At 38.6% G+C, this 115,343-nt stretch carries 119 protein-coding genes and 8 pseudogenes (2 of these 127 only partly in view); 37 read left to right on the plus strand and 90 right to left on the minus strand.

Translation table 11 applies throughout. From position 1 onward, the window contains the following. The 5 genes from ssuD to C0966_RS05605 form a co-directional block, all read right to left on the minus strand. Positions 1-37, minus strand: partial view of an FMNH2-dependent alkanesulfonate monooxygenase gene (ssuD, locus tag C0966_RS05585; RefSeq protein WP_274854197.1) — the 5' end (the start) only. Its footprint begins 1,112 nt before the window's first position; 37 of the gene's 1,149 nt are visible here — the first part of the coding sequence; the start codon lies at positions 35-37; its stop codon lies beyond the left edge, outside the window. 18 nt (positions 38-55) lie between these two features. Further along, positions 56-1,045, minus strand: a complete 990-nt coding sequence (locus C0966_RS05590) for a sulfonate ABC transporter substrate-binding protein (protein ID WP_274854198.1) — start codon at positions 1,043-1,045, stop codon at positions 56-58. A gap of 391 nt (positions 1,046-1,436) precedes the next feature. After that, a complete protein-coding gene (locus tag C0966_RS05595) occupies positions 1,437-1,577 on the minus strand; it encodes an FbpB family small basic protein (RefSeq protein ID WP_274854200.1) in 141 nt (46 codons plus the stop codon). 58 nt (positions 1,578-1,635) lie between these two features. Further along, entirely contained in the window at positions 1,636-1,986 is a 351-nt protein-coding gene (locus C0966_RS05600; protein ID WP_274854201.1) for a hypothetical protein, read from the minus strand. Then, on the minus strand, positions 1,904-2,362 hold the full coding sequence (locus C0966_RS05605; RefSeq protein WP_274854203.1) for a riboflavin kinase: 459 nt from the start codon (positions 2,360-2,362) through the stop codon (positions 1,904-1,906). Before C0966_RS05605 ends, C0966_RS05600 begins: the two co-directional genes overlap by 83 nt. A 516-nt stretch (positions 2,363-2,878) precedes the next feature. On the opposite strand from C0966_RS05605, the gene sfnG reads away from it, so the two are divergent. Both sfnG and C0966_RS05615 read left to right on the plus strand, forming a co-directional pair. Further along, the gene (sfnG, locus tag C0966_RS05610; protein ID WP_274854204.1) at positions 2,879-3,961 is read left to right on the plus strand and encodes a dimethylsulfone monooxygenase SfnG; all 1,083 of its coding nucleotides are present in this window, start codon (positions 2,879-2,881) and stop codon (positions 3,959-3,961) included. A gap of 94 nt (positions 3,962-4,055) precedes the next feature. Continuing rightward, a complete protein-coding gene (locus tag C0966_RS05615) occupies positions 4,056-5,276 on the plus strand; it encodes an acyl-CoA dehydrogenase family protein (protein WP_274854205.1) in 1,221 nt (406 codons plus the stop codon). Between the two features lie 292 nt (positions 5,277-5,568). On the opposite strand, the gene C0966_RS05620 is transcribed toward C0966_RS05615, so the two are convergent. Beyond that, positions 5,569-5,814: a hypothetical protein gene (locus tag C0966_RS05620; protein WP_274854206.1), complete on the minus strand. Its 246-nt coding sequence runs from the start codon at positions 5,812-5,814 to the stop codon at positions 5,569-5,571. Positions 5,815-6,095: 281 nt separating this feature from the next. On the opposite strand from C0966_RS05620, the gene C0966_RS05625 reads away from it, so the two are divergent. Further along, positions 6,096-6,275 (plus strand): small acid-soluble spore protein H, encoded by a 180-nt coding sequence (locus C0966_RS05625; protein WP_274854208.1) that lies wholly within the window; start codon positions 6,096-6,098, stop codon positions 6,273-6,275. A 200-nt stretch (positions 6,276-6,475) separates the two neighbouring features. Here the strand turns inward: C0966_RS05625 and C0966_RS05630 are convergent, their stop codons facing one another. The 9 genes from C0966_RS05630 to C0966_RS05670 all read right to left on the minus strand — a co-directional run bounded on the left by C0966_RS05630 (position 6,476) and on the right by C0966_RS05670 (position 14,868). Next, complete coding sequence (locus tag C0966_RS05630) at positions 6,476-6,703, minus strand: helix-turn-helix domain-containing protein (RefSeq protein ID WP_274854209.1); 228 nt, start codon at positions 6,701-6,703, stop codon at positions 6,476-6,478. 10 nt (positions 6,704-6,713) lie between these two features. Continuing rightward, positions 6,714-7,190 carry a DUF2975 domain-containing protein gene (locus C0966_RS05635; RefSeq protein WP_274854210.1) on the minus strand — a complete coding sequence of 159 codons (477 nt, stop codon included), beginning with the start codon at positions 7,188-7,190 and terminating at the stop codon, positions 6,714-6,716. 290 nt (positions 7,191-7,480) lie between these two features. After that, positions 7,481-8,554, minus strand: a complete 1,074-nt coding sequence (locus tag C0966_RS05640) for a sulfate/molybdate ABC transporter ATP-binding protein (protein WP_274854213.1) — start codon at positions 8,552-8,554, stop codon at positions 7,481-7,483. Positions 8,555-8,586: 32 nt separating this feature from the next. Beyond that, complete coding sequence (gene cysW, locus C0966_RS05645) at positions 8,587-9,453, minus strand: sulfate ABC transporter permease subunit CysW (protein WP_274854214.1); 867 nt, start codon at positions 9,451-9,453, stop codon at positions 8,587-8,589. An 11-nt stretch (positions 9,454-9,464) separates the two neighbouring features. After that, a complete protein-coding gene (gene cysT / locus C0966_RS05650; RefSeq protein ID WP_274854216.1) occupies positions 9,465-10,304 on the minus strand; it encodes a sulfate ABC transporter permease subunit CysT in 840 nt (279 codons plus the stop codon). Positions 10,305-10,396: 92 nt separating this feature from the next. Next, positions 10,397-11,476, minus strand: a complete 1,080-nt coding sequence (locus tag C0966_RS05655) for a sulfate ABC transporter substrate-binding protein (protein ID WP_274854217.1) — start codon at positions 11,474-11,476, stop codon at positions 10,397-10,399. Between the two features lie 511 nt (positions 11,477-11,987). Next, positions 11,988-12,587: a response regulator transcription factor gene (locus tag C0966_RS05660; RefSeq protein WP_274854219.1), complete on the minus strand. Its 600-nt coding sequence runs from the start codon at positions 12,585-12,587 to the stop codon at positions 11,988-11,990. Next, entirely contained in the window at positions 12,584-13,723 is a 1,140-nt protein-coding gene (locus C0966_RS05665; protein WP_274854220.1) for a sensor histidine kinase, read from the minus strand. Before C0966_RS05665 ends, C0966_RS05660 begins: the two co-directional genes overlap by 4 nt. A 113-nt stretch (positions 13,724-13,836) precedes the next feature. After that, on the minus strand, positions 13,837-14,868 hold the full coding sequence (locus tag C0966_RS05670; protein WP_274854222.1) for a fatty acid desaturase: 1,032 nt from the start codon (positions 14,866-14,868) through the stop codon (positions 13,837-13,839). Between the two features lie 347 nt (positions 14,869-15,215). On the opposite strand from C0966_RS05670, the pseudogene C0966_RS05675 reads away from it, so the two are divergent. Further along, positions 15,216-15,402 (plus strand): annotated as a pseudogene (locus C0966_RS05675) (NAD(P)-dependent oxidoreductase); the annotation flags it as partial. Positions 15,403-15,609: 207 nt separating this feature from the next. Here C0966_RS05675 and C0966_RS05680 read toward each other — a convergent pair. From C0966_RS05680 to C0966_RS05710, 7 genes and pseudogenes are all read right to left on the minus strand, one after another. Further along, on the minus strand, positions 15,610-16,866 hold the full coding sequence (locus C0966_RS05680; RefSeq protein ID WP_274854223.1) for an acyl-CoA dehydrogenase family protein: 1,257 nt from the start codon (positions 16,864-16,866) through the stop codon (positions 15,610-15,612). A gap of 38 nt (positions 16,867-16,904) precedes the next feature. Continuing rightward, positions 16,905-18,257 (minus strand): LLM class flavin-dependent oxidoreductase, encoded by a 1,353-nt coding sequence (locus C0966_RS05685; protein WP_274854224.1) that lies wholly within the window; start codon positions 18,255-18,257, stop codon positions 16,905-16,907. A 290-nt stretch (positions 18,258-18,547) separates the two neighbouring features. Then, on the minus strand, positions 18,548-19,075 hold the full coding sequence (locus C0966_RS05690; RefSeq protein WP_274854225.1) for a GNAT family N-acetyltransferase: 528 nt from the start codon (positions 19,073-19,075) through the stop codon (positions 18,548-18,550). A 30-nt stretch (positions 19,076-19,105) separates the two neighbouring features. Further along, a complete protein-coding gene (locus tag C0966_RS05695; protein WP_274854227.1) occupies positions 19,106-19,756 on the minus strand; it encodes a methionine ABC transporter permease in 651 nt (216 codons plus the stop codon). Continuing rightward, positions 19,698-20,558 (minus strand): annotated as a pseudogene (locus C0966_RS05700) (methionine ABC transporter ATP-binding protein); the annotation flags it as partial. The pseudogene C0966_RS05700 and the gene C0966_RS05695, both read right to left, overlap by 59 nt. 365 nt (positions 20,559-20,923) lie before the next feature. Continuing rightward, complete coding sequence (locus C0966_RS05705; RefSeq protein WP_274854229.1) at positions 20,924-21,697, minus strand: inositol monophosphatase family protein; 774 nt, start codon at positions 21,695-21,697, stop codon at positions 20,924-20,926. A gap of 324 nt (positions 21,698-22,021) precedes the next feature. After that, positions 22,022-22,594, minus strand: a complete 573-nt coding sequence (locus C0966_RS05710) for a DJ-1/PfpI family protein (protein ID WP_274854230.1) — start codon at positions 22,592-22,594, stop codon at positions 22,022-22,024. A gap of 330 nt (positions 22,595-22,924) precedes the next feature. On the opposite strand from C0966_RS05710, the gene C0966_RS05715 reads away from it, so the two are divergent. After that, complete coding sequence (locus tag C0966_RS05715; protein WP_274854231.1) at positions 22,925-23,509, plus strand: beta-class carbonic anhydrase; 585 nt, start codon at positions 22,925-22,927, stop codon at positions 23,507-23,509. Between the two features lie 145 nt (positions 23,510-23,654). On the opposite strand, the gene C0966_RS05720 is transcribed toward C0966_RS05715, so the two are convergent. From C0966_RS05720 to C0966_RS05735, 4 genes and pseudogenes are all read right to left on the minus strand, one after another. Further along, a complete protein-coding gene (locus C0966_RS05720) occupies positions 23,655-24,554 on the minus strand; it encodes a DMT family transporter (protein ID WP_274854232.1) in 900 nt (299 codons plus the stop codon). 642 nt (positions 24,555-25,196) lie between these two features. After that, positions 25,197-26,590 (minus strand): annotated as a pseudogene (locus tag C0966_RS05725) (amino acid permease). Between the two features lie 265 nt (positions 26,591-26,855). Further along, positions 26,856-27,311, minus strand: coding sequence for a CoxG family protein (locus C0966_RS05730; protein ID WP_274854233.1), 456 nt, complete (start codon positions 27,309-27,311; stop codon positions 26,856-26,858). 452 nt (positions 27,312-27,763) lie between these two features. After that, positions 27,764-28,129 (minus strand): hypothetical protein, encoded by a 366-nt coding sequence (locus tag C0966_RS05735; RefSeq protein ID WP_274854234.1) that lies wholly within the window; start codon positions 28,127-28,129, stop codon positions 27,764-27,766. 487 nt (positions 28,130-28,616) lie between these two features. Between C0966_RS05735 and C0966_RS05740 the strand changes: the two genes are divergently transcribed. After that, positions 28,617-28,814 carry a cold-shock protein gene (locus C0966_RS05740; RefSeq protein ID WP_274854235.1) on the plus strand — a complete coding sequence of 66 codons (198 nt, stop codon included), beginning with the start codon at positions 28,617-28,619 and terminating at the stop codon, positions 28,812-28,814. A gap of 321 nt (positions 28,815-29,135) precedes the next feature. Here the strand turns inward: C0966_RS05740 and bioA are convergent, their stop codons facing one another. Both bioA and C0966_RS05750 read right to left on the minus strand, forming a co-directional pair. Then, complete coding sequence (bioA, locus tag C0966_RS05745) at positions 29,136-30,500, minus strand: adenosylmethionine--8-amino-7-oxononanoate transaminase (RefSeq protein ID WP_274854236.1); 1,365 nt, start codon at positions 30,498-30,500, stop codon at positions 29,136-29,138. A 263-nt stretch (positions 30,501-30,763) separates the two neighbouring features. Continuing rightward, positions 30,764-32,170 (minus strand): annotated as a pseudogene (locus C0966_RS05750) (amino acid permease). A gap of 1 nt (position 32,171) precedes the next feature. Here C0966_RS05750 and C0966_RS05755 point away from each other — a divergent pair. After that, a pseudogene (locus tag C0966_RS05755) lies at positions 32,172-33,189 on the plus strand (APC family permease); the annotation flags it as partial. A 65-nt stretch (positions 33,190-33,254) separates the two neighbouring features. On the opposite strand, the gene C0966_RS05760 reads toward C0966_RS05755, so the two are convergent. The 5 genes from C0966_RS05760 to glsA all read right to left on the minus strand — a co-directional run bounded on the left by C0966_RS05760 (position 33,255) and on the right by glsA (position 37,617). Next, the gene (locus tag C0966_RS05760) at positions 33,255-33,890 is read right to left on the minus strand and encodes a spore coat protein (protein ID WP_274854238.1); all 636 of its coding nucleotides are present in this window, start codon (positions 33,888-33,890) and stop codon (positions 33,255-33,257) included. Positions 33,891-34,005: 115 nt separating this feature from the next. After that, a complete protein-coding gene (locus C0966_RS05765; protein ID WP_274854239.1) occupies positions 34,006-34,299 on the minus strand; it encodes a hypothetical protein in 294 nt (97 codons plus the stop codon). Positions 34,300-34,430: 131 nt separating this feature from the next. Next, the gene (locus C0966_RS05770; RefSeq protein ID WP_274854240.1) at positions 34,431-35,000 is read right to left on the minus strand and encodes a YkoP family protein; all 570 of its coding nucleotides are present in this window, start codon (positions 34,998-35,000) and stop codon (positions 34,431-34,433) included. Between the two features lie 103 nt (positions 35,001-35,103). Next, complete coding sequence (locus tag C0966_RS05775) at positions 35,104-36,588, minus strand: alkaline phosphatase family protein (protein WP_274854242.1); 1,485 nt, start codon at positions 36,586-36,588, stop codon at positions 35,104-35,106. Positions 36,589-36,687: 99 nt separating this feature from the next. Further along, a complete protein-coding gene (glsA, locus tag C0966_RS05780; protein ID WP_274854243.1) occupies positions 36,688-37,617 on the minus strand; it encodes a glutaminase A in 930 nt (309 codons plus the stop codon). A gap of 390 nt (positions 37,618-38,007) precedes the next feature. Between glsA and bioB the strand changes: the two genes are divergently transcribed. Further along, positions 38,008-39,003, plus strand: a complete 996-nt coding sequence (gene bioB, locus C0966_RS05785) for a biotin synthase BioB (protein WP_274854244.1) — start codon at positions 38,008-38,010, stop codon at positions 39,001-39,003. Positions 39,004-39,158: 155 nt separating this feature from the next. Here the strand turns inward: bioB and C0966_RS05790 are convergent, their stop codons facing one another. The 10 genes from C0966_RS05790 to rpmG form a co-directional block, all read right to left on the minus strand. After that, positions 39,159-40,130, minus strand: a complete 972-nt coding sequence (locus C0966_RS05790; protein WP_274854246.1) for a sugar phosphate isomerase/epimerase family protein — start codon at positions 40,128-40,130, stop codon at positions 39,159-39,161. Next, complete coding sequence (locus tag C0966_RS05795) at positions 40,127-41,305, minus strand: Gfo/Idh/MocA family protein (protein WP_274854248.1); 1,179 nt, start codon at positions 41,303-41,305, stop codon at positions 40,127-40,129. The genes C0966_RS05790 and C0966_RS05795 overlap by 4 nt, the downstream gene beginning before the upstream one ends. Before the next feature lie 33 nt (positions 41,306-41,338). Next, the gene (locus C0966_RS05800; RefSeq protein ID WP_274854250.1) at positions 41,339-42,331 is read right to left on the minus strand and encodes an ABC transporter permease; all 993 of its coding nucleotides are present in this window, start codon (positions 42,329-42,331) and stop codon (positions 41,339-41,341) included. Beyond that, positions 42,312-43,811 (minus strand): sugar ABC transporter ATP-binding protein, encoded by a 1,500-nt coding sequence (locus C0966_RS05805; RefSeq protein ID WP_274854251.1) that lies wholly within the window; start codon positions 43,809-43,811, stop codon positions 42,312-42,314. The genes C0966_RS05800 and C0966_RS05805 overlap by 20 nt, the downstream gene beginning before the upstream one ends. Positions 43,812-43,876: 65 nt before the next feature. Next, positions 43,877-45,064, minus strand: a complete 1,188-nt coding sequence (locus tag C0966_RS05810) for a Gfo/Idh/MocA family protein (protein ID WP_274854253.1) — start codon at positions 45,062-45,064, stop codon at positions 43,877-43,879. A gap of 270 nt (positions 45,065-45,334) precedes the next feature. Next, entirely contained in the window at positions 45,335-45,760 is a 426-nt protein-coding gene (locus C0966_RS05815) for an OsmC family protein (protein ID WP_274854254.1), read from the minus strand. A gap of 202 nt (positions 45,761-45,962) precedes the next feature. Beyond that, entirely contained in the window at positions 45,963-46,688 is a 726-nt protein-coding gene (gene bioD / locus C0966_RS05820) for a dethiobiotin synthase (RefSeq protein ID WP_274854256.1), read from the minus strand. Beyond that, positions 46,689-47,252, minus strand: a complete 564-nt coding sequence (locus C0966_RS05825) for a biotin transporter BioY (protein ID WP_274854257.1) — start codon at positions 47,250-47,252, stop codon at positions 46,689-46,691. Positions 47,253-47,471: 219 nt separating this feature from the next. Further along, positions 47,472-48,671, minus strand: coding sequence for a GTP-binding protein (locus tag C0966_RS05830; protein WP_274854258.1), 1,200 nt, complete (start codon positions 48,669-48,671; stop codon positions 47,472-47,474). A 105-nt stretch (positions 48,672-48,776) separates the two neighbouring features. Beyond that, entirely contained in the window at positions 48,777-48,926 is a 150-nt protein-coding gene (gene rpmG / locus C0966_RS05835; protein ID WP_004436352.1) for a 50S ribosomal protein L33, read from the minus strand. A 242-nt stretch (positions 48,927-49,168) separates the two neighbouring features. On the opposite strand from rpmG, the gene C0966_RS05840 reads away from it, so the two are divergent. Both C0966_RS05840 and C0966_RS05845 read left to right on the plus strand, forming a co-directional pair. Further along, the gene (locus C0966_RS05840) at positions 49,169-50,185 is read left to right on the plus strand and encodes a permease (RefSeq protein ID WP_274854261.1); all 1,017 of its coding nucleotides are present in this window, start codon (positions 49,169-49,171) and stop codon (positions 50,183-50,185) included. Between the two features lie 13 nt (positions 50,186-50,198). After that, a complete protein-coding gene (locus C0966_RS05845) occupies positions 50,199-51,146 on the plus strand; it encodes a TIGR03943 family putative permease subunit (RefSeq protein ID WP_274854262.1) in 948 nt (315 codons plus the stop codon). A gap of 88 nt (positions 51,147-51,234) precedes the next feature. Here C0966_RS05845 and C0966_RS05850 read toward each other — a convergent pair whose 3' ends face one another. Then, positions 51,235-52,032 carry an ABC transporter ATP-binding protein gene (locus C0966_RS05850; RefSeq protein ID WP_274855719.1) on the minus strand — a complete coding sequence of 266 codons (798 nt, stop codon included), beginning with the start codon at positions 52,030-52,032 and terminating at the stop codon, positions 51,235-51,237. 202 nt (positions 52,033-52,234) lie between these two features. After that, entirely contained in the window at positions 52,235-53,155 is a 921-nt protein-coding gene (locus tag C0966_RS05855; protein WP_274854263.1) for a DMT family transporter, read from the minus strand. Positions 53,156-53,269: 114 nt separating this feature from the next. On the opposite strand from C0966_RS05855, the gene C0966_RS05860 reads away from it, so the two are divergent. Together C0966_RS05860 and C0966_RS05865 are read left to right on the plus strand one after the other, a co-directional pair. Further along, positions 53,270-54,700, plus strand: coding sequence for a PLP-dependent aminotransferase family protein (locus C0966_RS05860; protein WP_274854264.1), 1,431 nt, complete (start codon positions 53,270-53,272; stop codon positions 54,698-54,700). A gap of 40 nt (positions 54,701-54,740) precedes the next feature. Continuing rightward, positions 54,741-55,664: a VanW family protein gene (locus C0966_RS05865; RefSeq protein ID WP_274854266.1), complete on the plus strand. Its 924-nt coding sequence runs from the start codon at positions 54,741-54,743 to the stop codon at positions 55,662-55,664. Positions 55,665-55,929: 265 nt separating this feature from the next. On the opposite strand, the gene C0966_RS05870 is transcribed toward C0966_RS05865, so the two are convergent. The 3 genes from C0966_RS05870 to C0966_RS05880 form a co-directional block, all read right to left on the minus strand. Further along, positions 55,930-56,451: an HD domain-containing protein gene (locus C0966_RS05870; RefSeq protein WP_274854267.1), complete on the minus strand. Its 522-nt coding sequence runs from the start codon at positions 56,449-56,451 to the stop codon at positions 55,930-55,932. Positions 56,452-56,507: 56 nt separating this feature from the next. Further along, complete coding sequence (locus tag C0966_RS05875) at positions 56,508-56,708, minus strand: hypothetical protein (RefSeq protein WP_274854268.1); 201 nt, start codon at positions 56,706-56,708, stop codon at positions 56,508-56,510. Between the two features lie 447 nt (positions 56,709-57,155). Next, positions 57,156-57,965, minus strand: coding sequence for a metallophosphoesterase (locus C0966_RS05880; RefSeq protein ID WP_425535920.1), 810 nt, complete (start codon positions 57,963-57,965; stop codon positions 57,156-57,158). Between the two features lie 127 nt (positions 57,966-58,092). On the opposite strand from C0966_RS05880, the gene C0966_RS05885 reads away from it, so the two are divergent. Together C0966_RS05885 and C0966_RS05890 are read left to right on the plus strand one after the other, a co-directional pair. Continuing rightward, entirely contained in the window at positions 58,093-59,208 is a 1,116-nt protein-coding gene (locus tag C0966_RS05885) for an MGDG synthase family glycosyltransferase (protein ID WP_274854270.1), read from the plus strand. Between the two features lie 119 nt (positions 59,209-59,327). Further along, on the plus strand, positions 59,328-59,474 hold the full coding sequence (locus tag C0966_RS05890; RefSeq protein ID WP_274854272.1) for a hypothetical protein: 147 nt from the start codon (positions 59,328-59,330) through the stop codon (positions 59,472-59,474). Positions 59,475-59,693: 219 nt separating this feature from the next. Here C0966_RS05890 and C0966_RS05895 read toward each other — a convergent pair whose 3' ends face one another. Beyond that, complete coding sequence (locus C0966_RS05895; RefSeq protein WP_274854274.1) at positions 59,694-60,647, minus strand: LysM peptidoglycan-binding and 3D domain-containing protein; 954 nt, start codon at positions 60,645-60,647, stop codon at positions 59,694-59,696. Positions 60,648-61,106: 459 nt separating this feature from the next. Between C0966_RS05895 and yhfH the strand changes: the two genes are divergently transcribed. Beyond that, complete coding sequence (gene yhfH / locus C0966_RS05900; protein ID WP_274854275.1) at positions 61,107-61,250, plus strand: protein YhfH; 144 nt, start codon at positions 61,107-61,109, stop codon at positions 61,248-61,250. Positions 61,251-61,376: 126 nt separating this feature from the next. On the opposite strand, the gene C0966_RS05905 is transcribed toward yhfH, so the two are convergent. The 3 genes from C0966_RS05905 to C0966_RS05915 form a co-directional block, all read right to left on the minus strand. Next, complete coding sequence (locus C0966_RS05905; RefSeq protein ID WP_274854277.1) at positions 61,377-61,466, minus strand: YjcZ family sporulation protein; 90 nt, start codon at positions 61,464-61,466, stop codon at positions 61,377-61,379. Between the two features lie 264 nt (positions 61,467-61,730). After that, positions 61,731-61,943, minus strand: coding sequence for a cold-inducible protein YdjO-related protein (locus C0966_RS05910; protein WP_274854279.1), 213 nt, complete (start codon positions 61,941-61,943; stop codon positions 61,731-61,733). A gap of 63 nt (positions 61,944-62,006) precedes the next feature. After that, a complete protein-coding gene (locus C0966_RS05915; RefSeq protein WP_096550514.1) occupies positions 62,007-63,368 on the minus strand; it encodes an IS4 family transposase in 1,362 nt (453 codons plus the stop codon). A gap of 223 nt (positions 63,369-63,591) precedes the next feature. Between C0966_RS05915 and C0966_RS05920 the strand changes: the two genes are divergently transcribed. Next, on the plus strand, positions 63,592-63,771 hold the full coding sequence (locus tag C0966_RS05920) for a hypothetical protein (protein ID WP_425535921.1): 180 nt from the start codon (positions 63,592-63,594) through the stop codon (positions 63,769-63,771). Between the two features lie 56 nt (positions 63,772-63,827). Here the strand turns inward: C0966_RS05920 and C0966_RS05925 are convergent, their stop codons facing one another. The 15 genes from C0966_RS05925 to C0966_RS05995 all read right to left on the minus strand — a co-directional run bounded on the left by C0966_RS05925 (position 63,828) and on the right by C0966_RS05995 (position 80,144). Further along, entirely contained in the window at positions 63,828-65,006 is a 1,179-nt protein-coding gene (locus tag C0966_RS05925; RefSeq protein ID WP_274854281.1) for an MFS transporter, read from the minus strand. 297 nt (positions 65,007-65,303) lie between these two features. Next, on the minus strand, positions 65,304-66,341 hold the full coding sequence (gene moaA / locus C0966_RS05930; protein ID WP_274854282.1) for a GTP 3',8-cyclase MoaA: 1,038 nt from the start codon (positions 66,339-66,341) through the stop codon (positions 65,304-65,306). A 216-nt stretch (positions 66,342-66,557) separates the two neighbouring features. Then, entirely contained in the window at positions 66,558-67,805 is a 1,248-nt protein-coding gene (locus C0966_RS05935; protein ID WP_274854283.1) for a molybdopterin molybdotransferase MoeA, read from the minus strand. 65 nt (positions 67,806-67,870) lie between these two features. Next, a complete protein-coding gene (locus C0966_RS05940; RefSeq protein WP_274854284.1) occupies positions 67,871-68,503 on the minus strand; it encodes a nucleotidyltransferase family protein in 633 nt (210 codons plus the stop codon). Between the two features lie 43 nt (positions 68,504-68,546). Continuing rightward, the gene (locus C0966_RS05945; protein ID WP_274854285.1) at positions 68,547-69,596 is read right to left on the minus strand and encodes an XdhC family protein; all 1,050 of its coding nucleotides are present in this window, start codon (positions 69,594-69,596) and stop codon (positions 68,547-68,549) included. A gap of 181 nt (positions 69,597-69,777) precedes the next feature. Then, positions 69,778-70,551, minus strand: a complete 774-nt coding sequence (locus C0966_RS05950) for a cytochrome c oxidase assembly protein (protein WP_274854286.1) — start codon at positions 70,549-70,551, stop codon at positions 69,778-69,780. Positions 70,552-70,589: 38 nt separating this feature from the next. Then, the gene (locus C0966_RS05955; protein WP_274854287.1) at positions 70,590-71,600 is read right to left on the minus strand and encodes a vWA domain-containing protein; all 1,011 of its coding nucleotides are present in this window, start codon (positions 71,598-71,600) and stop codon (positions 70,590-70,592) included. 104 nt (positions 71,601-71,704) lie between these two features. Continuing rightward, positions 71,705-72,565 carry an AAA family ATPase gene (locus tag C0966_RS05960; RefSeq protein WP_274854288.1) on the minus strand — a complete coding sequence of 287 codons (861 nt, stop codon included), beginning with the start codon at positions 72,563-72,565 and terminating at the stop codon, positions 71,705-71,707. A gap of 17 nt (positions 72,566-72,582) precedes the next feature. Then, on the minus strand, positions 72,583-73,026 hold the full coding sequence (locus C0966_RS05965) for an SRPBCC family protein (protein ID WP_004436399.1): 444 nt from the start codon (positions 73,024-73,026) through the stop codon (positions 72,583-72,585). A 120-nt stretch (positions 73,027-73,146) separates the two neighbouring features. Beyond that, on the minus strand, positions 73,147-74,124 hold the full coding sequence (locus C0966_RS05970; RefSeq protein ID WP_274854290.1) for an XdhC family protein: 978 nt from the start codon (positions 74,122-74,124) through the stop codon (positions 73,147-73,149). 209 nt (positions 74,125-74,333) lie between these two features. After that, complete coding sequence (locus C0966_RS05975; RefSeq protein WP_274854292.1) at positions 74,334-76,685, minus strand: aerobic carbon-monoxide dehydrogenase large subunit; 2,352 nt, start codon at positions 76,683-76,685, stop codon at positions 74,334-74,336. Next, positions 76,666-77,181, minus strand: a complete 516-nt coding sequence (locus C0966_RS05980; protein WP_274854293.1) for a (2Fe-2S)-binding protein — start codon at positions 77,179-77,181, stop codon at positions 76,666-76,668. Before C0966_RS05980 ends, C0966_RS05975 begins: the two co-directional genes overlap by 20 nt. Next, positions 77,178-78,062 carry an FAD binding domain-containing protein gene (locus tag C0966_RS05985; RefSeq protein WP_274854294.1) on the minus strand — a complete coding sequence of 295 codons (885 nt, stop codon included), beginning with the start codon at positions 78,060-78,062 and terminating at the stop codon, positions 77,178-77,180. The genes C0966_RS05980 and C0966_RS05985 overlap by 4 nt, the downstream gene beginning before the upstream one ends. 1,034 nt (positions 78,063-79,096) lie before the next feature. Then, positions 79,097-79,810: an LrgB family protein gene (locus tag C0966_RS05990; RefSeq protein WP_274855723.1), complete on the minus strand. Its 714-nt coding sequence runs from the start codon at positions 79,808-79,810 to the stop codon at positions 79,097-79,099. After that, positions 79,746-80,144, minus strand: coding sequence for a CidA/LrgA family protein (locus tag C0966_RS05995; protein WP_274854295.1), 399 nt, complete (start codon positions 80,142-80,144; stop codon positions 79,746-79,748). The genes C0966_RS05990 and C0966_RS05995 overlap by 65 nt, the downstream gene beginning before the upstream one ends. Positions 80,145-80,383: 239 nt before the next feature. On the opposite strand from C0966_RS05995, the gene C0966_RS06000 reads away from it, so the two are divergent. After that, positions 80,384-80,983 (plus strand): SCO family protein, encoded by a 600-nt coding sequence (locus tag C0966_RS06000; RefSeq protein ID WP_274854296.1) that lies wholly within the window; start codon positions 80,384-80,386, stop codon positions 80,981-80,983. Between the two features lie 259 nt (positions 80,984-81,242). On the opposite strand, the gene C0966_RS06005 is transcribed toward C0966_RS06000, so the two are convergent. The 3 genes from C0966_RS06005 to C0966_RS06015 all read right to left on the minus strand — a co-directional run bounded on the left by C0966_RS06005 (position 81,243) and on the right by C0966_RS06015 (position 83,476). Then, positions 81,243-81,374 carry a hypothetical protein gene (locus C0966_RS06005; protein WP_274854298.1) on the minus strand — a complete coding sequence of 44 codons (132 nt, stop codon included), beginning with the start codon at positions 81,372-81,374 and terminating at the stop codon, positions 81,243-81,245. Between the two features lie 260 nt (positions 81,375-81,634). After that, entirely contained in the window at positions 81,635-82,996 is a 1,362-nt protein-coding gene (locus C0966_RS06010; protein ID WP_096550514.1) for an IS4 family transposase, read from the minus strand. Positions 82,997-83,344: 348 nt separating this feature from the next. Continuing rightward, positions 83,345-83,476, minus strand: a complete 132-nt coding sequence (locus C0966_RS06015) for a YuzL family protein (RefSeq protein WP_274854299.1) — start codon at positions 83,474-83,476, stop codon at positions 83,345-83,347. Between the two features lie 113 nt (positions 83,477-83,589). Here C0966_RS06015 and C0966_RS06020 point away from each other — a divergent pair, with 113 nt between their 5' ends. Both C0966_RS06020 and modB read left to right on the plus strand, forming a co-directional pair. Next, positions 83,590-83,832 carry a YkuS family protein gene (locus tag C0966_RS06020; protein ID WP_274854300.1) on the plus strand — a complete coding sequence of 81 codons (243 nt, stop codon included), beginning with the start codon at positions 83,590-83,592 and terminating at the stop codon, positions 83,830-83,832. Positions 83,833-84,004: 172 nt separating this feature from the next. Next, on the plus strand, positions 84,005-84,658 hold the full coding sequence (modB, locus tag C0966_RS06025) for a molybdate ABC transporter permease subunit (protein ID WP_274854301.1): 654 nt from the start codon (positions 84,005-84,007) through the stop codon (positions 84,656-84,658). 91 nt (positions 84,659-84,749) lie between these two features. Here the strand turns inward: modB and C0966_RS06030 are convergent, their stop codons facing one another. The 3 genes from C0966_RS06030 to C0966_RS06040 form a co-directional block, all read right to left on the minus strand. After that, complete coding sequence (locus C0966_RS06030; protein WP_274854303.1) at positions 84,750-85,691, minus strand: hypothetical protein; 942 nt, start codon at positions 85,689-85,691, stop codon at positions 84,750-84,752. A gap of 127 nt (positions 85,692-85,818) precedes the next feature. Beyond that, on the minus strand, positions 85,819-87,006 hold the full coding sequence (locus C0966_RS06035) for a peptidoglycan-binding protein (RefSeq protein ID WP_274854304.1): 1,188 nt from the start codon (positions 87,004-87,006) through the stop codon (positions 85,819-85,821). A 203-nt stretch (positions 87,007-87,209) separates the two neighbouring features. Further along, positions 87,210-88,130, minus strand: coding sequence for a DMT family transporter (locus tag C0966_RS06040; protein WP_274854305.1), 921 nt, complete (start codon positions 88,128-88,130; stop codon positions 87,210-87,212). 280 nt (positions 88,131-88,410) lie between these two features. Here C0966_RS06040 and C0966_RS06045 point away from each other — a divergent pair, with 280 nt between their 5' ends. Then, a complete protein-coding gene (locus C0966_RS06045) occupies positions 88,411-88,869 on the plus strand; it encodes a cupredoxin domain-containing protein (protein WP_274854306.1) in 459 nt (152 codons plus the stop codon). A gap of 50 nt (positions 88,870-88,919) precedes the next feature. Here the strand turns inward: C0966_RS06045 and safA are convergent, their stop codons facing one another. Further along, positions 88,920-89,543 carry a SafA/ExsA family spore coat assembly protein gene (gene safA / locus C0966_RS06050; RefSeq protein ID WP_274854307.1) on the minus strand — a complete coding sequence of 208 codons (624 nt, stop codon included), beginning with the start codon at positions 89,541-89,543 and terminating at the stop codon, positions 88,920-88,922. Positions 89,544-89,862: 319 nt separating this feature from the next. On the opposite strand from safA, the gene pflB reads away from it, so the two are divergent. The 5 genes from pflB to yidC all read left to right on the plus strand — a co-directional run bounded on the left by pflB (position 89,863) and on the right by yidC (position 94,991). Next, complete coding sequence (pflB, locus tag C0966_RS06055) at positions 89,863-92,088, plus strand: formate C-acetyltransferase (protein ID WP_274854308.1); 2,226 nt, start codon at positions 89,863-89,865, stop codon at positions 92,086-92,088. Positions 92,089-92,162: 74 nt separating this feature from the next. Beyond that, positions 92,163-92,900: a pyruvate formate-lyase-activating protein gene (pflA, locus tag C0966_RS06060; protein WP_274854309.1), complete on the plus strand. Its 738-nt coding sequence runs from the start codon at positions 92,163-92,165 to the stop codon at positions 92,898-92,900. 232 nt (positions 92,901-93,132) lie between these two features. After that, a complete protein-coding gene (locus C0966_RS06065; protein ID WP_274854310.1) occupies positions 93,133-93,711 on the plus strand; it encodes a biotin transporter BioY in 579 nt (192 codons plus the stop codon). Between the two features lie 202 nt (positions 93,712-93,913). Next, complete coding sequence (locus tag C0966_RS06070; RefSeq protein WP_274854311.1) at positions 93,914-94,195, plus strand: hypothetical protein; 282 nt, start codon at positions 93,914-93,916, stop codon at positions 94,193-94,195. A gap of 22 nt (positions 94,196-94,217) precedes the next feature. Then, a complete protein-coding gene (gene yidC, locus C0966_RS06075) occupies positions 94,218-94,991 on the plus strand; it encodes a membrane protein insertase YidC (protein ID WP_274854312.1) in 774 nt (257 codons plus the stop codon). Positions 94,992-95,044: 53 nt separating this feature from the next. Here the strand turns inward: yidC and crcB (C0966_RS06080) are convergent, their stop codons facing one another. The 5 genes from crcB (C0966_RS06080) to C0966_RS06100 form a co-directional block, all read right to left on the minus strand. Further along, the gene (crcB, locus tag C0966_RS06080; RefSeq protein WP_274854313.1) at positions 95,045-95,398 is read right to left on the minus strand and encodes a fluoride efflux transporter CrcB; all 354 of its coding nucleotides are present in this window, start codon (positions 95,396-95,398) and stop codon (positions 95,045-95,047) included. Then, on the minus strand, positions 95,395-95,790 hold the full coding sequence (gene crcB / locus C0966_RS06085; protein ID WP_274854314.1) for a fluoride efflux transporter CrcB: 396 nt from the start codon (positions 95,788-95,790) through the stop codon (positions 95,395-95,397). Before crcB (C0966_RS06085) ends, crcB (C0966_RS06080) begins: the two co-directional genes overlap by 4 nt. A gap of 225 nt (positions 95,791-96,015) precedes the next feature. Next, positions 96,016-96,219: a DUF6501 family protein gene (locus C0966_RS06090; RefSeq protein ID WP_274854315.1), complete on the minus strand. Its 204-nt coding sequence runs from the start codon at positions 96,217-96,219 to the stop codon at positions 96,016-96,018. 167 nt (positions 96,220-96,386) lie between these two features. Further along, positions 96,387-96,791, minus strand: coding sequence for a secondary thiamine-phosphate synthase enzyme YjbQ (locus tag C0966_RS06095; RefSeq protein WP_274854316.1), 405 nt, complete (start codon positions 96,789-96,791; stop codon positions 96,387-96,389). 13 nt (positions 96,792-96,804) lie between these two features. Next, positions 96,805-97,593 carry a VOC family protein gene (locus tag C0966_RS06100; RefSeq protein WP_274854317.1) on the minus strand — a complete coding sequence of 263 codons (789 nt, stop codon included), beginning with the start codon at positions 97,591-97,593 and terminating at the stop codon, positions 96,805-96,807. A gap of 199 nt (positions 97,594-97,792) precedes the next feature. On the opposite strand from C0966_RS06100, the gene sda reads away from it, so the two are divergent. Next, complete coding sequence (gene sda, locus C0966_RS06105; RefSeq protein ID WP_274854318.1) at positions 97,793-97,930, plus strand: sporulation histidine kinase inhibitor Sda; 138 nt, start codon at positions 97,793-97,795, stop codon at positions 97,928-97,930. 55 nt (positions 97,931-97,985) lie between these two features. On the opposite strand, the gene odhB is transcribed toward sda, so the two are convergent. The 3 genes from odhB to C0966_RS06120 form a co-directional block, all read right to left on the minus strand. Next, positions 97,986-99,266, minus strand: a complete 1,281-nt coding sequence (gene odhB, locus C0966_RS06110; RefSeq protein WP_274854319.1) for a 2-oxoglutarate dehydrogenase complex dihydrolipoyllysine-residue succinyltransferase — start codon at positions 99,264-99,266, stop codon at positions 97,986-97,988. Between the two features lies 1 nt (position 99,267). Next, entirely contained in the window at positions 99,268-102,123 is a 2,856-nt protein-coding gene (locus C0966_RS06115; protein WP_274854320.1) for a 2-oxoglutarate dehydrogenase E1 component, read from the minus strand. A 312-nt stretch (positions 102,124-102,435) separates the two neighbouring features. Then, a complete protein-coding gene (locus tag C0966_RS06120; protein WP_274854321.1) occupies positions 102,436-102,672 on the minus strand; it encodes a hypothetical protein in 237 nt (78 codons plus the stop codon). 197 nt (positions 102,673-102,869) lie between these two features. Between C0966_RS06120 and C0966_RS06125 the strand changes: the two genes are divergently transcribed. From C0966_RS06125 to C0966_RS06160, 8 genes and pseudogenes are all read left to right on the plus strand, one after another. Beyond that, positions 102,870-103,070 carry a hypothetical protein gene (locus tag C0966_RS06125; protein ID WP_274854322.1) on the plus strand — a complete coding sequence of 67 codons (201 nt, stop codon included), beginning with the start codon at positions 102,870-102,872 and terminating at the stop codon, positions 103,068-103,070. 4 nt (positions 103,071-103,074) lie between these two features. Then, positions 103,075-103,326, plus strand: a complete 252-nt coding sequence (locus tag C0966_RS06130; RefSeq protein ID WP_274854323.1) for a sigma-G-dependent sporulation-specific acid-soluble spore protein CsgA — start codon at positions 103,075-103,077, stop codon at positions 103,324-103,326. 265 nt (positions 103,327-103,591) lie between these two features. Then, complete coding sequence (locus C0966_RS06135) at positions 103,592-103,795, plus strand: DUF1657 domain-containing protein (RefSeq protein WP_274854324.1); 204 nt, start codon at positions 103,592-103,594, stop codon at positions 103,793-103,795. A 182-nt stretch (positions 103,796-103,977) separates the two neighbouring features. Further along, on the plus strand, positions 103,978-104,184 hold the full coding sequence (locus tag C0966_RS06140) for a DUF1657 domain-containing protein (protein WP_274854325.1): 207 nt from the start codon (positions 103,978-103,980) through the stop codon (positions 104,182-104,184). A 17-nt stretch (positions 104,185-104,201) separates the two neighbouring features. Then, positions 104,202-105,071, plus strand: a complete 870-nt coding sequence (locus C0966_RS06145; RefSeq protein ID WP_274854326.1) for a DUF421 domain-containing protein — start codon at positions 104,202-104,204, stop codon at positions 105,069-105,071. A gap of 29 nt (positions 105,072-105,100) precedes the next feature. After that, positions 105,101-105,634 (plus strand): annotated as a pseudogene (locus C0966_RS06150) (transporter substrate-binding domain-containing protein); the annotation flags it as partial. Continuing rightward, the gene (locus C0966_RS06155) at positions 105,621-106,322 is read left to right on the plus strand and encodes an amino acid ABC transporter permease (protein ID WP_274854328.1); all 702 of its coding nucleotides are present in this window, start codon (positions 105,621-105,623) and stop codon (positions 106,320-106,322) included. The pseudogene C0966_RS06150 and the gene C0966_RS06155, both read left to right, overlap by 14 nt. Before the next feature lie 20 nt (positions 106,323-106,342). Then, positions 106,343-107,080 (plus strand): amino acid ABC transporter ATP-binding protein, encoded by a 738-nt coding sequence (locus C0966_RS06160; RefSeq protein WP_274854329.1) that lies wholly within the window; start codon positions 106,343-106,345, stop codon positions 107,078-107,080. 145 nt (positions 107,081-107,225) lie between these two features. Here C0966_RS06160 and C0966_RS06165 read toward each other — a convergent pair. The 5 genes and pseudogenes from C0966_RS06165 to C0966_RS06185 all read right to left on the minus strand — a co-directional run. Further along, positions 107,226-107,564 (minus strand): annotated as a pseudogene (locus C0966_RS06165) (YrdB family protein). A 19-nt stretch (positions 107,565-107,583) separates the two neighbouring features. Beyond that, a complete protein-coding gene (locus C0966_RS06170; RefSeq protein ID WP_274854330.1) occupies positions 107,584-108,165 on the minus strand; it encodes a TetR/AcrR family transcriptional regulator in 582 nt (193 codons plus the stop codon). A gap of 69 nt (positions 108,166-108,234) precedes the next feature. Beyond that, positions 108,235-108,945, minus strand: a complete 711-nt coding sequence (locus C0966_RS06175) for an MBL fold metallo-hydrolase (RefSeq protein WP_274854332.1) — start codon at positions 108,943-108,945, stop codon at positions 108,235-108,237. A 307-nt stretch (positions 108,946-109,252) separates the two neighbouring features. After that, positions 109,253-109,723: a DUF6884 domain-containing protein gene (locus C0966_RS06180; RefSeq protein ID WP_274854333.1), complete on the minus strand. Its 471-nt coding sequence runs from the start codon at positions 109,721-109,723 to the stop codon at positions 109,253-109,255. Between the two features lie 72 nt (positions 109,724-109,795). Continuing rightward, positions 109,796-110,149: pseudogene (locus tag C0966_RS06185) on the minus strand (methylated-DNA--[protein]-cysteine S-methyltransferase); the annotation flags it as partial. A 461-nt stretch (positions 110,150-110,610) separates the two neighbouring features. Between C0966_RS06185 and C0966_RS06190 the strand changes: the two are divergent. From C0966_RS06190 to C0966_RS06200, 3 genes are all read left to right on the plus strand, one after another. After that, the gene (locus C0966_RS06190; RefSeq protein ID WP_274854334.1) at positions 110,611-111,186 is read left to right on the plus strand and encodes a GNAT family N-acetyltransferase; all 576 of its coding nucleotides are present in this window, start codon (positions 110,611-110,613) and stop codon (positions 111,184-111,186) included. Positions 111,187-111,420: 234 nt separating this feature from the next. Continuing rightward, positions 111,421-112,164, plus strand: coding sequence for a thermonuclease family protein (locus C0966_RS06195; protein WP_274854335.1), 744 nt, complete (start codon positions 111,421-111,423; stop codon positions 112,162-112,164). Between the two features lie 43 nt (positions 112,165-112,207). Next, positions 112,208-112,672 carry an SgcJ/EcaC family oxidoreductase gene (locus C0966_RS06200; RefSeq protein WP_274854336.1) on the plus strand — a complete coding sequence of 155 codons (465 nt, stop codon included), beginning with the start codon at positions 112,208-112,210 and terminating at the stop codon, positions 112,670-112,672. Between the two features lie 83 nt (positions 112,673-112,755). On the opposite strand, the gene C0966_RS06205 is transcribed toward C0966_RS06200, so the two are convergent. The 3 genes in view from C0966_RS06205 to C0966_RS06215 are tightly spaced (at most 37 nt apart) and all read right to left on the minus strand, a layout consistent with a single transcriptional unit that may run on beyond the window. Next, positions 112,756-113,784 (minus strand): sulfonate ABC transporter substrate-binding protein, encoded by a 1,029-nt coding sequence (locus tag C0966_RS06205; RefSeq protein WP_274854337.1) that lies wholly within the window; start codon positions 113,782-113,784, stop codon positions 112,756-112,758. 37 nt (positions 113,785-113,821) lie between these two features. Beyond that, positions 113,822-114,577: an ABC transporter ATP-binding protein gene (locus tag C0966_RS06210; protein WP_274854338.1), complete on the minus strand. Its 756-nt coding sequence runs from the start codon at positions 114,575-114,577 to the stop codon at positions 113,822-113,824. A 14-nt stretch (positions 114,578-114,591) separates the two neighbouring features. Beyond that, positions 114,592-115,343, minus strand: the 3' portion of a protein-coding gene (locus C0966_RS06215) for an ABC transporter permease subunit (protein ID WP_274854339.1). 28 nt of this gene lie beyond the right edge of the window; only the last 752 of its 780 coding nucleotides appear in the window; its start codon lies off the right edge, out of view — the gene reads right to left on this strand; it ends in the stop codon at positions 114,592-114,594.

A 115,343-nucleotide genomic window follows, 5' to 3' on the forward strand; every position in this document is an offset into this window, starting at 1 on the left:
AATCTCCATGTGTAGGTATAAACCAAAAAACTTTCATAATTTAGCATCTCCTTTCTCATTTTGTAGATAATAAAATAGCTTCATTTACATTAATTTCTTTCGGAATTAGTTTAAGTTTGAAAAATTGATCTGCAATTTGCTGTTGGTCCTTTGCCACTTCTTCATTCACCTTTTCTAATCCAAACGTTTTTCGATTAAGTGTTAATTCCAATGTCTCAACATCCATTCCAATTTGAGGAGAAAGGAATTCTGCTGCTTCTTTTGGATTCCCTTCAACCCATTTTTCCGTCTTCTGTAGTTCCTTAAAAATAACATCCAATACAACAGAGTGCTCTTTTGCAAACTTACTAGAAGCTAAGAAAAATTCGCGATTGCTTACTAGTCCTGTTCCATCCGTAAGAATGCGGGCATTTGCAGCGCGTTCCGCTTCAGCCAAAAAAGGATCCCAAATAACCCAAGCATCTACATCGCCTTTTTCAAATGCTGCTCGAGCGTCTGCAGGAGGGAGAAAGGCTGTTTCGATATCTTCATATTTTAATCCTGCTTTTTCTAATGCTTTGACTAATAAATAATGGACGTTTGAACCCTTATTTAACGCAATTTTCTTTCCTTTTAAATCTTTGATCGATTTAATAGGCGAATCTTTTTGTACTATAATGGCTTCTCCTTTAGGATTGGCCGGAGCATTTGCGAAGTACACGAGCGGGGCACCTGCTGCTTGAGCAAAAATAGGCGGCGCCTCTCCTGTATGGCCAAAATCTATACTTCCTACATTAAGCGCTTCTAATAGCTGGGGTCCGGCAGGAAATTCTGTCCATTTAACAGAATAACCAAGCGATTTTAATTCTTTTTCCAGGTTTTTCTGCGCTTTTAAAATATTTAAGGTACCAAACTTTTGGTAACCAATATGTACAACCTTTTCTTCTTTTTCATTTGAATTGTTTTCTGAAGTTTCTCCTGACGTGGATGCACTGCAACCACTAATTAGAAAAGATAATACAAAAATGAATGCTATCCACCAGTATCGCTTATCATTTTTAATCACTAAATATTCCCCCTAATCTCTTAAAAATGACAAAAAGTTATATTTTGACAGTAAAAATAATTTTTTTAGTTTTTTAAACACATAATGAATCACTTCCTTTATGCGGACTGAATAATAGGATAGCTCTCTTGCTTCAATTATTGAGAATCTTTCCTTAAATGGTTCAATTTGTAGATGGTATCAAATCGACTCCTCAATTATCGAAACTCGCTTGATAATGATACCTATTAATCATATAGTTTTAGTCGATATTTTGTTTATGAAAAAGGCACCTAATCTCGAAAAACGAGATAGGAGCCTTCGGTTGTCCGACCGGAACTGCAATTTTCAAATTGCTAGTCTCTGATGATACTTCCCTTCTACCCTCTATATATAATTCCCTCCATATATATCACCCTTTATTACTTTTGCTTTCTTTTTTAAACACTTTCTCGTCAATCTTCTTGTAAATTCTTTCAATTTCTTCTTTATTTCCTAATATTTGTTCTCGATTGTCTTTAACCAGTTGAGCGAAATTCTTCTTTCTATGCATGGCAAGTTACATTCCTTTCCCTTCGAGCCCCTCAGCTGGCTTAATATTAATTGAAAGCTTAGATAATATATTTTTCATTTTCCTTCTCTCTAATAAATTCATGAAGCTTTCTAATGAGACCTCCATTTCCAAATCTAATGAATTTATGGTTATCTTGTTTCAGTCCTGCATCTTTAACAAAATCCAAAAAAGCTAAAAGATAGATACGACGGTGAAGAATATTGACAATCCCGTAATCATAAAACCAGTTATCAATCGTATTATAAACACCTTTATTTAGCCCAAACCGTTGGTGGCACCATTGAAAAAACTGTAAATCAGGCAGATTAAGATATTTGCTCTTTTCTAAAGAATTCTTTCTTACTGTTTTGATAGAAAGACCCCATGCTTTTGAATTTTTGTTTTGCATACCGAATGTCCTCCTTAATTTGATTTTTTAAAAATTCGATAGATGGAAATTTCCGTTCATCTCTTACTTTAAAGAGAAGCTGACATTCCATTAACTCTCCATAAATATCATTCTGAAAATCTAAAAGATGAACTTCAATCGTCTTTTCTAAGTTCGATTCAAACGTTGGTTTGACACCAATGTTCATAATGCCTTTATATAGATCTCCTTTTAAAGACACTGAAACTCCATACACGCCGTTCTCTAACTGCCCGGCATCAGCATCAACATTTGCTGTAGGAAAACCGATCTCCCGCCCCTTCTTCCTTCCATGAACTACTCTTCCGCATATTGATATGTGTTCCTTGACAGCCTGAATAACCATTGCTTGCTGCATATTCATCAACCTTTCTATAATGTAAAGTCCATTAAATTAAAGAGGCTCTCAGTTCAAGATAAAATCCACCTTGAATTGAGAGCCTCTAGTGGCCTAGTCGGCATGTTTGAAATTTTCAAGTAAATCTTAAGGGTTATATTAAATTAAATTAAACCTATATGTCAAGTCGGAATTCAAAATTATTTTTTAAACAAAACTACTCAAGAAGCTGATTTCCTCAACATTCTAAAAAATTAATGTTTCCACAACATAATGTAAGCAAAAAGTGAGGCTCAAAAAATTTCTATTTTTATTTCTAATACCCACTTGACAGATAGGAATTATTAGTTTTATTATTTTTAACAGTATCAGTTTATTTTAAAAGAATCTGAATACGCCAACCGGTCCACTGGAGGCTCATGTCGGTTCCTTATGTTTAAGGGAATTGATATGAGCCTTTCTTTATGAGGAAAGGAGGAGGAGAAAAGATTTTTGGATCGGTTAACTAAATTATTAATTAAAAAGGAGGAGTAATAAATGAGTTTGCAATTTGCCTATTGGGCCCCAAACGTAAGCGGAGGACTTGTTATTTCCAACCTTCCGCAAAAAACTGATTGGACGTTTGAAGCGAATAAACGCTATGCACAAATTGCTGAGCGCTCAGGTTTTGATTATGTTTTGTTACAAACAAGGTTCTTTGCCAGCTATGGTGCAGAAAAACAATTAGAAGCTGCTACTCTTGCATCAGCATTGGCAGCTGTAACGGAGAAGATTAATATTATTACAGCTGTTCTTCCCGGTCTATGGCATCCAGGCGTGATGGCAAAAATTATCTCTACCATTGACCACATCAGCAACGGGAGAGCTTCAGTGAATATTGTAAGCGGGTGGTTTAAAGGAGAGTTTATTGGATACGGAGAACCATGGTTAGACCATGATGAACGTTATCGTCGTTCTGAAGAATTTACCCAGGTTCTGCGCGAACTGTGGACAAAGGAAACCACTACTTTTAAAGGGGATTTTTATCGTCTCAATGAAGCACCATTAAAACCGAAACCGATTAACATCCCAAAAATCTTCCAAGGCGGGAATTCGAAAGCAGCAAGAGAAATGGCCGGACGCGTTTCCGATGTTTACTTCATGAACGGAAACTCTCTGGATAAATTAAAGCAGCAAATTGATCATGTTAAATCATTGGCCCAATCAAATGGAAGAGACATTCAATTCGGTGTTAATGGTTTCGTTATTATCCGTGATACAGAAGAAGAAGCAAAGCAAGTTCTAAGAGATATTGTTTTACATGCAGATAAAGAAGCAGTAGAAGGATTTAAAAGCCAAGTGAAATTCGCAGGGCAATCCTCCCCTGAAGGTGAAGGAATGTGGGAAAACTCATCATTTGAGGACCTTGTTCAATACAACGATGGATTCCGCACAGGATTAATAGGAACAGCCGAACAAGTTGCCGACCGCATTATCGAATTGAAAAAAATCGGTGTAGATATTATCTTGACAGGCTTCCTGCACTATGAAGAGGAATTGCAGCAATTTGGTGAGAAAGTGATTCCGCTCGTAAGAGAAAAAGAAGAAAAGCTAAAAGAAGAAAAAGCAGGTGCCGTTTAGGGCCTGCATCCTGCTTAATAAAAAAGAAGTTAACATTAATAATATAAAAATTTTCTCTTGAAATGTAAAGAGAGTCCCGGAGGAGGTACAATCTATGTCTTTAGCTGTTGAAACGCGGCCAGCATTAAATAAAACTACCCGTGAATATTACGAAGGAATCCGGAAAGAGATCCGTAACATTGTAGATACTGTGATACGTCCAAATGCTGAAATTACAGACAGGGAAGGAAAATTTCCCAGAGAAAATTTAGAAGCTCTTATCAAAAATGGATGGGGAAATATTCTCGTTCCCAAGAAATATAACGGTTTGGAACTTGATTATGTAGCGTTTGCAATTGCTGCAGAAGAAATCGGGAAAGCATGTGCCTCCACTGCCCTTGTTTATGTGATGCATGTAGGAGCTGTACAAACGATTACACTTTTTGGAAATGATGATCAGAAGGAACGCTGGTTGAAGCCTATTGAGCGCGGATTGATCGGTACCTATTCAACAAGTGAAAAGGCTTCTGGCGGACACTGGTGGTATAACTTCAGCCAGGCACAGCGTAATGGTGAGGACTATATTTTAAATGCCGATAAATCTTTCACTACAAGTGCCGGTCAAGCTGATTTTTATGTGGTCCAAACAAGGAGCCCTGAAGCACGGGTTGCAACCGATATCAGTTTCTTCATTGTAGATGGAAAGCTGCCTGGAATTAAAGCAAGCCCGTGGGAAGCGCTGGGTGTAAGAGGCAATCATAGCGGCCCCGTTTCATATCAGAATGTATTAGTTCCTAAACGTGATCTTTTAGGAGGAGAAAACCGAGGGAAGGAAATCCTTCTGCATGGCGTATCCCCTATTTACCTAATTGGTCTCGGATCGGTGTGGTTAGGTGTAGCAGAACATGCTCTCCAATTGGCGACAGAACATGTGACCAAAACGATTCATCGGGACTTTGATAACCGTTTAAGTGATTACCAAGTGATCCGCCAGCAAATTGGAGAAGCCAAAGTATTAATCGAAAGTGCAAAACCATGGCAATTCGACCTTGCTGAACAATTAGATATATTACAATCAGAAGGAAAGGAACAGGGAGTGCTAATCCTTCCTCTCACAGAATTCAAAGTTCATACTTCCGAGGTAGCGAATAAAGTAACGAAAATTGCAATGGATGTAAGCGGAGGATATGGATATAAAAAAGGCCCTATTGAACGTCTTTTCCGTGATGCGCGTGCCGGAATTGCGATGGGGCCTTCCAATAACATTGCGAGAGAATGGATTGGCAAAGACCTCGTGGGACTCCCGCTTGAACTTTGGGTAAAAGGCGGAGAATGAACAAATCCTGCCTGAAATATAACAATTTTTGAGGCAGGAAATTCCTTAAAAGGACTGCCAAAATATCTTTTAACAGACCATTGCCTTTTCAACTAGGCAATGGTTTTTTTACAGTCCATCTTACGCAAAACTAAGTCTGTTAGAGAAGCACTTGAAAACACGATTTAGGTCTTCTTTTTGGTTAATTTCATAATCATAATGCCGTGTTGGTCTTCGGAACACCCGCTTAATTTTTCTGACTGCTGTTCACTGCATTTCCACAAAAAAATAGGCCAAGTTTGACACTTGCCTATTACCCAATTTGTTCCTCATTTTCCGTATTCAATAATGATCTTTTATTTTTCAATTGAGTCAGATCGTTCCTTTTTAATAAATAGTGTAAATGTTGAAGCGGCATTGAACCATAACCTTTGCCTTCCCCAAGAGTGAATTGTACAGTGATTCCATTCTGACGGATTACAGTGAGCGTTTCTGCTGAATTAAAAAAACTTTTTATACCTTGTGAAATTTGATATTTAGTACCTTCTTCAATTAACATAGGAAGACTCCTTTTTGATATTTTCCTTGGTAGTATTCCATAAAAAAATTGATTAATACATAATTCTTCAAAGGATTATTGTTAGAAGTTTTGTCTTACCCCGAACATAACGATCGAAACTAAATCAGATCATTAATTAGCAGAAAATGATCATAAATTTTCTCCGGCCCGGCTGCAAATTATTTTGAAAGAGTAATTCTTTGGAATAGTCCTTATCAAGAATATTTAAGTAATTTCGGGCAAATATTATAACTGTTACAAATCAAAAGGAGGTTCTTATTATGAACTCACAACGAGCGCAAGAAATTGCTGCTTCACCGGTTATGGCTAATGTAACCTATAATGGAGTGCCGATCTATATTCAAAATGTGGATGAAAAAAATGAAACAGCTACGATCTATCCTCTTGATGAACCGGAAAATATACAAAATGTTTCTTTATCAAGTTTAACAGAACATTAATTTTTCCAATAAAAAAACACCACCCTAAAAGTAACGAGCTTACTTGTAAGGTGCAAAACGTAAAATAACATTATATTTTCCACACAAATCGCAGATAATACAAAAGTAAATTCACAATACATTTCACACAAAAAGAGTTTGGATATTTTTCCAAGCTCTTTTCATTTCTTGTTATGTTCATTTTAATTAAAGCTACTTTATTATCCTTTAGTGTTAGCGTCTTCGTCATTTTTGTATTCTAAAATATCCCCAGGTTGGCATTCTAATGCTTTGCAAATTGCCTCTAAAGTTGAAAGCCTAATTGCTTTTGCCTTTCCATTTTTCAATATAGAAAGGTTAGCCATTGTTATTCCAACCCTCTCCGAAAGTTCTGTTACGCTCATTTTCCTTTTAGCCAGCATCACATCAATATTGATTATAATCGCCATGTTATTCACCTCAGACTATTAAGTCATTTTCTGATTTTATATCGATGGCTTCTTGTAAAAGCGTTTGAAGAACAGCAGCAAAGACTGCAATCACCATTGAAGCAAAAGCAGGAACCATTCCGATTACGATGAGACCTGGTGCATCGTCTAGCTCTGCTACGAGATAAACAAATGGCATAATTACCACATACAAACCACTGATTGTCATTGCACAGAATTTGATATTCTTTAGAGCTTTAACAGACAATTCAGAGAAAGCTTGGTTCTTGTCAATATAGCTTAAAAGTTTAAAAGCCTGATACAATGCAACGAAAAACGGTATCACTGATACATACATACCTATTAAAATGGGATATAGTATATGGGCATAATCTGGATTTACTGGATTATTAGCTAACCAATGCAACCCAAATATACATAAAGCAAGAACTGGAGTTCCGATAATAAAAACAGCTATTTTTAAAAACAATGTTGTTCCTTGTTTCATAAAAAGCACCTCTCCTATTCATTTTCAATTTGATTTTAACAGGATATTTATCGTTTTACAATAAATTATTATCCTTTTTAATTATATTTTTATTGTTATATAAATATCCTTTTAATTTTAGACAAAAATAAAAAGCATTCCTAATTCCATAGAAATGCTCAATAACATTAAACTATCCAATTTAAAACTTGTTCAACCTCCCCTTTGATCTTGATTTAAATCGACTAACCTCCTCATCTTCCAGAATAAATCCTGGTATGCACATCCAAACGGTTCAGTAATCCTATATGCTATATGGTATAGTCCTCCGGTACAAAAACTCTCAACTGTTTTGGTTTCACGAAAACTTTTTCTCCGGTTTTCAGTTGCAAGTTTTTGTATAAATCTTTTGTTAGTTCAGCTTCAAGAAATTCTTCTGTATCATTTCTTTTTAACTCCAGGTGAACAATAGGACCTACCACATGAATATGCTTGATAACGGCTGAAACTCCATCGTGGCTGTTTCCTTCTCTTTCAATACTAATATCATGTGGACGAACATATCCAATGGCTGTTTTGTTTTCTGCATCAGAAAATTCCGGGGCATCGATTTGAAAATTCCCTTGATGAAGCTTTCCTTTATGAAGACGGCCTCGGAATAAATTCACATTTCCTAAAAAGTCATAAACAAAAGGACTGTTCGGATGATCATATACCTCTTCAGGGCTCCCAATTTGCTCAATTCTTCCGTCGTTCATAATGACAACACGATCTGCAACATCTAAAGCTTCTTCTTGATCATGAGTAACAAATATGCTTGTGATTTGAAAATTATCATGTAATCTTCTTAACCAACGTCGAAGATCTTTTCTTACTTTCGCATCTAAAGCACCGAATGGTTCATCTAGTAATAATACCTTTGGTTCGACCGCTAATGCTCTGGCTAACGCAACACGTTGTCTTTGGCCTCCGGAAAGCTGCGTTGGATAACGATTTGCATAAGCTTCTAGCTTCACTAACCGCAGTAATTCGTATACCTTTTCTTCAATTTCTTTTTTTGAAGGGCGCAACTTTCTGGGCCGAACCTTTAAACCGTAAGCGACATTATCAAAAACACTCATATGGTGAAATAAAGCATAATGTTGAAAAACAAATCCGACTTTTCTCTCTTTTGTACGAATATGAGTGATATTTTCATTTCCAAAAAGAATTGATCCTTGATCGGCAGCTTCTAATCCAGCAATAATTCGAAGCAGTGTTGTTTTCCCGGATCCCGATGGTCCGAGCAGTGCTACTAATTCACCTGTTTGAATATTAATATTAATATCATCAAGAGCTTTAAATGTGCCGAACGATTTTGATATATTTTGAATTTTTATACTCACTTGAAAAACCTCCTTTTACAAAATATTTCGAATTATTTATTTGTTTTTGTTTTCCATTCAATGAAATTTTTCAAAACTAAGGTAACGATTGCGAGAATTGACATTAATGACGCCACTGCAAAAGCTGCTGAAAATTGATATTCATTGTATAAAATTTCAATATGTAATGGCATTGTGTTTGTTAATCCCCGAATATGCCCGGAAACGACGGATACAGCTCCAAATTCTCCAATCGAACGAGCGTTGCATAAGATAACCCCATATAATAAACCCCATTTGATTTTCGGGAGTGTGACAAACAAGAATGTTTTCCAACCGTTTGCACCTAAAGTGAATGACGCTTCCTCTTCTGCAGATCCTTGTGCTTGCATTAATGGAATAAGTTCACGAGCAACAAACGGCAGTGTTACAAATAATGTTGCCAGAACGATTCCCGGCACAGCAAAAATGATTTTAATATCGTGTTCAAAGAGCCATGGACCTAATAAACCATGAGTACCAAATAATAAGACAAAAACTAACCCTGCAATTACTGGAGAAACAGCAAAAGGAAGATCAATAATAGTAATCAGGATATTTTTTCCTTTAAAATCAAACTTTGAAACTAACCATGCAGCAGCTATTCCAAATATGGCATTCAATGGAACGATTATTAATGCGACTAATAAAGTTAATTTAATAGCCGCCAAAGCGTCTGGATGACGAATCGAAGCGAAATAAACATCGATGCCTTTATCAAAAGCTTTTACGAAAATAGCAATAAGTGGTAATACAAGAAATATACTCAAAAATCCCAGCACAATCGTAATAAGCAAGAAACGAACAATACGCGGTTCAGTTGTGCTTCTGGAAGATTGCAGCGGTGGATTCGTTTGTTGTATCGGAATATATCCAGCCATGCCTATCCCTCCTAACTATGAACATATTTTTTATTTGTCCACCATTGTAAGAAATTGATGAAAAATAAAAGAATAAAAGAAATAACTAACATAACCGTGGCAATGGCAGTTGCTCCTGCATAATCATATTGTTCCAGCTTTGTCATAATTAAGAGTGGTGTGATTTCTGTACGCATTGGCATGTTTCCTGCAATAAAAACGACTGAGCCGTATTCCCCTAGAGCTCTTGCAAATGCCAATGAAAATCCGGTAATGACCGCAGGCAAAATTTCTGGAAAAATAACTTTTAAAAACGTTTGTAGTCGACTTGCCCCCAGACTGGCCGAAGCCTCTTCTATCTCTTTTTCTATGTTTTGCAAGACTGGTTGAACCATACGAACAACAAATGGTAAACCAATGAACGTCAAAGCAATGATAATGCCTATAGGAGTAAATGCTACTTTAAATCCTAGAAACTGCCCAATCCATCCATTAGGTGCATACAATGCCGTTAAAGAAATCCCGGCTATAGCGGTTGGCAATGCAAAAGGAAGATCAACTAATCCATCTGCAATACGTTTTCCCGGAAAATGATAACGTACTAACACCCAAGCAACTAAAACTCCAAAAACAACATTGATAAGAGCTGCTGCAAAAGATGCTCCAAAACTCAATTTATAAGAAGCTACGACTCTAGGTTCTGTGATCGTTTCGAAAAAATCCTTCCACCCCATATTGATTGTATGAAAAAAAATCATAGATAGAGGAAGTAAGACAAGAAGACTGATGTATAGCATCGTAAATCCAAGTGATAACCCGAATCCAGGCAGTATATTCGGTTTTTTCCTTTTTAATTTCGACAAGTTTAACATGAACTCTCCCTTTCCAAAGATGGCATAATAAATTCAGAAAAAAGCGAAGATAGATACATAGATATTTCTATGTATCTATCACAGCAGCCAATTTATTTAGGCTCATAAATTTGATCAAAAGTTCCACCATCATTAAAGTGGGTTTCTTGAGCTTTTTTCCACCCACTGAATTTTTCATCAATGGTTACTAACTCAATTTCCGGAAATGTATCTTCGTATTTTTTAAGTATTTTTTCGTTTCGCGGACGATAGTAATTTTTAGCAACAATCTCTTGACCTTTTTCTGTGTATAAATAGTTAAGGTAAGCTTCAGCTACTTCTCTCGTGCCTTTTTTGTCTACAATTTTATCCACTACAGCAACTGGCGGTTCAGCAAGAATACTGATTGACGGAACGACAATTTCAAATTTATCTTTACCTAATTCGTTAACTGTAAGAAATGCCTCATTTTCCCATGCAATTAATACATCTCCAATTCCTCTTTCAACAAAAGTGGTTGTAGAGCCGCGCGCTCCGGAATCCAGCACTTCAACATTTTTATATAATTGGTTCATAAAATCTTTTACTTTTTGTTCGTCGCCATTGTATTTTTTATCAGCATAAGCCCATGCTGCCAAATAGTTCCACCTTGCACCACCGGAAGTTTTTGGATTAGGAGTAATCACGGAAACATCTTTTTTGATTAAATCATCCCAATCCTTAATCCCTTTAGGATTTCCTTTTCGAACAAGAAACACAATCGTTGAAGTGTAGGGAGTGGAGTTATCCTCCAAGCGTTTTTGCCAATCTTTATCAAGTAAGCCTCTCGCCTCGGCAATCATATCGATATCATAAGCTAAAGCTAATGTAACTACATCAGCTTCAAGACCATCAATAACCGCACGGCCTTGCTTACCTGAACCTCCATGGGATTGTTGAATTGTTACAGTCTGCCCTTTTTTCTCTTTCCAATACTTAATGAACTCTTCATTAAACTCTTGGTATAACTCGCGAGTAGGATCATAAGAAACATTTAATAACTCAACTGGTTCTTTGCTGGACGTTTTTTCAGTCGTTTTTTCATTTTTTTCTTCATTACTACTTGTTTGATTGCTACTGCACCCAGCTAGTACAAGTGCTAATATAGCGAAAGCGAGAAAAAGTTTTAATAATGGTTTTTTGGCATTGAACATGGTTAAATCCCCCTTTTATTATTTTTATATTTTTAAAAATAAAAAGGCTGCCATCTTTAGAATAAAGATTAGCAGCCTTCAGTTTGTCTGATCAGCGCAATTAATAGTATTTTATGTAGTTTATACCGTTATCTTATCCCCACTTTTCCAACCTGTCAAGTAGGGATTAAAAATTTTTTCATGCTTTATGTACACATTATCCACTTCACTGATTAACATTTCGCTGTCATGATAATGTCCGTTAAGTATTGCAATCACATTTTTATTCGGAACAACTACTTTTACAAACACTTTTTTGCCGATTGGGATTCTCCTATCCTGTAATAATTTGTAATCAAAATAAGTGTAAGGATGGTATATGAAGAGAAATTGATGGAAATGTAAAGAGGTTGTAAAGGGGCATAAAATGGTAGAAAAGTCCTTGGGAAGGAAAAAATGGATAACCGGCTCAGCCATTCATTGAAATCTTCCGCCCCTTATATTTTGTTGCTTAAAAATCATTTGGCAAGACCTATTTAAACCAGCCCTTCTCTTTCGATTGTTTTATGGCTTCGATCCGGTTCGTTACTTCAAGTTTATCCAATATGGTTGAAATATAGTTTCGGACTGTTCCGGTTTTGATACTTAGCTCATCAGCGATTTCTTTTGTGTTTTTTCCATCGGCTACAAGTTCTAACACTTCTTTTTCCCGATCAGTCAGAGGATTTTCTTCACTGTAAACATCGTCCATTAGTTCGGGTGCATAGATTCGCTTCCCTGCCATGACGCTGCGAATCGAGCTTGCAAGTTCTTCGCTGGGGCTGTCCTTTAATAAATAGCCGCTTACACCCGCTTTTAAAGCTCGTTGGAAGTAACCGGTACGGGCGAACGTTGTTAAAATAATCACTTTGCATCCTAGTCCCTTCAGCTCTTCAGCTGCCTCCAGTCCGCTTTTTTTAGGCATTTCAATATCCATGATACAAACATCAGGCTGAAACTGATGCACAAGAGAAATCGCCTCTTCCCCGTTGCTTGCCATTCCCACCACTTCCATATCTTCTTCCAAATTGAGCAGAGAACCTAGGGCACCCAACATCATACGCTGGTCTTCAGCTATGACTATTCGAATCATTTAAGTTCCTCCTTAACCGCCTGCTTTACAACATTGGGGACTTTCATGATAAGTGTTGTTCCTTCATTTGATATAATTTCCAGACTCCCGTTCACAAATTCCAGACGTTCTTTCATTCCCAGCAGACCGTTTCCTTTTACAAGGTCCTGATCCTCCACAATGCCGATTCCGTCGTCTTGTACAGTTATACATATTTCATTCCACGATTGCTCTATGTTGATTTGGCAAGTTGAAGCCTTGCTGTGTTTGACGACATTTGTAACCGCTTCTTTCAAACACATACTCAGAATATTCTCGAGAAACGGGGATACGTTTGTTAATGTGAATTTTTCTTCATCTGTTACTAAATTGATTTGGGCTGCTTTCAATAGTTGCTTAACACGAACGATTTCTTCTTTTAATCGAACACCGCGCATTTGTGAGACCATTTTCCTTACTTCATTCAATGCGGTTCTTGCGGTTTGCTGGACGTCTTTCAATTCATTACGCGCTTGCTCGGGGTCTTTGTAAATTAACTTTCTCGCCAAGTCGCTTTTTAGGCCGATGAGAGAGAGCTTCTGTCCTAACGTATCATGAAGATCGCGGGCAATCCGTTGCCGTTCCTCCTGTTTCACAAGCTCGGCGATTCTTTTGTTGGCGTCTTGGAGCTGTTCTTCGAGCTGCCCCTGCTTTTTTCGATTATAAATGTTAAATGGAAGAAGGATGACACTAATGCAAATAATAATGATAAAAGGCAGCTGCTTTAAGAATAACTTTTCCTGCAGGACGACATTAAAATTAATCGAGAATATCGTTGCGACCAAGTGAATAATGTATACCGTGAAGAATGCGATACGGTTTTTTATATGACCGTTATAGTAAGCAATATAAAAAGCAAAATAGATAAATTGGAATAGGATCGTCATAGTTGTAGAAATACCTATCAAGATGGAAGTCCACAAATAGACGGGCCAGCCTTTTGAAATAAAAGCAAATCGAAAGGCGATGAAAAATATGATTGTCAGTACAATCCCCACAATAATTTCCTTAGTTGAGGAAGATTGGAAAATAAAATAAAAGGGCAAAATGCTAAAAACGCTCCATATATAAGGAGAAATCCCAGAGAATTTCCGAAATATCGTAAACCTGTTTTGCATATTCAAATCCTCTTTTAAGTGACTTACTTTTTATGCTATCTTATCACAGATTCATCATTGCATCTCAAAATCTTTGTCACTATTTTCTTTATTCCAAAAGGCAACAAATGCATCTACAGCTCTGATTTCACTTGAACTGAGCCTCTTTTTTTCTTTTTTGTCGATAAATCTTTAAATCCTACAAACTTTTTGTTTTGTTCGTCCCATAGGCGAAATCGGAGTGAACTCAAGCTTGTTGATAAAGTAATCGTAGGTACGTTCTGTAAAGGAAGGGTTTGATTATGTGCCTCTTCAAGTTTATAGTTAGGAACCCTTGGGCTTAAATGATGAACGTGGTGGAAGCCGATGTTACCGGTAAGCCATTGCAGCGGTTTTGGAAGCTTATAGTATGAACTCCCTTCAACAGCTGCTTTCACGTACTCCCAGTTCTCATCTTCTTCAAAATAAGAATCCTCAAACGTGTGCTGCACGTAAAAAAGCCATACTCCGAGAGATCCTGAAATTAAAAAGATCGGCCCTTGTATTAACAGGAATGACTCCCATCCGATCGTCCAGGAGAATAGTCCGACCAAAGCAACGATTGAAATGTTCGTCAAATAGGTATTAAGTCGCTCCTTTAACCTGGCACCTTTTCTGTTAAATCGATTCGTAATAAGGAAAATGTAGATAGGGCCTAAAACAAACATCACGAATGGATTCCGATAAAACCGATAAGCTAATTTTGTCAAAAGCGGTGCTGACAAATATTCATCAACCGTAAGCAACCATATATCCCCTGTTCCGCGCTTATCTAAGTTAGAGCTGGTTGCGTGATGGACTGAATGGTCGTGCTGCCATTGGCTGTACGGAAAAAAGGTTAAAATACCTGTTATTGTCCCAAGAATTTTATTAGCAAGCCGATTTTGAAAAAATGAATAGTGGCAGCAGTCATGGAAAATGATGAAAATCCGCACTAAAAATCCGGCGGCAATTACGCAAATAACAAATGTAAGAACATAAGAAACGGATAGACTTTGATAAGCTAAGAACCATAAAAGAAAAAACGGCACAACGGTATTGATTAGCTGCCAAATACTATCCCTTGTATTAGGTTTTTCATAAGGAGCCACTTGTTTTCTCAAATTTTTTTGCTTTTCTTTCGTCATTTTCTTAATTCCCTTCTTTATTTTGATAATGTTAATGATATAGGATTGAAAACGACCTTTGTAGTCATATGTGTCATGTACAAGATATGATAAATGTCATATATGGTTAGTAAGTATATAGGAATATTATTCCTCTAAAACAAAAAACATATGTTAAGATCAACTCTTCCAAAGGTTATCCGGAAGGGTTTTCTTAAATCAAATAAATGAGGTGATCACTACTTTTTTCTGGCTCATCTTGGCTCCTCTAACATCATTAAGAATTTAGAGAAAATATTTTCTATCATTTTTTCCATAATAAATATAAAGGAAAGAATGAGGAGGTATTTTCGTTGACCCAACCATCAATTAAAAAGGAAACTTTTCCGCCGCAACATCAAAACAGGCAACCCGGTCTTGAATCCGAAACCTGAAGCAGAAAATTTATTCTATCGGTCCAGCGGAAAGTTGAAAGATAAAACAGTGATTATCACAGGGGGTGACAGCGGGATCGGTAGAGCCGTGGCTATTCTTTTTGCAAAAGAGGGCGCAAATTGTGAATGGATAGGAGCTAAATGTTACATCGTTTGTATATAGTAGGATAAGGTTTCATGTTCCTTTTGAAGGACATGGTACCGTCTGATTGAAGTATCTCTCGTTAATCCGAGCTGAAAAAATTGATATTCAATTTCAAATAAGAAGAAAAGGCCACGTCAAGATAAGTCGACGTGGTCACTTCTTTACATTTTTCGTCTTAACAGATTATTTGTCTATTCCAGTATGAGCCAGCTTGATTTCTTCTTTCTGGTCAAAATACTCCTGAATTTTTCCTTTTTTATCTGAAACCTCTGCCAACGCAGAGGCCGCAAGCTGTTCAATTACCATATCATCATGCGGTGGGTTAAAAAGACCGCATTGAACATCACGGAAAAGGCGTTCCAGCTTATGATAACGTGACAAGCTGCTTCCCCCCACTATTCTCATCGCAATTTCAGTTATTTTGATGGCATTGTTACAAATAATATGTTTTGCCATACTGACTTCATTTCCTAGTTTTTCTTTTAAGGATGGATCCCTTTCCCAACGCTCAGCCAGTGAATACAGGATGCTTCGTGAAGATTTTAAGAGGAGTTCGATTTCTCCAATTTTTTGCCGCACATGACCAGCAGATTTAATGTAGTCTCCTAAGCTATGTGAATATGTGGAATCAGCAAATTCCAGCGCAAAATCGCGTGCTGCTCCAGCAATTCCCAAATACACCGCAGGAATCTCAAGTGAATAGATTCTGCTGTCAGCTGAAAAGCGGTCGGACTGATTTGGTTCGAGTCGAGTTAATAGTGCATCATCAGGAACAAAAACTTCTTTCATCTCAATATCGTGACTGCCGGTTCCTCTCATTCCCATCGAATTCCAAGTTTCAATCACTTTCACTTGTTCGTTTTTTGTCACTAAGAATTCAGCGTTAATATCTTCATCCTCTAAATAAGCAATGATCGTAAAATGATTAAGGATCGGTGCGAGAGAAGCAAACGCTTTGCGGCCAGAAATAAAATATCCGCCTGCTGTACGCTTGGCAATTGTAGATGGCTTTCCTCCTCGAGCCAGATTTCCTATTTTCCGTTCAGTATTAATGATGTTGATGAGCTCTCCTTTCTCTACGGCATCCCTGCACAGCTTTTCAAATACGTGCTCCGGCCAAGGTCTTGTTTGCCGTACATTCATAAAAGTGAGCAAATGCCAACCAGCTGACAGTGCCGTAGAACCATCGCCTTTTGCCAATCTTTCCTGGACAAGTAGCATTTCATATAATGATATTTCTTCTCCTCCGTATTTTTTTGGAACTGTAAGCTTGAAGTATCCTTCTTCTTTTAGTAACTGAAAATGCTCATATGGGAATGTTCCCGTTTCGTCGTAAACCCCTGCAGTTTTTTCAATTTTTTTTGCTAATCGATCTGCATAACAAGCAAGTTCAGCTTCCCGCTCATTTCTAATAAAAAAATCGTCGCTAAATCTTGTCATATTTTCCCTCATTTCCATAAAGCCGTCAAGACTGCATGTTATTTGTGAAGCACACTCAACTTTTTTGGAACAAATCTATTTTTTGGGATATTAAGTCCTAAATGATCCCTTAGAGTATTTCCTTCATAATCGAGACGGAATAAGCCTCTTTCCTGCAAAATAGGGATAACAAGATTTACAAAATCCTCTAAATGACTTGGCAACAACGGAAATTGAATCATAAACCCATCAGCAGCTTTTTCAGTGAACCATTTTTCCATTTCATCTGCAACCTGATTTGGTGTACCAACAAAACCATCTCTTCTTGCAGGACCAAAAAATCTTGTATAAAGATCGCCAACCGTTAAGTTTTCTTCATCAATAATTTTTTTCATTTCATAAAATTGACTTTGAATACTGTTAACAGGGGGAAATTCCACCTCAGATGCAGGTGTATCGAGCGAGTATTTTGTGAAATCGACATTGCCCATGTATCCTGATACGAATTTCAATCCTTCGTAAGGATCGACAAGTTTTTGTAAATCATTATATTTTTGAAGAGCTATTTCCTCTGTTTCACCAACAATCGGGGAAATACCTTGAAGGATGTGAAGTTCCTCTTCGGTTCTACCATACTTGGGAAGCCTTGATTTCAGCTTTTTATAAAACCTTTTTGCTTCCTCAATATTATCCCGTTGGGCAAATACAACTTCTGCTGTTCTTGCAGCTAAACGTTGCCCAGGCTCAGAAGATCCGGCTTGAACTATAACAGGCTGTCCTTGAACGGAACGGGCAATATTCAATGGCCCTTTTACAGAAAAAAATTTCCCTTTATAATGAAGCTCATGAACTTTTTCCGGATCATAAAACGTTCCTGATTCCTTATCATATACGAATGCATCGTCTTCCCATGAATCCCATAATCCCTGTACGACATCAATGAATTCTTCAGCTTTTTCGTAACGAAGGTCGTGTTCAAGGTGCTTTTCGCGGCTAAAATTCAGAGCCGTCTCTCCTGTAGCATCAGCGGTAGTCACAACATTCCACCCTGCTCTCCCCCCGCTTACGTGATCAACAGACGCAAACTGTCGCGCAAGTGTGTAAGGTTCGTTGTAAGTAGTGGAAGCAGTTGCTACAATGCCGATTTTCTTCGTAGCTTCAGCCATAGCTGTAATGATTACCACTGGATCGAAGCGGTTAAGGATCTGGGGATGAGACTCAGCATTTATTGCTAGACTATCTGCAATAAATACAAAATCAAATTTTCCTTTTTCTGCTATTTGTGCAAGCTTTTTATAAAAGAAAGCATCGATGCTTGCCTTCGGACTTGAATCAGGATGCCGCCATGAAGCAACATGCATACCTGTGCCGACTAAATATGCCGCAAGTTTCATTTTTCTTCCCTTTGCCATTTTCTTCTCTCCTTTTTCGTATGGAATTATTTCCTTTTAAAAAGTTTCTTTGTACGTACTCAATTCTTCCAAACTAACTAAAGTCGGAATATAGTTCTATCTTTTTCGCCATCTGTGTTTAATGAATTGCTTAAACACCCTGTCAAAGCAAATGTCAAGATCAAAAGCAGGGGTAAAAACCATTTCTTCATATATAATTCTCCCTTTTTTCAAGCCAAAGCCATTTATGTAGTGCTTGACCGATTGATAGATTATCAATTATTCGTTTAGAAATAACTAAGATACAAAGTTTAAGACACCGATTCTTTTTCAGTTAATTCTTTTAATAATTCATGGTTCAATACCTTTCGTAAAAAATAAACTGTGTCATTTTCTAGCTCAACTTTCTTTACCTTTTCATAACCTCTTCGTTCATACATCGGAATCAGCCAAGGATGATAAATCGAAGTAGCCAATGTCACGGCAGGGGCTTTTAGCGTGTCTCTTAGGATGGTTTCTTCTATCCATGTTAAGAGACGTGAACCAATACCTTGTTTCTTTCGTTCCGGTTCAACTGCAAACCACCACAAATAAGGTAAACCTGATGAATCATGTGTGGGACCCCATGGATAAATTATTGTAATAGTTGCGATCATTTCACTGTTATCCTCTGCTACATAGACAGCATTTTTATAAATATTGTCTTGAACCATTTCAAGGCTTGCTGTCGCAGCTGGGAAAGGGAGTCCTAACTCCCTGACAGGTGCATATGCTCGGTGTGTTAAGTATAATAATTCTTCAGCATCTGAAAGTGTTGCCAAACGGTATTGTTCTGCCACGAACCATCTCACCTCTATTGACTGTTTTATTTAAACTCTTCTGATTTTTCGTTCCAGAATATTGCCAAGAGATTGAATTCCCTGAACAACGATAACAAGGATCACAACAGTGACCACAATAGTAATCGTACTGAAACGTTGATAGCCATAGGTGATTGCCAAGTCTCCAAGCCCGCCGCCGCCAATGGCACCTGCCATCGCAGTCGCCCCGATCAATCCAATGGTCGCCGTTGTCAGGCTGAGAATGAGTGAAGGAAATGCTTCAGGAATGATAAACCGGAAAATGATTTGTGTCGGAGTAGCACCCATTGCCTGAGCTGCCTCGATAATACCTTCGTTAACCTCGAGCAATGAATTTTCAACAAGTCTAGACATATATGGTCCTATATGTAAAACAAGGGGAACAATGGCGGCAGTTGTACCAATAGAGGTACCGACTATGAATCTAGTAAACGGAATAATTGCCACAAGTAAAATAATAAACGGAATCGATCGAAAGATATTAACTACTGGATTTAGGATCGAAAAAACAAAGCGATTTTCAAGAATATGCCCTTTCCTCGTAACAACAAGCGAAATTCCAATTGGGATTCCAATCAAAGCCCCAAACAAGAGTGAAACACTAACCATGTACAGAGTTTCCCACAAGGCTTGAAGAATCAGTTCTATGCTTACTTCCATCACGATCAATCACCTCTCTAATTGTGACATTCTGTCCTGAAATGTATGCCCGGGCGCGTTCAGTTTCTTCTTCCGCCCCCCTCAATTCCACAATCAAATTTCCAAATGGAATTCCTTGAAGTTCAGTAATGTTTCCAAATAAAATATTGACATCAACAGCAAAAAGTTTGGCCGCTTGTGAAATGACAGGTTTTCCGGAACTTATGCCGAAAAAATCAATTTTATAAATTTTGCTGTATCGATCGCTGTTTTCTAACAAGTCATAAACACTGTTCGGAATTTCATCTCGAATGACAGAACGAACAAAATTTCGGGCTGTTTCGGTCTGTGGATTCGTAAAAATATCAAAAACATTCCCCGTTTCAATAATTCGTCCATCCTCCATGACGGCTACCCGATTGCAAATCTGTTTGATCACTTCCATTTCATGTGTAATGATTAAAATCGTAATTCGATATTCTTCATTAATTTTTTTGAGTAACTGTAGAATAGACTCTGTCGTCTGCGGATCAAGTGCCGAGGTTGCTTCATCACATAATAAAATAGAAGGATTTGTTGCTAAGGCGCGGGCAATACCAACCCTCTGCTTTTGTCCTCCTGAAAGCTGATTAGGATAATTCTCTATTTTATCTTCTAGGCCTACAAATCGAAGCAGTTCCTCCACTCGCAGTTTGATTTCCTTTTTCGGTTTTTTACTTAAAACTAGAGGCATTGCTACGTTATCGAACACAGTTTTGGATTCGAGCAAATTAAAATGTTGAAAAATCATTCCAATATTCTTTTTCGCTTGGCGCAATTCATTTTTGTTTATTTCTGATTAAACATACCGTTTTACTAGGTTTAATAAAATAAAAAAAACTAGAGGCTAGAAAGCACTCTTAGTTTTTGTCTCCAGTTGTCTGGTCGATTTTTTTATAAAATTTAGGGTTATTTTACATACTTGACTTAAGTCAAACAAAACTGTTAAGATTGATCAATCTTAACAGAAAATATAGCAAACACTAAATTTTTTGTCAACACAATTTTTGGAATTTTAACTACTTAAATATTGTCGATATGTTTAAAAAAGTCAAAAACATCTGTCATTGTCGCTTGGATCAGGCTCATTCCATAGAATATTCATCTAAAAGTTTTTTCAGTTAGATTTTTTGCATGATTCATGTCCGATTATTCATCAATCAGACCATCCAAAATTTCAAAAATATGCGGATTACCTGCAAGAACGTAATAACCTTTTTCTTGTTTAACTGCTCTTGATTTCCCTTTTGCTTCATTAACCAACAGCATTCCTGCTTCGATGTCCCATGGATTTAATTTTAACTCCCAGTATCCGTCGAAACGGCCGGCTGCAACTTGACACAAATCATAAGCAGCACTTCCAGTTCTGCGAATATCCCTAACTTTTGTAACCACATTCACAAAATGTCGGACATTATTGTTCGGGTCTGTTGCCCGGTCATAAGGAAAACCTGTCGTCACAACGGACTGATTCAATTTTTCTCTTGATGATACTTGAATCGGCCGACCGTTTAAGAATGCACCCTGACCTTTCACCGCTTCATAAAGCTCGTCTAATGCCGGAACATAGACAACGCCGATCACTGTGTCACCGTTTTGTTGTACGGCAATGGAAATACAAAAAAGCGGAAAACCGTGCGCATAATTCGTTGTACCATCAATCGGATCAATCACCCACTTATATCCTTCTTCCCCATTATGTATACCCGATTCTTCCGTCAAAATCGAATGACCGGGATAATGTTGACGAATCTTATTTAAAAGAAAGTTTTCTGTCCAGATGTCCATTTCGGTGACAAGGTCAATCGCCGCACTTTTTTCATTGATTTTTCCAGGTTGATCCTGCCGGCGTAATTGTTCTTCACCCGCTTCTTTGACCCATTGTTTAATATGCTGGAGAATTTGGTTCCATTCGAGTTGCATCGAAAACAATCCTTTCGTATTTGTTTTTTGTGCAGACAAGGAAATAGCTTGATAAAGACAAACATACGCATTTTATCTTCTTTTCCTAGTCTATCAGAATATTCGAATTACCGATACGTTTCATGAACAAAAAATATCTTAGAGCAGCTTATAAACTCTAAAATGCCTGTTGAATGATGTGATAAAAACAAATTAACGCATGCTTTCATATCCTTTCTATTGAAATGAGAGAGGATTCCTAAACGTTTTCTCCTAAATACAAAAAGGGTCAAAAACTAAAAAAGACTGTGAGATATAGTTTTCTCACAGTCTTTTTTTATCTATTTAAACATTCGCTGTCTCTTTTGCATACAAAAGTTTAAAGAATTCTTTCATAAAACCAGGTAAATCCGGCCAAGCATGCCCTGAAACAATATTACCATCAACATGTAACATTTTTTCAATATAAGTTGCTCCGGAAGCCTCTACTTCAGGACGACAAGCATTATATGCAGTCAATTCTCTACCTTTAATGTACTGACGAACCGTAGTTAGAACAAGCTGCCCATGGCAGATGACGCCAAGCGGCTTATTTTCCTTTAGAAAATGAGCTGCAATTTCTTGCACTTTTGTATTCAAACGAATGTATTCAGGTGCACGTCCACCAGGTATAATTAGACCGTCAAAATCTGCAGGGTTAATTTCATCAACAGAGGCATGAGACTCAATTATATACCCCCATTTTTCTGTGTAGGTTTCCATTTCCGGAATGAAATCGTGAATAACTGTTTGAAGCTTTTTTTTCACCGGTGAAGCGATCGTGCAATTGATATTTTCTTCAAGACAACGGTAGTAAGGATAAAATACTTCCAAAGCCTCTACAGCGTCACCTGCTAAAATTAGAACATTTTTACTCATCCTTAATCACCTTTCCTTCATTGAATTTATTTCAAAAACGCAGATGCATTCCTGAAACCACCATAATCTCATTACGGAGCTGGCTTCTTTGGCAGAAGGCAGATTAAAACCTGCTTCTAGGAAACTTTAATACATTTTTTAATTAAACTGAAACCTCCTTTTTGTATATAATACTAAATTTTCTAAATATTTAAAATAAAAATGAATAATAAAAAGCATCTTAGAGATACAAAAAAATAATTGCATCCTAATTGACGCTAGGACAACTGCATATTATAATCCTAGTAAACCGATAAGATTTATAAAAATATTTTAGGAAGGGTGACGGTAATGAGCGAAATTTTGAAAGAAGTGTTGGCTGCGAATGATACATATGCTGCTGATTTCGGGGATAAAGGGAATCTGGCGATGCCACCGAAACGTCGATTTGCGATTTTGACCTGCATGGACGCGCGCCTCGATCCTGCCAAGTTCGCCGGACTTGCAGAAGGTGATGCTCATGTGATTCGAAATGCCGGAGGCCGGGCAAGCGACGATGCGATTCGTTCCCTAATCATATCCTACAAGTTGTTGGGAACTCGGGAATGGTTTGTTATTCATCATACCGATTGCGGGATGGAGACGTTTACCAATGAAGTGATCCGCGATTTACTTGCCAACAGTTTGGAAACAGCCGAGTTCGATGGGGATAAATGGCGAGACGTTGGAAAAGGGCCCGGTTCCAGAGCGGGAGAATACATTGAATTCTTGACGATCAACAATCTTGAACAGAGTGTTATCGACGATGTTGAACGGATCCGTTTCCATCCTCTTGTTCCAAAAAACATTGCGATCTACGGTTATATATACGATGTGAAAAGCGGTCGTCTGATTGAAGTGCCTGAAGCTAACCGAATTGGCCGGGCAGCCATCTGATCTTTCGTTCATTTATTGTCTGTACAAATCGAAACTATGATTTTGAATTATTCTTATTAGCTCACCACGAACAAAACCGGGCGGATGCCCGGTTTTTTCGCCAGGATATTAAGAATTATGATCGGCTTTCGAAGCGAAAAATATGTTAATTAACTTTGGGAGATGTTTTTGAAGACAGTAATACACCAATAATAACAATACAGCCGCCGATAATTTGATACCACAACAATGATTCTTTTGTAAACGTTGTTGCAAATAAGGCTGCGAAAACTGGGAGCAAGTTTAGAAAAATACCTGATTTTGCTGCTCCCACGATCGATACCCCTGAATTCCATGAAAGGAACGCAACAATTGAAGCTAAAATTCCTACATAGAACAAAATTAGAATTGAATTAGGTGTAAATAAAACAGAAACACCTGGCTGGTTAAGTTCAAACATGCTTAATGGAAACAGTATGATGACCCCTAAAAAGGAAGTGACATATAACGTCGTGAAGGCTGGCAAGATTGTTGAATATTTTTTTATGATGATCGAATATAAACTCCAGCAGATAACTGCAACCAAAACGAATAGATCGCCCATATTAAAAGAGAGGGTCTCTAATGATTCTATCGATCCTTTTGAAAGAATAAAAACAATTCCTAAAATAGAGAGGCCGATCCCGGCTGCCTGGATAAGTGAGAGCCTTTCTTTTAGAATGAAAACAGAAAAAACAGCGATAAACATCGGAGTCGTTGAATTTACTACGGACGCATTTATGGACGTAGTATAATGTAAGGCAAAATAAATGATCGTATTATATCCTGAAATTCCAGTAACCGTTAAAAAAAGGAGAACCCATTTATGGCTCCAGAGAATTTTCAGGTCTGCTTTCAATTTTTTGATGAGAAACGGAGTCAGAAACAAAAAAGCGATCAGCCACCTTAGCAAAGAAAAAGTAATGGGTGGCAAGTAATCTCCTGCGATACGTCCTATAACAAAATTCCCGCCCCATATCATATTGGCTAAAACAAGAAGGATGTAAGCATATTTTTTGCTAATCATGTTTGTTAACCTCTTCTCTTTGTTTCTTGCAGAATCTCTTAAAAAATTCATCATATTTTTCTACCATTTTTCATATCAAACTTCATCTCTAACTTTGTCTTACTCCATCATTATTTTCGTTCCTTGAAATTACTTGCTTTTTACAAAAGAAATAAGCGGCCAATATTGCCGCTGTATAGTTGCTATCAGGAAGATTCTAATTCACAATACCAATTCTTTAGAATCTATAATAATGAAACCCCATACAAAATAACGGGCATCATTCCACATGTTTTTAATTCCATTCAGTATCATCCAATCCTATTATTTTCTTTTTAAAATTTAGTGATACGAAAGATTTTCATGATCAAATAATAGCACAAACTGGAATCGATAAGTATAGAAAGATTTGTAATAAACTATTCTTATGATCCTCCTATGCTTTATAGTGAAAAAGGTATTGGTAACATCCAGTACTTTAATTATTAAACAAATAGCTTGCATTTAACAAGTTCAATGACCATATAAAAAAGGGACAGACCCCTCCAATACAACATATAGATTAACACAACTATTCTATATATTGTCATCTTCGGAGGGAGTCAGACCCTTATAAGTCTGCCCTTTTTTTCAAGACAGCACGATCATTTCAATTAGGTATCTTTAATGATCACTTTGCGCTAAGTTGCTCTTTCTCTTACCGTATAATACATAAATAACAAAACCTAGAATCATCCAAACGAAGAAGCGAATCCAAGTAATTTAGGCAAACTGATAATCAGGTAGATTGAAAAACCAATTCCAATCAAAGGTATTACCGGAACAAATGGTGTTTTAAAAGTTCTTTTGAGTTCTGGCCGTTTTACTCTGAGCACGATGATGGATGAACAAATTAAGATAAACGCCGACAGAGTTCCGATGTTAACTAGTTCGGCTACTTCGCTTATAGGGGTAACCCCTGAGACAATAGCAGTAATAACTCCAATAATTAAGGTTGGACGGTATGGTGTTTTATATTTATGGTGAACCTTCATAAACCATTTTGGCAATAAACCGTCGCGGCTCATGGCAAACCATATGCGTGAACCGGCGAGCATAAAAGAAAATAGAACAGACAGAATACCTGCAATAGCAGCAGATATGATCAAAGTGATCCAGTTCAAGCCGACATCACTAAATACTTTGGCTACCGGCGCCGCATTATTGAGTGTATGATACGGTGCCATACCTGTTATAACGAGAGACATCCCGACATACAGGCATAACGCGATAAGCAAAGAAACGACGACAGCTCTCGGCAGATCACGCTGCGGATTTTTCGCCTCTTCTGCCGCTGTAGTCAAGGTGTCATAGCCAAATACTGCAAAAAATACGAGGGCTGCCCCGCTCATTACACCATCAAAACCAAAAGGCATAAAAGGATGCCAGTTAGCTGTATCAACAAAGAAACTTCCTACAGCAATCACTACCAAAATAATGCTTAACTTAATGACAACCATTAGGTTATTAAATTTAGAACCCCATTCGATACCTACGTAAAGCAAACCAGCAATGGCAAGACTGACAATCATTGCAATCAAGTCTACTTTGTGACCAGCTCCTGTACCCGGAGCACCTTGTGCCCATACAGGAATGTGTATTCCAATTTGTTGAAGAATTTCTTGCATGTAACCAGACCATCCAATGGCTACAACGGCGACAACTAATGTATATTCGAGTAATAAATCCCATCCAATGAGCCATGCTGCTAATTCTCCTAGTACAGCATAACTATAAGTGTAAGCGCTTCCTTAGACAGGTATTAAACCGGCAAATTCAGCATAACACAGTGCTGCTGCTGCACTAGCCAGTCCGGCAATAATGAATGATAAGGTTACTGCAGGTCCCGAATGTTCAGCAGCTGCTACGCCGGTCAATACGAAGATACCTACACCAATAATACCACCTAAACCAATCGCGGTAAGTTGCCATAATCCTAATACTCGTTTTAACCCGGTGTTCTTCGCACCTTCCCGTTGCAATTGATCAATCGATTTTTTTCTGAAAAAAGCATTCATAGATGTCCTCCTTTTTGTAAGCGTTTAAAATCTGAAAGAAAAAAAGTTAAGATTATTTTAGCATAATGTCGTCTGTTGAAAAAGTAGAATTAATATCCAATATTATGAATAAAGATACAAATTGAACTTGCAACATATATTTTAATTGACAATAGAAAAGACCGGCGAAATTTCCAACCGGTCCATTTCATAAATTTAATAAAAATGTTGATACTCCAACTTCCGTGGGCATCGAAATGATTTTTTAATAAAAAAATTATTTCAATCAAGCTTTCACTTTCTTATCGGCTGCTATTTTTTCAGCTACGGCTTCTGTTAACTCTTTCGCTGTTTGCGGAATGTATGATTTGAGAAGCCCGTTTGCCACCGGTCCTTTCAATCCTTTTGCTGTAATATCAAGGCAGCCGGTCATTCTCGTGAGATTGGCACTAAGTGCTTCCGCTTTGAAAAATCCGCCTCCGATGAAGTTCTCATTTAAACCTGTTAAATCAAATACTACTTCAGTTGGCTCCTTCCAATCCGTAATGTCTACTTTCATACTAATCTCTTTTTTCATAATTCCGAGGTCGCCTACAAACGTCCACGTTGACTGCCGGTCATTCAGGATTTCATGGATCATGTATCCCGGCACTAGCGGTGCCCATTTATCCAATCGACTTACAAAATCCCAAACATCTTGAATTGGCACAGGAATGTCTATAAAATGTACACCATTTGGCATTTGTTATTCCCCTCTCTTTGGTAAAAGTATTCAAAACAAACTATGTGTATAGACTTGTCTCTTAGTACCAAAATTTTGAGCGGGGAAATGTTTTAATCTAATCCCGACAGAAGTCTCGCACTTCAAGGAATGAGAAGGGCTTTAGCCCAATGAGTAAGTGGTAGATGAATGTCGGTTAGCGTAAGCCAAAATATTTCTAAAAATAGAACAAATGAGCTATAATATATATAATGTTCTTTGATAACTGGATTTTTGGGGTTGCATGGAGAAATCAAATGCGAAAACCATGCTATATCCTTCCATGCGTAAAATATCCAAGGTACAAAAGAACTTCCGATTTGCCGGACATCTACCGCTGGAACAGCGGGAAGTAACGCTCAGGGAGATGAAAGGTTGCTTTCGTCGTGGAACTGAGAAGCCACCACTTCAATCGTTAGCTAAGTGGGGATAGTTCACTTAAACAACCGTACCACACTGTCTAAGACTTTTTGATCCTCAACCGACATCTTTTTTGGTTTTAAAGGAGAAACGGTTGGAACATCTTTTTGTTCAATCGATAAAATTTCAAGATAAAAAGGAAGAGATTCGCGGTTCCCATCTAAATATCCTCTCAAAATTTTCATTTTTTTGATCGAACCTGTTATTTTTCCATCGTAATCCCATTTGATTTCGTTCTTATATTTTTTGTCTATCCTTTCCTTTAGGCCGAGCGCTTCAGAAACTGCTTCTTCTGGAGTACGGAAGAAAGAATCCGATCTCTTAATCCCCCTCTTTTTGATCCCGTCGCCTGCTTTTGCTTGGTATAACTTTATTGTCACATTGGTCATCCTTTCTCTTGGTCCTTATACTCCTGGAATGGATTTGATGGAACAATGAATCAAAACATCACAATGAACAACGAATTGAATCATTCTCTTCTAGTATACCCTTCATTTCCAGTTGCTACCACTATTAAATGAAAAGAATAAGAAAAAGCGAAAAATTAAACAGAGTTAGAATTTGAAATGTAGACGCTTCCGAGATTATTGGATTCATCAAAATCAATAAAATTTCATAAACCAAACATATAAGCTACATATAAAATAATTTCTTGGAAAATGTAATAGATCGTTGAAATTAAGTAATAAATTATTTTCTAAGAAATTCCTTGCTTTTATTTGATTAGGCTGATACACTTAAGTTAATTATTTTTGTTCGGATAAACTTAAAGAAAGACTTTCTATAAAAGGGGTTTCGTCTTGAAGGATTATGTTTGAGCAAGGATAGTAATATACAATCGTGGAACATCCACGCAGGAGGCTCATTATGGTTCAAGGTAAAGTTAAATGGTTTAATGCTGAAAAAGGTTTCGGTTTTATCGAAGTAGAAGGTGGCGAAGATGTATTTGTACACTTTTCTGCAATTCAAGGCGATGGCTTCAAATCACTTGAGGAAGGTCAAACAGTTACTTTTAATATCGAGCAAGGCGCTCGCGGCCCACAAGCTGCTAACGTTCAAAAGTAATTTGAGCTTAGTTTGCAAAGGACTCTATTTTTTAGAGTCCTTTTTTGATGTTATTTTGAAAGTACAAATTTGTTAAAGCAGAAGAATGTCTTAGATTCGTTACGTTGTCTCAATGATTATTTTTTTCGTAAAAAGAGCCGTTTTTTAGCTTATAAATGATGGGTTTTATCGATCGAGAGTGCTAATTTATTCCTTTTTCGTACTTTTTCTTGTCTCATTTTCCTTGTTCATCACTTGATTGGATGATAAAATTTAAGCCGGTTCAAGATGTTTTCATTCTATCAATTCTTTCTTTGAATCGTTCAAGTTCTAAATCGAAAATCATTTTTCCGTAACCTCTTTGATCGATTTGTACAGAATATCCAGCATGGAGTCTAACTCCTCTACGGTTGAAGCAAGCGGCGGCATGAAGACGACAACATTTCCAAGCGGTCGAATGAGCATACCTAATTCCCTGGCTCGCCTGCACACTCGGACCCCTATCCGATCAGACCATTTATAAGGTTCCTTTGTATTGCGATCGACGACAAGCTCAAGTCCAATCATAAATCCTTTTTGTCGAATATCACCGACATGGCGTAGCTGGCGGAATTCTTGCAAGCGATTAGCGATGTATTGAGAGTTTCGTTCAACTTCGTGAATGAGATTCTTTTTCTCTATTAAATCAATATTCGCAATGGCTACAGCACAGCCTAGTTGGTTCCCGGTGTAGCTATGGCCGTGGAAAAACGTCTTTAACTCTTCATAGTCTCCTAGAAAAGCTTCATAAATATCATCCGTTGTTACCGTGATGGCCACCGGAAGATAACCGCCTGTAAGGCCTTTTCCGGCTGTCAAAATATCAGGTGTAACCTCCTCATGGTTGCACGCGAATAAACGGCCAGTACGTCCGAACCCCGTTGCTACTTCATCGGCGATCATCAAAACATTGTATTTCGAACATAATTCACGCACACCGCGCAAGTACCCTTCCGGCATGACAATAATTCCACTTGCTCCTTGAACGATCGGTTCGATGATCAATGCCGCTGTTTCTTGATGATAAGCTTGAAGTGTTTTTTCCAGTTCGGATAGGAAAAACTTTGTTTGCTCTTGTTCATCCCCTTCAATCGGAGAACGGTATACATATGGATAAGGAACTTTTATTGAACCGAAAAGTAAATTCGAATAAGCTTTATGATAAATATCAATTGCTCCAACAGATACGGCGCCAATCGTGTCTCCATGATAAGCTTCCTTCATTGTAATAAAGCGCTGTTTCTGCGGTTGACCTTTATGCTGCCAGTACTGAAAGGCCATCTTAATAGCAATCTCGACAGCGGTTGCACCGGAATCAGAGTAAAAGACTTTAGCCAAACCTGGTGGCATTAATTGAATGAGTTTCTCAGCGAGAAGAATGGCCGGTATATTAGCCATACCAAGCAATGTAGAATGAGCAATTTTATCCAATTGATCCCGGATTGCCTGATCTAGCTCCGGTACACGGTGACCATGTACATTCAGCCAAATGGAAGATACACCATCCCAATACTCGTTGCCTTGGACATCGCGAAGCTTCCGGCCATCTCCGCTGGCAATGATGACCGGATCGTCCTCTATATACTCTTTCATCTGTGTAAAAGGGTGCCACAAGTAACGCTTATTTTTTTCGGCAAGTTCATCGTAACTAAGCGTTTCTCCTGTCATATATGTACTCACTCCTGATTTTATATTGTTAACCACAAAGTAATGAAGGTTAACAATATAAATGATACCAAAAGATTATAATCTCTACAATTTAAAATCTTTAGTTGATAAAACTTAACCCATTCCTCCGCTTCTTGCAAAAGATGTATTCCCGGACATTGTTTTCAAATACCCTTCAACTTATTTTTTCATGTGAATCAAAAAAAATCCCCTGATAAAAGCAATTGCAACTGCAACACTCATATCAGGAGATTAATAATCAGTCAGTTCCAACTAAATTTTTCTTTCGTTTGTTGTTGATGATTTAATTTGCTGTTTCTATAACCATAGGTAAAGTAAATGACAAGACCTATTGTCAGCCAAACAAGGAATCCCATCCAAGTAAAGGCGGAAAGCTAGAGCATTAGATAAACACATAAAATCACTGATACTGCGGGAATAAAAGGAACTAATGGCGTTCTAAATCCGCGTTTTAAATCGGGTTGTGTTTTACGCAGTACAGCAACTCCTAACGAAACAGTTGCGAAAGCAAATAATGTGCCTATATTCGTCAACTCGGCTAATTTGTCTAGGGGAACAAAACCGGCAAAGATCGAAACTAAGAGGGCTGTTATCTTTGTACTTGCGGCCGGAACTTGTGATTTCGGATGAACAGATGACAAAGCCTTTGGAAGAAGTCCGTCCCTGCTAATTGAATAGAACAAGCGCGTTTGTCCGAACATCATTACGATTAGAACAGTTGTAATTCCAACAATTGCTCCAAGCGAAATAAATCCGGCTGCCCAATCTTGTTGAATAAACTGCAACGCAAATGCAACTGGATCTTTCACGTTTAGCAACTCATAAGGCACAATCCCCGTGAGAATTAAAGATACGACAATATACAGAATCGTACAAATCGTTAGTGCTGAAATAATGCCGATTGGAAGATTGCGCTGAGGATTTTTCACTTCTTCAGCTGCTGTAGATACCGCGTCAAAACCAAAGTATGCAAAAATAACTACGGCAGCACCGGTAACTACACCTGAAAATCCAAAAGGCATGAATGGAGTCCAATTAGTTGGTTTAACGTACCAAACACCTATAATAATGAAAAGAAGTACGACTGCAATTTTGACAATAACCATTATGAAATTAAACTTAACAGATTCTTTTACTCCCCTGGAAAGAAGAAAAGTTACTAAAAGTACTATGATGATAGCAGGCAAATCAACCAAGGTGCCTTTTGCAGGATCATATGCACTGGATAAAGCAGTTGGGATATGAATCCCAAATCCTGATAATAATGATTTAAAATATCCGGACCATCCACTTGCCACCGCTGAAGCGGCAAGACCATATTCAAGTACCAGGTCCCAGCCTAAAATCCAAGCAAATATCTCACCAAATGCAACATAGCTATACGTATATGCACTCCCTGATTCAGGGATCATAGAAGCAAATACTGAATAACATAATGCTGCAAAAGCGCAAGCCAGTCCTGCGATAATAAATGAAATGATTAAGGCTGGGCCGGCATATTTTGCTGCGGCTACTCCTGTCAGCACGAATATTCCCGTCCCTATGATCGCTCCAACACCTAGCATTGTAAGATCCATAGCACCCAATGCCCTTTTTAGTGAATTATTTGAAAATTCACTGCCGATTGGCTTTTTACGAAATAAATCCATTGTAATTGGAGCTCTCGGATTATACTTTGGCTCTCTGCTCGCCGGTTTTTTTGGTCTAGCAGAAAACAGTAAAATAATTATCGGGATTATTACTGTTGTTTTCCTTGGTATATTAAACATTTTAGGAACCCAGTTTGGGGGTTTTATTCAAGGTTTATCTACAATTGGGAAGCTTATACCTATCGTTTTAATAGCATTATTCGGAATTTCGCAAGGTGAATTTCCTGTTTTTAATATGGAAAGTGGAATTTCCCATGAAATTAGTATGGGTGCTGCTGTTTTGGCAACCCTTTGGGCTTATGACGGCTGGATGAATGTTGGATTTATGGCGGGTGAGATGAAAAACCCTGCGAAAACACTTCCAAAAGCCATTATCTCAGGAATCATGGTAGTAATCATTGCTTATTTATCTGTAAACATTGCCATGCTTCATGTATTGCCGGCAAATCAAATTGTTGAACTTGGACCCAATGCTGCTGAGGCTGCGGCAACTAAGCTATTTGGAGATATGGGTGGAAAACTATTAACAATAGGAATTCTTATATCTATTTTCGGTTGTCTAAATGGGAAAGTACTTACCTTCCCGAGAATTCCGTTTGCGATGGCTGAAGACGGTTTTCTTCCTGGTTCAAGGTCGATTTCATGGATACACCCTAAATTTAAAACACCTGTTGGGGCAACAATTTCCCAAATGGTTATTGCAATATTAATGATGACTTTAGGGAACCCTGATCGTCTTTCTGATATTGCCATTTTTTCGGTCTTCACATTTTACGGTTTAGCCTTTTATGCTGTTTTCTTGCTTCGCAAAAATAATACAGAAAATGATCATTTATATAAAGTGCCTTTATATCCCATTACACCTATAATTGCTTGGTGCGGTTTACATTGTAGGAAGTGCATTGGTAAATAGTCCATTGGATGCGCTAATATCCTTGTGTATTACTTTAATCGGACTGCCAATTTATTTAAAAGCAAAGTCTAAAGCTCAAGCGAAAACAATAGCAAAAGCCAGTTGACACGAATGTGAACAAAAAAATGATAAGAAAATGGAGCGCTGTTCCTAGGCGCTCCATTTACATTTTTAATGAGTCATATTATTTTGCATCGGCGGCTGACCTTGGGCAGGTGCGTAGGAGTTTAATATTTGCTGCATGTCTTGCTGGGCAAGTTGTGGTACTTGATAGTAATGATGTTTGTTTTGATAAATGTTAACTTCATAAGCCATCTCTATACAGTTTGGCACTGAGTCAGCCAGCACTCTGCGAACAACTGGATTCGTTGTTTCCAGTGCAGCCATTGTCTTCATTGAAGCCAACGATTTTAAGGCTCCCAGCAAGAAACCTGAAACGATTTCTTCATTTATTTCCGAAGCAGATTGTATCGGTTTTTTTGGCTGGGAAGGTTTTAATCCGTAAACGAAATCATTCCCTTGCTTCATTTTATAGCTTTGTGTCTGTTTTGAAGGATCTCTTCCAGTTTTAAAACATTCTAATGTTATGTTGTACTCATCTTGTAAAAAACGATATTGGCGATCCATAATATCAGCTAATTCCTGGTCTTTTACAAATTGGCGCAACAACGTGTATGTGTTTAAAGTGCCAATGGATCCTGATAAAACTTCATGTACATCAAATAGTTCATGCCCTCCATGATTCAGTTGCTGCGGAATATTGCCTGTTTGCATATTTTGATGCATTTGGCCCTGTTGATTTACCACTTAAAATCACTCCTCCTTTTATAATAAAACGTACGTTGTTATTATGTTTTATCTCATCGTGATTTATTCTTACATGTTCCAAAAAACGATACATGTTAAGGGTCAGACCCGAAAACTATTTGTTTTTTGGAAGTGGATTTTTGTTCGGAATTATTTCCTTCGAAAACTCCGTTAATCCAGCCATATTGGGCATTTGGGCAGATTTTTGAAAGCGAAAATTACTCATTAAGTTTTGAAGCGGCTGCAGCATATTTTTATTTCGACTTCTTCTTAACCCATAGGCAGCTGCACTAACTCCGAGACCTAATAAGGACGCCCACATCATCCCTCTATTGTTTCGTCTTCTGCCAAACATATTGAAAAGAGTCTGTCTTCTCCCTGAAAAAAGCATTGTGATCCAGTTATTCAAATTGATACACTTCCTTTATTAAAATTCAGAAAGCGAAATTTATTTTTCACCTTCCAAGTTTTAATTTTCTCTTTCATGATTTTAATTATGCTGGCAATGATTTGATTAATAATGCTATTTCCTATGTTACATTACGTAGCTTTTCGATATTTTCTTAACAACTTATCTTTTGACATCATTAGATAAACCAAATGATGTTTTTTAACGTTCCTAATACCAAATGAAGGCGTTGAAAGGAAAAAGATAGGCAGCAGTGAAGTTTTTTTATACATCTTATAAAAACTGTTTTGCGGAGAAAAGCACTCAAATCCTAATTGTCTGACCCCTTTGTTTAAAATCGTTATTCCGATAATCCCTTTTATTTTTTGCTTATCGGGATGTTTATGAATATATTCAGCCAGAAGCGGCATTGAATTTAATACTGTTTTGTAAATACATCTTGCCCTATTCACATGATTCTCCATTCTAAGGAATTCACTCAATAATTGTACATTATGGAGATGGATTTTTATTAGTACGTCATTTTTACAAATCATCGTTCCATCCAAAAGGACAACATCTTTTCCTTTATATTTCGTTAATCGAACTCTAAATATTGCTTTTTTATTGCCTTCAAACTCGATATATTGAAGCCGGGTAAACAAAAAATAAATAGGATCGAAAATTTTCCATATAGATAAAATGGAAAGACGTATTCCCATAACGATTTATTCTCCTTTCATTTCATTTCAACAATAGGATGTATAAATCGATCTATTTTTAAAAATAGAAACAATTGGAAATAGTAATCAAGTTTCTTGTAAATTATTTTATTATTGAAAGAACCCATTCTTTTACATCTTTTATACGTAAATGCTTTGGGGCGGAATCTGTCCCTGTCACAATCATAGGAACTAATGAATCGTCTTTATGCAAAGCTCCGTGGCTGGCTCCACCGACATGAGTCGGCGACCCTTCTCCAATAAGTTCATATCCCGGTTTTGCTGTTATGACAAGATAATCTCCTTTATGTGAAAAAAACGAACTGTAAAATCTTGCAAGACCATCAGGGAAATTTCCAAAGGAAATTCTTTTATCTTTTATTTGCAGATCCAGAATCTCGATTTTTCCTTCTAAACTCCATGTTTGTCCATATTCATCAATGTAGTCTCCACCTGGATGAAAAATAAGTTTTCCGTCCTGTTCGCCTGAAATAACATGAATATCTTCCCCTGCTTTCCATCCAATCAGATCAATTCTTCTGTCCTTTTGCAAAGTATTTGCAATCTGATTAAGAGCCAACCGATTTGCATCAAGAGAATAGACAAATGCCATTCGCTCATTTACACCTAAAACAATTTGATCTTTTGGTGTAACTCCCTTTCTTAATTTGACAATCGTATATTCGTTTAAGACTTTCCTTAGATCAATGAGTGCTTCATTTCGATCAGCGCCAATCCATGCTTGGCCGTTATCACCCATGATCACCCATATATTTTCTTTTAAAGCGTCTTCCCGTGAGGAGAAACTGTTTAAGATCGTTGCAAGTTGTTGATCTATTTTTATTATTGCTTTCGTATCCATCGGCCCGTTTTTATGTACGCTTTTATCCCCATCCGAAAAATAAACAATCGAAAAATCAGGAAGTTTGTCTTCTTGTATTAAATAAGTGAGTTCGTTTACGGAAAAAGTGTTTTGGAACCCGTATTTTCTCCAAAAGTGATGTTTACGGTTAAAAGGGTTCATTTTATGCAGTGCCCCATGTGAAAATAAGGAAGGAGCCTTTACTTCTATCTTTCCTGGAATTCCTGTTAACCAAGACAGCAGGCGTGGAATTATTAATGACTGATTTGTACTTCCCTTATAAATAAGAGTATTTATTGAAGCTGATTTTTTATCAGACATGGCAAGTTCTTCATGAATCGTTTTAAACTCATTACCTAAATGGACATTGTTCAAATTATATAAAATATCGTTCATTGATTGCTTTAAACCAAGCTTCATTAATTCTCTAATATGGCTTCCGTAATTTATCAATCGTTTTTCATCTAGATGGTACCAAACCAATCCAGGGATTTTATGCTTGTCACAATAAACCCCGGTCAACAGGGTGCTATCTACATTTACCGACATGGTTGGAAACGGACTAACAACATCAGAATAAAAGTGTCCATTTTCTATAAAAAATTGAAATGTTCTTGCTTGTCCATTCCTAACAGCATTCTGCAAGGGAATCGTCATAAGAGAATCTATCAAAAGAAGAATCACCCGTTTTTTTGTTCCTTCTGCTGCAAAATTGCTTAATGCCAATTGATTTACTCCCTTCCATCGATCCATATTAGTTTTATTATGGTAGTTCGATATTCAGAATATGTTCGGTATTATCATTTTTATTTTCAAAAAGTATAGTTAAAACATACTCAACGAATACTTCGAAGATAAGATCTCCAATAATTTAAGACCTGCAATACTGTTTCCCTTTTCATCGAGAGCAGGTCCAAATATTCCTAGCCCGAAACGATGGGGAACCGCTCCCATGATGCCGCCTGAAACTCCGCTTTTTGCCGGGATTCCAACCCTAACGGCAAACTCCCCTGAAGCGTTATACATACCGCATGTAACCATAAAAGTCTTGCAAATTCTTGCTACTTCTGCAGGTATGATTCTTTTGTTTGTGATCGGCTCAACCCCATCCATGGCGAATACGATGCCTATTCTCGCCAAGTCCAAACAATCCATTTCAATCGCACATTGTTTTGTATAAAGGTCCAGAAGCTCTTCCACATCCTCATTGATGATTCCGTGCTGCTTCATAAAATAGCATAAAGAACGGTTAAGAAAGGAAGTTTCAAACTCCGACTTCGCCACTTCCTGTGAATAGGCAACTTTTGAATTGCCGGCCAATTCCTGAATGAATGTAAGAATCCGTTTTAATCGGTCCTCGATCGATTGTCCTTTAATCATATGAGTAACCGCCAATGCCCCTGCATTAATCATCGGATTTAACGGCTTGGAAGGGTTATTTAATTCAAGCTTAACGATGGAATTAAAAGGATCTCCCGTAGGTTCGTATCCTACCTTTCTAAAAACAAATTTTTCCCCGCAATCGATTAGTGCCAAAGCAAGAGTTAACACTTTCGAAATACTTTGCAGTGTAAATTTTTGCTGGATATCTCCTGCAGATATACATGTTCCGTCAGGATGATAAATGGCTGCAGATAAATCATGAGGGTTTGCTTTTTTTAAAGCAGGGATATAATCAGCGACCTTTCCATGTCTTGTATACTTCTTTGCTTCCAACACGACTTCGTTTAACTTTTCACTCGAATGACAAGGCATTTTTTATCACCAACTTGATTTCTAAAATGGTCTCTTTTCATTTATTAGCTAGTCTAATCAAAAACAATCCGGAATACTCATCATAAAAACCATTCAATTCAATACGGCGATTTATATGTAAACAAAAATTAAATATCGGTTGACATTAATATTGAAGTTCTATTATTCTTAATTTATATAACACTTTATCGTTAATGTTAGAATAAGCTGGATATATATCTATTTATTTTCTTTAATTGGATTTACATACAAAGTAGTATAGATGTGGATGCACATACCGCAATCAAACAACTTCATTTTGGCTGTAGGTATTAGTTTAATGGCGTTCACATAAATGAGATCTGCCTTTTATTAAAGTAAAATGTTGCTCAACAGGAAGGGGTAAAAAGAATGGGAAATTGGAAACAACTTGCATTAAGCGTTTTAGATGGACACGAATTAACCGATGATGAAGCTTTATCTATATTAAACTGTCCTGATGAAGAACTCCTTGAATTGCTGCAAAGCGCTTATACAATCCGTCATCATTACTATGGCAACAAGGTAAAATTAAATATGATTATTAACACGAAATCCGGCCTTTGCCCGGAAAACTGCGGTTATTGTTCCCAGTCCAGTGTTTCAACAGCGCCAATTGAAAAATATCAAATGCTTGACAAAGAGTCTATTTTAAAAGGTGCTGAGCGAGCCTATCACTTGAATATCGGAACATACTGTATTGTGGCAAGCGGAAGAGGTCCGAGCAATAGAGAGGTCGAGCACGTCGCTTCTGCAGTAAAGGAAATAAAGGAAAAGTTCAATCTAAAAATTTGTGCCTGTCTTGGATTGTTAAAGCCCGAGCAGGCAAAAAAGCTGAAGGAAGCCGGTGTAGACCGCTACAACCATAATATCAACACCTCTGAAAATCACCATGAATCGATCACGACTTCCCATACTTACCAGGACAGAGTCAATACCGTACAACTTATAAAAGAAGCGGGAATTTCCCCTTGCTCCGGAGTCATCGTCGGAATGAGAGAGACAAAGCAGGACGTTATTGATATGGCAAGAAGCCTAAGAGCATTAGATGCCGATTCAATCCCTGTCAACTTTTTGCATGCAATTCCAGGAACGCCTCTTGAAGGTGTTGATGAACTAAATCCTAGATACTGCCTAAAAGTTCTTTGCCTCATGCGTTTCATCAACCCAACAAAGGAAATACGAATTTCGGGAGGAAGAGAAGTGAACCTGCGCAGCCTGCAGCCACTAGGTTTATACCCTGCTAACTCAATATTTGTCGGAGACTACTTAACCACTGCAGGACAAGAAAGCAGTGCTGATCACCAAATGCTTGAGGATTTAGGGTTTGAGATTGATTTCGTGAAAGAAAAAGTTAGTGCGGTTTAGTGAAATAATAAAAGGAATTATTGCAAGAATAGATAATAATGTTGTAAGGCTGTCGGAAAAATTACGACAGCCTTTTTAGTACTATTGCTTTACTTTTTGCATTGTTTCCAACTTAAATAGCGGATCGTTTACAATGTAATGCTGAATATAGAAAACTATGCCCACCACATTTCAGTCATTTGCTCTTTAAATAGAATTCCTTTCAGTAAGCTGATCGCCTTACTTAATCCCTCATCGGTAGAAGCGAGCATGTCTTCATGTTCAATGGAAAGGACATAATCATAACCTACTGCACGAAGTGTGCTAACAATATCTTTCCACATTTTTTCGTCATGGCCATAGCCGACTGATCTGAAAGTCCAAGACCGGTCTAAAATGTTGCTGTAGTGTTTCGTATCTAACACGCCGTTCACACTTATATTGGCTTTGTCTAAATATGTGTCTTTTGCGTGGAAATGGAAGATGGCATTTTCGCGCCCTAGCTTCTTAATTGCTTCTACAGGATCAATTCCTTGCCAAACAAGGTGGCTCGGATCGAAATTTGCTCCAATGCTTTCTCCCGCATGTTCTCTTAGTTTCAGTAATGTCTCCGGATTGTAGACAACAAAACCGGGATGCATTTCGAAAGCAATTTGATTGATTCCGTGAGACTCTGCGAATTTAGCCTCTTCTTTCCAATAAGGAATCACCACTTCGTTCCACTGCCAATCTAGAATATCCAAATACTCCGGAGGCCACGAACATGTCACCCAGTTTGGATATTTTGCGTTCGGATGGTCACCAGGGCAACCGGAAAAACCGTTAATGACAGGAATTTCTAATCGCTCAGCTAATAAGACTGTTTTTCTCCAAACATCATGAGACTCTTTCGCAAATCTTTTATCTGGATGAAGAGGATTGCCATGGCAGCTTAAAGCGCTGATCATTAATCCCCTGCTTTCAAGCGCAAGTTTGAAAGATTTTAATTTTTCAGGGCTTTCCAATAACTCATCAGGGTTGCAATGACTGTTTCCCGGATAGTTGCCTGTTCCCAATTCAACTGCTTCTACGCCCATTGCGCTTAATTTATCAAGCATTTCTTCAAAAGGTAAGTTTTGATATAGAGCTGTGAATACACCTAGTTTCATGAAGACACCTCCTGATCCACTTGGACTTTTACCCATTTTTGTTGTTTATGACTTTCTACTATTGCATCGATAATAGACATTGATACATGTCCATCTTCAAAGGTCGCGAAGTTTGTTTGATCTTTTAATGGGTCTTTTCCATCCCGAATGAATGTATAAAATTGTAACATCATATTTTTTAAAGCGTCAGGCCAGCCTTCATTATGCCCTCCGGGATGGTGTATCGAAGATCTTGCTTCCGGTGCAAATAAAGCAGGATCTGCCAAAAGAATTTCATTTGGTTTGTCGCGATAACCGATCCATAATTTCTCCGGTTCCTCTTGATTCCAATAAGCTGAACTTTTGCTGCCATCGATTTCAAAACTAAGCCTGTTTTTCCTGCCGGCACTTACTTGAGAAACTGTAAACACACCTCTAGCCCCATCATGAAAACGCACAAGAACCGACGCATAATCTTCTGTTTGGATCGTTACTTCTTCATAATTCTCTTCTTCCGTATTTTGTGTACCGAAAGTTGACACATTTGTTTTCGGTTTTTTTCTAACAGGTAAAACCGTTGCCAAATCTGCAAAAACTTCCACAATTTTTTTACCGGTCACATATTGGACCGTATCACACCAATGGGAACCTATATCCGCGATGGCACGTGTGTTTCCGCCGAATTTAGGATCCAAACGCCAGTTAAAATCAGTTTCATACAGTAACCAATCTTGCAAATAACTTCCGTGTACCAAATTCACTTTTCCGAATTCACCATTTTTTATCATCGTTTGTAAATTTTTAATAATCGGAAATTGGCGATAATTAAAATTCACACCATGTACGACTTTATGCTGTTTTGCTAATGCAAGCAACTCTGCTGACTCTTTACTTGACATCGCTAACGGCTTCTCAGATAATACATGCTTGCCTGCTAAAATAGCTTCTTTGTTGATCGAAAAGTGAAGATGATTCGGCGTACAGTTATGGACAACTTGAATTTCGCTGTCCTCTAACATTTCTCGGTAATCGCCATATGCTTTTGGAATCCCAAGTTCAGCCGCTTTTTTTTCGGCGGTCTCCTTGCTGCTGCCCGCTAATCCAATCACATCAACAAAACCAAGCCTTCTGATTGCTTCAATATGAGTAGGACCGATAAAACCTGTCCCGATCACTCCAACTTTTATTTTTTCCATTGTTTTCTCCCCCTACTCAAGGACTATATGAATCTATTTTTTTAACGTTTTTCTTCCAAATGCTACTGCTAAGATAATGATTAAACCTCTGACAATCATTTGTTGGCTGACATCAAGGCCCATGATGATCAAACCATTATTAATCATGCCCATCATTAATGAACCGACAACTGTTCCAATCACTGTTCCGACTCCACCGGATAGAGCCGTTCCACCAAGAATAACAGCTGCAATTACAGAAAGCTCATCGCCTTCCCCAAATGTAAATCTTCCTGCGTGCATGCGTCCGGCATATAGAATACCAGCGAACCCGGCCGCCAAACCTGATCCTAAAAAGACGAGTAATTTGATTTTGTCAGTTTTTATTCCGGAAAACTTTGCAGCGCTTTCATTTCCGCCTGTTGCCAATGTTTGTCGTCCAAATGCTGTTTTACGGAGCAGAATATGTCCGATAATGACAGCGATGAGTGTCCAAATTAATAAAATCGGAATAGGTCCAATATCGCCTGAACCAAAAACGTAGTTAAAAGTGGAATGAACAATTGGTACTGGAGCTGTATTTGTAATCCACATTGCCAAACCTTTCACAATTCCCATCGTTCCAAGGGTAACTAGAAAAGAAGGAATCGCTACTTTTGTTATTAGGAGACCGTTAATGAGGCCTACTATTAAGCCTGTTCCCAGTCCGACAATAAGTCCGCCGAAAAACCCAAATCCAGCTTGTAAGGCTAATGCTGCCGTTAATGCGGATAATGCGGTAATGGATCCTACTGATAGGTCAATTTCACCCGTACTTATAACAAAGGTCATCGCGACTGCCATAATAGTTATCATCGCTGATTGACGGGCGATATTCAGCATATTGGCAGCAGTTAGAAATCCATCATCATATAACATGATTGAAAAATAGATGAAAACTCCGATAAAGGCAAAATATACAATATAGTTACGCCAATCGAATGTTTTTCCTGATTTAAAAGTATTCATATTAATTGAATTATTCATCTTAATACCCTTGGATTGCATGTTGAAGCTCCTCCTCAGAATTGATCTCCTTTCTTTTTAGTTCTTTCACCACTTTTCCTTCATGCAATACAATGACTCTGTCACTTACTGCTAAAAGTTCAGGAAGTTCTGATGAAATCACTATGATCGCCTTTCCGCTGTCAGCCAGTTCACGAATAATATCTATGATTTCTGTTTTCGCGCCGATATCTACTCCGATCGTAGGCTCATCTAAAATCAGTACATCAGGATCATTCGCCAGCCATTTTGCCAGTACAATCTTTTGCTGGTTGCCGCCGGATAACAATCCTGCTGTTTTAAAAATACTATCTGTTTTAATATTCAGTTTTTGAACTAGCTCACTTGTTAATTCATTCGCCTTGCCTTCATCAATAAATAATCCTTTTTTGATTTTTGAGAGGATAGGCAAAATCATATTATCCTTCACGCTATGTTCAAGGATCAGCCCTTGCATTCTGCGATCCTCCGGAATGAGGGCAAGACCGGCATTGACTGCATCGATCGGACTGTTAATGGATCGTTTTTCTCCGTTAACATAAATTTCACCGCTATCTATCGAATCAATACCGAAGATGCATCGGGCCATTTCTGACCTTCCACTTCCCATTAATCCTGCTACACCAAGAATTTCACCAGGATACAGCTTAAAATTAATATCATTGATTTTTGTTCCGGAAGTTAAATGTTTGACTTCCAGGATCGGAGTGGAATCAGCCCGGTATGTCCGTTCCTTCCATTCAAATGCTTTATCCATTGCAGCTCCGACAATATGCTGAATGACTGTATCTAACTCAATTTCTTTTATTCTTTCAGTAACCACATTTTTTCCGTCACGTAAAATCGTAATTCTGTCACAGATTTCAAAGATTTCGTCCATTCGGTGTGATATATATATAATGGAAATCCCTTTTTGCTTAAGTTTGTTGATAAAAGAAAAAAGAACTTCTGTTTCCTTCTTGGTTAAGGAGGATGTTGGCTCATCCATAATCAATATTTTTGCTTCTTGTGAAAGAGCTTTGGCAATTTCAGTCATTTGCCAATATCCGACACCAAGGTTTTCGACAACATCATTCGGATGAATATCAACTTCTAATTCTTGTAATAATTTTCTTGTTTTCTCGACACACTCTTTGTCGTTTAACAATCCTAATGAAGTTCTTGACTCTCTTGTTAAAAAAATATTTTCTGCGACTGTTAATGTTGGGATTAAACTAAACTCTTGAAAGATCATTGATATATAATTGTCTCTTGCATCGTTCATATTTTTAATCGTTACTTTTTTTCCATCAATGTAAATTTCCCCATCATCAGCTTCATAAACACCGGTTAATATTTTCATTAATGTTGATTTCCCGGCACCATTCCCCCCCATCAGGGCATGGACTTCACCTTTGTTCACTGAAAAATCAACTGAATTTAATACTTTAACGCCATTAAACGATTTGGAGATATTTTTCATTGAAAGAAGCGGCTGTTCCATCTCATTCACCTTCTTTTATAAGAGGCTACTCTTTTGAGCAGCCTCTATAAAGTTTGAAGTTCACTTTATTGGTTTACTTCTGCTTCAGTTTGTTTAAGACTTACCCATGTTCCTTTTTCAGCAGATTCAAGGATTGCATCACTTATTAGAGCGATACGATATCCATCATAGAAGTTTGGTGAAACTTCTGTATCTTCTACGATTGATTTAATAAAATCATACGTTTCAATAATTTTTGTTTCTCCATAACCAATACCAAGTGCAGGAATTGGCCACAATCCTTCACCGTATGGATGAGCAGGTCCGGTATAAACGGTTCTGAAACCTCTGGCATCGCTTGGATCATCAGCGAAATAAACTTGCAGTTCATCACGGCGTTCATAGTTGAAGTATAACGAACCTTTTTCGCCATGAATTTCAAAAGTTAGGAAATTATTGCGGCCCCAAGCATTACGTGTTGCTTCAATGCTGCCTATTGCCCCGTTTTCAAACTTTAACAGTGTTGCAAATTCATCATCAACATCTACAGGAGCTTTAGGAACATCGGCAGAAGCTTTTACCGTACCTAATTTGTCTACTCCGCCAGATTGGATTGGTCTTTCATTTATCCATGTTTTTGCCACTGCATTCACTTCCGAAATTTCACCAACAAGGAAGCGTGCCATATCAATGACATGGGTTCCTATATCACCAAGTGCACCTGAACCGGCTATCTTTTTCTGAAAACGCCATGATAAAGGTGAATTAGGATCCGCAGACCAATCTTGCAAATAAGTTCCACGGAAGTTAAGAATTTTACCAATGCGTCCTTCTTCAATATATTTTTTAGCCAGTGCAACTGCCGGAGTTCTTCTGTAGTTGAATGCAACCATATGTTTCACTCCAGCTTTTCGGACTGCATCTAACATTGTTTTTGCCTCTTCAGCATTTCTTGCTAAAGGTTTCTCAGAAATAATATGTTTACCAGCCTCTGCTGCAGCAATCGCAATTTCTGCATGAGAATTGTTAGGAGTAACGATATCGATTACATCGATATTCGGGTCTTCTACTACTTTTCTCCAATCGGATGAATAGTTTTCAAATCCTAAACGTTGAGCTGCCTCCACAGCTAATTGATCAGTAACATCTACGACTGTGTGACGATGCGGGATGGCAGGTGCCGGCCAAAAGAACATCGGCATTCCAGCATAAGCAAGTGCGTGTGCTTTTCCCATAAATCCTCCGCCAACCATACCAATATTTATTTTTTTCATATTATTTTCCTCCCTCAATTATCGTAATGAATATGAAAGTTATTTCACGGCATCTTGAATCGTTTTAGGTGGGTCTTTCCGGTAAACAAGCTTCCAAGAATCTAAAACATTGTCTTCAGTTTGTAATCGATTACATTTATTTTTACAACATTCTTTTAAAAATTTTTATCATTCTATTATTATATTTTATCAATAATAAAATAAGAGGGAGTTTTATTACATCTCCCTCTTACCTTTAATATTTCATTCGCCTTAAAATCATTTTCTTTGTTATAAAGTTTGTTTTCCTTTAACACCGTTAATTGAGTAACTTGCCGTAATGTTTGCATTTAATGACTGGGAAACCGAACAATACTTGTCTTTTGACAACTGAATGGCCCGGATTACCTTATCTTCGGGTAACTCGCCTTCAAGTGCGTAATGAATATGAATATCTGTATATCGTCTCGGATGGTCTTCTGCACGTGTTCCTTCTACTTCAAGATGAAAAGAAGTCGGATTCAAGCGCATTTTTTCCAATATCATAATAATATCAATTCCTGTGCACCCTGCTACTGCTTGTAAAAGCAATTCCATAGGCCTAGCTCCACTATTTTGCCCCCCGATTTCCTCGGCCGCATCAATTTTGATTTCATGGCCTGATGGAGTGGTTCCTGAAAAAGCTAATTGTCCTGTCCATGTTACCGTTGTTTTCATTAGTTACAATCCTTTCCTTATGTACCTTTTCTTTTATATTGTCTACTTCTTAATTTGGTATTCTCTTCTTTTCATAATTGTACATTTAACTTATGATAAATCAAAATTAAACAAGTCTGTTAAAGTGAATCCACAAAAAAGGGATAAACGAATGATTAGCTATTAATGAAAAATGAATTTCTCCACTCTTTTATCCTTGATTTTAGATTGTTTTTATGTTTACTTCATTGACTTTTTTATCATTCAGTTTAGCTAAAACGTCGTTAAAAGTATGCTTACTGATCCACTCATCCAAATCAGGCAACACTTTTTTAAAATATGGAAGCTTTGCCAAGACAGGGAGCTCTGTTAATTTTTGAATCATTGAGACATTATCATTGTGTAAAAAGTTTTGATCATCGAATTGGTTAAACACGATACCCTTTATTTTCAATCCTTCATTCATGGCATATTGTACAGTAGTAACAGCATGATGGATACTTCCAAGACCGCATAAAGAAACTAGTACAATAGGAATTTGTAAATCCTTGATAAAATCTTTCGTCATGTATACTTCGTTTTCACGCTCTTGAAGAGGAACCGCCAGTCCTCCCGCCCCTTCTACTAGAACGATGTCATATTGTTCTTTTAATTCATTTAGCTTCTGTTTGATATTTTCTATATTCGCTTTTTGTCCTGTTATTTTTTCTGCCAAATGAGGAGATACAGCAGGCTTGAAAAAATACATCCCTGTCTGATCGTCGCCGATAGACTTCTGAAACCAATATGAATCCGGATAGCTTTGTTTCTCTTCATCAAATCCCGATTGAATCGGTTTAAAAACCTTCACCTTCAATCCATTTTTACTAAGAACTTTATATAAAAATGACGTAACAATGGTTTTTCCAATATCAGTTCCTGTTCCGGTAATAAACAATGCGTTCCCCATTTAAGCTGCCACTCCTTTGCCAACAGGTAATCCAGATAAACGTGCGAGGATTTTTGACGCTAAAATCGAACAAATAATACATAGGATAATGTCGCCCGGTACGGGAATAAGAAATCCGTACAAGACTGTTTGCTTAATCGTTAGTGGCTTCTCCACCACAAATTTCATCACACCGTAAAGCCAAACACAACCTATCGTATATACTGTTAATAAAGAAGCAAAATTGGCTGCAGCCAATGTTTTAATTGAACGTTTTTTCACCTTCTCCACGATCAACCCGCTCACATATGCTCCTAAAACAAATCCGATCAAATAGCCAAAAGTCGGTTTTAATACGTAGCCAAACCCACCCCCTTCTGCAAAAACAGGGACTCCGATCAGGCCTATGAACACATACAACAGTTGGCTAAGCGCACCTAATCTTGGACCAAGCAGAGAGCCTGCTAGAAAAACAGAAACAATTTGCAAAGTAAATGGTACATATGGAATCGGAATTTTGATAAATCCCCCAATGGCTGTCATTGCGGCAAAAATTGCTGCTAAGGTCATGTGTTTTGTTTTCATTTCATTTTCACCCTCATTGGATTGTTTTTTTTATCATGCATGATTTATATTCATTTTGTCAACTATTTTTAAAAATAGGTTTACAATTAATCCAAAATATGAAACGATCACGAAAAATGAAGCAAAAAAAGAGGTATCTGAAAATAGATACCTGGTACTTCATAAAATATTTAGTGAGTTCGAACTTTAGTTTCTGATCATAATTGTTTTTAATACAAACTAAGCATGTACGGAAATATTCCAAGCAAACGGGTCTTTAAATTCATTCCAGTCCATTAACAGTTCCTCTTCTGTTAGTAAGCAACTGTCTAATGAGGCTTTTACAGCTTCTTTATCCATGTCAATTCCGATCACAACAAGTTCAATCATGCGGTCTCCATATTTTTCATCCCAATCATCTTTTAATTCAGGATTTTCCGCAAAGTACGTGGATTGTTCCTCAATAGGCAAAGCAGCCACCCAGTAAGCAACAGGTTCCAGATTGACGGATGGGCCGGCCTGAGAGAATAAAAGTGCAACATCATTTCTAGTGGCGCACCAAATAATCCCTTTTGCCCTCACAATTTCTTCAGGCATTTCCTCAGCCCATTGGTAAAATCGCTCTGAATGAAATGGGATGCGGCTTCGATACACAAATGAGCTGATTCCATATTCCTCTGTTTCCGGAGTATGTTCTGGTGATTCCAGCTCTTTAAGCCATCCTGCTGATTGGCTTGCTTTCTCAAAATCAAATAATCCTGTATTCAATATTTCAGAAGGAGAGACTTCTCCTTTAACGGTACGTATCAGCCTTGCTTCGGGCTGAAGTTTTCTTAGAAATCCTTCCAGCTGATTTAATTGTTCAGGATCTAACAAATCACACTTATTCAGGATGAGAACATCACAAAATTCAATTTGATCGATCAATAGATCGGCAACAGTTCTTTCGTCATTTTCCCCAGCGGCCTGGCTTCTATCCAACAATGAATCCCCTGATGCGAAATCATGCCAAAATCGGTTCGCATCGACGACTGTAACCATTGTATCAAGTCTGCAATGCTTCGTAAGGTCTATTCCTAATTCTTCATCAATGTAGGAAAATGTTTGAGCAACTGGTACGGGTTCACTTATACCAGTAGATTCAATAATTATGTAATCAATATTCCCCTGCTGTACGAGTCGCTCAACTTCCTTCAATAAATCTTCCCTTAGCGTGCAGCAAATGCATCCATTTGATAATTCCACAAGTTTCTCTTCGGTTCGGTTTAACCCTCCCCCTTGTTTAACTAAATCTGCATCCACATTGATTTCGCTCATATCATTGACAATAACAGCTACTCTCAAACCATCCCTGTTTTTTAAAATATGGTTTAATATCGTTGTTTTTCCCGCACCTAAATAACCGCTCAAAACGGTGACTGGTATTTTTTTATCCGGCATATTGATTCTCCTTAAAATAATAAATCATAATTATTACGATTTATACTGTGCAATTTCTCCAATTGATTCCGGCAATTACGCCATTTCAAATTGCTTTTCCAAAATTTACTTAGTTTCTCTGTGCAAAGTACGACGTTTCAACCGCGGCGAGTATTTCATTAATTCAAGTCTTTCGGGATTGTTTCGTTTATTTTTTGTCGTTATGTAATTTCTGTCACCTGTTTCAGTACATTGAAGCGTTATTTTAACTCGCATTTTTATCCTCCTTGTTAAAATTGAAATAGGAATGATTACGATTTTCATTGTATAGTATAGATGAAAGGAAAGTCAATATCGGGATTTGATTAAAAATAATTTCAAATAGTCCTAATAAGATCTATTGCCATCTAGCAAAAAATAGATTTCCATTACAAATAAGTAAATACAATTCTTAAAAATGAATTCTATTAATAAATATTATTGACAAGTACTATATTTTTGATTTATTGGAGGTCATTATGGATCGTCTATTTCGTTTATACTTACTTGATTTCACCGGAATTTTCATAATTGGTATTGCCATTTATTTCTTATCCTTTGGAACAAATATAACGGTTAATAATGAAGCAGGCTGGCAATTCCCCCCTTCTCTATTAAATTTGAATACGATTTTTTTAAGTATTTTAATAGAAGCTATGCCATTTGTTTTGATCGGTGTTCTAATTGCCGGTATGATCCAAATTTTTGTTAAAGAAGAGCATATTCAAAAGTGTATTCCTAAAAATAAATTTTTGGCTGTCATGATGAGCTGCGTCGTCGGAGCATGTTTCCCGGCTTGTGAATGCGGTATGGTGCCGATCGTCCGGAAACTTGTTGCCAAAGGAGTTCCTATTTACGCAGGAATTGGTTTTTTGCTAACCGGTCCGCTTATTAATCCCATCGTAATTGCCTCAACTTACATGGCATTTGGGAATAATTTAAAGATCTCACTATTGAGGATGATTATCGGGTTCTTTATCGCGATATTTGTTGCAATAGCTGTGAGCTTCCTCTTTAAAGGCCGTCAGTTTAAAGAGACTGCCCCGTTAACAGACGTGCATTCCCACTCCAGCGATAAACATATGACGTTTATCGAAAAGTTTTGGAGTATGCTTAAGCATTCGATCGATGAGTTTTTTGATATGGGCAGATACTTAATCATTGGGGCATTTTTTGCGGCTTTTGTACAAACATATTTGCCGGCTAAATCGTTGCTTGATGCAGGCAGCGGAGTAGGTTCTTCCACCCTTGTTATGATGGGACTTGCCTATATTATGTCTCTTTGTTCAGAAGCAGACGCCTTTATCGGAGCATCTTTTTCAAGCATTTTTCCGACCACTTCTATTTTAGGTTTTCTAGTATTTGGCCCTATGATTGATTTAAAAAATACGATTATGATGCTGAGCGTTTTTCGGACAAGGTTTGTTTTGGGCGTTTTAGCGATCGTCACGATCTCTGTTTTTACTGCATTGATGCTTCTGCATCCATTTATGTGAGGAGGGGAAAAAGATGCAATTTCATGTTCAGCAGGCCATTAGAGCATTCATACTGTTTACTTTTTCCGCTCTAATACTTAAGCTGCATTTTACCGGTGACATGACGAAATTTATTAACCCGAAATACGAAAATCTTAGCCAGGCGGCAGCTGTAATTTTTCTGTTATTATTTATGGTGCAGCTTACTAGGGTGTGGACATTAACAAAGGAGGAGCACCATTGTCATGACGGGCATGAATGCAGCCATCATGATCATGGGGATTCACCATTTTCTTTTAAAAAAGCAATTTCTTATTTCATTATTGTTTTTCCTTTGTTAACCGGAATTTTTCTTCCGGCTAAAGCGTTGGATGCATCAATCGCCAATAAAAAAGGAGCAATGATTTCCTTATCCAATCAGGCGAAAAACGGCGGACAAATTGATGAAGAAAGCGCCTCCAATGGGAACCCTTCTGAACCGAATACAGATAACAGCTTGGAGAAAGGTACAAGCAGTACAAATACCCATGATTCAAATGTTCCTGTCAATCCAAATGAAATGACGGAAGAGGAATACCAGAAGCTAATGAAAGAATTAGAAAATGCCCCGGTCATATTAATGAAAGATCTAGTGTACTCTTCTTATTATGATGCGATCAGTATCGATGTCGATAAGTATAAAGGCAGGAAGATTCAACTGAACGGTTTTGTTTATAAAGAGAAAGGGTTTCAGCCGAATCAACTTGTTATCTCACGATTTTTAATCACGCATTGTGTCGCTGATGCCGGAATTATCGGGTTTCTTTCTGAATTTCCGGAAGCTTCCACTCTTTACCCTGATACATGGATCGAGGCGGAAGGAACACTTGATGTAACCACATATAATGGCACCAAGCTCCCACTAATTAAAATAAACAGTTGGAAAAAAATCGATGAACCGAAAGAGCCTTACCTTTATCCGATTAGTGTCAAACTTAAATAAAAGCTTTGGGGAAGGAAGCCCTTATTCCTCCCCTTCTCTTACCTCAAATAATAAAGAATGCATTGAACAAAGAGTATTGATAATAAGCTCATTCATAAACCTTTTGTCTATTACTCTTTGATAATAGTGGTCTATCATTGCTCCACATGACATCCACCGGCAACTCCAAAAACTCTGAAAGCACTTGTTCTGATATCAAATCACGGATTTTTCCGGAGGCAAATACTTCTCCCTTTTTTAAAAGAAGGATTTTACTAAATACGGGTAAAATCTCTTCCACATGATGGGTAACGTAAAGAAGAGTTGGTCCGCCAGGTGTCGCTGCAATTCTTTCAATATCTTCTAAAAGCAGCTCTCTTGCAATAAAATCAAGTCCGTTTGTCGGTTCATCTAAAATTAGTAAATCAGGGTCAGTCATGAGTGCTCTAGCAATTAAAACACGCTGCCTTTCTCCTTGCGACAAAGTTCCATATTCTCTATTAGCAAAATCAAAGCATCCAAACTTTTTTAACAATGAAACGGCTTTTTGTCTGATTTCATCGGTTGGTGTCTCATATAGCCCTATTGAAGCATATGCACCGCTTAACACAATTTCATACGCATTGTCGGAATCGTAAAATTTTTGCTGTAAGGATGAAGAAACTAGTCCAATTTTTCTCCGAAGGTCTGATTCAAGCGGAACCTTACCAAACTCTTTCCTAAGTACTACCGCCTTCCCTTTAGTCGGAAAATAATAGGCATTGATCAAATCTAACAATGCCGTTTTACCGGCACCATTTAATCCGAATAAAACCCAATGCTCGCCTTTTTTCACGTTCCAATTAATATCCTTTAAGATCCATGTTCCATCTCTATTCAGCCATACATTTTCTAACTGTATAACCATGTAAGCCCATCCTCCATACATATTTGTATCAAACATTATAAACCTCTATTTACCTTTTGTCTTATAATTAGAATAATTAAGAAAAAAGAAATAAAAAAATTTTTATGTAAAAAAGCAGACCAGAAAATACCCATCCATGCCTGCCTTCGCCGTATGATTTTTAATCGAATTTACATCCATGAAATGTATATTGTTGTTTTGCTTAATAAGTTCTTTTTTTCAAAAGAATCGGTTTTTTGATTAACTCTTTCAATGCCTCCAAATTAACAAGTAGAGTTCCACAGATAATCGTTACTGCACCTACTGCCATTAACCATGTGACAGCCTCATTATTCAAGAGTGCACCCAATGTTATAGCGATAAGCGGAGAAATATACAGCCATGTAGATGGGAAAACCGGGTTTGTCTTGGCAACAAGCCAATAAAATAAGCTGTGACCAACCATAGACCCAACGATAATTAAATAAAGGAGAGATCCCATTGCCTTCATGGATATTATGGACTCAACATTTATTTTTTCAGTAAACAAGGATAAAACAACGAGAAGAGCTCCGCCATACATCATCTGAGCTGCATTCAATGCTATCGGTGATGTTTCCTTAAAGACTCCAATAACACGTTTGGAATATAAGGCTCCACTCGCATAACAGACTTCTCCCATTAAAATTACGATGCACCCAAGAAACCAAAGAAGATTTGTTTCAAATGTAAAGCTAGATGAAAGCAATAAAATAACTCCCGCAAATCCAATGAAACATCCAATTAACGATTTGTTACTAAATTTTTCACGCAAAATAAATGTTTGGATTAATAATATCATCATGGGGCCTGTAGCAGATAGCACAGCTGCAATCCCTGAATTCACATACTGTTCAGCCCAATAAAGGGTCGCAAACGTACCAAAAGTTAAACCTAAACCTGACAATAGCATCTCCTTTCGAACAAGAAGCGACATATTCGCCTTCCCTTTATTCTTCATCACAATAAATAAAATGAAACCTGCCAGAAAAAATCGGATCCCCGCTGACATAAATGGCGGGGCACCTGCATCCACCCCTATTTTTATCGCTAAAAAAGTAGTTCCAAAAATAAAACACATGATGAAGTAATTTAGAATGATCATAAAAATTCCTCCTTTTTCCTTTATCATAATAGGAGGTAAACAGAACAGATTAATTTAAATAGAACAGATAAGAAAGGAATCTGTTATGATTTGAATGAAAGGAGCTGAGAACTGATGCCATTGAAAAAGAACTCAAACCGTCTTTTTGAAGATGTGTATGATTATATTGTAAACAGGATCAATCGCGGGGAATGGAGGGCTCATGAAAAGCTTCCATCTGTTCGTGAATTGGCGAAGGAATTGAATGTGCACCGTCTAACTGTCTTTAAAGCCTATCAAAGATTAAAAGAAGAAGAAAAAGTGTATGCGAAAGATAAATCAGGTTATTTTATACATCCAGGCAATTTGGAAGGATTTGAACATTTACAGTCTCCTATCTATACTTCACATGTTCAAAGAAGCTATCTTTCAGAAATTCATCAAATACCTGTTACTTATCAGTTTTCTCAGGCACTCATCGATTCAAATCTTTTACCAAACCATTATTTTGCAGATTATATTAAGAAGGTATTCGATTTATATCCGAAAGTATTAGGAACCTATTCCACTGTACAGGGTGACGAAGAACTTAGAGAAGCGTTAGCTCACTACTTCCGTAAGAGGCATCAGTTATATGTCAGTGCCAATGAACTAATCATTACTTCTGGTGCACAACAAGCAATCAACTTAATTTCACAAGCATTTATCAAGCCGAGAGATACTGTGTTAATGGAGCGGCCAACCTACAGTGCGGCGATTGATATTTTTCGCCATCAAGGTGCAACGATCATTCCAGTTGATATTCATCCAAATGGCTATGATCTCGAACAGGTTGAAAAAAATATGAAGCAGTACAAACCTCGTTTATTTTATTTGAACCCGACATTCCATAATCCAACAGGCTATACCGTTCCTACTGAACAGCGCAAAAAGTTGGCCGAATTAGCCGAACAATACCGGTGTCTTTTAGTAGAGGACGATCCGTTTTATGATATATCTTTCGGACATGAACCTCCCTCCCCACTTTTTCGATATGATACTGGCGGATATGTCATATATATTCGCAGCTACAGCAAATACATTGCCCCAGGTTTAAGGATTGCTTTGGTCGCATGCAGGCAACCTTTAATGAAAATTCTGTTAACGGCAAAATCACTTTCGGATAACGGAACACCATTACTCAATCAAAAGATGTTTCTTCACTATTTTCTATCAGAAAGAATGCAACAGCACCTTGAAAAGCTGCGTATTGCATTGAACATTAGAAAGGAAATCATGGAAGAAGCGATCGCTTCTACGGGCTGGGAGTGGACCAGTCCAAGAGGAGGCCTTAACCTTTGGGTAAAATTACCTGAAGAGGTTTCTGCTCAAACACTCCTATCGAAAAGCATTGAACGATCTATTTCATTCGTTCCGGGAAACATATGTGATCCTCTCAATGAGTTGGATTCCTGGTTTCGGTTAAGCTACTCATTTGTAAATGAACAACGATTGATAGAAGGGATGAATGAACTTATAGATGTCTATAAATCCGTTTATTTGAAAAGTCAGCCTGACATAAAATAGTGCCTCCCTTCTCATACTATAGTTGGGAGGTATATTTCTTATGAAAATTTCATTGATAATTGGTCTATTTATATCACTGCAATCTATCGGTTCAACTGACCATTTGACAGTAGAACATCAAGGAAAAACGATCTCTGCCGTCAGCCGGACGGAGTTTTCTCTTCCTTTTCTCGCTGAACCGTTTATTGATCAGGATAAATACAAAGGTTATATGGAAAAACTTGATCAGCAAGTATATCAAGCTCCAGCTAATGCATTCATTGATCAATACGGAAAAATCATCCCTGAACAGGCAGGGCTTAAGTTAAACCGAACAGCTTTTACAGAACATTTTTATACTTATTTTTTCAATAAAGGCCCCTCCCGAATTGAAGTTCCGACCATTTCAATTTATCCAAAAGTCGACAGCGAGCTTCTATCGCAAATAAGGGAAAAACAGATTGGCCATTATATAACGTATTTTAATCCAAGAAACAAAAATCGTACCCTTAATATTACCCTGGCTGCAGAAGCCATTAATAACCATGTCATTTTTCCAAACGAAACATTTTCCTTTAATGGTGTTGTAGGCAAAAGAACGGCTGAAAAAGGATACTTGCCAGCCCCGATTATTGTAAAAGGCGAATTGTCTGAAGGAGTTGGCGGAGGGATTTGCCAGGTTTCTTCAACACTTTTTAATGCTGTTGATAATGCGGGTATACATATATTGGAAAGGTATTCACATAGCAAAAGTGTTCCATATGTGCCGGAGGGCCGGGATGCAACCGTAAGTTGGTACGGTCCGGATTTTACTTTTAAAAATAAATACAATCAGCCGATCCTTATTCGTGCTCATATTTACGGAGGCAAAGTAATTGTTAAGGTTTACTCGTCGGACCAGAACAATTATAAACCTCGCAAAGTATCCCCGGCATCTGATATTCTTCCGATGGAAACAATGTACATGGAAGGAATGAAGAATTAACATTCGTAACGAGAGAAAGCATTTCGATGTCATTTCACAAATATTTATTTATTTCAACATTATTCAAGTTAAATGAACAGATGCCAATACACCATTGTCGTTGGAGTGACAAATGTTGTAAAAAAACATCATTTTATAATGGGGCTGTCTCATAAGGGTCTGACTCCCTCCAACAATGACAATATATAGAATGGTTTTATTAATGTTTGTCAATGTATTGGTGGGTCTCACCCTTTTCTACTGAGTCAGTCCCATTTCTGCACTGTCAACTTTTCTCACTAATCCATGCATCAATTTGATTGTCAAGTTGCTGCAGCATTTTAAATGCCCGCTCACTATCAATTTTTCTGTAATGGTGAAGGCCGCCCGGTTCTTCGTCTTTTTCGTCCGCTAATTTGATAATGTTTTGTAAAGGAGTCCTCACAACCTCTCCTCCCGGTAAAAAGGAATCCGTATGAAAAAGAATCGCCAGAGCAATTTCTTTAGCTTTTACAGGATTTTCACCCAAACGAATCAATAATTTATGTGCCCGTTCAGCACCCTTTATAGCGTGTATGTCATTTTGGCGATAGAGTTCATAATCCCATTTATCGTCTTTATACCATGTATAATGGCCAATATCATGAAGAAAGCCTGCTTTAGCAGCATTATCGACATCGACATTTTGTTCCTTAGCCAAATGAAAAGCGTGATAAGCTACAGCAATAGCATGAGCCATTCCCGAGCGATTAAGATATTTTTGCGCAATACGATGTTGGTATATTTCGATTAATTTAACATCTCTCATGTTATCACCCCTTTAATTTATTCATATGAAAATTGAGACTTGTAGTTGTCACAATATTAATTTCGGAACATTCTTTGTGCTGATTTTTGTTTTTTCATGATTTCATGCGACTTTTCGATAATGTCCGTTAAGACATCTCCTTTATAGATTCTACCTATTTTTGTATTTTCTTGATAGTATGCAACAATTTCATCCAGTTTTTCAACAGTTTCTTTTGATAGTCTTACATTAACCTGTATTTTATTTTGTTGACTCATGATGAATGCCCCCTATCATAATGATATTAATTGCCATCATTATGATAGCATAAAGCTAGCAAATGCTATCATTTTAATACTTTTTTGTTTTTTTTTTTTTTGCGTAAAAATATCGAAATATTCATATTGTTGGCAAATTGAGGTGCGTTATAAAAAATCAGGACAACAAAAAGCGGGTTTATTTTGGTGATCTGTCTATAATATTCTTGAAAAAGCCACAGTTTAAATCTAGCTGTGGCATTTTTCGTTTATACTATTTTATAACAAAACAATGTTCTGTTTCACTCTTTCTTACATAACATAACAATGTTATGTCATGTTATAAACTCCCCTTTATGCAAAAAAGGAGAACCTTTTGGTAAAGGCCTCCCTTTTTCTCATTTGAATTTATTGTAATTAAGGGCCAGATTCCTCCGATCCTTATGAGACAGCTTCGTGTGCTGTGTCCTATGAAATTTCGTGATACGTGATTTCCGGTCGGCTTCCGATTCGGATATTGACTCCGGTCTGCCCCAACCCTTCACTGATATAAAAAGGCTTCCCTTTATGATAATGCAAGCCTTTTACCATTTTCATGCGCACAAGTTTCCCCATTTTGATGAGATGGTAAGGCTTCGGCCAGTGTATTTGCCCGCCATGGAAATGGCCGGACAAAAGATAGTCATAATCATAATCTTCCATGTCCAAAACAACATTCGGATCATGGGTTAATACTAAATTGTATCCTTCGGGCAATCCTTGAAACGCTTTTTTAATGTCACTGCGATGTGTACTGTAATCATCGATGCCGATAATATTTAAATTCTCTCCATCAACGCAAAGAGTCACGTTCTCATTCTGAAGAGTCTTACAATCATGCTCTTCAAGTGTTTTCTTCAGATTTGCAAAGTTTTCCTCTTTTAAGATGTAATCATGATTTCCGAATACAGCAAATATTCCATATTTAGGACTTGCTTTTTGTAAGACTTTTAAATAGTTTGCAAGTTTTGGAATGCTTCTTTTTCTATCTAAAAAATCTCCAGTTAAAGCGATGAGATCAACAGGCTGTTTAGAAATCATTTCAAACAATTTTTCAGGGCTGACCGAAATATTTTCTAGGTGAATATCTGAAAGGTGAAGAACCTTTATATTTTTTATTTTTTTGCGGGATATGGAAATTGTATTAATTATTACATGGCGAGTATTTTTATTTGCTTTATAAAAAATAAAAGCAAGATAAACGAACAAAACTAACAAGAAATAAAAGAGCATTTTCATTCCCCTCCCATCTATCAAGTATAGTAGGTACATAGGGAAAGTCCTAGTGGAAGTTCATGGGAATATATATGTAAATGTATGAAAACGAAAACGATTGTAAAAGTTAAAACCAAAAAGGAAAAAAACAATGAGTAAATTTCTTTTACTGCCATTTATGCAAATTCCTTCGGGTCACCATCAAGTTGCAGATGCACTGAAAACTTATATTACTGAAATTGATTCTTCTATTGAAATAAAAAAAGTGGATATTTTTCATTTTACTTCGCCAATTGGAGAAAAGATGGTTACAAGTTTGTATTTAAAAACGATAAAGTCGCTCCCCTCTTTTTACAGTTGGCTTTATAAAAGCAACGCATGCAAAAATTACAGTCTTGATAAAAGGCTTCCTTTTTATGAACTCTTTTTTATTCGGAAAATGAAGGAATTGATTAATGTAGAAAAACCTGATGCAATTATTTGCACTCACTGTCTCCCCTCTTATCTTATAAATCTGCTTAAAGCCAAGGAAGACTTTCCTATTCCGACCGTGAATGCGTATACCGATTACTTTATTAATAACGTATGGGGAATCCGGCATATCGATTACCATTTGGTTCCCAGTATAAAAGTAAAAAAGTTTCTTGAAATGAGTGGTGTTTCTTCAAAAAAGATTGCCGTTACTGGAATTCCAGTTGAACGCCTCTTTGTAAGCAGAAAGCAATCCATAAACAACGGTTCTCTTTATCATGTTCTCGTCTCGGGCGGGAACATGGGAGTTGGTGCTATTGAAAGATTATTTGCCAGCAACAAGCTATCTGGGAAAATAAAGTATTTTGTACTCTGCGGAAAAAACGATCAGTTGTTTTATGAACTGAAAATGCGAAACAATCCTTTGATCATTCCGCTATCATATATTTCTTCACGAAAGGAAATGAATGAACTTTATGATCAAATGGACTTGATACTTACAAAGCCTGGCGGAGTGACTGTCAGTGAATGTTTAATGAAAAAAGTTCCAATCTATCTCCTAGATTCGCTTCCCGGCCAAGAAGAAATGAATCGCGATTTTTTGCTTGAATCAGGGCTTGCAGTAAATAGACTGGTCCCTTTTCATGACTCGCGCCTTGAAGAAAACCTTTTACAATTCCTTGATAATTCAAGAGCAAAGCAGCTTTATAATGAAAACCTTTCTGTTTATTTAGATAAACTAGCGGATGTTAAAGCTGCATTGACAGACATGATATTTAATAAATTGTATACATGATTATTGCCGTTTTCTGTTAAATTTTGCGTGCAAAATAATAGTGCAGTAAACGATTTTATTTGTCACTTCATATTATATAGTACCACTGTTCCTGCAATTCCTTGTAAAGGAGTGTTACTATGACTTTGTATGTTAACCGGAAAATGGAGGCGAAATTATATAAAACTCAATCTTCACTTCAAGATCCAAACCAAAATTTGTTTCATCTTAACTATATGGCTCAGTTTATTGATCAGCAGCAATCTGTGAATCAACAGATCATTTAAAAGAAAACATATTTGAACGGTTCAGCCATATATCAGAACAGCTGCAATTACATTTTCGCATATCGGCGAGTTATTTCATCAGTTTATTTTCAAGAAGAGGCATAATATACCGAGCGCCTGCCAAAAGTATTAGTAAAGAAGAAGAGGTAAAGAATTAGGTCAGACCCCTTTATTAATGGGGTCTGACCCTTTTCTTTTGAAAAAGTCTTTTTTAAGAAATTATTTTAATATTGTTACTTTTACTTGTTTTCTTCCCCATTGAACTGCTTTTTCTTGAGAAGGAATAAAAACATCAATCACATTTCCTTTAATCGCACCGCCTGTATCTGCTGCAGTGGCATATCCATATCCTTCAACATATACTTTTGAACCTAATGGGATTACACTCGGATCAACTGAAATTACTTTTGCATTTGGATTGGCTTTTAAATCAATTCCAGTTGCAGTAACACCTGAACACCCGTCACAGCTCGCTGTGTAAGCGGTAGCCGTAACAGTAATTTCTTTCGCAGCATTTGCAACCGGTGCTTTGGCAGTAGCTGTTTTCGCCGTTGTTTGCTGGTTTTGCACAGGTTGTGGTTTCACGACAGGTTTTGCAGCTGTTTGATTATTTTGCACAGGTTGTGATTTCACGACAGGTTTTGCAGCTGTTTGATTATTTTGCACAGGTTGTGATTTCACGACAGGTTTTGCAGCTGTTTGATTATTTTGCACTGCTTGTGGATTCACAACCGATTTCACAGCTGATTGCTTGTTTTGCACAGAACTTGCTTTTACCGGCTGTGCTGATGGAGCTGGTGTTCCTGCGTTTCCAGCGGCTGTCGGATAGATCACAAGATTCAATCCCGGTTTAATTAAGTCTGAACTTAGTTTGTTCCATGTTTTCAAATCTTGAACAGAGACACCATTTGTTTTGGCGATGTCCCAAAGCGTATCACCACATTGGACTATGTAATGTTTTTCCGGTGAAACTTCTAACTTATCATTTGGATATATTAGGTCCGAGGATAGTCCGTTCCATTTTTTGATATCTTCTACTGTCACATCATATTTTTGAGAGATCTCCCAAAGTGTATCTCCCTTTTTGACCACAATTTCTTCTGCCTGGACGTTAGCACCGATTACTCCTGAGATTGTTGCTGCTGCTAACATTGAGTATAAGTGTTTTTTCATTTGATAACCTCCTATAGCTTATTCAGCTAACGGTTATTATCATAACATGAACTTGGCTGAGAAAAAGAACAGGCAGATTATAATTAAATTACGTTCTTGACAAGTATATAACGGCAGCATTTCAAACAGAATGAAAATTCTGATTTTTATAGTTAGATGTCAAATTTATCTATTTATTAGATTTTCGAACTGAAAGTCCATTAATAAGATTGACGGCTCATAAATGAATTTAATGGATCATAATTTTGTCTCCTACAACTTTAAGAATTGAAGAAATCGTTTCAATGGATTACTCCTCATAAATTCATCTCCACTTATTCGATTAAATAAAAGACAATACTTTCAAAAAAAATAAAAAAATTTTAAATTAGGTCTACACAAATGATAAGACTATGGTGTATACTGTACTACAACAGGAGAGAACAAAATAATCTGTACTATAAAAAGGAGGAAACTAACATGATGCAAAGTTTACAAAGTCCAGTTGAATTTTACAAAAATCTGCCTAAGAAAGTTTGTCCTGAGTGCGGCCAAGTTATGACAGAACAAGCTGAATCTTATTTAATGGAATGTGATCGGTGCTTATCTAAAAAAGAAGAATAATGTATATGATAACAGCGGGTAATCAACATCCCGCTTTTTTTTAAATACGAAAAGCGGCTGTCATTAGACAGCCGCTTATCAATAAGGTGGTTCCAGACCTACAGGGAGAATACGGAGGCGTATTCACTAGTATCTAAAACAAGAACAACCAACAATTATGAGTAATACAAACAATACTACAATTAACGCAAAGCCGTTATTGAAACCGCCGCTCATACTATTCACCTCCATTTACCTGTTACTATATACTATTGATAAACTGTTTTTTTGGACTAGACGGGTGTGGATAAATTTCAAAAATAGGCAGACACCTGTTTTGATTTCGAAAATATATTCGGTGCTCGAAAAAAATTGCCTAAAAACATAAACTTCCCCCAGAACACGAAAACGCCCTCAATTTTTTCATGAGGGCGTTTCTTAAAAAACAAGATCTTACTAGAAACAATAATACTTGGATGGATTTTCTATGGAAGTTGTTTATTAATTGTATTTGAATGGATTAAAATCTGTTCGAATTTGCGGAAGTTCTCTCGTTTCTTCACGCATACCCGTTCCGCACATCGGGCAGTTTAAATCATCTGTTGCAAAGTCTTTTCTCATCCAGCCATTACATGAAGGAGATTCACATGCATATACACTGGTGTCAACTAAAATGGTTGCTGTTTCTTCAGCCGATTTCTTTGCAAAATACATAAGATGCCCCCCTTTTCTTCTAGTATGTCTGTTTCAATTTCTTTTTATTTATTTAGGAATAACTCAACTTTCGCACACAGATATTGTCAGACATCTCTTGATGTAATTGGGTAAAGACGCAATCCATTCTTGTACTTTACTTTTAAATAATTCCATGTTCAAACAAACATTAGCTTCTGCTAATGTTTGGAAGATCGCTAGTAATTGATTCAATGCACTCTCTAGATTCATATCTTTTACATCTTCACATAATAGAAAAAAGAGATTTCCAATCGTTTTAGGATCGTTGTTTTGTCTACGCTCCCACTCTAAGAGTATAAAGCGAGTAAACACAATCGTTGTATGACTAATCAACAGATCATACGAACGACCTTGAAATTCTTTTGCTAGGTTAAGCAATGATTTGGTACACTTGAAAAATGTTTCGATGTCCCAGCGCATCCCGTAAATACGCACAATTTCTTCATCTGAAAGTGTGGTATCTGTACTCAAAATGGCTAACCATTCACTCTTTTTATTGCGGTTACGCACGAATACAATCTTGACTTGTCGTCCTTTTGCAAGATGAACATGGATCGAACCGAGTAGGTCTTTCTTTTCCATGGTACGCTTTGCTTTTTTAAAGAGTTCATCCAGCGTATGGGCTTCACCATCTATGAAATAACGTTGTTTTAGCTGCTTGACCATACCAATGACAAATAAACCTTTATCCGTGATTTTTTCAATCAAAGGCTCATGCGTAAACCAAGTATCCATTAACACATAATCAGCTGTAATTCCTGCATTTAAGGCATGATCCAATAAAGCAGAGACAACGCTCGGCTTATCTTGTTGTGCTTCAAGACGACGCTTGTAGCCGGAAGTGCGTTTATCAATGGATTCATCGACCCCGTTAAGTTGATTTTCCTTTTTCGCTGAACTCAATAAAGCAAAGTCTACAGGTAGAAAAGAATATCCATCAGACCAACCAAGAGTAAGCAACTGAAACCCCTTATAGAATCGTTTCTCTGTATGATCAAATACTCGTGAAAGAAGTTCAACAGACTTGCTTCGGTTGCGTGAAAAGAGTGAATCATCAACAATAAACACCTTCACTCTGTTGTTTGATGTAAGCTTTTTTATACGTCCAGTAAGATCTTGACATAAGGAAAGTAAAAAAGTTCGCCAAGCATAAGTAGATGAATTTAGAAAACGGTAGATCGTATCTTTTTTAGGTAAGTCCACGGCTTTCTTACTTTGAAGTGCTTGAAACCAATTTTTATATTGGAAAACAAGCAAAAAAATAAGACGGAAAATAGATAAGCATGAATAACCAAATCCCTTAGTAATTCTCGCTTTTCTCAAATGTTTGCCTATATTTAATTCAGAAAATCTTCGTTCAAGTTCTTTTGGTAGTTGTGCAAAAGTATCTTTTTTCGTTATCATAATGGTGACACCTTCTTTGGTATTTGGTTTGATCACCATAATTTTACCAAAAGATAGGTGTCTTTTTCTTTTAAAAAAATAAAATCAATAAAAAACAAGAGAAATAATGAAAGACGATATAAAACAGTCATATCAAGAGTTGCAATAAGATATTACTCTGCGAAAGTTGAGGGAATAACATTTGACAATGAAGAGAAAAATTTTAGTAAAGGAGTTGAAAATGATGCAAGAAAAGTACCTGACAGATGCCCCTAAAAATCGTGAATTTACGATCCGGACGGATGATGTCTTCCCAAATAGCAAAAATTATCCGGGTGATTCAGTTGACAGTCATAAAAATTTAGAAGCAGCCAATATGATTATTGGCGGAAAAGAAATCGGCCAGCAAAATGAAAACTTATGAATAGTCAGATCGAGATAATGAAAAAAGAAGTTGCCAAAAGACAACTTCTTTTTTCATTATCCTGCTGCTTTTTTTACAATTGAATCAGCTTTCTCTTCTTTTATTAACCAAACGATCAACAACACTCCCATTAATGCCATAATCCCAAAAAATAAATAAACAGTATAAACATTATACTCCTCATAAAGAATTCCGCCTAAAAATGTACTGAACCAATTCCCAAGCCCGTTGCCAATTGCAGAATATAGTGTAACAGCTGTAGCCGTAATATGCACGGGGGTTATGTCTCTAATATATTGAAGGCCTGCAGGTATAAACAAACCAATGGAAAATCCCTGAATGAAGGTTGTGATATAAACAATCGACAAACTAGGCTGAGTGAAATACAAAATCCATCTGACTAAAGATACTGCTCCTGCAATCAACGCAACTTCTAAAATCCCAATTTTTTGGATCCATTTTCCCGCAGCCTTCATGAAAGGAATTTCAGATAGAACAGCAATCAAAAAAGCAATTCCAATCCCGGTATAAGTGCCGCCGCTATCCTCAACAAATAATCCAAAGTACGTATTATTGGCCAGGTTAGGACCAAAAACCATAAACGTAATGATTAAGAAAACAACAAATTTCCTATAAGTCAAGATTTCTTTGATTCCGGAAAAAAGATTTTTATTTGGAGATCCTTTTTCTTTCGGAATTCGTAAACCTAAAAGAGAAGCCGCTAATAATGAGAAAAAGAAAGAATAAAAAATTACCTCCGGATTATATTCGGATAAACGTCCCATTATAAAAACAGCTAAACCGAAACCGAGAGATCCGAACAATCGGATATTGCCATAATTGACTTTTACCCTGCTTGTATATTTGAGTGAAATACTGTCTGAAACCGGGATAATCGCACTTTGAAATATTGCAACGAAAACAGCAACGATCATTAATATAAAATAGTCTTTACTAAATAGAAATCCCAACCCAAATAACCCTGAAACAAGAGTAGTTAACGTTAAGACTTTTATTGGAGAATTAGTAGAATCTGAAACCATGCCCCATAATGGCTGAAAAAAAATCATGACAATTGGTCCTGCCGACATGATTGTTCCGATCTGATAACCATTTAAACCGGCAGTTTCACTAAGATAAACACTTAATAAAGGATAAAGGCTTCCAACTCCAAAAAAAGTTAACAAATAAAACCCCTGTAGGGTTAAAACTTTCTTTCGCACTTGATTATTCACTTATGTACCCCCTAATGATGCTTCCATATTAAAATCCATTATTTATTTTATCATGTTCAAATCAAGTTTGTAGTATTTTGCCAAAAACGTGTCCTCTACATTCTCTATATCACCTTTTCACTTGTTATTGACAGTAGTCAATGATTTTTGTGTCTATTTACTTGGTGAAATAACAAAACCCCTTGGAAAGGGGCTTCGAAATATTGAAAGTATGGACGATGTATTCGAATTATAAAGAATGCTTGCAAAATAGTATTGCTTTTAAGATTCGGACCCAATTCCTTGATATAAAAGGTTTTATCCTCCAATGTAAAACATCTCAACTTTTTTAGAATCTGATTTTTTTGTATGAAACAAACGCTCTTCAGAGTAGCGATCCCTGCGGCGAGTCCAAATATCGTGGATCACTTCCTTAATTTCTTCATTGTCCGCTCCTGACCGTAACAATGATCGCATGTCTGTCCCTTCTGATGCAAACAGACAAGTGAACAAATGACCATCTGCCGCCAGGCGGGCGCGGGTACACGTTGAACAAAAAGCGTCTGTAACGGAGGATATGACGCCAATCTCTTCCTTCGTGCCGATGTAGTGGTAACGAGAAGCCACTTCACCGATGTAATTAGGCTTCAAAGGTTCCAACGGCATTTCGGTATTGATGCGTTCAACAATCTCACGTTTTGAAACTACTTTTTCTAAGTTCCAGCCGTTACTGTTTCCCACATCCATAAACTCGATAAAACGCAGGATGTGACCGGTACCACGAAAATGTCGAGCCATCGGTATAATGTCTTGATCGTTAATCCCTTTTTGTACTACCATATTTACTTTTACTTTAAGTCCTGCTTCTGCCGCGGCCTCTATGCCTGCGAGCACAGTCTTTACGTTACAGCGTCCGCCGTTCATTTTAGAAAACAACGCATCGTCCAGACTGTCCAAACTAACGTTAACGCGCTGTAACCCGGCCTCTTTAAGTTTTCGAGCATATTTTGGAAGCAATGACCCGTTTGTAGTTAAGGCAATATCCTGAATGCCGTGTACGGAACGAAGCATTTGGATCAAGGACGGAAGGTCTTTTCGCAACAGCGGCTCTCCACCTGTAATACGAATTTTCTGAACGCCAAGTGATGCAAAAATGCCCGCAAGGCGAGTGATTTCCTCAAAAGTCAGCAATTTATGTTTGGGAAGAAAGGTATAATCGGAAGGAAATACCTCTTCAGGCATGCAGTAGCGGCAGCGGAAATTGCATCGATCCGTGACGGAAATGCGCAAATCTTTCAACGGTCGACCAAATGAATCTGTCAACGGTTTGTTTTCATCGTAAAGATTCTTTTTCATCTAAGATTGCCTCCATTTTCGATTTTCCTCCGTTTAAAAGCGAGATAAACGCTATTTCGTCACTTAGTAAAATTTTCTCCAGTATCATCTTTGATCAACGGCTAGTATAGATTTATAGAAATTGTCCCCTGCCTCTGGAAATTGCTTACTTAACGTCTCACGAAGTACATTCACTTGTTCTGGCTGTAAGAAGGGTAAATAGTTGATATGTCGAGATCACTCAGGAACATTTAGTTTTAGCACCTTTACTATTTCTCCCTTATTCATCATCTTCCTATCAGAAGGAATGACAATTAAGCAATCCGTATCCCTGATGGACGACAAGACGTTTGACTGGTCGATTCCAGCCGGACGGACGTAAATCTTTCCGTCTTTTACTTCGCTTGTTCCGCGTACGATGCGATAAAACGAATCCTTTTTTTTGTATTCCTCGGCGAGAAACGCTGAAAACGAAGGGAGATAGTAATCAGTTTTTCCTTGCATCCCCCACATAACTGGACGAACAAACAGCTCAAACCCGACGAAACACGCTCCAGGGTTCCCGGAAAGGGCGAACAAAAATTTATCCCGCCAAATTCCGACAGTCGTTGGGCTGCCGGGACGCATGGCCACTTTGTTAAACAACATCTTACCGTCCCACTGTTCAAAGATGTCGACCAAAATATCGTAATCCCCGACGGAAGCTCCTCCGGTTGAAATGACGAGATCAACTTTTTCCATTGCATCAAGAATCATTGATTTAGCCAGTCCAACGTCATCAGGCACCTTTTCGAGGAGAACAGGAAGTCCACCGGCATTTAACACTTGCGCGGCAACCATGTAACTGTTGCTGTTGCGAATTTTGCCAGACTCGAGCGGCTCACTGACGTCAAGCAGTTCCGACCCTGTTGCAAAAATAGCCACTGTCGGACGGCGTGAAACAGTAACTGTATCGTAACCGAAAGCAGCAAGTAGGGCAGCTTCCCCGGGATTTATTTTGCGCCCTTTTTCCAGGATCAACGTTCCTTTTGCCATTTCCAGTCCAATGGGAATGACGTTTTCATTGGGTGTCGTCTCCTTTTTGACCGCCGTATACGTTTGACCATTTTTTTGAAACTGTTCCGTCAATTCAATGATGGCGACAGAGTCGGCACCTTCTGGCATCATCGCTCCAGTCATAATACGTGCAGCCGTATTTTCTGTCAGTTTTTTTGTCGAAACAGCACCGCAGGGGATCGATTCAATGACTTGCAATATAACTGACTGTTCGTCGGTTGCCCCTTTTGTATCAGTCGACCGGACAGCAAACCCGTCCATCATCGACCGGCGGAAGTGGGGAAAGTCGTGCGTTGCCACCACATTTTCGCCGAGGTATCGGCCAATGCTGTCCGCAAGCTTTACTTGTTCTGTTCCGAGTGAACGAATCCACGGCTCGAGACGCTTTTGCGCATCCCAAACATTAACAATTTCCCGCTGAAATCTCATTATTCGTCTCCCTTCCTATAATCTTAGATAAGGTCTACTCCTTAGATTGTGCTAAAGAATTACACTTAGTTAGTGATTTCGTCTGTCGAATTTTTATCATATTTTTCTTTACTGTAGATTTTCCAATCTTCAGGTGTATCGATGTCTACGCCCCATAATGAATGATCAAAATCGACATATGCTAATTCAGTTAAATGTTGACGAATGACTTGTTGGGCCCCCCTATCTCCTTCAATCCGAATCAATTCCGGGAAAATTTTAGCAGCAAACAAGACTGGGTGGCCAGGAACAGACCCATAGCGAGGACGAATAATATTCATGTTTTTTGATTTTGCAACATCAAATACTTCCCGTAATCGATCTACCACCGAAACAGGAATAAATGGTTGATCGGCCAAGAAAACAAAACATGCCGAGACTTGATCCCTAATAGCCTTCACTCCTACCTTTAACGAAGAAGACATGCCTTGAGCGAAATTTGGGTTATGAATCACCATTGCTGGTAAATCACGGATATATTCTTTGACTAGCTCAGTATGCTCACCGCTTACAACAACAACAGGACGGAGTCCAGAGTGCACGGCTGTTTCAACAGAATATCGAAACAGGGGCTTTCCGTGCAGGTTAAGAAATTGTTTCGGTTGTCCCATTCGTTTGGACATGCCGGCAGCTAAAATGACAGCGCCAATGTCGTACATACACTTCTCCCGCCTTTTAAAATGGTCGCGTTGCTCAGAGTGATTAACTATGAATTTTTTCTTTCCCATGCAATGGCTTTCCAGGGCGGGCAGATCGCACTGCAAGTAATTCGGACACGATAGAAACGGCAACTTCCTCAATTGTTTCTGCACCAACATCCAGTCCAATTGGTGCCCGTATTGGACCACTATTCATCTCGGCACCGATATTCTGAAGCATTTCCCGAGTGCGTGATAAGGGACCAAGCACACCTACGTATTTAGGTCGTGCCTTTAGCGCGAGACGAAGTGCAGCTTCATCCCTTACTTGCAAGTGATTCATGATTAACCACCAGCTCGAAGCCAGTTGCTTTGGATCTGCCTCGTCGGGTTCAATTACCAAGTGTTCTGCTTTAGGAAAGCGTTTCTTTCCATTAAACTCATTGCGTGGATCAAGAATGGTTACACGGAATCCACATTTAGCCGCGAGCTCCGCCACAGGTATGGCATCGTGCCCCGCACCACAGATAATCAATTGTTCATTAGGCCGCATCGTGTCGATATAAAATCGACGGCCGTCGGCAATGGCTATCTCTGCCCTTGTTCGATTCTCGATACGATTCAACAACTTCTGTACAACAGGTTCCGGCAGATCGTTTACATCCCCTGCCACAGGACTTTTTCCGTCAAAAACACAGCGGATACCGGTTGGTAATTCAAGAACAAGAGAGATGTCACGATCTTGGGTAATAATCTCCTTCACCGATCGCCAGAATGTGTCTTCAGAAAAAATGGGAAAGATAGCGACTTCCATCGTACCTTTGCAACCAATACCGAGAGACCATAATTCATTCTCACTGAGATCGTAATTTACGAGGCGGGGTTCTCCTTCTTCTATTGCTATTTCCGCCCATCCGTAAAGATCCGATTCAAGGCAGCCTCCGCTGAGTGTTCCCAGCATATTACCTGTTTCTGTCATCATCATTTTAGCACCTGGAAGGCGATACGCAGAGCCTTGTACCTGAGTAATCGTCAAAAGGGCAGTCTTTTCCCCATTTAACCATGCTTGTTCCATGCGGGCAAATAATTCACGCGCTTCATCGATACGTGACACGCTAAACCTCTCCTTCGTTTTATTAGAGATTGGTTTACTATTACGAAATTCAAATTGTATATTATTCTAATAAGTTGCCAACTCTACTAAGTACGGCAATGAATCATACTTCCACTCCGTACTGAGTTAACATACGATTTGTTTGTTTATTAAACCAAAGTTTAAATTACTCCTTGAACAATTACCCTCTCAACAACCAATAAGAAGCTAACTTATGCGAAATAATCATTATCGTACCACCTAATCTCTGATCTCCAATGGTTGATAAAAAATTAAACTTAATAAAATATTGTTTTACATCAATATCAGGCGAAAAACATACACGTAATGTTTGGTTTAATATCATTGGGTCACTATAAACTTTATATAGTCCCGTGTTTGCAATAATTAGAAATAAACAGGCCGGCAACAACAATAAAATCATTTTATAAATATAATTACGTTTTAGTTTAATTGATTTCTCGCTGTAAGAAGATGTTGCCACCGGCCACCATACTAGAAAAGATAGTACCATTAAGAAGCCTTGCGAAAAATCATGCAAGGTTTTATCACTCATAACCGTGTTAAATACAACTGGAAAATGGTAAAAGGAGAACATAAAAGCAAAGAAGCCTAATATAGCATTATGGTAAATCTTGCTGCTGCGGAGCTTAACAAAAAACAGAAGTCGAGGATGCTCCGTAATTTCAGATAATCCGGATAGAATAAGCACAGGAATAAAAAAGCAAAGAAGACTCATTTGTAACATATGGACACTTAACAGAAGATGTCCATAGAAGTTTAGGGCACCGCCAAAACAAAAATTAATCAAAACAAGTCCCAAAATAAAGCATATTATTCTTTTTACTATCATTCTATTTAATTGACCAACCTTAACAAGCATTAATATATATATGATAAGAAAGGAAAATGTTAGTAATAAGATAGCTTTGTCTAAATATTGAATTGAATCCAACTTCTTCCCCTCCAAAATAAAGGTTTACAATTGGTGGCTTAGGGTGCTGCTGAACGCAGCGCCCCGCTAAGAACTGCCTTTTTCCAAGTTGTTACATCATGGACATCGACAAACGCGTCAATGTAAGGCAATGCCATCGACATGCCCACCGAAGTTGGTTCATAGCCAGGTTCACCAAGTAGCGGATTCATCCACACCACTCGTCCAACGCGAGCAGCTAAGTCGCGCATGGATGTATGCATTTGTTCCGGATGGCCGGCATCAAAACCATCTGAAATGATAATGACACACGTATGCCGTTGCAAAAGATTAGAGTAACGATGAAGTAATTGTGCCAACGAACCTCCAATCTGAGTTCCACCGCGCAATCCGGGTAAATCGCTATAGGGAATACCTGTCACCCCTTTACGCCCAATAAGCGACGTCACCCGCAACAGGCGTGTGGAAAAAAGAAAGATTTGTGTACGTGCACGCACTCGAGTAAATGACCAGGCGAGTGAAGTAATGAAAGGTGCATAAGGTTTCATCGATCCGGATATATCAATAGCCAGGACAATTCGCGGCTTGTCTGGACGGCGTCGGCGCATTTTGAGTTCAAATGGTTCTCCTGAATGGCGCAATGCACTTCTTATAGTTTTACGCAGGTCAATTTTCTCTCTGCCTCGTGACTGCCACTTGCGGCCGCGCGGAGCAGCCATCGTACGAACTGCCAATTGGGTCAGCTTAATAACATCCTTTAAAACCTGTCCGTCCGCCCGCATAGCAAAACGCTCTCCATCGTTGGGATGATAGCCGGCAAGGACACCCTTTGCTGTCTCTAACGGCGGTGGCTTCACATTTTCACCGGTACCGGTTCCGCCTATTAATTCATCTGGCTGCAGGCGGCGTTTCTCTTGCAAACGAGCTTCCCTTATGCCAAAATATTGCTCAAATAAAGTCGGAAAGATCCCCCATTCCGCCGATGTCCGTGCATAGATTGAGCGAAGGGCGCTGCAAACCTCATCAATGGAGGCAAGGTTCAATTCAGCAAGGGCAGCAATTGCTGTCAACGTTTCAGGAACCCCTGCACGAAATCCGTGTTTCCGCAGCCAAGGCGCAAAATCGGTCAATTGCCTCACGATGCTTCCTGTCAAGCAGCCTATCTCGCCAACCCTCAGATGTTCCATAGAAGATCGAATCCCCTTTCCCTTAGCAAGTCCATGTCTTCCTGCGTCTTCAATAAACACCCGAGGGTATGTTGAATCACTTCTTCGTTCAGCTCCTGTGCGCCTAATTCCGTCAGCGCCTGCGCAAAATCAATCGATTCTGCTAGCCCGGGCGGCTTGAATAGCGACAACTTGCGCATCCGTCGCACGCTATACACGATTTGTTTCGCGAGTTTTGGTGCGATCTGCGGCACATGCAGTGAAATGATAGCCGCCTCCTGTTCAAATGTGGGATAATCGACCCAAATATACAGACAACGGCGGCGCAAGGCGTCCGACAAGTCTCGCGTGCGATTGGACGTTAAAATAACTATAGGTGGTTCAGAGGCGCGAAAGGTTCCTATCTCGGGAATAGTGATTTGGAATTCTGACAGAAATTCCAACAATAATGCCTCGAATTCCTCGTCGGCGCGATCAACTTCGTCAATCAGTAGTACTGGCGCCGGCCTTTCTCGAAGTGCACGTAAAATCGGTCGTTCAATGAGAAACGACTCGCTGTAAAGTGCATCTTGTTCTACGGTACCATCGGTAAAGACCGTGCGTGCCGTCAGCAGCTGTTTTGGGTAATCCCAATCGTAAAGCGCCTGACTTGCATCAAGTCCTTCATAGCACTGCAAGCGAACGAGGTTTACGGAACGAACAGCAGCGATCGCCTTCGCCAATGCCGTCTTTCCTACACCTGCAGGACCTTCTAAAAGCAGAGGACGGGCTAGCCGCTGTGCCAAGTGAACAACAGTTGCCAGCCCTTCATCTGCTACATAGTGAGAACGATGCAATTCCTCTTGCAGCATGCGCACTTGTTCGTTCATTCAGTCATTCTTCCCTTCTACACAGAAGCGAATGCTTTCTCCAGATTTGCAAATACGTCCTGTATGATTTTCTTCGCCTGGTTATCAATCAAACGACCACCAAGTGCAGCGATTGGTCCACTGATGGCTCCGTCACACTCCCATTTCAAGAGGGTACCTTTGTCGATGTCGCTAAGTGTTACAACTGCTTTCATATCAACTCCGCTTCCCATTCCTCCACCATTAATCGGCAGAGCCATCACAACTTGTGGTTCAACAGCGGACAATTCGCAATTGAGTTTGAACTTACCGCGGACAGGTCCAATGCCAACCTTTACAATAGCTTGAAAACGATTGTCACCTTCTACGTTAAATTCAAGCAAGTCGGGAATACAAGGCCCTACTTTTTGCGGATCTGTAATAAACTCCCAGACTTCTTCACGCGGTAACTCGATCGTATATTCTCCTCCATATTTAAGCATCCATCTTCCTCCTTGAGTAAGAATTCAGTAGATCAGACCTCAGCCGTTGATCATCCAGAGAAAAGCGCAAGTTTACTTCCATTGCAACACCATATAAACTAATTCGAATGCTTTAATTCGTCATGCGTGACTAAGAAATGATTCGGGATCTTTTGCAAAGCGGTTTCGGCAGCCGGAGCAGCAGAAGCCGTAGGTAGTGCCATCCAGTTCAAATCGGAATTGGGTCTTCTCCAAGTCGACAGTCATTCCGCAAACCGGATCGACCACTTTTTGAGAAACTGTGGCACGATCGTCATTAGCAGACACTGAATCGGACTTCGAACTCTTCACTTCCGGTAATCCTTCCCATTGCGCATTCAAATCTCGGCGACGGCGTTCCACAATTTGAGCAAGGATACTAAGGGCCACCTCTTGTGCTCCTACAGCACCTATATCTAACCCAGCAGGAGCGGTGACAAAGTCAATTAATTCTTTTGGTGCCCCAGCCACTTCCAATCCGCTGCGCACGGTTTTCCAACGCTTCGGACTGGTGACCAAACCCAAATACCGCATCGGCCAACGGGAAAGAGCCAACAAGGCTTCACCATCATACAACCCCATCGTAGCAACGACTCCATAAGCAGTTGTGTAGTTGAAAGCAGCAAGTTGATTGCGTAATATCTCCAACGTATCTTCCAAACTGCTGCTTCCCGCTTCTTCCAAAGCAATCCGGCGAGGCACAAATGCGAATCGTGGTGCCATATCTTTAAGAGCATGCGCTATCGGTGAATCCCCCACGATAATCAACAAAGGATCAATATGTTTCGGTTCTAAAAAAAGTTCAACTGTACCTTCTGATGCACATGTCATTGAAAGAACAGTTACTCCTTCTTCCACTTTGACCGGCGGCTGTGGGGATACAAGCACGAGTCTTTTTTCTCCAGTGCGAAGACACTCCTGTGCTTGATTGATAATCAACTCTCGCGTACAATGCCCGCCGACAAAACCTTTCATTTCTCCATTCGCCGTCACAATCGCTTTATCACCAACTGTAGCTGAACTCGGCCGCACACGCCGGACAACAGTCACCATGACATATGGTTCAACGCGTTCATCCATCTCCTTTGCCGTTTCCCACACAAGGTCCATTTTGAATGCTGAGGCTGACTCAAAAGGGTCTGACACCTTCCAACAATGACAAATATATAGAAAGGTTTTATTACAGATTGTCTATATATTGTATTGAAGGTTATGACCCATTGAGTTTGAGACAGCCTCCTTTCCCCTCCTTAATTCATGTTAATCCTAGATCCATGCTAGGTACTGTATCATTCATTAATACCGTGCTCTCTCAAGATGTTCCATACCTTCCACGGAAAAATCGGCATGTCGATGTGCTCTACGCCAAGCGGCGACAGTGCATCCACAACCGCATTAACAAACGCGGCAGGAGAACCGACATTCGGCGACTCTCCAACGCCTTTTGCACCAATCGGATGATGCGGCGACGGTGTAACCGTCATATCCGTTTCCCATGTTGGCGTGTCGAGCGACGTCGGAACTAAGTAGTCCATAAAGTTAGGCGCCAGACAGTTGCCGTTCGAATCGTACGGAATTTCTTGCATGAATGCAATGGCAAACCCTTCCGTGAGTCCTCCGTGTATCTGTCCCTCAACGATCATCGGATTGATCACGTTTCCGCAATCGTCAACGGCTAAAAACCGCCGTACTTTCACAGCACCTGTTCCCTTATCGATATCGACCACCGCGATGTAGGCCCCGTGAGGGAAAGTGAGGTTCGGTGGATCGTAGTAGTATGTCGCTTCCAAACCAGGCTCCATGCCATCTGGCACATTCGTGTAGGCAGCAAAAGCTACATCTTTCATCGTTACCGATTTCCCAGGCAAACCTTTTACGGTAAAGGCGGTGCCATCCCATATGACGTCATCTTCACCGACCTCCAGCAGATGGGCAGCGATTTTGTGAGCCTTTTCACGAATCCTGCGTCCGCAGAGAGCAGCAGCAGCACCCGCCGTCGGCGTAGAGCGGCTGGCGTACGTACCTAATCCATAAGGAGCGGTATCGGTATCACCTTCCTCAATCAACACGTCATCCACAGTCAATCCGAGCTCTTCCGCGATGATTTGGGCGAATGTCGTCTCGTGCCCCTGGCCTTGGTGCCGCACACCGAGCCGCGCGATTACCTTGCCAGTTGGGTGGACGCGAATCTCTGCGCTGTCGAACATCTTGATTCCAACAATGTCGAATGTATTTTTTGGCCCTCCACCGACAATCTCCGTAAAAGTGGAGATGCCAATTCCCATAATTTCACCCCTGGCTCGTTTCTCTGCTTGTTCTTTGCGCAGATCGTCATACCCAATCCGTTCAAGCGCGAGTTTCAACGTTTTTTCATAGTCTCCGCTGTCGTACACCCATCCGGTCGGAGAATGATATGGAAATTGCTCCTTCCGAATGAAATTACGGAAACGCAGTTCGGCAGGATCTATCTTTAGCCTTTGCGCTAAAATGTCCATTGTCCGTTCAATCAGGTACGCTGCTTCTGTGACGCGGAATGAACAGCGGTACGCAACTCCTCCAGGAGCTTTGTTAGTATAAACTCCATCCACTTCGACGAACGCAGCCTTGAAATCATACGACCCTGTCACAATGTTGAACAGACCAGCCGGGAATTTGGTCGGATTGGCTGCAGCGTCAAAAGCACCGTGGTCGCCGATCGTTTTCACCCTAAGTCCCAACACTTTGCCATCCTCGCGCGCAGCAATCTCGCACGTCATGTGGTAGTCGCGTGCGAAAGAAGTGCTTGCGATATTTTCAGTTCTCGTTTCAATCCATTTAACAGGCACACCTAACTTCACTGAAGCAGCAATCGCACAGACGTATCCCGGATAGACACCTACTTTGTTCCCAAATCCGCCGCCAACATCAGGCGAAATAACTCGAATCTGATGTTCGGGAATACCGCTTAACATCGCAGTCACTGTCCGGAGGACATGGGGCGCTTGGGAAGTGACATAAAAAGTCAACTTGCCTGTTGCCGTATTGTGATCAGCAACACATCCACACGGCTCAAGCGGCGAAGGGTGAACACGCTGGAAGCGTATATCTTGCTTGACGACGACCGGTGCTTCGCGAAAGACGGTCTCGGTTTCTTCTCGATCCCCCGACTCCCAGTGCCAGATGTGGTTCGATTTTTTCTCCCGATCTTCACGGAGAATGGGAGCATCCGGCTCAAGCGCCTTAAACGGATCCACCACAACAGGCAATGACTCGTAATCGACTTCGATCAACTGTAAAGCGTCTTCCGCTTGTGCGCGCGTTTCCGCAACGACGGCGGCAACTTCTTGGTACTGAAACAAAACCTTGTCCACGGCCAGTACCATCTGTTGGTCGCCATTCAAAGTCGGCATCCATGCAAGGTTCATTTTGGCCAGATCCTCACCAGTGAGCACTAATTTGACGCCGGGTGCGGCTAGTGCAGCTGACGTATCAATTCGACGAATGCGCGCATGCGCGTATGGACTGCGTAAAATGCTCATATAGAGCATATTCGGCAGAATCACATCATCTACATAGCGACCCTTACCGCGAAGAAAACGCGGATCCTCTTTACGGGCTATCGATTTGCCCATTGGGCGCAACTCATTCTGTTGAAGTGCCACTAGTGGCCACCTCCTCTAATGATTCTTGAGTTTCATTCGCCATTTTGCGGGCAGCGGACTTGACGGCCTTCACGATATTCATATATCCTGTACAGCGGCAAATGTTTCCGGAAAGTCCTTCGCGAATTTCCTCCTCTGTCGGCAAAGGATTCTCCTGAAGCAGTGCATAGGAAGCCATCAGCATTCCTGGCGTGCAGTATCCGCATTGCAAAGCATGATCTTGCCAAAACGCTGTCTGCAGCGGATGCATTTGTCCTTCTTGATCCAGCGCTTCGACCGTCAATACCTCACGCCCATCCGCTTGCGCAGCCAATACGGTGCAAGACTTGACGGCTTTCCCGTCCAATAACACTGAGCAAGCACCGCAGCTTGTTGTATCACAACCGACATGCGCACCCGTCAGTTTCAGTTCATCACGCAGGTAATAGACCAACAATGTACGTGGCTCAACCTTTGATTCAAACAACTGCCCATTGACCTTGACACGGATCTTCATTGAACCCCCACCTTTCCATGCAACTCTTCCGCGATTTCGCGTAGTGCGCGTGCAGCAAATACACGTAAAAGATCCTTCTTATAGTCCGCGCTGCCCCGTAGGTCATCAACGGGATCCGCATTTTCCGGCACAAGTTTTGAAACGTCTTCAATCGTCTTCACTGTCAGACGTTGTCCTATGAGTGCCTCCTCTGCCTTAGCAGCTCGCAATGGGATCGGCCCGCAAGCGCATATGCCGATGCCTGCCTCAGTAACTCGGCCTTGACTGTCAACAGCAACCTGCACAGCCAGCCCTGCAATGGCGAAATCGCCGGCTTTACGCTTGAGCTTCATATAGCGGGCGGCAACGGGACTGGTTGGAATGGGCAAGTGCACCGCAACGGCAAGTTCATTTTCATCCAGCGATGAGGCAAATGTATCCACAAAAAACTCGTCAATGGGAATAAACCGATTTCCCGACGGTCCTCGTGCTTCCACTACAGCATTTAAGGCAATCATCGCAGTCCCCCAATCTGAGGCAGGATCTGCATGAACGAGCGAACCGACAACCGTCCCGAGATTGCGAATCAATGGATCTGCAACCCAGCGGGCAGTGCGGAACAGAAGCGGAAATTTGTCACGGAGTTCTTTCGCTTGTTCCAACTCGGCTTGGCGTGTCACAGCACCGATCCGCAATTTACCGTTGACTTCACTCCATCCTTTAAGTTCATCAAGATTATTAATATCAATTATTACGGCTGGAGCAGCGACGCGTAGCTTCATCATTGGCAACAAACTTTGGCCGCCCGCCAATACTTTGCCGTCGTATCCATACTCATCCATTAGGCGGATCGCTTCGTCGACAGATGTCGGTGCTTCATATTTGAATGCATTGGGAAACATTTAGAAACCCCCTTATGTCTAGATGGCGAGAGCATTGTGAACAGGTATTCTTTAGGTGCGTGCATTTCGTGCACTTCCATATTGTTGGATCCACTTTCACCAATTTCTCGCCTGCCTAAGCATTCGCTTCAATTTTTTAACTATTACTTATTCTATTTGTACAGCCTTTAAGTTATGATAGTTGACCCGGGTCATTCTAACTGAATAAAAGGACAGATTAACGATTTTTCTCACTCTTTGGGTCTCAATGTTCTCAACACTACTCTTTCGTGGAAATTTTCTGGTTCGAGCCTTGCTGCGTCTATACCATACGAAATCTCTTTAATTCAGCTTGCAAACAAATTCTCTTTTTTTCAAACTAATTGAAAGCAACCTACAAATAAATGTTTCAAACCTGGGCGATGATCCTTTGTTTTATCGAAGGTGTTCAACAACTTATCCGCACCTTCATAAGTACCTTCCACCACATATCTGAGTAAAGTTGTCTCATGTCTATATCAAACACAGCCTTGCATCAAACGCCCGACTCAACACGTCTTCATGAGGCATTGAATCCATACAGTTGGACGGCGAGATTGGCAGAACTGATAACAAAATAAGAAAGCGGTTACATTTATAGGCGGAAGTAAATTGAATATGTTTTTTCAAAGCAAGATACGAAGTTATTTGCATCAAACAGTTTTCTAATTAAACAGACATTTCAATCCAATCGATTACCTCCTTTACAGTATTAAATTTCGTAGATTAACTGTGCCGGGACTAAGATTGGTTAAATATTGCTGAAGGAAAGATTCATTTTAAATACGAAGGAAGGATCTGTGGAGCTTTGTGATTATTTTAGTACAAAAATTCATAATTGTCAATAATATATGAATAATCAGAAAAAAGATTGTCCATTTCGGCGCTTTTGCAGTAAAATTTCCCTTTTTGTATAAAAATTAAGAGACTTATTTAAGTCTCTTTTTTGTGTAATTAAAGAGTTTTTCCAAGAAGGCCGCCCTTCTCTACTCCTCACACTTCATCCAAAGGTTTTCCTAAGGCAGCAAAAATGGGATCAACACTGATGTAAGAATACCGGCAAGGCCCATTGCTACTCCGGCAACAGCTCCCTGCAATTCCCCCTCGCGAGCAATTTCCGCTGTTCCGATACCGTGGGCAACCGTACCAATCGAAAGGCCCCTTGCCATAGGATGGGTTACGTGTAACTTGTTCAGGAGCCAAGGTCCGAACATAGCCCCGATCATCCCTGTAATCATGACAAAAGCGGCAACTAGAATCCCATCAGCCCCAATTATTTTTGACACTTCAGTAGCAAACGCAATTGTGATCGATTTAATGCTTATGGATGCAGCCATAGAAGTTAATTTGAACAATTTAGCCAGAAAAAGTGCAGATATGATTGTCGACGCCGTGCCGACAAATAATCCGGCAAGAGCCGGCAAAAAATATCTAAATAAAATGCGGCGATGCTTATATAACGGAACAGCTAATGCGATTGTTGCAGGGTTTAATAAATACGTTAAAATTTCTTTGGCTGTTCCATATTCCTTATAAGAAATATTTGAAACGACTAAAACAATAATAATGATAAAAGTACTTAAAAACACTGGCGTTGTAAAAGGAGAAGGATATTTCATTGCTACTTTTCGAGTTAATAGATAGACTCCTATTGTTAGAAAAATACTATAAAGTGTGACGACGATATTCAGTTTGAATCCCTTCTTTCCTTTTGAGAAGTGTTTGAGCAGCTAATCCGGAAAAAGCTATTCCGATAAATGCACTTGCAAATAAGATAATCATTAAAGCCAGACCATTATTTATAAAAACTTTTCCGAGAGTCATTAACCCAACCGAAATGGGAATAAAAAAGAAACCTAGGTGTTTAATAAGTACATTGGCTGCTGTCTCAATCCAATCTATGCGGATAATGCCCGTAGTTAATAAAATAAATAGCAAAATCATCCCTATTACATTACCAGATATTGGTATATGGAGAAATTCTGCGATAAACGAACCTGCATAATTAAGCGAAATCAAAAAGAAAAGCTGAAAAATAAATTTAACAAATATAGAAATTTTCAATTTTAAAGCTCCTTAATAATTTTGATTACCTTTATCTTACCTAAATTATTAAATATTTTATATGATAATTGAATGTGATAGGACTAAAGACGCAGCAAAAATGCACTAAATAAATGCTGTTAGTAAGCAATGTTCACACAATTTCCATAGGATTTTTCATAGAAATTATATATCTTAAATGTGAATAGTTCTATGAAAAATCTTGTATTTATTCATCAAAATGTTGAGGTGGGACAATAATGAAAAGATTGTATATAATCAGCACAATACTTATTATAATCGGAACCGTTGCGGGAATTTCTTATTTTATTCTTCGAGATGTAACTGCAAAAATACCAGATGATATTTCGTTAATAACGATGAATGAAGAGGAATATGCATTTGGAAAAGCCGATAAAAAGCTGAAATTAGTTGAATTTATGTATACACAATGCCCTGATATTTGTCCGACAACTACACAAAAAATGAATTTATTAAAGAAAGATCTTCAAAAAGCAGGGGTATACGGCAAGGACATACAATTTATTACAATTACGTTTGACCCTTACCGCGACACACCTGAAGTATTAAAAAAGTATATGGAAATGTTTGAAATTGAAAATGACGGCAACTGGATTCTGCTGACAGCCGATCCGAAAAACTTTGAAAAAGATCGTCAAGAAATTAAGAAAATTGCTGATACGTTCCAATTCCAATACCGTGATCCTGGAAACGGTTTTTACGTTCATTCTTCCTTTACTTATTTATTAGATGAAAATAATAAATTCATAAAAAAATTCCCAATGGGAGAAGATTTTAATAAAGATGAAGTTTTTAAGAAAATTATGAAGGAAATTTGATGCTCAGTTCAAAAAACGTGCATAAGTATTAAACTACCATCCAAAAATGGAAATAACTTTCATTATAAAACAGAACCAACATAATAAGGCGGTGTGAGCGAAGCCAAGCTCTAAATATTTATAAAGCTAAACAAGTATCTTGCTAAAGATAAATTGCCATTTCTATCTTTGTTGGCGCAGCTCCGCCCCTTTACCACAAAAAAAAGCGGTGAATCATTTGATCACCGCTTTTTTGATGAATCCCTTCATATCTATCCTTTTAATTCACGGTCGAGGATTGCTTGTTATTATTCTGCAATGAAAAAAATTCAGATTTTGGTTTTGTGAAGCTTACATTAATGCCGGACTTTCTTAACCGATTGACAAACTCAATGAGTTTTTTTGTTGCCATTCTAAAAACTCCTTTTTAAGAGCGATTCAATACCTTTATACTACATCCTGAATATGAACAAACAATGAAAAATTTGATAAAAATATTTGAAAATTTCTCATACCCTTTCTTTTCCGGCGTTAAAACCAATTATTGACCATTACTATTTTTCGGAAAATTTGTTCTTTAGCACTCGTATTTTCTTTTCTATATTATCTATTCGCTGTTGAAATCTAAAATCCTGTTTTTCTCCTAAAATATTTCGTCAATTATTAAATAACTCAACTTTCGCACACAGATATTGTCAGACATCTCTTGATGTAATTGGGTAAAGACGCAATCCATTCTTGTACTTTACTTTTAAATAATTCCATGTTCAAACAAACATTAGCTTCTGCTAATGTTTGGAAGATCGCTAGTAATTGATTCAATGCACTCTCTAGATTCATATCTTTTACATCTTCACATAATAGAAAAAAGAGATTTCCAATCGTTTTAGGATCGTTGTTTTGTCTACGCTCCCACTCTAAGAGTATAAAGCGAGTAAACACAATCGTTGTATGACTAATCAACAGATCATACGAACGACCTTGAAATTCTTTTGCTAGGTTAAGCAATGATTTGGTACACTTGAAAAATGTTTCGATGTCCCAGCGCATCCCGTAAATACGCACAATTTCTTCATCTGAAAGTGTGGTATCTGTACTCAAAATGGCTAACCATTCACTCTTTTTATTGCGGTTACGCACGAATACAATCTTGACTTGTCGTCCTTTTGCAAGATGAACATGGATCGAACCGAGTAGGTCTTTCTTTTCCATGGTACGCTTTGCTTTTTTAAAGAGTTCATCCAGCGTATGGGCTTCACCATCTATGAAATAACGTTGTTTTAGCTGCTTGACCATACCAATGACAAATAAACCTTTATCCGTGATTTTTTCAATCAAAGGCTCATGCGTAAACCAAGTATCCATTAACACATAATCAGCTGTAATTCCTGCATTTAAGGCATGATCCAATAAAGCAGAGACAACGCTCGGCTTATCTTGTTGTGCTTCAAGACGACGCTTGTAGCCGGAAGTGCGTTTATCAATGGATTCATCGACCCCGTTAAGTTGATTTTCCTTTTTCGCTGAACTCAATAAAGCAAAGTCTACAGGTAGAAAAGAATATCCATCAGACCAACCAAGAGTAAGCAACTGAAACCCCTTATAGAATCGTTTCTCTGTATGATCAAATACTCGTGAAAGAAGTTCAACAGACTTGCTTCGGTTGCGTGAAAAGAGTGAATCATCAACAATAAACACCTTCACTCTGTTGTTTGATGTAAGCTTTTTTATACGTCCAGTAAGATCTTGACATAAGGAAAGTAAAAAAGTTCGCCAAGCATAAGTAGATGAATTTAGAAAACGGTAGATCGTATCTTTTTTAGGTAAGTCCACGGCTTTCTTACTTTGAAGTGCTTGAAACCAATTTTTATATTGGAAAACAAGCAAAAAAATAAGACGGAAAATAGATAAGCATGAATAACCAAATCCCTTAGTAATTCTCGCTTTTCTCAAATGTTTGCCTATATTTAATTCAGAAAATCTTCGTTCAAGTTCTTTTGGTAGTTGTGCAAAAGTATCTTTTTTCGTTATCATAATGGTGACACCTTCTTTGGTATTTGGTTTGATCACCATAATTTTACCAAAAGATAGGTGTCTTTTTCTTTTAAAAAAATAAAATCAATAAAAAACAAGAGAAATAATGAAAGACGATATAAAACAGTCATATCAAGAGTTGCAATAAGATATTACTCTGCGAAAGTTGAGTAAATAAAATTTCTCCCTTCTCTCTTTAATAATTGACACATTTTTTTAGAAAATATACGAGGCTGAAGGGTCTGACTCTCTCCGACAAAAATGAATAAAACCTTTCTGTATATTGTATTTGTCTAAGGAGCCAGCCCATTATGAGTTTGCCTCAATTGCATGATTTTTGAAAAATTTTTAAGACCGCTTTTGTTTTCGGCGCGATGAAGAGGCTTGCCGTTCACCAGTTTCTGTAGTTGTTGTTCCTTGTCCCTCAACATGCGATGAACTAAGTCCTGTCTTGGACGGGTCTTGTTTACGTTTAGACACTGTTAACACCTCCACGTTTACTTTTTGCAAAGTGCCGGGCGATTTATACAGCTTTATGAAAGAATATTTTGAGAAAAGTTAGAGATGATATTTTATGTGAGGAGGTGTTTTTTGTGGCGAAAATTGGAGTTGAACAATCTTTAACCAACATTTCCGAAGCCCTTCGGCAAAGAGGACACGATGTAGTTGAATTAAAGCAGGAGTCGGATGCAAAGGACTGCTCTTGCTGCGTCGTTTCCGGCCTGGATTCAAATGTGATGGGCATGCAGGATACATCTACAAATGCCTCTGTGATCGATGCGAATGGGCTGTCTGCTGATGAAGTTTGCCAGCAAGTTGAAGAAAAGCTTCGTTAACCATCATCAAGGCTAAAGAGATCTTTTCTTTAGTCTTTTTGCTTTTTAATAAATCTTAGTGCTGAATGATGGCAAATTTTTCGTTATAATACGTATGAACCTTGTTTTGGTTGGTAGTCTATTTAGTTTAGACTTTATTATTAGAGGAAATACGTATTGGACTGATTCATGTATGAACATTGATTTTTGGATGCCTGTATCACTCTCTTTACAGGTTGCCGGCATTTCAACGGTAATTGTTTTAATCATCGGATTATTATTTGCCAAACTAATGGCAAAAAGGCAGTTTCGCGGAAAAATAATCCTTGAAACGGCAATATTGCTACCTTTAGTTTTGCCGCCGACCGTTATTGGATTCTTATTAATTATCATATTTGGAAATAACGGCTTTCTGGGAACGATTATTGAATCTATTTTTCGGCAACAAATTATGTTTACCCCTTTGGCAGCGGTTATTGCTTCAACTGTCGTCGCCTTTCCGCTTATGTACCAATCGGCAAAAACAGGATTTCAGTTGGTTGATACAGGTGTAGAAGATGCTGCACGAGTTGATGGTGCAGATGAATGGAAAGTTTTCTTATTTGTTACTCTCCCCCTTTCGTTTCGGGCAATACTTACAGGCGGTATTTTAAGCTTTGCCAGGGCGCTGGGGGAATTTGGAGCTACATTAATGTTTGCCGGTAATATTCCTGGAAAAACACAGACGGCATCAACAGCCATCTATGTAGCATTTGAGTCGGGAAATATGGAGATGGCCTGGCTCCTAGTTGGAGCTATGATTGTCATATCATTTTTCATGCTATTATGTACTGCATTTTTAAAATAATTGAAATGAGCCATGGAAAAAGTTTGTTATTCCATGGCTTTTCTTTCATAGAGAAAAATTTTCGATCAAACAATAAGAAGAAAAAATGGTATTAACTGCAGCCTCCTCCACAGCTTGAACCGGAACAACTTGAATTTCCTCCGTCGTGGCTGTCGGATGAACTTGCACAAGCAAATCCTGAACATCCTGAACTTGAAACACTAACCTTCGAAAGCTGTTGGGGAATGAACAAAGCCATTTGATTTTCGTAATCATCGGGATGAAAAATTGAAAAGAAAACCATTGCAGGTAAAAGATGATGAATTTGGTTTTCATTTGAAATCCGGCTGAACGGAGGCTTTTGTTTATTTTGGTTTACTAATTTTGCTTGGTCGATTTCAGATCTTAGTTTTTTTATTAAGTAATCTTTAATCTCTGTCCCTTCTTCATCTTGCCGGAAGTATTTTTCTAAAAGCTGCTCATCCGAAAGCTGCTGAAAATCTTCGAGAATTTCTTTTTTAATCGGGTGCTTCAGGAACGGTCCCCAAAGCAGTCTACTGTTAGGCGCCGGCTCAAACAAACATAAATAAACCCAATCAAAAAAAGCTCTTTCTCCTGGTATAGGAGTTACTTCCATATTTGGAGTGTGATGCAAAAATCCATTATAAAAAGAATGGGAGAATCGCTCGTATTCTTTTGTAAACATAAGCATTTCATGCCAAACTTCGTCAACTTTGTCGCTAAACATCGGCACCGTTTTCAATAAACTATTCAGTACAAAATATCTTTTTAGTTCAAAAAATCTCCATTTAAAGTCAAATTCTGTCCAAGAAGGGTTGGATTTTAATAATCGAATCCGCAAATTTTCTTCGTACTTCCGAGGAATTGATGATTCAAGCTTGTTTACTAAAGGTTCGGCTTGTTTTAAGTGAATACCCAGTTTTAATGGTGGTTCGACATGCAATAATGCCGGTCTTCGCTTCCGATTTTTTCTCTGGGCTGAAATAATCCATAGTATGAATCCCAATATAAGGATAACAATCAAAAATTCCAACGCGACATCCCTCCTTTATTGAAAATAATCCTGTTCTTATAATTTATTTTATTCTTATGTCTATTTTAACGTATGATCCACTATGTAACGGTTTGGAAAAATTCCAACTAGGAAAGGCACAGGAGTATCAATAATATCTCTTCGCCCCGAGATAACGTTCGCTCCAATATTTGCTTGTCAAATTGCTGATGGTAACTCCTGTAGAACTTCCGCAATGGATGAATTGATTGTTTCCTATATAAATCCCAACATGAGACGCTCCCGGTCGGTAAGTTTCGAAAAAGACAAGGTCGCCGACTGAAGGCTTGTCCACTTGTTTTCCGGCGTTCCAAATTAATGCGACTGTACGCGGTAAAGAAACACCTTGTTTTTCAAATACATAAACAAGAAATCCGCTGCAGTCAAATCCTTTTTCTGGTGTCGTTCCTCCCCATTGGTAGCGTGTTCCAAGCAGTTCAGCCGCATCTCCGATTAAATTAATCACGTTAAATTGTTTTTCCTTCCGGGAAGGTTTTGCCTGCATCAATCGCGTATAAGTTGTGAAATCGACCGTACCTGTTGCCGAAAGTTTATTGGCGATTTGGTACTCTTTCACTGCGTCATAGGTGGCCATGCCAAAATATCCCGTAATAGTGGGGTATGTAAAATATCCAAGCTCTTTCAACTTCGTTTGAACTTTTTTAACTTCTTCACCGGTTGAACCGATCGTTAAACGCATCTCGGCCTGCGTCGGTTCAGTTTTATTATTAATTGGTGTAGATTTTCCTTTTTGGTTCAGTACTTTTTTCAGCTTGATCAGTGTTTTGGAATCTGCGATCCCATCGGCCGTCAACCCATAATTTTGTTGGAATTTTCGAACCGCGTCGGCCGTAATTGTTCCAAAGTATTGGGTGATGGACGGATAAGTGAAATATCCTAGCGACTTCAATTGTGACTGCAATTGGCCGACTTCTTTACCGCGGGCACCGATTTTTAATGTACTGTTGGCACTTGGCTGGGCAGCTATTGCCTTGTGTGGAACCCCCGTTAATCTTTCATACGTTTTCCGGTCAAACACACCTGTTTGAGGCAATCCAACAGAAGATTGAAAGATTTTCACAGCTTTTTCCGTGATGGACCCATAATAGCCTGTAGCTGTATGGTATGTAAAATATCCTTTATTTTTTAATAATTGTTGAAGCTGTTTCACATCATCGTTTTTCATCCCGAGTTTTAACTCCGAGTCTCCCAAGGCTGCATCACTTATCGATGGCAGCATGAAAAGCGCCGAAGCAAACGTGGAACCGACGATGAGCTTTTTCACTGGATCTCTCACCGTTTTTCCCCCTCTATCTATGTCAACGAACGAAACGTTTATTCTATGAATCAGGCAAAAAAAGACACTACTATTCTTAACATCGGATAGACTGCTTTTTTCTTTAAGGCTATACGGGTAACTTTTCGATAAACAAATGGAATTAAAATTTTGAAGCAACAGTCAAAGAACACCGGGTAGTCATTCGGGTAATGCGAGATACATTATTTCCCCAGAACTTTTGAACGTCGAGAAAATACCCCGCTTTCATCCAGCATACCGCTTCCTAAAATGACACCGATCACGATCAAAATAAACCCCATAATTTGAGAAAGAGAAATAGATTCTCCTAAAAATAAATAAGCCCCGAGTAGTGAAAATAGCGGATTTAAGTTAATGAAAATTGCCGATTCTGCTGCACCAATTTGTTGAATTGCTTTGTTGTAAATCATATGACCAAGTGCAGTAGCAAGTACAGCTGACGCAAGGAAGATCATCCATATGGGTGTCGTACCGTTTGCCATGCTTAATAATCCGTTCGGTTCCATCCACAAACTAATGAAAAATAACAGCAATGACCCGAACAACAACATCCATCCTGTCATCATTCTCGTATCCAGCGTTTGTGTTGCTTTTTTAATAATAATAAAACTAATTCCTTGAGTTAATACGGCCAAGAATATATAAAAATCACCGATCGACACAAGGTGAATTCCGCTTTTGCCGTTTAACACGACAAACATCACGCCGGTAAATCCGAGCAATATCCCGACAAATCTGAACACCGTAAACCGATGACCTAAAAAGACGACCGCAAACACCGATGTCACTAACGGAACAAGAGCTAAAATTAATCCGGCGTTAGAGGCTGTCGTTTTTGTTAATCCGACTGCAAGAAAAAGGTGGTGTGCAACGACGCCAAATAAAGCTGCCGAACAAATATACATAATGTCCTTCCAAGTTAATTTCCGCAGCTGACCGATGAATAATAAAGTCAGAATCACTACGATTCCTGCAGTAAATATCCGAAACGACGTTAACGTCACCGGAGAAAAATGTTCGACTAAAATTTTGAGGGCAATCACGTTTAATCCCCAGATCATCATAATCACATTCAATAATAGATAAACGAAAGGTTTAGACACCGCCATCACTTCCTTCAAGTTGAAAAGTCAAACAACAAAAAAGCAGCTGTGCCTTTATTTGGGACAGCTTCGCTATATGCAGAAACAACTCTTTAAATTTCATTTTAGCAATCATTCAACAGAATGACTATCAAAGTATGATAAAGTTTTCCTTATCCAAATTGGTATTTTTAAATATTAGGTTGGTGAAGATTGAAATCAAATAATAAATAAAAACAGACAAGTATTAAACCCTTACCTGCATATGATTGTAATGGACAAGTGATTGGAGGTGAAAAAATTGCGATTTATAGTGCTTAAGAAAGGGACTATGATGATTTTTCTTTTATTTATAATTACGCTTGCGGCCGCCGGTGTTTGGTTTTTTGGAACATCTGGCTCGGTTCCTGTTACCAGCCGGGAGCAGAATCAAGACGAACAAATAAGAGAGATTCATATGGTTACCGGTGAATTTTCAGCAAAAACAAGAGATGGGAAAGAAATTGAGGCATATCGCTGGGATCCAAGTACTGTGTTTGTTAACAAAGGGGAAAAAGTCCGCCTTACTATTTTAGGTGTAAACGGAAAAGAACATCCATATATTATCGAAGGAACTGACATAAAAGGCGTTGTTAAACAAGGTGAGGAAACGACAGTACCACTGCAATTTAAAAAAGAAGGAATATACAGGCTTATTTGCCTAACGCATCCTAACAAAGATCGTAATGGCCCGATGATTGCATACATTGTAGTAGATTAATAACAATGGTAAGCACTGGATATCGTCAATTCCAGTGCTTTTTGCCCTTATTATCTCCCGATGAACATTTGCGTCCAGTAATGACCGTATGCCCCTCCTTTTGCATAACCTACACCAATTTCAGTAAAACTGCTTGATAAAATATTTTTTCGATGGCCGTCACTGTTCATCCAGGCTGTTACTACATCCTTAGGAGTCCGTTGTCCGGCAGCAATATTTTCACCGGCTGTACGGTATGTAATTCCGAAATTTTTCATCATTTGGAACGGGCTTCCGTATGTTGGAGAAGTATGGTCAAAATAATTTCGATTGATCATGTCTTGGGATTTATATCTTGCTACTCTCGCAAGTTCCCAGTTTGTTTTTAACGGTTTTAAACCGTATTTTGCCCTCTCCTGATTCACAAGCTGGACAACTTGGTTTTCATAGCTTTTAACTTCATCCAAACATGGAATAGTAATTTTTTGTCCTGGATAGATGAAGTTCGGATTTGAAATTTGCGGGTTTGCCTGAATAATTTCAGAAACGCCAACATGATAGCGAACCGCAATTTTCCACATTGTGTCACCGTGCTGAACCGTATGTATAGTCGCAGCTTCGGCATTGCTGCTTATTCCAAAGACTAGAGCGACAGACAACAATAAAGATACTGATAGAGATTTTAATGTTTTCATAGTTTTATTTAACCAAACTATTCTACACGATGAAACCGGTAATAAATGGTGTTAATAGAATAGATTTTTATATAACAGATTCTCATCATCGCTAATTAATTATAATACAGTTTTGAAAATATCAGGTTTTATTTGATTTTAAAAACTTTATTGATCATTTATACACCTATACACCCTAAAGATAAACCTTTTAAAACAAGGTGTTCACAAAAAATTAACCATTTATGCTCAATATTTCACAATTTATATAAAAATGATCACATGTTATCTGTTATAATAAAAATGTAAAATCTGTTATATATTTTGAGAGGTGAAAATCATGAAACAGTGGGAAGGTTTTACTGGCGGAACTTGGCAAACTGAAGTAAATGTTCGTGACTTTATTTTAAAAAACTTTAAACAGTATAACGGTTCTGACAGTTTCCTTGAAGGTCCGACTGAAGCTACAACAAAATTATGGAAGCAAGTTATGGATTTATCGAAACAAGAACGGGATAATGGCGGTGTCCTTGATATGGACACTGAAATCGTCTCTACGATTACCTCACACGGACCCGGGTATTTGAATAAGGATTTAGAAAAAGTTGTTGGCTTTCAAACTGACAAACCTTTCAAGCGGTCACTGCAGCCGTTCGGCGGAATCCGCATGGCCGTACAGTCTTGTGAAGCGTATGGATTCAAGGTAAACGAAGAAATTGTGAAAATTTTTACAGAATATCGGAAGACTCATAACCAAGGAGTCTATGATGCTTATACAGATGAAATGAAGCTTGCCCGCAAAGCCGGAATCATTACCGGTCTTCCGGATGCATACGGTCGCGGACGGATTATCGGAGACTATCGCCGTGTTCCCCTTTATGGAGTTGACTTCCTGATCAGTGAGAAGAAAAAAGATTTAAAACAAACAAGCCGTATTATGACTGAAGACAATATTCGTCTACGTGAAGAGATTTCTGAGCAGATCAGAGCGCTGGAAGAATTAAAGAAGCTTGCTGAAAGTTACGGATATGACATTTCAAAGCCTGCTTCAAATGCATCCGAAGCGTTTCAATGGCTGTACTTTGCTTACTTGGCAGCAATCAAGGAACAAAACGGCGCTGCCATGAGCCTCGGCCGCGTATCAACTTTCTTAGATATTTATATTGAAAGAGATTTAGAGAAAGGCATTATTACTGAAAAAGAAGCTCAGGAGTTGGTCGACCATTTTGTCATGAAGCTTCGGCTTGTAAAATTTGCCCGAACTCCGGAATATAATGAATTATTTAGCGGCGACCCTACATGGGTTACTGAAGCGATCGGCGGCATGGCATTAGACGGACGCGCACTTGTCACAAAAAATTCATTCCGATTCCTGCATACCCTTGATAACCTAGGTCCTGCTCCGGAGCCAAACTTAACGGTATTATGGTCTACACAGCTTCCGGAAGAATTCAAAAAGTATTGTGCGAAAATGTCGATTAAAACAAGCTCCATCCAGTATGAAAATGATGATATTATGAGGCCTGAATACGGTGATGACTATGGAATCGCTTGCTGCGTATCACCAATGAAAATCGGTAAGCAAATGCAATTTTTCGGAGCGCGTGCAAATCTTGCAAAAGCCCTGCTCTACGCCATTAACGGCGGTAAAGATGAAAAGCTTAAAATTCAGGTTGGTCCTAAGTACACACCGATCATGTCTAATGTTCTAGACTATGATGAAGTCATGGAAAAATTTGATAATATGATGGAATGGCTCGCAGAATTGTATATCAATACTCTGAATATCATCCACTATATGCATGACAAATATTGCTATGAACGAATTGAAATGGCCCTGCATGATACTAAGATTTTGCGCACGATGGCGACTGGACTTGCCGGCTTAAGTGTTGTTGCTGATTCGTTAAGTGCCATTAAACATGCCAATGTAAGAGTTATTCGCGATGAAAACGGTCTAGCTGTCGATTTTGAAATTGAAGGTGATTTCCCTAAATACGGAAACAATGATGACCGTGTTGACAGCATCGCCGTTGATATCGTGAAGCGGTTCATGAAAAAGCTTCGCAAGCATAAAACATACCGCGATTCAGTCCATTCCCTGTCGATATTAACCATTACTTCTAACGTGGTATATGGAAAGAAAACCGGCAACACTCCTGATGGGCGCCGTGCCGGAGAACCATTTGCTCCCGGAGCGAACCCAATGCACGGTCGCGATACAAAAGGAACGCTTGCGTCTCTCTCTTCAGTGGCTAAACTGCCATTCAGTTATGCAATGGATGGTATTTCAAATACTTTCTCAATCGTTCCAAAAGCATTGGGAAAAGACGATGAAAGCCGCGTTAACAACCTTGTAGCAATATTAGACGGATATGCAATGAAGGAAGGCCACCATCTAAACGTTAACGTCTTTAACCGTGAAACTTTGCTGGATGCGATGGAACATCCGGAATTGTATCCGCAATTAACGATACGTGTTTCCGGATATGCAGTCAACTTTATTAAACTAACTCGTGAACAGCAATTAGATGTTATAAACCGTACCTTCCACGAAACAATGTAACTAATTTTTGTAAGGCCCTTCCCCCCTCCCCTCGGGGAAGTCCGCCTTCTTTATTATAAAAGGAGTTCTTCATCATGTACGGAAATATTCATTCTATTGAAACATTTGGAACAGTTGACGGTCCGGGAGTTCGCTATGTCGTATTTACACAAGGTTGCCTTCTCCGCTGCCAGTACTGTCATAACGCTGATACGTGGGAGATCGGTTCAGGGAAACAAATGTCTGTATTCGAAATTGTTGAAGATTTAAAGTCATATTTGCCTTTTATTGAATCAGCAGGTGGAGGAATTACCGTTAGCGGCGGAGAGCCGCTCCTTCAGATCCCCTTCCTTCTTGAGCTTTTTAAAGAATGCAAAAAACTCGGCATTCATACGGCCATTGACTCTTCTGGAGGATGTTTTTCTTCTGCACCTCTCTTTCAATCACAGCTTAAAGAGTTATTGCAGTATACAGATCTCATATTATTGGATCTTAAACAAATCGACAGAAAAAAACATCTTAAGCTTACCGGGATGACAAATGATCATATATTGGAGTTTGCTCGTTTTCTTTCCGAACAAAAAATTCCGATATGGATTCGGCACGTTCTCGTTCCCGGAATAACCGATGACCATAATGACTTAAATCGTCTCGGTGATTTTATCGGAGAATTAACAAATGTCGAAAAAGTTGAAATTCTCCCCTACCATAAACTGGGTGTTTATAAATGGGAAGCCCTCGGGTATGAATATCCATTAAAAAATATTGATCCTCCAAGTGATGAACAAATTAATACAGCATATCAAATACTGACCAAAAATAGAATTTCTTAAAATACGTTAAATGTCTTCTTTACTTTAGGGGCTGATTCATAAGGGTCTGACTCCCTCCTAGTATGGCAATAGATAGACTGCTTTTTTAGCGTTTGTCTATATGTTGTATTGAAGGGGGCAGCCCCTTTTTTAATAAATTGTAAAGTCATGTATTGACAAAGTTAATTGGCTAATATTAAAGTATTATTGTAAACCAAATCGGTTTATTTGTTTACATAAAGGGGAGAAACGAATGAACAATCAACAGCGAAGACTAAGAATGATGATAATTACGGCTTTATTTGCGGCGATTATCGGGGTAATGGCACAGATTACGATTCCGCTTCCGTACGTTCCGATCACCGGACAAACACTGGCAATCGGCCTTGCCGCAACAATTCTAGGAGCAAGATACGGAACGCTTGCAGTTATTTTATATGTAATCATCGGTGCAGCAGGGGTACCTGTATATGCTGAGATGAAAGCCGGTGTCTCAGTTCTTGTCGGTCCGACTGGAGGCTATTTATTTAGCTTTATTCCTACTACTTTCTTTATTGGATGGTTTCTTGAAAAAACATCCTTTACGATAAAAAACGCCGTAATTGCAAATATAATCGGTATGCTGATCACGTTATCAATCGGAACTGCATGGCTGAAAGTCGCTGCGGAACTTTCTTGGACAAAAGCCTTCACACTTGGATTTACTCCTTTTATAATTGTAGGAATAATCAAAGCTATCCTTGCATCATGGATTGGAATCTTAGTCAGAAACAGGCTCATATCTGCCAACTTATTGTTAACATCAAATACAACTACAATAAAATCGGCTTAATTCCATTTAATAGAGCATTCTTTGCGAATGCTCTTTTTTGTTTGTTATGAGGAAAAATATTTTTATAGATCATTTCTTTTATAGGAAACTTTCTTTATGTTTATACGTATTTCTTGTGTACATGGAAATAGGATGCCATTGATTTATATTATTTGAGTGAATATACTCATATCATCGGCTTTTTAAATAGAGGTGAAATTTGTTGTTAGAATTATTATTTAACATCTCGGACGTTTCTCAGCTTACGACTTTTTATATTAGTGTTTTTCTGGGTCTTTCGATTCAATATTTTTTCTTTTTGTCCGTTGATGTTCCTATTGATTCTATTATTGACCGCATAGACATCAAATCACAAACATGCATCACATCCTATATAGCTAAAAGCCGGATAATTACAAATTTACTTTTAACGTGGATTGTAAAATATATTCGAAAGAAAGAATCTGCCGATGATGAAGGTGATCATTTTATTTTCTCTTATTAATAAAAAAATAGGAGGAAATAAAATGAAAAATAACCGTATATTGCTATCGCTTATTATCTTATTCATCAGTACTGGATTGCTTACTGCTTGCCAGGCTTCCGGAGCAAACGATAAAGGATTTTTTCATACGATGTTTGTTGAACCTTTCGCTCAGGCCATTCATTATGTTGCAGGCCTTTTCGGGGGTAATTTCGGATTGTCAATTATTGTAATTACAATTTTCATTCGATTAATTTTAATGCCCTTCCTGTTAAAACAATATAAAAGCCAGTTGGCAATGAAAGAAAAAATGGAATTGCTAAAACCGGAGTTGGATGAAATTCAAAAGAAATTAAAAAGCGCAAAGAAACCTGAGGAACAACAAAAATTGCAGCAAGAGATGTTTAGCTTATATCGAAAACACGGAGTTAATCCACTATCGGTAGGTTGCCTCCCCGCTATTATTCAAATGCCGATTTTACTTGGGTTTTATTATGCGATTCGAAGTTCTGAAGAGATTGCAACCCATTCATTTTTGTGGTTTAATCTTGGACATCCTGATCTATTTATTACCGCTGCAGCAGGAATCGTCTATTATTTGCAGTTCAAAGTTTCCCAATCGAATCTGCCTGCTGACCAGCAGAATCAAATGAAATTTTTCGGATTACTTTCTCCGATTATGATTGTATTTGTCTCAATAAAAGCTCCTGCAGCATTGCCGCTTTACTGGACAGTCGGAGGACTGTTTTTAATCCTTCAGACGATCGTTGCCAGAAAATTGTATTCAACTGAAAAGCGTCATGAACAATCCAATTGATTGAAACAAATCAAGCCTGTTAGAGTTCGTTCTAACAGGCTTCTATTTTATGCTCACAATCTTCCTAATAGTAAACCAAGAAAGCCGGCTGTTATGCCGCCAATGTATGTAATTGCTAAATAAAAAACGGCTTTGATGGTTTCTTTTTGTTCAAATAGCTGAAGTATTTCTGATTTCAGTGTTGAAAAGGTCGTAAAAGCTCCCATAAATCCAATTCCAAAAAGTGCGTATACGGCTCCCCCAATATTTTTTCCTATGAGAATACCAAGCAAAAACGAGCCGAGCAAATTAACTGTTAATGTTCCAAAGGGAATTTTGGATTTATGGCCATTCCATTTCCTTGAAATGACGTATCGGGATACTGCCCCAAAAAAACCGCCGAGAGCAACAAGTAAAATATTCTTCATAAACTTTCTATCTCCGTATATGTTGCTTTTTGAGCGATGAAAGACCCCAGCCATGCAAAAAAAAGGCCCCCAATAAAACTTGCGATTACATATATTAATGCGAGAAACATGCTGTTTTGCTCAACAAGCTGTATGGTTTCTAAACTAAATGTTGAAAATGTTGTAAATGAACCGATGATTCCTGTTCCGATACCGCTTACAATGTACGGAGGAAGTTTACGGGCTACATACATATTTTTAGTCAGCCACCCAAGTGCGAATGCACCTAATAAATTAGCAAGCAATGTACCGATAGGAAAACCTTTTCCCCATAGTGATAAAGCAGCAACGGAAAGGAAGTATCGAAGCAGACTTCCAATGATTCCTCCAAGACCGACCGTTACATATGACAATAAACCACCTTCTTATATACATAACTAGATTTTATCTCTAATTTTTCTTTGAAGTCTGAGAAGTATTATGGTCTCATCGGCGGTGCCAAAAGAAAGGCTGACTCATATGTAAAAAGGTCAGACCCCTCCAATACATCATAGAGACCAATTCCGAAAAATCTACTCTATGTATTGTTATTGCCGGAGGGAATCATACCATCATGAGTCAGCCCCTTTTAGAAGTTGTTATGCGTCGACAAAATAGTCTTTATAATAGCCGCCAACTTTTCCTGAATTATCGATGATAAAATAAAATTCTTCGGTTTCATTTTTAACTTCGTAAACTTTTCCAGGTGTTAAGACACGGTTAACAATGTATTTTTTCGCATCGGTATGAACACATTTTATTTTTTTCACTGTATCTCTGTCTTGCCATGTTTGATGTATCATTTTTGCCACTCCTTCAATGAATATCTTCTTCTAAGTATAATGAAAGGGATTGGAATATCGCAATAGTGCCAGATTGATTTATAAAAAATATGCTTGCATGTAAGCATGTCCCCGCCCTTTTGTAAGCCGGTTCCAGATCTGAAAAACTAATTGTGGGGTCAGCCCCTTTATTCTGAGCGTAAAATTTTCACATAAAATGTTCGTGTACGCGGCCCATCAAATTCACAAAAATAAATTCCTTGCCATATTCCTAATAACAGCTTTCCGTTTGAAATTATGATCTGCTGGGAAGTACCGACTGTACTGGCTTTCATATGGGCTGCAGTGTTTCCTTCCATATGCCGGTCCAAAGAATGGTGCCAAGGGTAAATTTCATCAAACCGGCGAATCATGTCGCGTTTTACATCCGGGTCCGCATTTTCATTAATGGTAATACCGGCCGTAGTATGAGGGCAATAGACGATTGCCACACCTTCCTTGATTCCGAATTCTTTTACTGCTTTTTCCACTTCAGCCGTGACCTCATAAAATTCATCGCGTTTATTTGTACGAATCGAAAATTTTTTCAACATAGAAAAAACCTCCTTACTGATATCGGGTTCCAAACAGCTCAAAACCCTGTTTTTGAAGTTTTGGTTCGAATGTTACTAAAAAAGGTCTTTCTCCGCGTTGGTGCAAAACTTTATAGAGATCGCTTTCTTTAGTTGCAGGCTGTACAAAAACAACTTCTAATTCTCCGACTTGGACACTTGCAGTTTTATCTTCTGAATCTGTAATATCAAGTATCGGAACATCAAAAAGTTTTGACCATTCTTTCGCTGCTTTTTCAGCATTATGTACAGTGTAGGTTACGGATTTAATGGAACGATTTTCCTGATCCTCAGTTATCATTCGCAGTTTTTTTAAATCATGTAACCGTTCTTCATCTGTTTGCTCCCATTCAATGAAAAAAGGAAATGGCATAAAAGTTTTCTCAAGTATAAAAAGCATTTTCCAACGAATAACTGATCCATCCTCCCTCTTACGGCTGCCATCAAAAATATCGGAAGTATTAAAGCCTCTTTTTCTAATCGTGGATTGTAAAACAGAAATATTATCTGTCCGCAGACAAATTTGCCCCACCCCTTCACCTTTCCCGATGTCATTTATTAGCTGTTGAACAAGGGGATTATCCGCTTCGTTCGCTTTTTGCCGATCTTCTATCGCCAGAAATTCTACATATGACAATCCGTTATAAAAAAGGCTGTTATGTGTGCCCCAATGTTCATGTCGACCGCCCATCACGGCATGATATCCATGATTTTTTAATAGCTTTACAGCTTCCAGCGGATGCCTGTTAAGAAAATGAACAACGTGGTCAAGTTCAAGTTTCATTTTGATCCCTCCAAATTCCTTTATCATTACTTTCATTATAATTGCTTCTTGTAAATTCTAATAAATAATCTTTTTTACAAAGGAAATTAATTTTTTAAAATATTTTGAAAATGGGTTTTCAAAACCTTAAAAAACGTTTACAATAAATTAATAATTGAATATTATTAATATCCATTCACTTTCCGAGGAGGAATGCAAAATGAAAATTATGAGTAATGAATTGTTGATTGTCTCGTATCGTGATGCACTGAAGTCGGATAAGGATAAGGAATGGGCAAAGATTTTAAAAGATGAAATTAAAAGACGCGGATTAAACCCTTTTAAGAAACAACGATGAAAAAATTCAGAGCGGTTAGCATTTGCTGAACCGCTCTAATTTATTTTGGTTTTTATTACCCTTCTAATAGAAGTGATTCCGGATCCTCGATCAGTTCTTTTACTTTAGCAAGGAACGTAACAGCTTCTTTTCCGTCCACAATGCGATGGTCATATGATAATGCAATGTACATCATTGGACGGTTCTCAATGCGTTCCTCATCAATTGCTACCGGACGGAGCTGTATTTTATGCATTCCTAAAATTCCAACTTGCGGACCATTCAAAATTGGTGTAGACAGCAATGATCCAAACACGCCGCCGTTTGTAATTGTAAATGTTCCGCCTTGAAGATCTTTTAATGTCAATTTGTTTGTTCTTGCTTTTTCAGCTAGTTCCAGAATATCAGATTCAATCTCCGCAAAATTTTTACGGTCTGCATCCCTTACAACCGGTACAACTAATCCTTCCGGAGCCGCGACGGCTATTCCGATGTCATAATACTTCTTAAGAAGGATTTCATCACCTTGAATTTCAGCATTTAAATAAGGCTGTTTCTTTAAAGCAGCGACAACCGCTTTTGTAAAAAATGACATAAAGCCTAAGCGTACATCATGTTCTTCGAAAAATTTATCCTTACGGCGTTTCCTTAAGTTTATAACTGCGGTCATGTCAACTTCATTAAAGGTTGTAAGCATGGCTGCTGTTTGCTGGACTTCGACAAGGCGATTGGCAATTGTTTGACGGCGCCTCGACATGCGAATCCGTTCTACCGGTTTGCCGGTTTCTGCATGATGTGTGGCCGGCTGTTCAAATGTTTGCGGTTGCGGCTGTTCAACGCTGTTTATTCCCGGGTTCGAATGAAAGAATTCTACATCTTGTTTTCTTATTCTTCCAAGTGGATCAATTGTAGGTACACTGCTTAAATCAATTCCTTTCTCCCTTGCCAATTTTCGGGCGGCAGGGGAAGCGATTGGCCTGTCTTTCTTTTCTTGCATTTCAGGCTCTGCCGGATTGCTTTCTGCCTGCTGTTTTTCCTGTACAGGAGTGGCAAACTGCTTTTCAACTAGTGCTTGTTCATTTACTTGTTGCCGCTCTTGCAATGCTGGTTGTGAAGCTTTTTCATTCACATCGACAACAGCAATTGTTTCACCGACTTTTACGGTATCTCCTTCTTTTGCTCGTAGCTCTTTCAAGACACCTTCATAATCAGAAATTATTTCAATGTTCACTTTGTCTGTTTCAAGTTCTACAATATACTCGCCCTTATTTACAAAATCACCGGGTCTTTTCAGCCATTGCGCGATTGTACCTTCCGTTATTGATTCTGCTAATTCTGGAACCTTGATTTCTGCCACCTTAAAAACCCCCTAGTTCTTTCCTGGTTAGTGCTTCATTTATAATTCGTGCTTGTTCAAGTTTATGGACATATGGATCTCCCTCAGCCGGACTTGAACGTCGACGACGGCCAATATAAGAAACTTCTGCCCCGAGAGGCGCAATTTCTTTAATGAGTGGTTCAACAAAGCTCCATGCGCCCATGTTTTTCGGTTCCTCCTGAACCCAAATGATTTCCTTTACGTTTGGATAACGGCCGAATAATTTTTTCAGCTGCTGAATAGGAAACGGATAAATTTCCTCCACCCTAATAATATGAAGCCATTCCTTTTTTTCAGCTGATTTCAATTTTTCAGCAAGATCAATGCAGATTTTTCCGCTGCATAACAGGATCCGCTCTACTTTTTCCGTTTCCATGCCAAGACCATTTTGTTCAATCAACGATTTAAATTCACCTTCACTGAGTTCGTTGCCGCTTGATGCAACGAGCGGGTTTCGCAAAAGACTTTTCGGTGTCATAATGACGAGCGGGCGTACTTCCTCTTTTTGTAAAATGGCTGCTTGCCTTCTTAAAATATGAAAATATTGGGCAGCTGTTGTTAAGTTGGCAACTGTCCAGTTATTTTCGGCGGCCAGTGTCAAGAAACGTTCCAGCCGAGCGCTGGAATGTTCGGGTCCCTGGCCTTCATAACCGTGCGGCAGAAGCATAACTAATCCTGATTTTTGTCCCCATTTCGCCCGGCTTGCTGAAATAAATTGGTCAAACATCACTTGGGCTGCATTCGCAAAATCACCGTACTGCGCTTCCCAGATTACAAGGGTTTCAGGTGCAAATACATTGTAGCCATATTCAAACCCTACAACCGCAGCCTCAGAAAGAGGGCTATTGTGTACGGAAAAGGATGCTTTTGCGGTTGACAATTGATGCAGTGGCAAATAGACTTTTCCGTTTTCACTATCATGCAGAACAAGGTGGCGATGGGCAAATGTACCCCGTTCAGAATCTTGGCCTGTCATCCGGACAGGTGTGCCGTCAGAAATGATTGATGCAAAAGCAAGTGTTTCGGCTAATGCCCAATCAATTTTTCCATTTTCATCGAAAGCGTCAATTCTTCGTTTTAAAATTTTCGCTAATTTTCCAAAGACGTTAAAGTCTTCAGGCCATTTTAATAATTCTTCATTTATTTGTTTTAATAGATCGTATGGAACTCCCGTATTTATTTTAGGCAAATCTTTTTCGACAGTTACCGGTGGTTCTGTTTCTCTTAAATCATGGTGTAGTTTTTCTTTAGGAACTTTTTCATAAGCTTTTTGGAGGCGTTCATAAACATCCTCGGCAAACTGTTTCATGTCTTCTTCAGAAATCATACCTTCCGCAATCAAACGTTTTCCATATAATTCTTTAACGGTTGGATGATGGTGAATCTTTTTATACATCAGCGGATTGGTTGTCATTGGCTCGTCCATTTCATTGTGGCCAAACCGCCGGTATCCAATTAAATCAATTAAAATGTCTTTGTTGAATATCGTGCGGTATTCGATCGCAAGCAAAGCAGCCGCAAGAACTGCTTCCGGATCATCTGCATTCACATGCAATATTGGAATCTCATATCCTTTCGCTAAGTCGCTGGCATATCTTGTCGAACGCGAATCAGCGGATTCAGTCGTAAACCCGATCGTATTATTTGCGATAATGTGGATTGTGCCGCCTGTTTGATAACCTTTTAATCGGCTAAGGTTTAAAGTCTCCGCAACAATACCCTGCCCGGGAAATGCAGCATCTCCGTGAATTAAAATCGACAATGCTGATGTTGGAGTATGTTCAGGAAATCCTTTTTTCGTGCGTTTTTCTTGCGCTGCGCGGGTAAATCCTTCAACAACAGCTCCGACAAATTCAAGATGGCTCGGGTTGTTTGCAAGCGTAAATCTAGCTTTTATGGTATTTTCTTCTTTAATTTGCCGATCAAGTCCAAGGTGATACTTAACATCCCCTGTCCAGCCGTAGTTGATCCCGATTGAGCCTTCAGATGGCACTAATTCTTTGTTCGGAGCATGCTGGAACTCGGCGAAAATCATTTCGTATGGTTTCCCCAGAACATGCGCCAGGACATTCAATCTCCCGCGGTGCGCCATACCGATATTTATCGTTTTTGCTCCTTCTTTAACTGCTTCTGAAATTAGTTCATCAAGGAGCGGAACCATCGAATCAAGACCTTCAATTGAAAAACGCTTTTGTCCTGCGAACGTCCGGTGGAGAAATTTTTCAAATTCTTCTACTTGAATCAGTCTTTTTAAAACTGAAATGCGTTTTTCCTTTTTAAAAGCAGGGAGGATTCCTCCTGTTTCAATTTTTTGGCGGAGCCATTTTTTTTCTTCAAGATTTGCTACGTGATGATATTCAAATGCAATTGAACCAGTGTAAACTTTTTTCAAATAGTTAATCGCTTCAAAGCCATTTCGAATTTCTTCCGGTGCATCAGGACAGATCATGCTTGCGGGAATTGTTAATAAGTCTTGTTCGCTTAAACCGTAATTAGCAGGATCGACAATCTCGTTATTTTGTACATGGTCATTTAATGGATAAATATTTGCAGCCAAATGACCATATGACCGGATCCGATCGGCTAAGCGAATGGCCGAAAGCACTTTCTCCATATCCGGCAAGGAAGGCGGTGCGCTTATTTCCTCGGTATAGATTGTTTGCGGTTCCACTTTTGCAGAAACTGGCGGACCCCATTGCTCGAAATATGCTCTCATTTCCGGATCTACTAATTCCGGATCCTCTAAATATTTTTCATAAAGATCAATAACATAGCCAAGGTTTGGTCCATGGAACCCATACCATGCAGGGTCATGACCGGTTGATGGCTTTTTCATGGCAAAATTACCCCCACTTGTTTTTTAAAACCAAATTTGACCGTTTTATAATCCTCTTTATATCCTTTCCCCTAATGAAGTAACATTTTAATTTACAAAATAATTTTATTTTTCAAAGGATAAAACGTTTTCAATCTAATTCTATCACGAAAAAGCCTGTTCTACAAAGAATTTAACCTGAACATAGTGAGGATTTTATATTTTCAGAACTCTTTATTTATTTATATTAAAAAAATAATTAAAGGGATCATCCTTTATCACGTTAAAGAGATAAGAAACTGCCCCCAAAATGAAAAGCCGGGATAACCCGGCTTACAGTAAATCTATTAAATTTATATATAATTTTTGATTGGATTTTGAGATCCGTTTTTCTTTTAACGAAGATTCAATCAGTTCTTTCGTTTCAAGCGGGAATTCGGCATGGCCGCAGCTCATGCATTTCTGATAAGCGGCACCTGTAACAAATACTTCAATTCCGTCATCTGTCGTAAAAACATAATTCTCATTACTATTAGAAAAAAGATGCTTGCAGTTTTTCACCTCGATCATGAAAGTGATCCCTCCGAAAGAATTGGATATCTTTATTATAATACAAATTTTCCGAATTTTCATATGGCAATTTAAAGAACTTTTTCAGATGACACGGCTTTATTTATATGAACAAGTACTGTCACACCAAAAATGGAAAAGCATTCATACATAATATCTGATTCCGTTTGGCATGCTATTTTTTAGGAGGTGCTGACATGGAGCCAACCAAACCAGGGAACAAAAAGCTTCCGGACTTTGACAGTTTGAACGACCGAATTATTGTTACACATTCTTCAGAACCCATGCTGGTTATAAAAACAAATTTAGACCCAAAAGACTCTACAGAAGACAATCCATATTACAAAAATAATTCGAGAACTGATACAAAAGCTTTCAGGAACTATTTTGAGGAGTAGATCAATGGATAAAACTTTGGGGTATTTACGCGAAATCGTATCCAATTATACAGAGCAAAGCTCATTATGCAAAAAGATATATGAAAAGATTGAAAAAAATCTTGATTCCTCCGAAGAGGACTTTGTTCGAAAACTAAGCCAAAAAGAAATCAATTATCTGAATGAGATACTTCCCCAAGAAATCCGTTATGCAAAAGATGAGAAAGACAATGAAAGGGTTCGCCAGTTAAATGAAGTATATGAGTTATTGTTTTAAGGGGTCAGACCCCTCCTATTGGAGGGAGTCAGATCCTTTTATATACAAGTAACTTTTAAAATTTTGATTTTAGTTAACATAATAATATTATGATTACTTTCTTAAAAATAATGAAACTTTTCTTTAAAACGCGGTTTCTATTCTTTTTTTCCCCGCATTTTCTGAATGCCGGAAATTTTGTTTTAAAAAATACATAAGAAATTTAATAAATGAAATACTACGTTGTGTAACAAAAATTTATCAACAAAGAAAGTAGGGTTGCTATATGACAGTTGGAAATCAAATAAAGCAAACAATAGCAGGATTAAAAAGTGCGCAAGCAAGTTTTGAAACATTTGCCCTCGGTACAGATAATAAAGCTGCAAAGCAATTGTATCAAAGTGCCGCAAAACAAACCCAATCCATCATTGACAGTATTGAACCGCGCCTTCAGGAAATTATCCAGGAAGAGCCTCAATATAATCAGTAAAAGATTGAGGCTGACTCAAAAAAAGGGTTAGACCCCTCCAATACATCATTTAGAGAAACATAAATAAAACCACTCTATATATTGTCATTTTCGGAGGGAGTCAGACCCTTATGAGTCAGCCTCCCTTTTCATTTTAAATTTGTGATCTTAAGTAATCATGAAATAGATAGGAAGATGAAATGATGACTATCGCTTCAAACGTTAACCAATTGCTCGCAACGATACGAGGCATTGAAACCCAATTATCAAATTTTGCGTTAAATTCTCAAGACGAAAAGGCACAGCGGTTGTTTCATGAATGCATGTTAGTAATGCAGGAAGTAAAAAACGATTTGGAGATCCGAAAATATGAAATTGAATTTGAAGAGCCTCAATACAAAAATTCCTGATCCGGGAGGTAAAAACAGTGCCGGAGTGGCTGCATATAATTATAAGGTCTATCTTATTCTTAAGTATCTTATTTTTAATGACAAAAATAATCGGAAAAAAGCAAATTTCAGAACTGTCGGTTTTTGAATATATCTCCGGCATTACGATCGGAAGCATTGCCGGAGAAGTCATTATGGGTCTTGAAGATAGCTTGTTTCATGGAATAATAGGTATCCTCACTTTTGGTATCACAACATTTACAGCGGATTTTATCTCATTAAAAAGCAAAAAATTTCGCGACATTTTTGAAGGAAAAAGCACTGTTCTTATCCAAGACGGAAAAATACTCGAAGATAATCTAAAGAAAGAAAAATATACGATTGACGATATGTCGGCTTTGCTTCGGCAGAAAGATGTATTTAATGTCGCTGATGTTGAATTTGCTTTATTAGAACCAAATGGGGAATTAAGTGTACTATTGAAAAAAGAAAATCAGCCGCTTACACCGAAAGATTTAAATCTACAGGTTGCTCAAGAAAAAGAGCCGCAAACGGTTATTATGGACGGTCAAATACTGGATGACGCTCTTTCGGCTGCAGGTAAAACACGAAGATGGCTTAACATTGAATTAGAGAAATTGGGAGTCCTTCTTGAAAATGTTTTTATGGCTCAAGTTGATTCTTACGGGGAATTAACTGTTGATATTTTTGATGACAAAATCAACGTACCCTCCCCTCAAGCGCGTCCTCTATTACTTGCCATGATCAAAAAATCCCAGGCTGATCTCGAACTTTTCGCTCTTGAAACCGATTCTGAAAAGGCAAAAAAAATGTACAGGAAAAATGCTGAAAAACTAAAAAAAACGATGGAAAAACTAACCCCTTATTTAAGCGAACCATTACAATGAAAAGCTCACCTGGAAAAGTGAGCTTTTTTCGTTGGGATGCCATGTTTGCAGGATTAGACTCAAAACGATTTGATATGATTGCTAATCAAGTCGGAATTCGTCCTGACCGTCAAGAAAAATATGATTTCTCAGATCCGTATATTACATCCGCTGCTGTGCTTATTGTTCATCAGGACAATAATAAAGTAAAAAGATTTGAAGATATAAAAGGATTAAAGTCAGCGCAGTCCTTAACCAGCAACTATGCAGACCTTGCCAAGTCATATGGAGCCGAACTTGTAGGGGTTGAAGGATTCAATCAGGCAATTGAATTGCTGAATTCCAAACGGGTCGATGTTACAATCAATGACAAGCTCTCCTTTTTAGATTTTAAAAAGCAAAAACCAAATGCACCGATCAAAATTGTTGCGACACATAAAGATGCCTCACAGAGCGGATTAATGTTCAGAAAGGGCAGCGATACACTAGTAAAAGAAGTAAACAAAGCGTTGCAAGAGATGATTAATGATGGCACATACTTAAAAATTTCTGAGAAATGGTTTGGCGAAAATGTACTTAAATAGAATTATTGAGGACCCGGACAGAACATCAAGATTGATTGAAATTGCCCAAAGTTCCCTTCAGCCTCTACTGAAGGGAGCTATTTATTATACCGTTCCGCTTACACTGATTAGTTTTGTCATTGGGTTAGTTTTAGCCATCCTAACAGCTCTTGCACGTATTTCGAATATAAAACCGCTGCAGCTGATTGCCGGAGTATATGTTTCTGCCATACGAGGAACTCCTTTGTTGGTTCAATTATTTATTATTTTTTATGGTCTTCCGACAATTAAGATTATAATTGATCCTTTCCCTGCTGCAGTGATCGGGTTTTCATTAAATGTCGGAGCTTATGCTTCGGAAATCATACGAGCCGCCATCTTATCGATTCCAAAAGGACAATGGGAAGCGGCATATTCAATTGGGATGACATATTCCCAAGCATTAAAGAGGATTATCCTCCCTCAGGCCTCAAGGGTTTCGATACCGCCTTTGTCCAATACTTTTATTAGTTTGGTGAAAGATACATCTCTCGCATCTTTAATCCTAGTAACGGAGATGTTTAGAAAAGCCCAGGAAATCGCTTCAACGAACTATGAATTTTTGCTTCTTTACACAGAAGCCGCCATTATTTATTGGGTCATCTGCTTCTTCCTCTCGATAATACAAGGAAAAATTGAAGCTCGGCTTGACCGCTATGTATCAAGGTAACTAGGGAGGGAGATTATGAAATGATTGTAATAAACGGCTTAAACAAACAATTCGACAAGCTTGAAGTGTTAAAAGGTATTGATCTTGTGGTTGAAAAAGGGAAAGTTGTAGTGGTTATTGGTCCATCCGGTTCAGGAAAAACGACGCTCCTTCGTTGTTTAAATATTTTAGAAATGCCGACAAAAGGTACAATCACAATTGAAAATCAGAAAATAGATTTTTCCAAGCCTGCTTCGAAAAGAATGATTGCCGCATTTAGGCGGTTAACCGGAATGGTTTTTCAAAGCTATAATCTCTTTCCACATATGACGGCTTTGGAAAATGTGATGGAAGGGCCAATCACCGTCAAAAAACAATCGAAAGAATCTGCCAGAAAAAAAGCAGCTCAATTGTTAACAAAGGTTGGTCTTGGAGATAAATTGGATGTTTACCCTTACCAGCTTTCAGGCGGCCAGCAGCAGCGCGTCGGCATTGCCAGAGCACTTGCCATGGAGCCAAAGGTAATGCTTTTTGATGAACCTACCTCGGCTCTCGACCCGGAACTTGTCGGTGAAGTTTTGAAAGTTATGAAGGACCTTGCCAACGAAGGAATGACAATGGTAGTCGTTACACATGAAATGCGGTTTGCCCAAGAGGTTGCTGATGAAGTCATTTTCATGGACGGCGGTGTTGTCATTGAAAGAGGAAAACCGGAAGAAATTTTTGCGAACCCGAAAGAAGAACGGACAAAACAGTTTTTAAATTTAATTCAGAAGTAATATGAATAGGGTTTATGTCCAAAAAACGGCTTTTTTTACGAAAACTCGTCATTAATACACTGTAACGAATCCGAAGACATTTTTCTGTTTCGAAAAATGAACCTTTAAATTAATAAAAAACTCGCTGGAGGCAGCGAGTTTTTGTTTATTGTTCCCAGAAAAACATTAATACGCTATTAATGATGACTAACAAAATGAATGTACGTGCCAATTTAATATGGCCGATTGCAAATAATGCTGCAGCTGCTATAGCGTAAATGACGAACTCCAACATAAATCGTAATGGTTTAGAAAGCTCCATTGAAGAACCGGGAGCGCCAAATGCTGCTCAAATTAAGGCTGCCAAAAGAGGAATACTTGCACCAAGCCCAATTTTTGAAATTGGACCTTTCCCTGCTTGATATCCCCAATATGCCAATGCAGCCAGCGCGCATAGTTCAAGTACAAATCTAAGCGCAAGATTTAATAATTTTATTACGGCCATTCGAATCACATCCCTTTGTCTATTCCTCTCCTTTTTGCTTCATGACATGAATTCCGGCAAGAAAGGCTTGAATCAGCAGGCTCAAGCTTTTATCCAGACTGATTGGAAGGCCAAAGCCCCCTCTTTGTTCCAAAGAAGCAAATCCATGCAGAATACTCCGCAGCCCCCTTACAGCATGAATAGCTGCATCATCTTTCAAGCCATAAACACTTAACACACGCGTGGCGAGATCAACAATTTTTTGTCCGGCCTTCTGAACTTCTAGATCAGCCGGATCAGGTGCCAGCAAGGTTGCTTCATATAAACCGGGATGTGTCCGTGCAAAATCGACATAAGTGATCCCTAGTTGATAGACCGCTTCATCTCCGGATCTTCCAATGGCTGCATATGACAATTTTTCGTAAAGACGTTCTAAACCGTATATAGCTAAATGTTTTCGCAGACCTGTTAATCCGTCAAAATGGTTATATAATGACGGTGGTCGTATGTTCAGTTTTTTTGCCAGTGATGCAAGTGTTACCGCCTCTATTCCTTCCTGATCCGCTATTTCTGCTGCATTCTGCAATATAGTCGGCATGTCAAGGCCTGTTCTCGGTGACATAGTTTCTTTCTCCTTTCGATTTCTTATGAACACTTAATGTTTGCCGGTTTTCCACTATCTCGATTTACATTAATTGAAACTTTTTTCTGCTTCTGTTATCGCTTTTTTCATTGCTTCTCCCGGATGAACGATCATTCGGCCATGGCCTGTTGCCAGCAGAGTTGGCTGTAATTTTAGCAGCTTACGGGCACTTTCGAGAGAAACCATTTTATTCCATGTGCCCATCGCCGGAAACGGAAAAAGCGGCTGAATCTTCCCAGCAACGGCAATTCCTCCTTTTGTTTGAAACGCATCACCTGCAATCAGGCTGTTATTTCTTGTGTCTGAGAAAGCCATGGAACCGGGTGTGTGCCCGGGAGAGCTGATCGCTAATAGTGATCCTATTTGATCTCCGTTTTCAAGGAGAACATCTGCATGAGTTGTCTTCAACTTTTGTGGAATTCCGCCACGGATGGGAGTATTCGGTTCTGCGGGATCTAAAGATTTATCCCCTGCCAGTAAACGGGCATCTCTTTTAGAAATATATACTTTTGCATTTGGAAGAGCATTTTTTAGTCCATCAAGTGCACCAACATGGTCTTCATGAGCATGGGTCAGAAGAATTCGCGCAATCGGCTTGCCAATTAACGCAGCTGTTTTCAAAATGCCTTTCACGCTGAAAGGAAGCGCTGCGTCAATAAGCGTTAAATCTTCTTCCTCCTCAACCAAATAACAATTTACCGGAAACAAGCCTGGTAAAAATGTCAATTGATAAACAGTATTTTCCTTTGTTACTTTCATAGCCACTCCCCGCTCCTTTTAAACTAATAACATTAGTTTAATAATAACTAATATTATTAGTTTAATGCAACATATATTTCTTCTTTCTGAAAAAATGATTAAAATGATACACATGAAAAAAGCTGATCCAAATTTTTACGTGAATTCGGATCAGCTATGATTTTTGAGCTTAACTATTTCTTTCTCCAATTTCATAATTTTTATGGAGTATAAATCTTTTATTTGAATAGGATCAATTTTAAATATGGATTCAAAACCGTTTTTTTACTTACATTTTTATACATATTCAATTTTTGTTTCTTTTATTTTACATTCCATCATACCCATGAATAGGCTTTCGTTTCTCGATGGCATTTTTTAATTTTTGCTGCATATATCCTATTCCTTTGCAATCCCAAAGCGGATACTCATATCTATGGTTATTTCCAAATGCATTTTCTATAATCGGCTGAAATTTTTTTCCTCCGAGAATGACAATCTTTTGATAAGATTCAAGCTTTTTCTTTACAATTTGTTTTTGTAAAACTTCTGTACTGACTACTTCCGCTTTTCTCATACTAAAGGACAAATCATAGTTTTTGGGAACAATATCCTCAGGCAAGAGAAATCCGTGTTTTGCTGAAATTATCACCCATTTTTGAAAAAACATTCTCGAGTACTGCTGGCACAAGTTATGAAAAGCACCAATATATGCTTGATCCGCCTTTGTAGGTCCTGCTTCGGGCTCTTTATCCCAAATCTTTCTTTTTCCGCAAGGTATTATACATAATGAGTTCATAGGCTCTTCACGCTCAAATGTTTGATATTGCAATAATTCAAATCATAAGAAACAATACGCTCCGTGATACTATTAGGCATACAAGTGTCTCCCTTCTATAAGTGAGCTTTCACTTTCTAGCTGCAGCAAGTACTTCTTCATCTCCAATCCGCCCCGATAACCTGTCAGTGTTCCATTTTTACCGATAACTCGATGACATGGTACCATAATTAATACTGGATTAGCACCAATAGCTGCTCCAACAGCGCGGACCGAAGCCGGTTTTTGAATATGAGCCGCGATTTCCGAGTAAGATTTCGTTTGTCCGTACGGAATTTCACTTAATGTGTTCCACACTGATAATTGAAACGGCGTACCGTTTAAATCAACAGGCAATAAAAAGGTCTTGCGCTGTCCTCGAAAATACTCGGCTAATTCGACCGTATAATTTTTCGCTTAAACGGATAACGATTGTTTCTTTCGACAATTCGTATACTTCTATTGCCCGAACAAAGTGATTATTTCCTCCAAAATTGCTCAATTTTTATAGGAATTTGTTATTTCCGCCAATTAACCATTGGGATTTTGACAAAAATAGATGATTCATTATGGAGAATGTGACAATGACCGACAATTTGAGCCGGAATTTCCGACAAACTTTGAATCTGTCTAACTTCTTTTTACAAAATATGATATTGCCAAAGTTTGAGTTTGTCTGATTCTGCGCTTTCCCAAGAAATAATTTGCAGATTATTTGAATTTTTCGGGATTCTCAACTTTCATTGATAGGATTAAGCCGCAGTTTGAACAAAGGTCAAAAAATTTTACGCCGAATCTTGGGATAGTTTGACAATAACACCAAATTCCTTTAACATAACTGTTCAAATAAACATTTTTAGGAGGAAAAGATGAACTGGTACGAAAAACTGAGTCAATATTTTCCGATAGAAGAGATGAAATCAAAGGAGCATATCGTGGCTCTCTTAAAAGAACGAGGAGATATTTACCATAAAAATGAAGGTCCTAATCACGTGATGATGTACGCTGAGTTTGATGATTTTATATTTATTGATTATTTATTTGTATCCAAAAAATCAAGAGGACAAGGGCTTGGCCATCAATTGATTGACAAACTCAAGAAAAAAGGCAAACCGATTATTTTAGAAGTGGAGCCGGTTGATTATGAAGACAGTGATACGGAAAAAAGACTCCGTTTTTATAAACGAGAAGGGTTTGAGCATGCCCAATCGATCGGATATCATCGCCGTTCGTTAGCGACGAACGAAGTCAATCAAATGGAAATCTTGTATTGGTCGCCAACGGAAGAAAGTGAAGAAAGCATTTTCGAGAAAATGAAAAAAACATATCAAATGATTCATACGTATAAAGATAAAAGATGGTACGGGGAGTCGTATTTGCCCGCTGATAAAGCTTTAACGTTCGATGAAAATCGCAATGAACGTGACATATTAGCAGACATTTAAAGGGGAAAGTGCGGTTTCATAAGTTCAAAAAAATAAAAATGTATTAAACGAAAATGAACCATTCTTAAGAAAAGGATGGTTTTTTGTATGTGCCAAACCTTTCATTAAAGAAAAAAATCACAACAGCTGGTTTTGAAAAAGAAAAACACGAACATACTTACGTATTTGAAACAACATATGTTATGATCAATTTGTATTAAACTAGTTATAGTTATTTTCGAGGAAAGTGAAAAAATGAAAAAAATACTCTTTACTATTACAATAATTGGAATATTTTTTATCATTGCGGCCTGTTCAAATTCACATGAATTTAAGAGAATTCAAGTTGAATTTAATGAGCTTTATGACGGAGATACAATAGGTGTCTTTTATAATGGAAGACCTGAAAAAGTCCGTTTTTTGCTTGTTGATACTCCCGAAACATCCCATCCTCGACTAGGTGAACAACCTTTTGGAAAAGAAGCGAAGATGTTCACGAGAGATTTAGTTGAAAAAGCCAAAACAATCGAACTTGAATTTGATATTGGTCCGAATCGGGATAAGTACGGCCGCTTGTTGGCTTATGTGTATGTTGATGGAAAAATGATCCAAGAGGAGTTATTAAAAAATGGATTAGCCAGAGTGGCATATGTGTACCCTCCTAACACACGGTATGTCGATCAGTTCCGAGCTATTCAAGAAAAAGCTCAACAAGAAGGCATTGGGATTTGGAAGGTTGAAAACTACTCACAAGAAGACGGGTTTCATCCTGAAATGATTGGTAAAACTAAAGAAAATAGTGACAAGCAAGGCAAAGCGGTACATAATGACTCTCCAAAATCACAACGAGGATGCAAAATAAAAGGGAACATTAGTTCAAATGGCGAAAAAATCTATCATACCCCTGATTCGCCATGGTATGAACAAACGAAGCCGGAAGTTTGGTTCTGTTCGGAAAAAGAAGCAGCTTTAGCCGGTTTTCGTTCTCCCAAAAAATAGCTATAATTCAATTTACAAAATTTATGAAAGTGAGTGCTTAGAGATGGAAGTATCAAAAAGCAGTTCAAAAGGACAAGAGACCGAAGTACGTGAGCTCTATCAACTGGTGATAGATGGCTGGAACAAGCGAAGTGCCAATGCTATGGCCGAGCCGTTCGCTGAGGATGGTGAAATGATCGGATTCGATGGAAGCCAAGTCATTGGGAGAGCAGAGATCGTTTCGCATCTTCAACCAATTTTTGCCGATCACCCCACTGCCCCATTCGTGGCAAAAATCAAAAACATACATTTTTTGAGTCCGGAAGTTGCCGTCCTGCGCGCGATCGCAGGCATGGTGCCGCCTGGAAAGTCAGACATTGATCCGAAAGTCAACACGCATCACACACTCGTTGCTGTGAAGCGAGATGGCAAGTGGCAAGTCGTGCTCTTTCAGAATACACCGGCTCAGTTTCACGGAAGACCGGAGTTAGTCGAGCAAATGACTGAGGAGCTTCGGCAGCTGCTTTAATATCATTATTTAATCGTCTAGTTGTATTGTTAACTCAATGAAAAGGCGAGTGAGTTTCGACCCACTCGCCAATTAATTAACCTTTATTTGATAATATCTGGCAGCCAATCCGGATCTTTTTCAATTGATTCTTCAACATTTACATCGTTTGGCATAAGACCAAGTTCAAAAAATGTATCTGCTAGTTCCTGCTGACTTTTAATTGCTTGTTCATCAATTTTAAGGATACCGTATTCTCTTCTTTTTGTCGCAATTTCAATTGCTTTTTCATCAATCTTTAACTCATCAGAAAGAATCTTTGCGACCTCATTAGGGTTTTCATTTGCCCATTGGTTCGATTTCTCAAGTTCTTCAAGAATAATTTTTATAAGGTCTGGTTTTTCTTTTGAAAACTTTTCAGAGGCGAAATAATAAGTACGATTTTCAGTTAAGCCTTCACCATTCGTAATCTCTCTTACGTCAAGATCATTTTCAATCACGGCGAGGAAAGGATCCCATATTCCTAATGCATCGATTTTACCGGATTCGAATGCAACTCTTCCTTCTGCGGCATCTTTATAATAAACAGGCGTAACATCTTCGTATTTTAAGCCTTCCTTTTCTAAAGCTTTAACAAGCAAATATTGTTGATTGCCTCCCTTGGTAACCGCTACTTTTTTCCCTTTTAAGTCTCTAATTGACTGTATCGGAGAGTCCTTTTTGACTACAATGGCAACACCCTTTGGATATGGAGACTCTGAGGCAATATATACGATTGGCTTTCCGCTTGCTTGTGCGAATACACTATTACCATCAGAAGCATGGCCAAAATCAATACTTCCCGCATTGAGAGCTTCCAATAATACAGAACCCGTAGGAAATGGCGACCACTCTACTTTAATTCCCTTCTCTTTGAATCTTTCTTCAAGGTTGCCTTTTGCTTTTAAAATATTTAGCGTATTACCTTTTTGATACCCTATTCTTACAACTTTCGTTTCAGATTCTTCTGTTGATGCTTGACTGTTTTGTTTTTCCTCTTCAGGTTTAGATCCGCTGCTTTCACTTCCGCATCCCGCTAATAATACAAGCAGTGAAATGAAAATAAAAACAAGTTTAAATGGATTTCTTTTCATTTTCCAACTTCCTCCTCCATGATTTTTTTATTAATATTTACTTGGTTGAAGCGGCATTTTGTAATTCAATATTACTGCTTTTTTTCCCCATCAACTTTTCCAGAATCATTCTTTCATATGAGGCAAATTTACTATCTTTTACCCGCGGCCGCGAAAGTTCGATGACAACATTCATTGTAATTTTGCCTTTTTCAATAAGAACTACCCTATCTGCAAGTGTGATTGCTTCACTTACATCGTGAGTGACGAGGATTGCCGTAAATCGTTGTTTCAACCACAATTCCTCGATTAGCTGCTGCATTTCAATCCGGGTTAATGCATCCAGTGCACCGAGCGGTTCGTCCAATAACAGCAACTTAGGTTCTCCGGCAAGAGCACGAGCTAAAGCTACACGTTGACGCTGCCCCCCGGATAGAACACTTGGCCATTCGTTGCTTTTTTCTGCGAGACCTACAAGTTTTAATGATTCTTCGGCTTTTTTCTTCGAAGTAAACTTTGTACCGAGTTCGACATTTTGGATGACGGTTTGCCATGGAAGCAGCCTTGCATCTTGAAACATAATTCTCAAATCCGGATGAATGCCTTTTATCGCTTTTTCATTAAACAGGATTTTGCCAGCGGTTGGATCTTCTAATCCTGAAATTAGCCTTAATAGCGTACTTTTTCCACAGCCGCTGCGCCCGACAATTGCCAAAAATTCACCCGGTTTGATTTCTAAATTTAAGCCATTGATCACTTCGAGGCTTCCAAAACGTTTATGAACATCTTCAACCTTTACATAAATTCCTGTCATGTTCTCACCTTATGTTATGATTTATGTTTACTAAAATTTGGATGCCATTGAAGCCATTTTTTTTCTAATAATCCCGCAAGGACATCTGATAATTTTCCTAACAAGGCATACAAAATAATACTCAGCAAAACAATGTCCATTTGCATAAATTCTCTTGCAAATGTAGCCATATAACCGATACCGGAATCAGAAGCGATTGTTTCGGCAACAATTAAAGACATCCACATAATTCCAAGTGCATATCTTACTCCAACAAGAATCGAGGGCAGAGCACCGGGCAGAATGACTTTCCAATATAAAGTTATTCCTTTTAAGCCATAAACTTTTCCCATCTCAATAAGCCCGGGATCCACGTTGCGAATTCCGTGAAACGTATTAATATAAATGGGAAATGCAACACCTAGTGCAACAAGAAACAATTTTGCTTCTTCTCCAATCCCAAACCAAAGGATCACCAATGGAATTAATGCTAAATGCGGGATTGTACGAATCATCTGAACAGACGTATCCAACAGCTTTTCGGAAAAAGGAAAAAGTCCATTGATTAAACCAAGCAAAAAGCCAATTACTCCTCCAATAAAAAACCCAATAAATGCTCGCTTCGTGCTTACCCAAACGTAATCAAACAGGCTTCCATCTTCAATTAACCGCATCGTTCCCTCGATAACCTCCATTGGTGTAGGCAAAATCTTTGAAGAAATGAAGCCAATCGAACCTAAAACTTGCCAGCTCACGAGAAATATCACAGGTACAATCCAGGATATCA

The organism is Bacillus methanolicus, assembly GCF_028888695.1.
Lineage (GTDB): Bacteria > Bacillota > Bacilli > Bacillales > Cytobacillaceae > Bacillus_Z > Bacillus_Z methanolicus_B.

Coding starts and splice junctions, on each gene's coding strand:
- C0966_RS05865 (WP_274854266.1), top strand. CDS start 54,741: ATGAAAATTTCATTGATAATTGGTCTATTTATATCACTGCAATCTATC.
- C0966_RS06100 (WP_274854317.1), bottom strand. CDS start 97,593: ATGAAACTTGAACTTGACCACGTTGTTCATTTTCTTAACAGGCATCCG.
- pflB (WP_274854308.1), top strand. CDS start 89,863: ATGAAACAGTGGGAAGGTTTTACTGGCGGAACTTGGCAAACTGAAGTA.
- pflA (WP_274854309.1), top strand. CDS start 92,163: ATGTACGGAAATATTCATTCTATTGAAACATTTGGAACAGTTGACGGT.
- C0966_RS05810 (WP_274854253.1), bottom strand. CDS start 45,064: ATGAAAAAAATAAATATTGGTATGGTTGGCGGAGGATTTATGGGAAAA.
- C0966_RS05695 (WP_274854227.1), bottom strand. CDS start 19,756: ATGGAAGTAAGCATAGAACTGATTCTTCAAGCCTTGTGGGAAACTCTG.
- bioB (WP_274854244.1), top strand. CDS start 38,008: ATGGGAAATTGGAAACAACTTGCATTAAGCGTTTTAGATGGACACGAA.
- C0966_RS05795 (WP_274854248.1), bottom strand. CDS start 41,305: ATGGAAAAAATAAAAGTTGGAGTGATCGGGACAGGTTTTATCGGTCCT.
- C0966_RS06140 (WP_274854325.1), top strand. CDS start 103,978: ATGACTATCGCTTCAAACGTTAACCAATTGCTCGCAACGATACGAGGC.
- C0966_RS05800 (WP_274854250.1), bottom strand. CDS start 42,331: ATGCAATCCAAGGGTATTAAGATGAATAATTCAATTAATATGAATACT.
- C0966_RS05920 (WP_425535921.1), top strand. CDS start 63,592: ATGCAAGAAAAGTACCTGACAGATGCCCCTAAAAATCGTGAATTTACG.
- C0966_RS06210 (WP_274854338.1), bottom strand. CDS start 114,577: ATGACAGGAATTTATGTAAAGGTTGAAGATGTTCATAAACGTTTTGGA.
- C0966_RS06175 (WP_274854332.1), bottom strand. CDS start 108,945: ATGAAAGTAACAAAGGAAAATACTGTTTATCAATTGACATTTTTACCA.
- C0966_RS06000 (WP_274854296.1), top strand. CDS start 80,384: ATGAAAAGATTGTATATAATCAGCACAATACTTATTATAATCGGAACC.
- C0966_RS06125 (WP_274854322.1), top strand. CDS start 102,870: ATGGAGCCAACCAAACCAGGGAACAAAAAGCTTCCGGACTTTGACAGT.
- C0966_RS05685 (WP_274854224.1), bottom strand. CDS start 18,257: ATGGCAAAGGGAAGAAAAATGAAACTTGCGGCATATTTAGTCGGCACA.
- cysT (WP_274854216.1), bottom strand. CDS start 10,304: ATGTTAAACTTGTCGAAATTAAAAAGGAAAAAACCGAATATACTGCCT.
- C0966_RS05710 (WP_274854230.1), bottom strand. CDS start 22,594: ATGAGTAAAAATGTTCTAATTTTAGCAGGTGACGCTGTAGAGGCTTTG.
- safA (WP_274854307.1), bottom strand. CDS start 89,543: ATGAAAACATTAAAATCTCTATCAGTATCTTTATTGTTGTCTGTCGCT.
- C0966_RS05960 (WP_274854288.1), bottom strand. CDS start 72,565: ATGAACGAACAAGTGCGCATGCTGCAAGAGGAATTGCATCGTTCTCAC.
- C0966_RS05625 (WP_274854208.1), top strand. CDS start 6,096: ATGAACTCACAACGAGCGCAAGAAATTGCTGCTTCACCGGTTATGGCT.
- C0966_RS05680 (WP_274854223.1), bottom strand. CDS start 16,866: ATGACAAGATTTAGCGACGATTTTTTTATTAGAAATGAGCGGGAAGCT.
- moaA (WP_274854282.1), bottom strand. CDS start 66,341: ATGAAAAAGAATCTTTACGATGAAAACAAACCGTTGACAGATTCATTT.
- bioA (WP_274854236.1), bottom strand. CDS start 30,500: ATGACAGGAGAAACGCTTAGTTACGATGAACTTGCCGAAAAAAATAAG.
- C0966_RS05965 (WP_004436399.1), bottom strand. CDS start 73,026: ATGCTTAAATATGGAGGAGAATATACGATCGAGTTACCGCGTGAAGAA.
- C0966_RS05635 (WP_274854210.1), bottom strand. CDS start 7,190: ATGAAACAAGGAACAACATTGTTTTTAAAAATAGCTGTTTTTATTATC.
- C0966_RS05895 (WP_274854274.1), bottom strand. CDS start 60,647: ATGAAAAAACACTTATACTCAATGTTAGCAGCAGCAACAATCTCAGGA.
- C0966_RS06170 (WP_274854330.1), bottom strand. CDS start 108,165: ATGTCACCGAGAACAGGCCTTGACATGCCGACTATATTGCAGAATGCA.
- C0966_RS05805 (WP_274854251.1), bottom strand. CDS start 43,811: ATGGAACAGCCGCTTCTTTCAATGAAAAATATCTCCAAATCGTTTAAT.
- C0966_RS05850 (WP_274855719.1), bottom strand. CDS start 52,032: ATGGTTATACAGTTAGAAAATGTATGGCTGAATAGAGATGGAACATGG.
- C0966_RS06095 (WP_274854316.1), bottom strand. CDS start 96,791: ATGTTGAAAAAATTTTCGATTCGTACAAATAAACGCGATGAATTTTAT.
- C0966_RS05910 (WP_274854279.1), bottom strand. CDS start 61,943: ATGTATTTTGCAAAGAAATCGGCTGAAGAAACAGCAACCATTTTAGTT.
- C0966_RS05845 (WP_274854262.1), top strand. CDS start 50,199: ATGCAATTTCATGTTCAGCAGGCCATTAGAGCATTCATACTGTTTACT.
- C0966_RS06200 (WP_274854336.1), top strand. CDS start 112,208: ATGGAAGTATCAAAAAGCAGTTCAAAAGGACAAGAGACCGAAGTACGT.
- C0966_RS05840 (WP_274854261.1), top strand. CDS start 49,169: ATGGATCGTCTATTTCGTTTATACTTACTTGATTTCACCGGAATTTTC.
- C0966_RS05905 (WP_274854277.1), bottom strand. CDS start 61,466: ATGAGCGGCGGTTTCAATAACGGCTTTGCGTTAATTGTAGTATTGTTT.
- sfnG (WP_274854204.1), top strand. CDS start 2,879: ATGAGTTTGCAATTTGCCTATTGGGCCCCAAACGTAAGCGGAGGACTT.
- C0966_RS05855 (WP_274854263.1), bottom strand. CDS start 53,155: ATGATCATTCTAAATTACTTCATCATGTGTTTTATTTTTGGAACTACT.
- C0966_RS06010 (WP_096550514.1), bottom strand. CDS start 82,996: ATGATAACGAAAAAAGATACTTTTGCACAACTACCAAAAGAACTTGAA.
- C0966_RS05870 (WP_274854267.1), bottom strand. CDS start 56,451: ATGAGAGATGTTAAATTAATCGAAATATACCAACATCGTATTGCGCAA.
- C0966_RS05665 (WP_274854220.1), bottom strand. CDS start 13,723: ATGCAAAACAGGTTTACGATATTTCGGAAATTCTCTGGGATTTCTCCT.
- C0966_RS05705 (WP_274854229.1), bottom strand. CDS start 21,697: ATGCAACTCGAATGGAACCAAATTCTCCAGCATATTAAACAATGGGTC.
- C0966_RS06120 (WP_274854321.1), bottom strand. CDS start 102,672: ATGATCGAGGTGAAAAACTGCAAGCATCTTTTTTCTAATAGTAATGAG.
- C0966_RS06190 (WP_274854334.1), top strand. CDS start 110,611: ATGAACTGGTACGAAAAACTGAGTCAATATTTTCCGATAGAAGAGATG.
- C0966_RS05660 (WP_274854219.1), bottom strand. CDS start 12,587: ATGATTCGAATAGTCATAGCTGAAGACCAGCGTATGATGTTGGGTGCC.
- cysW (WP_274854214.1), bottom strand. CDS start 9,453: ATGGCTGGATATATTCCGATACAACAAACGAATCCACCGCTGCAATCT.
- C0966_RS05615 (WP_274854205.1), top strand. CDS start 4,056: ATGTCTTTAGCTGTTGAAACGCGGCCAGCATTAAATAAAACTACCCGT.
- C0966_RS05985 (WP_274854294.1), bottom strand. CDS start 78,062: ATGTTTCCCAATGCATTCAAATATGAAGCACCGACATCTGTCGACGAA.
- bioD (WP_274854256.1), bottom strand. CDS start 46,688: ATGGGGAACGCATTGTTTATTACCGGAACAGGAACTGATATTGGAAAA.
- C0966_RS05825 (WP_274854257.1), bottom strand. CDS start 47,252: ATGAAAACAAAACACATGACCTTAGCAGCAATTTTTGCCGCAATGACA.
- C0966_RS05815 (WP_274854254.1), bottom strand. CDS start 45,760: ATGAAAACAACGGTAACATGGACAGGACAATTAGCTTTTTCAGGAACC.
- C0966_RS06195 (WP_274854335.1), top strand. CDS start 111,421: ATGAAAAAAATACTCTTTACTATTACAATAATTGGAATATTTTTTATC.
- modB (WP_274854301.1), top strand. CDS start 84,005: ATGAACATTGATTTTTGGATGCCTGTATCACTCTCTTTACAGGTTGCC.
- C0966_RS05770 (WP_274854240.1), bottom strand. CDS start 35,000: ATGGGAATACGTCTTTCCATTTTATCTATATGGAAAATTTTCGATCCT.
- sda (WP_274854318.1), top strand. CDS start 97,793: ATGAAAATTATGAGTAATGAATTGTTGATTGTCTCGTATCGTGATGCA.
- C0966_RS05600 (WP_274854201.1), bottom strand. CDS start 1,986: ATGCAAAACAAAAATTCAAAAGCATGGGGTCTTTCTATCAAAACAGTA.
- C0966_RS05880 (WP_425535920.1), bottom strand. CDS start 57,965: ATGAAAATGCTCTTTTATTTCTTGTTAGTTTTGTTCGTTTATCTTGCT.
- C0966_RS06005 (WP_274854298.1), bottom strand. CDS start 81,374: ATGGCAACAAAAAAACTCATTGAGTTTGTCAATCGGTTAAGAAAGTCC.
- yidC (WP_274854312.1), top strand. CDS start 94,218: ATGAAAAATAACCGTATATTGCTATCGCTTATTATCTTATTCATCAGT.
- C0966_RS05595 (WP_274854200.1), bottom strand. CDS start 1,577: ATGCATAGAAAGAAGAATTTCGCTCAACTGGTTAAAGACAATCGAGAA.
- C0966_RS06115 (WP_274854320.1), bottom strand. CDS start 102,123: ATGAAAAAGCCATCAACCGGTCATGACCCTGCATGGTATGGGTTCCAT.
- C0966_RS05935 (WP_274854283.1), bottom strand. CDS start 67,805: ATGAGATTTCAGCGGGAAATTGTTAATGTTTGGGATGCGCAAAAGCGT.
- C0966_RS05940 (WP_274854284.1), bottom strand. CDS start 68,503: ATGTACGACATTGGCGCTGTCATTTTAGCTGCCGGCATGTCCAAACGA.
- C0966_RS05875 (WP_274854268.1), bottom strand. CDS start 56,708: ATGAGTCAACAAAATAAAATACAGGTTAATGTAAGACTATCAAAAGAA.
- C0966_RS06180 (WP_274854333.1), bottom strand. CDS start 109,723: ATGAACTCATTATGTATAATACCTTGCGGAAAAAGAAAGATTTGGGAT.
- C0966_RS06160 (WP_274854329.1), top strand. CDS start 106,343: ATGATTGTAATAAACGGCTTAAACAAACAATTCGACAAGCTTGAAGTG.
- C0966_RS05605 (WP_274854203.1), bottom strand. CDS start 2,362: ATGCAGCAAGCAATGGTTATTCAGGCTGTCAAGGAACACATATCAATA.
- C0966_RS05980 (WP_274854293.1), bottom strand. CDS start 77,181: ATGAAGATCCGTGTCAAGGTCAATGGGCAGTTGTTTGAATCAAAGGTT.
- C0966_RS05830 (WP_274854258.1), bottom strand. CDS start 48,671: ATGCCGGATAAAAAAATACCAGTCACCGTTTTGAGCGGTTATTTAGGT.
- C0966_RS05740 (WP_274854235.1), top strand. CDS start 28,617: ATGGTTCAAGGTAAAGTTAAATGGTTTAATGCTGAAAAAGGTTTCGGT.
- C0966_RS05620 (WP_274854206.1), bottom strand. CDS start 5,814: ATGTTAATTGAAGAAGGTACTAAATATCAAATTTCACAAGGTATAAAA.
- C0966_RS05655 (WP_274854217.1), bottom strand. CDS start 11,476: ATGTTCAATGCCAAAAAACCATTATTAAAACTTTTTCTCGCTTTCGCT.
- C0966_RS06065 (WP_274854310.1), top strand. CDS start 93,133: ATGAACAATCAACAGCGAAGACTAAGAATGATGATAATTACGGCTTTA.
- C0966_RS05970 (WP_274854290.1), bottom strand. CDS start 74,124: ATGGATGAACGCGTTGAACCATATGTCATGGTGACTGTTGTCCGGCGT.
- C0966_RS06135 (WP_274854324.1), top strand. CDS start 103,592: ATGACAGTTGGAAATCAAATAAAGCAAACAATAGCAGGATTAAAAAGT.
- C0966_RS05890 (WP_274854272.1), top strand. CDS start 59,328: ATGACTTTGTATGTTAACCGGAAAATGGAGGCGAAATTATATAAAACT.
- C0966_RS05720 (WP_274854232.1), bottom strand. CDS start 24,554: ATGATTAGCAAAAAATATGCTTACATCCTTCTTGTTTTAGCCAATATG.
- yhfH (WP_274854275.1), top strand. CDS start 61,107: ATGATGCAAAGTTTACAAAGTCCAGTTGAATTTTACAAAAATCTGCCT.
- C0966_RS06130 (WP_274854323.1), top strand. CDS start 103,075: ATGGATAAAACTTTGGGGTATTTACGCGAAATCGTATCCAATTATACA.
- C0966_RS05730 (WP_274854233.1), bottom strand. CDS start 27,311: ATGCCAAATGGTGTACATTTTATAGACATTCCTGTGCCAATTCAAGAT.
- C0966_RS05670 (WP_274854222.1), bottom strand. CDS start 14,868: ATGACGAAAGAAAAGCAAAAAAATTTGAGAAAACAAGTGGCTCCTTAT.
- rpmG (WP_004436352.1), bottom strand. CDS start 48,926: ATGCGAGTTAAAATAACGCTTCAATGTACTGAAACAGGTGACAGAAAT.
- C0966_RS06155 (WP_274854328.1), top strand. CDS start 105,621: ATGTACTTAAATAGAATTATTGAGGACCCGGACAGAACATCAAGATTG.
- C0966_RS05885 (WP_274854270.1), top strand. CDS start 58,093: ATGAGTAAATTTCTTTTACTGCCATTTATGCAAATTCCTTCGGGTCAC.
- C0966_RS05790 (WP_274854246.1), bottom strand. CDS start 40,130: ATGAAACTAGGTGTATTCACAGCTCTATATCAAAACTTACCTTTTGAA.
- crcB (WP_274854313.1), bottom strand. CDS start 95,398: ATGAAGAATATTTTACTTGTTGCTCTCGGCGGTTTTTTTGGGGCAGTA.
- C0966_RS06090 (WP_274854315.1), bottom strand. CDS start 96,219: ATGATACATCAAACATGGCAAGACAGAGATACAGTGAAAAAAATAAAA.
- C0966_RS06205 (WP_274854337.1), bottom strand. CDS start 113,784: ATGAAAAGAAATCCATTTAAACTTGTTTTTATTTTCATTTCACTGCTT.
- C0966_RS05630 (WP_274854209.1), bottom strand. CDS start 6,703: ATGGCGATTATAATCAATATTGATGTGATGCTGGCTAAAAGGAAAATG.
- C0966_RS05915 (WP_096550514.1), bottom strand. CDS start 63,368: ATGATAACGAAAAAAGATACTTTTGCACAACTACCAAAAGAACTTGAA.
- C0966_RS05715 (WP_274854231.1), top strand. CDS start 22,925: ATGAGCGAAATTTTGAAAGAAGTGTTGGCTGCGAATGATACATATGCT.
- glsA (WP_274854243.1), bottom strand. CDS start 37,617: ATGCCTTGTCATTCGAGTGAAAAGTTAAACGAAGTCGTGTTGGAAGCA.
- C0966_RS05860 (WP_274854264.1), top strand. CDS start 53,270: ATGCCATTGAAAAAGAACTCAAACCGTCTTTTTGAAGATGTGTATGAT.